This window comes from Marinobacter sediminum (genome assembly GCF_016820575.1).
GTDB lineage: Bacteria > Pseudomonadota > Gammaproteobacteria > Pseudomonadales > Oleiphilaceae > Marinobacter > Marinobacter sediminum.
The window spans coordinates 803,239-917,003 of sequence record NZ_JAEMQH010000001.1; the positions used below are offsets into that span (position 1 = coordinate 803,239).

The 113,765-nt window shown below is 58.5% G+C and carries 105 protein-coding genes (2 of these 105 only partly in view); 48 read left to right on the forward strand and 57 right to left on the reverse strand.

What is annotated here, in order from left to right; translation table 11 throughout:
• From FGO67_RS03530 to FGO67_RS03565, 8 genes are all read right to left on the reverse strand, one after another.
• Positions 1-15, reverse strand: the beginning of a protein-coding gene (locus FGO67_RS03530; RefSeq protein WP_203299331.1) for a hypothetical protein. Its footprint begins 804 nt before the window's first position; the window shows 15 of its 819 coding nt (coding positions 1-15); the start codon lies at positions 13-15; the stop codon falls past the left edge of the window.
• Positions 15-470 (reverse strand): YcfL family putative periplasmic lipoprotein, encoded by a 456-nt coding sequence (locus FGO67_RS03535; RefSeq protein ID WP_203299332.1) that lies wholly within the window; start codon positions 468-470, stop codon positions 15-17. Before FGO67_RS03535 ends, FGO67_RS03530 begins: the two co-directional genes overlap by 1 nt.
• Entirely contained in the window at positions 467-1,711 is a 1,245-nt protein-coding gene (locus FGO67_RS03540; protein ID WP_203299951.1) for a COG3014 family protein, read from the reverse strand. The genes FGO67_RS03535 and FGO67_RS03540 overlap by 4 nt, the downstream gene beginning before the upstream one ends.
• The gene (locus FGO67_RS03545; protein WP_203299333.1) at positions 1,695-2,336 is read right to left on the reverse strand and encodes a penicillin-binding protein activator LpoB; all 642 of its coding nucleotides are present in this window, start codon (positions 2,334-2,336) and stop codon (positions 1,695-1,697) included. The genes FGO67_RS03540 and FGO67_RS03545 overlap by 17 nt, the downstream gene beginning before the upstream one ends.
• Before the next feature lie 18 nt (positions 2,337-2,354).
• Positions 2,355-3,593 (reverse strand): carboxyl-terminal protease-like protein, encoded by a 1,239-nt coding sequence (locus FGO67_RS03550; protein WP_238942150.1) that lies wholly within the window; start codon positions 3,591-3,593, stop codon positions 2,355-2,357.
• 596 nt (positions 3,594-4,189) lie between these two features.
• The gene (locus FGO67_RS03555; RefSeq protein WP_203299335.1) at positions 4,190-4,393 is read right to left on the reverse strand and encodes a hypothetical protein; all 204 of its coding nucleotides are present in this window, start codon (positions 4,391-4,393) and stop codon (positions 4,190-4,192) included.
• Between the two features lie 60 nt (positions 4,394-4,453).
• The gene (locus FGO67_RS03560; protein ID WP_203299336.1) at positions 4,454-6,439 is read right to left on the reverse strand and encodes a ribonuclease R family protein; all 1,986 of its coding nucleotides are present in this window, start codon (positions 6,437-6,439) and stop codon (positions 4,454-4,456) included.
• Between the two features lie 81 nt (positions 6,440-6,520).
• Entirely contained in the window at positions 6,521-7,195 is a 675-nt protein-coding gene (locus FGO67_RS03565) for a Fe2+-dependent dioxygenase (RefSeq protein ID WP_203299337.1), read from the reverse strand.
• Positions 7,196-7,330: 135 nt separating this feature from the next.
• Between FGO67_RS03565 and FGO67_RS03570 the strand changes: the two genes are divergently transcribed.
• Positions 7,331-8,383, forward strand: a complete 1,053-nt coding sequence (locus FGO67_RS03570) for a hypothetical protein (protein ID WP_203299338.1) — start codon at positions 7,331-7,333, stop codon at positions 8,381-8,383.
• A gap of 90 nt (positions 8,384-8,473) precedes the next feature.
• Here FGO67_RS03570 and FGO67_RS03575 read toward each other — a convergent pair whose 3' ends face one another.
• From FGO67_RS03575 to folE, 8 genes are all read right to left on the reverse strand, one after another.
• Positions 8,474-8,926, reverse strand: coding sequence for a DUF411 domain-containing protein (locus FGO67_RS03575; RefSeq protein ID WP_203299339.1), 453 nt, complete (start codon positions 8,924-8,926; stop codon positions 8,474-8,476).
• 141 nt (positions 8,927-9,067) lie between these two features.
• Complete coding sequence (locus tag FGO67_RS03580; RefSeq protein WP_203299340.1) at positions 9,068-11,650, reverse strand: heavy metal translocating P-type ATPase; 2,583 nt, start codon at positions 11,648-11,650, stop codon at positions 9,068-9,070.
• A 6-nt stretch (positions 11,651-11,656) separates the two neighbouring features.
• Entirely contained in the window at positions 11,657-12,103 is a 447-nt protein-coding gene (locus tag FGO67_RS03585) for a MerR family transcriptional regulator (protein WP_203299341.1), read from the reverse strand.
• A 218-nt stretch (positions 12,104-12,321) separates the two neighbouring features.
• Positions 12,322-12,636 carry a hypothetical protein gene (locus tag FGO67_RS03590; RefSeq protein ID WP_203299342.1) on the reverse strand — a complete coding sequence of 105 codons (315 nt, stop codon included), beginning with the start codon at positions 12,634-12,636 and terminating at the stop codon, positions 12,322-12,324.
• A 51-nt stretch (positions 12,637-12,687) separates the two neighbouring features.
• Positions 12,688-14,967, reverse strand: a complete 2,280-nt coding sequence (locus FGO67_RS03595) for a bifunctional diguanylate cyclase/phosphodiesterase (protein WP_203299343.1) — start codon at positions 14,965-14,967, stop codon at positions 12,688-12,690.
• Positions 14,968-15,084: 117 nt separating this feature from the next.
• A complete protein-coding gene (locus tag FGO67_RS03600; protein WP_203299344.1) occupies positions 15,085-15,516 on the reverse strand; it encodes a CoA-binding protein in 432 nt (143 codons plus the stop codon).
• A 22-nt stretch (positions 15,517-15,538) separates the two neighbouring features.
• Positions 15,539-15,913, reverse strand: coding sequence for a dihydroneopterin triphosphate 2'-epimerase (gene folX / locus FGO67_RS03605; protein WP_203299345.1), 375 nt, complete (start codon positions 15,911-15,913; stop codon positions 15,539-15,541).
• Positions 15,914-15,937: 24 nt separating this feature from the next.
• Complete coding sequence (gene folE, locus FGO67_RS03610; protein WP_203299346.1) at positions 15,938-16,507, reverse strand: GTP cyclohydrolase I FolE; 570 nt, start codon at positions 16,505-16,507, stop codon at positions 15,938-15,940.
• A gap of 205 nt (positions 16,508-16,712) precedes the next feature.
• Between folE and FGO67_RS03615 the strand changes: the two genes are divergently transcribed.
• Entirely contained in the window at positions 16,713-17,615 is a 903-nt protein-coding gene (locus tag FGO67_RS03615; RefSeq protein ID WP_238942151.1) for an alpha/beta fold hydrolase, read from the forward strand.
• Between the two features lie 13 nt (positions 17,616-17,628).
• Here FGO67_RS03615 and FGO67_RS03620 read toward each other — a convergent pair whose 3' ends face one another.
• Entirely contained in the window at positions 17,629-18,687 is a 1,059-nt protein-coding gene (locus tag FGO67_RS03620) for a GGDEF domain-containing protein (RefSeq protein WP_238942152.1), read from the reverse strand.
• A gap of 180 nt (positions 18,688-18,867) precedes the next feature.
• Here FGO67_RS03620 and FGO67_RS03625 point away from each other — a divergent pair, with 180 nt between their 5' ends.
• A complete protein-coding gene (locus FGO67_RS03625; protein ID WP_203299349.1) occupies positions 18,868-19,950 on the forward strand; it encodes a patatin-like phospholipase family protein in 1,083 nt (360 codons plus the stop codon).
• Positions 19,951-19,953: 3 nt separating this feature from the next.
• Here FGO67_RS03625 and arsJ read toward each other — a convergent pair whose 3' ends face one another.
• Genes arsJ through arsB form a run of 3 tightly spaced genes read right to left on the reverse strand, consistent with a single transcriptional unit; the run spans position 19,954 to position 23,225 of the window.
• Positions 19,954-21,147: an organoarsenical effux MFS transporter ArsJ gene (gene arsJ, locus FGO67_RS03630; protein WP_203299350.1), complete on the reverse strand. Its 1,194-nt coding sequence runs from the start codon at positions 21,145-21,147 to the stop codon at positions 19,954-19,956.
• 1 nt (position 21,148) lies between these two features.
• Positions 21,149-22,153 (reverse strand): ArsJ-associated glyceraldehyde-3-phosphate dehydrogenase, encoded by a 1,005-nt coding sequence (locus FGO67_RS03635; RefSeq protein ID WP_203299351.1) that lies wholly within the window; start codon positions 22,151-22,153, stop codon positions 21,149-21,151.
• A gap of 43 nt (positions 22,154-22,196) precedes the next feature.
• Positions 22,197-23,225, reverse strand: a complete 1,029-nt coding sequence (arsB, locus tag FGO67_RS03640) for an ACR3 family arsenite efflux transporter (protein WP_203299352.1) — start codon at positions 23,223-23,225, stop codon at positions 22,197-22,199.
• A gap of 185 nt (positions 23,226-23,410) precedes the next feature.
• Between arsB and FGO67_RS03645 the strand changes: the two genes are divergently transcribed.
• Positions 23,411-23,659 carry a CDGSH iron-sulfur domain-containing protein gene (locus FGO67_RS03645; protein WP_203299353.1) on the forward strand — a complete coding sequence of 83 codons (249 nt, stop codon included), beginning with the start codon at positions 23,411-23,413 and terminating at the stop codon, positions 23,657-23,659.
• A 10-nt stretch (positions 23,660-23,669) separates the two neighbouring features.
• Here the strand turns inward: FGO67_RS03645 and FGO67_RS03650 are convergent, their stop codons facing one another.
• The 12 genes from FGO67_RS03650 to pilG form a co-directional block, all read right to left on the reverse strand.
• A complete protein-coding gene (locus FGO67_RS03650) occupies positions 23,670-24,674 on the reverse strand; it encodes a PAS domain-containing protein (protein ID WP_203299354.1) in 1,005 nt (334 codons plus the stop codon).
• A gap of 90 nt (positions 24,675-24,764) precedes the next feature.
• Positions 24,765-25,556: a metal ABC transporter permease gene (locus FGO67_RS03655; protein WP_420844497.1), complete on the reverse strand. Its 792-nt coding sequence runs from the start codon at positions 25,554-25,556 to the stop codon at positions 24,765-24,767.
• A 7-nt stretch (positions 25,557-25,563) separates the two neighbouring features.
• The gene (gene znuC, locus FGO67_RS03660; RefSeq protein WP_203299356.1) at positions 25,564-26,355 is read right to left on the reverse strand and encodes a zinc ABC transporter ATP-binding protein ZnuC; all 792 of its coding nucleotides are present in this window, start codon (positions 26,353-26,355) and stop codon (positions 25,564-25,566) included.
• Positions 26,348-26,857, reverse strand: coding sequence for a Fur family transcriptional regulator (locus FGO67_RS03665; RefSeq protein WP_203299357.1), 510 nt, complete (start codon positions 26,855-26,857; stop codon positions 26,348-26,350). Before FGO67_RS03665 ends, znuC begins: the two co-directional genes overlap by 8 nt.
• Before the next feature lie 67 nt (positions 26,858-26,924).
• Entirely contained in the window at positions 26,925-27,386 is a 462-nt protein-coding gene (locus FGO67_RS03670; RefSeq protein WP_203299358.1) for a chemotaxis protein CheW, read from the reverse strand.
• 11 nt (positions 27,387-27,397) lie between these two features.
• Entirely contained in the window at positions 27,398-28,450 is a 1,053-nt protein-coding gene (locus tag FGO67_RS03675; protein ID WP_203299359.1) for a chemotaxis protein CheB, read from the reverse strand.
• Complete coding sequence (locus FGO67_RS03680) at positions 28,450-36,060, reverse strand: Hpt domain-containing protein (RefSeq protein WP_203299360.1); 7,611 nt, start codon at positions 36,058-36,060, stop codon at positions 28,450-28,452. The genes FGO67_RS03675 and FGO67_RS03680 overlap by 1 nt, the downstream gene beginning before the upstream one ends.
• An 11-nt stretch (positions 36,061-36,071) precedes the next feature.
• The gene (locus tag FGO67_RS03685) at positions 36,072-36,971 is read right to left on the reverse strand and encodes a CheR family methyltransferase (protein ID WP_203299361.1); all 900 of its coding nucleotides are present in this window, start codon (positions 36,969-36,971) and stop codon (positions 36,072-36,074) included.
• Positions 36,972-36,998: 27 nt separating this feature from the next.
• The gene (locus FGO67_RS03690; RefSeq protein WP_203299362.1) at positions 36,999-39,074 is read right to left on the reverse strand and encodes a methyl-accepting chemotaxis protein; all 2,076 of its coding nucleotides are present in this window, start codon (positions 39,072-39,074) and stop codon (positions 36,999-37,001) included.
• Positions 39,075-39,165: 91 nt separating this feature from the next.
• Complete coding sequence (locus FGO67_RS03695) at positions 39,166-39,711, reverse strand: chemotaxis protein CheW (protein ID WP_203299363.1); 546 nt, start codon at positions 39,709-39,711, stop codon at positions 39,166-39,168.
• 20 nt (positions 39,712-39,731) lie between these two features.
• The gene (pilH, locus tag FGO67_RS03700) at positions 39,732-40,094 is read right to left on the reverse strand and encodes a twitching motility response regulator PilH (RefSeq protein ID WP_203299364.1); all 363 of its coding nucleotides are present in this window, start codon (positions 40,092-40,094) and stop codon (positions 39,732-39,734) included.
• Positions 40,095-40,126: 32 nt separating this feature from the next.
• Positions 40,127-40,519: a twitching motility response regulator PilG gene (gene pilG / locus FGO67_RS03705; RefSeq protein ID WP_041342172.1), complete on the reverse strand. Its 393-nt coding sequence runs from the start codon at positions 40,517-40,519 to the stop codon at positions 40,127-40,129.
• A 294-nt stretch (positions 40,520-40,813) separates the two neighbouring features.
• Here pilG and gshB point away from each other — a divergent pair, with 294 nt between their 5' ends.
• The 8 genes from gshB (at position 40,814) to FGO67_RS03745 (ending at position 47,829) form a co-directional block, all read left to right on the forward strand.
• A complete protein-coding gene (gshB, locus tag FGO67_RS03710; protein WP_203299365.1) occupies positions 40,814-41,776 on the forward strand; it encodes a glutathione synthase in 963 nt (320 codons plus the stop codon).
• A gap of 38 nt (positions 41,777-41,814) precedes the next feature.
• Positions 41,815-42,681, forward strand: coding sequence for an energy transducer TonB (locus FGO67_RS03715; RefSeq protein WP_203299366.1), 867 nt, complete (start codon positions 41,815-41,817; stop codon positions 42,679-42,681).
• Positions 42,678-43,244, forward strand: coding sequence for a YqgE/AlgH family protein (locus tag FGO67_RS03720; protein ID WP_203299367.1), 567 nt, complete (start codon positions 42,678-42,680; stop codon positions 43,242-43,244). Before FGO67_RS03715 ends, FGO67_RS03720 begins: the two co-directional genes overlap by 4 nt.
• Entirely contained in the window at positions 43,237-43,680 is a 444-nt protein-coding gene (gene ruvX, locus FGO67_RS03725; protein ID WP_203299368.1) for a Holliday junction resolvase RuvX, read from the forward strand. Before FGO67_RS03720 ends, ruvX begins: the two co-directional genes overlap by 8 nt.
• Positions 43,681-43,712: 32 nt before the next feature.
• Positions 43,713-44,222 (forward strand): bifunctional pyr operon transcriptional regulator/uracil phosphoribosyltransferase PyrR, encoded by a 510-nt coding sequence (pyrR, locus tag FGO67_RS03730; RefSeq protein WP_203299369.1) that lies wholly within the window; start codon positions 43,713-43,715, stop codon positions 44,220-44,222.
• Positions 44,223-44,281: 59 nt separating this feature from the next.
• Complete coding sequence (locus tag FGO67_RS03735) at positions 44,282-45,295, forward strand: aspartate carbamoyltransferase catalytic subunit (RefSeq protein ID WP_203299370.1); 1,014 nt, start codon at positions 44,282-44,284, stop codon at positions 45,293-45,295.
• Complete coding sequence (locus FGO67_RS03740; RefSeq protein WP_203299371.1) at positions 45,292-46,599, forward strand: dihydroorotase; 1,308 nt, start codon at positions 45,292-45,294, stop codon at positions 46,597-46,599. Before FGO67_RS03735 ends, FGO67_RS03740 begins: the two co-directional genes overlap by 4 nt.
• Positions 46,600-46,842: 243 nt before the next feature.
• Positions 46,843-47,829, forward strand: a complete 987-nt coding sequence (locus FGO67_RS03745) for a putative solute-binding protein (protein ID WP_203299952.1) — start codon at positions 46,843-46,845, stop codon at positions 47,827-47,829.
• 48 nt (positions 47,830-47,877) lie between these two features.
• On the opposite strand, the gene FGO67_RS03750 is transcribed toward FGO67_RS03745, so the two are convergent.
• Positions 47,878-48,150, reverse strand: coding sequence for an HU family DNA-binding protein (locus FGO67_RS03750; RefSeq protein WP_203299372.1), 273 nt, complete (start codon positions 48,148-48,150; stop codon positions 47,878-47,880).
• Between the two features lie 360 nt (positions 48,151-48,510).
• Between FGO67_RS03750 and FGO67_RS03755 the strand changes: the two genes are divergently transcribed.
• Positions 48,511-49,500: a hypothetical protein gene (locus FGO67_RS03755; protein WP_420844498.1), complete on the forward strand. Its 990-nt coding sequence runs from the start codon at positions 48,511-48,513 to the stop codon at positions 49,498-49,500.
• 7 nt (positions 49,501-49,507) lie between these two features.
• Positions 49,508-51,586 (forward strand): TRAP transporter large permease subunit, encoded by a 2,079-nt coding sequence (locus FGO67_RS03760; protein WP_203299373.1) that lies wholly within the window; start codon positions 49,508-49,510, stop codon positions 51,584-51,586.
• A gap of 66 nt (positions 51,587-51,652) precedes the next feature.
• Here FGO67_RS03760 and FGO67_RS03765 read toward each other — a convergent pair whose 3' ends face one another.
• The 6 genes from FGO67_RS03765 to mutM all read right to left on the reverse strand — a co-directional run bounded on the left by FGO67_RS03765 (position 51,653) and on the right by mutM (position 56,861).
• Positions 51,653-53,185, reverse strand: coding sequence for a phosphoenolpyruvate carboxykinase (locus FGO67_RS03765; protein ID WP_203299374.1), 1,533 nt, complete (start codon positions 53,183-53,185; stop codon positions 51,653-51,655).
• A gap of 172 nt (positions 53,186-53,357) precedes the next feature.
• Positions 53,358-54,212 carry an Hsp33 family molecular chaperone HslO gene (gene hslO, locus FGO67_RS03770; protein WP_203299375.1) on the reverse strand — a complete coding sequence of 285 codons (855 nt, stop codon included), beginning with the start codon at positions 54,210-54,212 and terminating at the stop codon, positions 53,358-53,360.
• 81 nt (positions 54,213-54,293) lie between these two features.
• The gene (gene hslR, locus FGO67_RS03775; RefSeq protein WP_041342202.1) at positions 54,294-54,701 is read right to left on the reverse strand and encodes a ribosome-associated heat shock protein Hsp15; all 408 of its coding nucleotides are present in this window, start codon (positions 54,699-54,701) and stop codon (positions 54,294-54,296) included.
• A gap of 41 nt (positions 54,702-54,742) precedes the next feature.
• Complete coding sequence (gene yrfG / locus FGO67_RS03780; protein ID WP_203299376.1) at positions 54,743-55,432, reverse strand: GMP/IMP nucleotidase; 690 nt, start codon at positions 55,430-55,432, stop codon at positions 54,743-54,745.
• A gap of 86 nt (positions 55,433-55,518) precedes the next feature.
• Positions 55,519-55,851, reverse strand: a complete 333-nt coding sequence (locus FGO67_RS03785; protein WP_203299377.1) for a hypothetical protein — start codon at positions 55,849-55,851, stop codon at positions 55,519-55,521.
• A 197-nt stretch (positions 55,852-56,048) separates the two neighbouring features.
• Positions 56,049-56,861 (reverse strand): bifunctional DNA-formamidopyrimidine glycosylase/DNA-(apurinic or apyrimidinic site) lyase, encoded by an 813-nt coding sequence (mutM, locus tag FGO67_RS03790; protein WP_203299378.1) that lies wholly within the window; start codon positions 56,859-56,861, stop codon positions 56,049-56,051.
• Positions 56,862-57,096: 235 nt separating this feature from the next.
• Between mutM and FGO67_RS03795 the strand changes: the two genes are divergently transcribed.
• Positions 57,097-58,275 (forward strand): DesA family fatty acid desaturase, encoded by a 1,179-nt coding sequence (locus FGO67_RS03795; protein ID WP_203299379.1) that lies wholly within the window; start codon positions 57,097-57,099, stop codon positions 58,273-58,275.
• Between the two features lie 58 nt (positions 58,276-58,333).
• Here the strand turns inward: FGO67_RS03795 and rsmD are convergent, their stop codons facing one another.
• Entirely contained in the window at positions 58,334-58,981 is a 648-nt protein-coding gene (gene rsmD, locus FGO67_RS03800) for a 16S rRNA (guanine(966)-N(2))-methyltransferase RsmD (RefSeq protein ID WP_203299380.1), read from the reverse strand.
• A 159-nt stretch (positions 58,982-59,140) separates the two neighbouring features.
• Between rsmD and ftsY the strand changes: the two genes are divergently transcribed.
• The 8 genes from ftsY to FGO67_RS03840 all read left to right on the forward strand — a co-directional run bounded on the left by ftsY (position 59,141) and on the right by FGO67_RS03840 (position 67,215).
• Positions 59,141-60,364: a signal recognition particle-docking protein FtsY gene (ftsY, locus tag FGO67_RS03805; RefSeq protein ID WP_203299381.1), complete on the forward strand. Its 1,224-nt coding sequence runs from the start codon at positions 59,141-59,143 to the stop codon at positions 60,362-60,364.
• 30 nt (positions 60,365-60,394) lie between these two features.
• Positions 60,395-61,084 (forward strand): cell division ATP-binding protein FtsE, encoded by a 690-nt coding sequence (gene ftsE, locus FGO67_RS03810; RefSeq protein WP_203299382.1) that lies wholly within the window; start codon positions 60,395-60,397, stop codon positions 61,082-61,084.
• Positions 61,074-62,078, forward strand: coding sequence for a permease-like cell division protein FtsX (ftsX, locus tag FGO67_RS03815; protein ID WP_203299383.1), 1,005 nt, complete (start codon positions 61,074-61,076; stop codon positions 62,076-62,078). The genes ftsE and ftsX overlap by 11 nt, the downstream gene beginning before the upstream one ends.
• A 192-nt stretch (positions 62,079-62,270) precedes the next feature.
• Positions 62,271-63,131: an RNA polymerase sigma factor RpoH gene (gene rpoH, locus FGO67_RS03820; RefSeq protein ID WP_203299384.1), complete on the forward strand. Its 861-nt coding sequence runs from the start codon at positions 62,271-62,273 to the stop codon at positions 63,129-63,131.
• 121 nt (positions 63,132-63,252) lie between these two features.
• On the forward strand, positions 63,253-64,164 hold the full coding sequence (locus FGO67_RS03825; RefSeq protein WP_203299385.1) for an NAD(P)-dependent oxidoreductase: 912 nt from the start codon (positions 63,253-63,255) through the stop codon (positions 64,162-64,164).
• A 4-nt stretch (positions 64,165-64,168) separates the two neighbouring features.
• Entirely contained in the window at positions 64,169-64,948 is a 780-nt protein-coding gene (hyi, locus tag FGO67_RS03830) for a hydroxypyruvate isomerase (protein WP_203299386.1), read from the forward strand.
• 118 nt (positions 64,949-65,066) lie between these two features.
• Entirely contained in the window at positions 65,067-65,747 is a 681-nt protein-coding gene (locus tag FGO67_RS03835; RefSeq protein WP_138438388.1) for a winged helix-turn-helix domain-containing protein, read from the forward strand.
• A complete protein-coding gene (locus tag FGO67_RS03840; protein ID WP_338039531.1) occupies positions 65,734-67,215 on the forward strand; it encodes a HAMP domain-containing sensor histidine kinase in 1,482 nt (493 codons plus the stop codon). The genes FGO67_RS03835 and FGO67_RS03840 overlap by 14 nt, the downstream gene beginning before the upstream one ends.
• A gap of 8 nt (positions 67,216-67,223) precedes the next feature.
• Here the strand turns inward: FGO67_RS03840 and FGO67_RS03845 are convergent, their stop codons facing one another.
• Both FGO67_RS03845 and greB read right to left on the reverse strand, forming a co-directional pair.
• The gene (locus tag FGO67_RS03845) at positions 67,224-67,505 is read right to left on the reverse strand and encodes a hypothetical protein (protein WP_203299387.1); all 282 of its coding nucleotides are present in this window, start codon (positions 67,503-67,505) and stop codon (positions 67,224-67,226) included.
• A 255-nt stretch (positions 67,506-67,760) separates the two neighbouring features.
• Entirely contained in the window at positions 67,761-68,243 is a 483-nt protein-coding gene (gene greB, locus FGO67_RS03850; RefSeq protein WP_203299388.1) for a transcription elongation factor GreB, read from the reverse strand.
• 371 nt (positions 68,244-68,614) lie between these two features.
• On the opposite strand from greB, the gene FGO67_RS03855 reads away from it, so the two are divergent.
• From FGO67_RS03855 to FGO67_RS03885, 7 genes are read left to right on the forward strand one after another with little or no spacing between them, the layout of a single operon-like run.
• Entirely contained in the window at positions 68,615-69,070 is a 456-nt protein-coding gene (locus FGO67_RS03855; RefSeq protein ID WP_203299389.1) for a YfiR family protein, read from the forward strand.
• Positions 69,067-70,557, forward strand: a complete 1,491-nt coding sequence (locus FGO67_RS03860) for an ATP-binding protein (protein WP_203299390.1) — start codon at positions 69,067-69,069, stop codon at positions 70,555-70,557. The genes FGO67_RS03855 and FGO67_RS03860 overlap by 4 nt, the downstream gene beginning before the upstream one ends.
• Before the next feature lie 13 nt (positions 70,558-70,570).
• Positions 70,571-71,032, forward strand: coding sequence for a response regulator (locus tag FGO67_RS03865; protein ID WP_203299391.1), 462 nt, complete (start codon positions 70,571-70,573; stop codon positions 71,030-71,032).
• A gap of 13 nt (positions 71,033-71,045) precedes the next feature.
• Entirely contained in the window at positions 71,046-72,740 is a 1,695-nt protein-coding gene (locus FGO67_RS03870; protein WP_338039532.1) for an EAL domain-containing protein, read from the forward strand.
• Between the two features lie 54 nt (positions 72,741-72,794).
• Positions 72,795-74,519, forward strand: coding sequence for a thiamine pyrophosphate-binding protein (locus tag FGO67_RS03875; RefSeq protein ID WP_203299392.1), 1,725 nt, complete (start codon positions 72,795-72,797; stop codon positions 74,517-74,519).
• Positions 74,520-74,530: 11 nt separating this feature from the next.
• Positions 74,531-75,361: a citryl-CoA lyase gene (locus FGO67_RS03880; RefSeq protein ID WP_203299393.1), complete on the forward strand. Its 831-nt coding sequence runs from the start codon at positions 74,531-74,533 to the stop codon at positions 75,359-75,361.
• On the forward strand, positions 75,358-76,155 hold the full coding sequence (locus FGO67_RS03885) for a citrate/2-methylcitrate synthase (protein WP_203299394.1): 798 nt from the start codon (positions 75,358-75,360) through the stop codon (positions 76,153-76,155). The genes FGO67_RS03880 and FGO67_RS03885 overlap by 4 nt, the downstream gene beginning before the upstream one ends.
• On the opposite strand, the gene FGO67_RS03890 is transcribed toward FGO67_RS03885, so the two are convergent.
• Entirely contained in the window at positions 76,152-78,260 is a 2,109-nt protein-coding gene (locus tag FGO67_RS03890) for a TonB-dependent receptor plug domain-containing protein (RefSeq protein ID WP_203299395.1), read from the reverse strand. The two genes, FGO67_RS03885 and FGO67_RS03890, sit on opposite strands and share 4 nt — an antisense overlap.
• Before the next feature lie 390 nt (positions 78,261-78,650).
• Here FGO67_RS03890 and FGO67_RS03895 point away from each other — a divergent pair, with 390 nt between their 5' ends.
• Positions 78,651-79,100, forward strand: a complete 450-nt coding sequence (locus FGO67_RS03895) for a hypothetical protein (protein WP_420844489.1) — start codon at positions 78,651-78,653, stop codon at positions 79,098-79,100.
• An 11-nt stretch (positions 79,101-79,111) separates the two neighbouring features.
• Here FGO67_RS03895 and FGO67_RS03900 read toward each other — a convergent pair whose 3' ends face one another.
• On the reverse strand, positions 79,112-79,423 hold the full coding sequence (locus FGO67_RS03900; RefSeq protein ID WP_203299396.1) for a site-specific integrase: 312 nt from the start codon (positions 79,421-79,423) through the stop codon (positions 79,112-79,114).
• 134 nt (positions 79,424-79,557) lie between these two features.
• Entirely contained in the window at positions 79,558-79,818 is a 261-nt protein-coding gene (locus FGO67_RS03905; protein ID WP_041342256.1) for an acyl-CoA-binding protein, read from the reverse strand.
• A gap of 150 nt (positions 79,819-79,968) precedes the next feature.
• Between FGO67_RS03905 and FGO67_RS03910 the strand changes: the two genes are divergently transcribed.
• Positions 79,969-80,460 carry a DUF4442 domain-containing protein gene (locus FGO67_RS03910; RefSeq protein WP_203299397.1) on the forward strand — a complete coding sequence of 164 codons (492 nt, stop codon included), beginning with the start codon at positions 79,969-79,971 and terminating at the stop codon, positions 80,458-80,460.
• 192 nt (positions 80,461-80,652) lie between these two features.
• Here FGO67_RS03910 and FGO67_RS03915 read toward each other — a convergent pair whose 3' ends face one another.
• A complete protein-coding gene (locus FGO67_RS03915; RefSeq protein WP_238942155.1) occupies positions 80,653-81,408 on the reverse strand; it encodes an HNH endonuclease family protein in 756 nt (251 codons plus the stop codon).
• 889 nt (positions 81,409-82,297) lie between these two features.
• Between FGO67_RS03915 and FGO67_RS03920 the strand changes: the two genes are divergently transcribed.
• The 3 genes from FGO67_RS03920 (at position 82,298) to FGO67_RS03930 (ending at position 84,786) form a co-directional block, all read left to right on the forward strand.
• A complete protein-coding gene (locus FGO67_RS03920) occupies positions 82,298-82,948 on the forward strand; it encodes a DUF4852 domain-containing protein (RefSeq protein ID WP_203299398.1) in 651 nt (216 codons plus the stop codon).
• A gap of 155 nt (positions 82,949-83,103) precedes the next feature.
• A complete protein-coding gene (locus FGO67_RS03925) occupies positions 83,104-84,039 on the forward strand; it encodes a hypothetical protein (RefSeq protein WP_203299399.1) in 936 nt (311 codons plus the stop codon).
• Positions 84,040-84,354: 315 nt separating this feature from the next.
• A complete protein-coding gene (locus tag FGO67_RS03930; protein WP_275297922.1) occupies positions 84,355-84,786 on the forward strand; it encodes a DUF4124 domain-containing protein in 432 nt (143 codons plus the stop codon).
• Positions 84,787-84,848: 62 nt separating this feature from the next.
• Here FGO67_RS03930 and FGO67_RS03935 read toward each other — a convergent pair whose 3' ends face one another.
• Both FGO67_RS03935 and FGO67_RS03940 read right to left on the reverse strand, forming a co-directional pair.
• Positions 84,849-86,039, reverse strand: coding sequence for an OmpA family protein (locus FGO67_RS03935; protein WP_203299401.1), 1,191 nt, complete (start codon positions 86,037-86,039; stop codon positions 84,849-84,851).
• Between the two features lie 417 nt (positions 86,040-86,456).
• Complete coding sequence (locus tag FGO67_RS03940) at positions 86,457-88,775, reverse strand: ATP-dependent helicase (protein WP_203299402.1); 2,319 nt, start codon at positions 88,773-88,775, stop codon at positions 86,457-86,459.
• A 187-nt stretch (positions 88,776-88,962) separates the two neighbouring features.
• On the opposite strand from FGO67_RS03940, the gene FGO67_RS03945 reads away from it, so the two are divergent.
• From FGO67_RS03945 to FGO67_RS03955, 3 genes are all read left to right on the forward strand, one after another.
• The gene (locus FGO67_RS03945; protein ID WP_203299403.1) at positions 88,963-89,340 is read left to right on the forward strand and encodes a DUF2237 family protein; all 378 of its coding nucleotides are present in this window, start codon (positions 88,963-88,965) and stop codon (positions 89,338-89,340) included.
• A complete protein-coding gene (locus FGO67_RS03950; protein WP_203299404.1) occupies positions 89,340-91,493 on the forward strand; it encodes a tRNA(Met) cytidine acetyltransferase TmcA in 2,154 nt (717 codons plus the stop codon). The genes FGO67_RS03945 and FGO67_RS03950 overlap by 1 nt, the downstream gene beginning before the upstream one ends.
• 71 nt (positions 91,494-91,564) lie before the next feature.
• Positions 91,565-92,260: an ankyrin repeat domain-containing protein gene (locus FGO67_RS03955; protein WP_203299405.1), complete on the forward strand. Its 696-nt coding sequence runs from the start codon at positions 91,565-91,567 to the stop codon at positions 92,258-92,260.
• 3 nt (positions 92,261-92,263) lie between these two features.
• Here FGO67_RS03955 and FGO67_RS03960 read toward each other — a convergent pair whose 3' ends face one another.
• Positions 92,264-93,367: an enoyl-CoA hydratase/isomerase family protein gene (locus FGO67_RS03960; RefSeq protein ID WP_203299406.1), complete on the reverse strand. Its 1,104-nt coding sequence runs from the start codon at positions 93,365-93,367 to the stop codon at positions 92,264-92,266.
• A gap of 162 nt (positions 93,368-93,529) precedes the next feature.
• On the opposite strand from FGO67_RS03960, the gene FGO67_RS03965 reads away from it, so the two are divergent.
• Positions 93,530-93,865: a c-type cytochrome gene (locus FGO67_RS03965; protein WP_203299407.1), complete on the forward strand. Its 336-nt coding sequence runs from the start codon at positions 93,530-93,532 to the stop codon at positions 93,863-93,865.
• Between the two features lie 41 nt (positions 93,866-93,906).
• Here the strand turns inward: FGO67_RS03965 and ppnN are convergent, their stop codons facing one another.
• Positions 93,907-95,289, reverse strand: coding sequence for a nucleotide 5'-monophosphate nucleosidase PpnN (gene ppnN / locus FGO67_RS03970; RefSeq protein WP_238942158.1), 1,383 nt, complete (start codon positions 95,287-95,289; stop codon positions 93,907-93,909).
• Between the two features lie 149 nt (positions 95,290-95,438).
• Between ppnN and thiI the strand changes: the two genes are divergently transcribed.
• Positions 95,439-96,893 (forward strand): tRNA uracil 4-sulfurtransferase ThiI, encoded by a 1,455-nt coding sequence (gene thiI / locus FGO67_RS03975; RefSeq protein WP_203299408.1) that lies wholly within the window; start codon positions 95,439-95,441, stop codon positions 96,891-96,893.
• Positions 96,894-96,943: 50 nt separating this feature from the next.
• Here the strand turns inward: thiI and FGO67_RS03980 are convergent, their stop codons facing one another.
• The gene (locus FGO67_RS03980) at positions 96,944-97,957 is read right to left on the reverse strand and encodes a histone deacetylase family protein (protein ID WP_203299409.1); all 1,014 of its coding nucleotides are present in this window, start codon (positions 97,955-97,957) and stop codon (positions 96,944-96,946) included.
• Between the two features lie 172 nt (positions 97,958-98,129).
• On the opposite strand from FGO67_RS03980, the gene FGO67_RS03985 reads away from it, so the two are divergent.
• The gene (locus tag FGO67_RS03985; protein WP_203299410.1) at positions 98,130-99,581 is read left to right on the forward strand and encodes an NAD-dependent succinate-semialdehyde dehydrogenase; all 1,452 of its coding nucleotides are present in this window, start codon (positions 98,130-98,132) and stop codon (positions 99,579-99,581) included.
• Positions 99,582-99,819: 238 nt separating this feature from the next.
• Positions 99,820-101,985: a DNA helicase II gene (gene uvrD / locus FGO67_RS03990; protein ID WP_203299411.1), complete on the forward strand. Its 2,166-nt coding sequence runs from the start codon at positions 99,820-99,822 to the stop codon at positions 101,983-101,985.
• A 143-nt stretch (positions 101,986-102,128) separates the two neighbouring features.
• On the opposite strand, the gene FGO67_RS03995 is transcribed toward uvrD, so the two are convergent.
• Positions 102,129-102,926 carry an undecaprenyl-diphosphate phosphatase gene (locus FGO67_RS03995; RefSeq protein ID WP_203299412.1) on the reverse strand — a complete coding sequence of 266 codons (798 nt, stop codon included), beginning with the start codon at positions 102,924-102,926 and terminating at the stop codon, positions 102,129-102,131.
• 196 nt (positions 102,927-103,122) lie between these two features.
• Between FGO67_RS03995 and FGO67_RS04000 the strand changes: the two genes are divergently transcribed.
• Positions 103,123-104,313, forward strand: a complete 1,191-nt coding sequence (locus FGO67_RS04000; protein WP_203299413.1) for an MFS transporter — start codon at positions 103,123-103,125, stop codon at positions 104,311-104,313.
• A 24-nt stretch (positions 104,314-104,337) separates the two neighbouring features.
• Here the strand turns inward: FGO67_RS04000 and FGO67_RS04005 are convergent, their stop codons facing one another.
• Complete coding sequence (locus FGO67_RS04005; RefSeq protein WP_203299414.1) at positions 104,338-104,742, reverse strand: acyl-CoA thioesterase; 405 nt, start codon at positions 104,740-104,742, stop codon at positions 104,338-104,340.
• Positions 104,743-104,939: 197 nt separating this feature from the next.
• Here FGO67_RS04005 and FGO67_RS04010 point away from each other — a divergent pair, with 197 nt between their 5' ends.
• The 5 genes from FGO67_RS04010 (at position 104,940) to phoU (ending at position 110,436) form a co-directional block, all read left to right on the forward strand.
• Positions 104,940-105,983 (forward strand): substrate-binding domain-containing protein, encoded by a 1,044-nt coding sequence (locus tag FGO67_RS04010; protein WP_203299415.1) that lies wholly within the window; start codon positions 104,940-104,942, stop codon positions 105,981-105,983.
• Between the two features lie 142 nt (positions 105,984-106,125).
• On the forward strand, positions 106,126-107,514 hold the full coding sequence (gene pstC, locus FGO67_RS04015) for a phosphate ABC transporter permease subunit PstC (RefSeq protein ID WP_203299416.1): 1,389 nt from the start codon (positions 106,126-106,128) through the stop codon (positions 107,512-107,514).
• Entirely contained in the window at positions 107,507-108,781 is a 1,275-nt protein-coding gene (gene pstA / locus FGO67_RS04020) for a phosphate ABC transporter permease PstA (protein WP_203299417.1), read from the forward strand. Before pstC ends, pstA begins: the two co-directional genes overlap by 8 nt.
• Positions 108,782-108,792: 11 nt before the next feature.
• Complete coding sequence (pstB, locus tag FGO67_RS04025; protein WP_203299418.1) at positions 108,793-109,680, forward strand: phosphate ABC transporter ATP-binding protein PstB; 888 nt, start codon at positions 108,793-108,795, stop codon at positions 109,678-109,680.
• 33 nt (positions 109,681-109,713) lie between these two features.
• Positions 109,714-110,436, forward strand: coding sequence for a phosphate signaling complex protein PhoU (phoU, locus tag FGO67_RS04030; RefSeq protein ID WP_203299419.1), 723 nt, complete (start codon positions 109,714-109,716; stop codon positions 110,434-110,436).
• A gap of 26 nt (positions 110,437-110,462) precedes the next feature.
• Here the strand turns inward: phoU and FGO67_RS04035 are convergent, their stop codons facing one another.
• From FGO67_RS04035 to FGO67_RS04050, 4 genes are all read right to left on the reverse strand, one after another.
• The gene (locus FGO67_RS04035; protein WP_203299420.1) at positions 110,463-110,828 is read right to left on the reverse strand and encodes a histidine triad nucleotide-binding protein; all 366 of its coding nucleotides are present in this window, start codon (positions 110,826-110,828) and stop codon (positions 110,463-110,465) included.
• A 60-nt stretch (positions 110,829-110,888) separates the two neighbouring features.
• Entirely contained in the window at positions 110,889-112,184 is a 1,296-nt protein-coding gene (locus FGO67_RS04040; protein ID WP_203299421.1) for an FAD-dependent monooxygenase, read from the reverse strand.
• Between the two features lie 81 nt (positions 112,185-112,265).
• The gene (locus FGO67_RS04045; RefSeq protein WP_203299422.1) at positions 112,266-112,820 is read right to left on the reverse strand and encodes an aminoacyl-tRNA deacylase; all 555 of its coding nucleotides are present in this window, start codon (positions 112,818-112,820) and stop codon (positions 112,266-112,268) included.
• Between the two features lie 168 nt (positions 112,821-112,988).
• Positions 112,989-113,765, reverse strand: partial view of a mechanosensitive ion channel family protein gene (locus FGO67_RS04050; protein WP_203299423.1) — the 3' portion only. The gene runs 57 nt beyond the window's last position; the window shows 777 of its 834 coding nt (coding positions 58-834); its start codon lies off the right edge, out of view; it ends in the stop codon at positions 112,989-112,991.

Below are 113,765 nucleotides of genomic sequence, written 5' to 3' on the forward strand. Positions count from 1 at the left end.
GGCCAGTCGTCTCATTAGTTCAGCTCCCGGACTTCCACGCGGTACTGCAGGGGCTGGGTGGTGGCAGATAACTCGCGGTAAGTGGAGAGGCTGTTGGCAGGCACCGTCGTGCGTTGCCAGGTCGGCCTGACGTCAGTTGGCACACCATCCTGATCGAAGAACTGGGTGCGGGCTTCAATTTGGTAATCGTAGTCGGTGTGGTTACGTAGCACCGCGTATACCTCGGTGGTGCCCGTTGCGCTTGGGCGCTGGCCGTGTTGAACGACCGACAGCCGGTAGCGTTCGCCCTCACTGAAGAAACCGCCGGTCCACGTGCGCTTCAAGTTGTAATCGGTAAAGACCACGGAATTCATGGTGACTGGTGCTGTCCGCTCGGTCAGTTCGGTGCTATCCGCCGATTTATAGGCACAGCCGGTTGTCACGCTGAGGCCGATGGCAGCAACGGCCAGGAATTTCATCAGATGGATCATTGGTTTGCTCCTGAATGTGGACGACGTGAGGTGGCAAAGGCCAAGCCAGCACCGCGGCCATCAAATTTAAACTCGGTACTATCGGTGAGTCCGGGGATTGGCTGACCGTACTCGTCGATGAACCGGACAGTTACCGGCTCCCCATCGGCGGCCGTCACCGGCATCAGGTGGATGGTGTCGGGCAGGCCTTCCCAGTAGCGGACGTCGGCGCGCGTATTAGCGGAGGCGGACATTCCGTCTGCGGCCACACTGATAAGGCTAATAGCCGCAAAGCCCGCACCGACAGCACCACCCGCTGCGGCACTGAAACCGGCCAGCGTGCTGTCCTGGCTGACTGTGCTCAGGGTTGAACCGATCGCTCTGGTGTTCTCTTTGAATTGGATTTGGCCTTCCACGATTCGATCGATGGCTCGGCCGCCCCGAGTCGAGGCTTGAAAGAAAATGTCTTCCACCGGATAGACCGGGGACCACTCTTCGCCATTTCGCATCTCTGCGGCGATATCCTTGAAATTTTTGCCGCGGCGGTATACCAGCTGGTGGTGACCGACACCATCACCGAGCTTGCGTGGAGATTTTCCGGTTTCGATGATCAGCAGGGCGTTGTCATCGAGGTCCGGAATCGGCGCGTCCGGTCGGTACAGCTTCAGCTCTGCGAAGTGATCTCTGGCAAGCTGATCACTGCCCATCTGCATGGCGGACCAGCCAGCCAGGTACAACAATAGCGCAAAATCGGTGCTGTTCTGTTGCTCCTCGGCAAAGGCGTCCTGAAGGAGGCCAGCCAGGAAGCTGGCTCGGGCGTTGCCGTAGTCACCTTCTTCCAGGTAGATGAGGCCAAGGTACATGTAGACCATGGCACGTTCGTAGGGTTCACCCTTGAAGTCTTTTTCTGCCTCTTCGTACCAGATACTGCGGGCTTTCCGCGCAGAGTCGGTGTCGGCGTAGACGTTTTCGATTTCCAGCCGCGCCTGGGACAGCGTGTTCTTGGCCTCGTCCCGATAGCCGGCGCGATAGGCTTTGACCCCGATTTCCATCAGGTTCAGCACCTTGTTGCGCTGGCCTTCTTCGAACAGATTCTGGAAATCCGCCTGCAGTACCGCAGGCTTGCTATCCACTAGCGATTGCTCGGACGGTGCCAGAGTTGACCGGTCATGGACTTTCGGTCCATTGGCACATCCGACCATTGTGCTGGCAAGTGCGGTTGCCAGCACAGGTTTCAGCCATGTCTTATCGATAGACCACATTGTCACGGGCCGCCTTCCTCATCTCGTAGAGTCCACTCCACACAATGGTGCCCAGTTCCAGATCGACCATTTCAAAAGTGACTTGGCTGTAACGGGATTGGGTGCCGGTATTGCGGTCGATCGCATCCAGAGAGGAAATGCGGCCACCAAGGCGGAAGTCGGCGCCGGCTTGTGCGGCGGTCTGACGAATTGTTCCGCCATCGACCGCACCATCGCGTTTCAGGTCACGCTCTTTCTGGACCATATCCGAGAAATGGCGACCGACGAAGACCATGCGCCCGTTGGCGGCACGATTAAGTTCGATACGCAGGCGGTCGGTGAGCATGTTGGTGTTGATGACCGATGTGCTTTCGTTCTTGAGGTATTCGTTATCGATGATAATGCGTGGCGGTGTTGAGCGTCCGGTAAGCATCGGATTGGCCAGCATGTCGCGCATCATCTTGTCGGTCATGGCCACCACGTCCTGGCTCTCAATGCCCACCCCGCCGACGCTTCCTGTGGTGGACACATCCTCGTAAACGCTGGGTTTACCCCGTACGTTTTCGATATTACTGGCGCAGCCGGATAAAATCAGGGTTGCCGTTGTCAGGACGCAGGCCGTTGTCAGTGCAGTTTTCCTAAGCATTCCAGTCTCCATTTGATGTTATCGGACTTGCGCGAGCGATTCGGCCAGTTCGGGGTAGATCTGTCGGGTGGCATTCATGGCGTCGGCAAAATTGCCGGTATGGCCGTATTTGGCCTTTAGGTAGCGAGCCATGGAGGGTAGATCGTCAAAGCTGCGATCGGAGGAAGCGCGAATCGCTTCCCAGCCGCCGGAAGCGCTAATAGCGGTTTCCCGGCCAACACTCTTGCCGATTTCTGCGCCAACGGCCCCGCCCAGAAAGCTTCCTACAAAAGGTACTTGTTCAAGTGCTTTCTCACCCAGATAGGCGCCTGCTGCGGCACCGACGCCGGTGCCTAGAGTCGAGCCGATGTTGGCGTTGATGGCGGAGTTGACCCACTCGGCCAGAACATCGTCGCTGGTGTAGGGGCTCAGGTATTGGCCCTGATTGTCCTTGCGCACCAATTGTTCGAGGAGCTCTTCCCGGGTTGGAATCCGAATGTTGCCATTGGCATCCCGGAGCTTGCCGGTTTTTGCGGCGGCCAACAGCTGTGCTGAGGGAGCCTCATTGGTCATGCGATCTACCAACCCTTCGGGCAGCCCCGATGCTTTTAAAACGTCTCGATGGGATTGACTCATACCCGTGTAATAGCCTGACACGACTTCCTTGGCCAGCTCACCTCCATGAGAGACATACGCTATCTGCCCGCTAGCTTCGTCAGGATAGGCGTTCAGCATGCGGAGCAGCAGTTGGTCTTCCTTGGTACCCTGTTCCAGCTCGGCCTGAAGGTCCAGGCCGCTGAGTCCTTTTGGGCCGATCAGCCAAGCCTGGTACTGATCCGGTAGCAGGTTGACGTATCCGGGTACGTCACGGTTGGTGGCATGATAGGCCAGAACGTCTGTTTCCGGGGCCAACTCGATCAGTCGAATTACTGAAGAGGGTCGGTAAACGGAGTTGCGGCCGGGGCCGGCAAGGTAGGCGGAAATCTCGTCGGCAGTTTGGGGGTTGATGCGTTCAAAGTCCGAGCGTTGCTGGTCGATCGCGGCTAAAACGTTGTCCCTGTGATGATCAGTGACGTAGGCTTTTGCCGCGGCTATTTCTTCCGATTCGTCGGTCAGCGATCCCATAAACATCATGGGTGTCGGGAAATAAACGGAGAAGTAGCCCTTGATGGAATAATCAACACGGCTCTCAAGCAGTGTGTAACCCTGCCAGGTCAGTGCGTAGACGTCTGCGTACTGTGACTCCTCCTGAAACGGGATCAGAGTCAGTGTGAGCATATAGCCGAGAAAGCTCGCACCACTGAAATCTGGTCCTCCAGTCTTTTCGGTCGTACGCGTTGCAACAACCGTGGGGGCATCGACGGATCCCGGAATCAACCAATCAGGACGTTCGTCTCCGACAATGGTAAAGGGCACGGTCCCGGAGTCATAGGAGGAGTGGGCGGGCGCTCTGACACTGGTTTGATCGAATTGATATACCTGGCATCCGGCCAGCAAAGTAGCCATGGTAAGGCTAGCTAGCGCTCTTCCCACTCGCGAAGCTGAAGCGTGCTTTTTTCCGGTGGCGCCTCGAAAACGACTGAACTTCATTTTGATACCCAAATTCCATTGGTTACTATCAGCCCGGGGCAGCGACACTCCGGAATTCGGGTATATGTATAAACGATTTTTAATGAGGTCGTCTTGCCTCAGACGTTTCGAGACGAGGCAGTTTAGTCAATTACTCAAGAATTGGGCGCGCAGCGCCTCGGTAGGTGTTTGAAAGTAAGCGCCTATTGTGAGTAAGACAAAGAACTTTCCGGAATTGCAAAACAATGCAAAATGATATTTTTAATGCATGAATCGCCGTGTCGTGTGCGGTGGCTGTTGCTATATCAGCGTTCGTCATCCTCCTCCACTTCGTCCGGGTGTTCGCGCTTGTAGCGCTCCCATTCTTCCCAGTCATGAGGCGTACCTGCATGGGGCCGGCGCAGGTGTTTGGCGTGTTCCATGGCGTTGTGCTGCAAGCTGTGGTCCCGCTCCTCTTCTTCCTTGTCGAAACCGTATTTTTTCAGAAACTCATCGGGCTTGATGGGCATAACGCACTCCCCTTTAACCGCAACTTTCCTTAGTTACGATGCGCCTGCCCCAGCGGTTTATCAACCTTTGTTGGTGTTGCTGTCGCTCTGGATTTCCTCGGCCTCCACCAGTGTGAAATTGATCTGACGACGCTCCTCGTCAACATTGGCGAAGGTGACCTTCACTGGCTGTTCCAGCTGGAAGATGCGGCCGTTCTTGTTGTGGATCAGGCGCAGGGTGACGGGATCAAAGCCGTATTTTCCGTCCAGATCCTTGCAGCTTACGAAGCCTTCCAGGCCGTTGGCGTCGAGCCGGACGAAGAATCCGGCCGGAACGGTACGGCTGATGACTCCGGTCATGGGCGCATCGCCCAGGGTCCGAGCAAAGTCGCTCTTGAGCCAGGCTTCCAGGCTGTTGGCGGCCTGACGCGCGTTGATTTGGGCCTGCTGCAGGGCATCCAGCTGCTCGGAGGTCAGGGCCTTGAGCGGATGATCCCACAGTGCAGACTTGATCAGCCGGTGCACGTAAAAGTCAGAGAACTTGCGCAGGGGCGAGGTGAAGGTGGTATAGGCGTTCAGTCCCATGCCCTGGTGTGGCGCGGGCTGAAAGCCCAGCTCGGCACGGGCCAGCTGGCGGGAAATTATCGCCTTGACCGGAACCTCGGCGGCCAGTTGTTCGGTCTGGGTCATCAGCTGGCGGAATCCGGCGGCGCTGGTGGCGTCTACCTCGGCCAGCTCCGGGGCGTGGCTTTGCAGCAGCGCGCGGATGTTGTCGATGCGATCGTCACGGAGCCCGGAATGCTGGATGAACAGGCCGGACGGCTGCTGGCTCAGGAAATCCGCCGCGCACCGGTTGGCGGCCACCATGCATTCTTCAACCAGACGGTGGGCTTCATTCTGTACCGACGGTTCAATCAGGCGAATGCGCCGGTTCTCGTCCAGACGCAAGCGGAATTCCGGCCGATCGCCGCTGAGCAGGGCGTGTTCGGTGCGCCATTTGCGCAGGGCAGTGGCGGCCTGGTGCAGTTGGTCCAGGCTGTTGGCGACGGCGTCGGGCAGTGCCTTGATGTCGTCGTCCTCGCGGCCCTCGATCAGGTTGGCCACCAGCTCGTAGCTGAGCTTGCGCTGAGAGCGGATCACCGCCTGGTGGAAGCTGTAGTCACCCAGGCTGCCGTCGTTGTTGACCTGCAGGTCACACACCAGCGCCAGACGATTCACCTCCGGCATCAGTGAACACAACCGGGTGCTCAGGCCGTCGGGCAGCATTGGCAGCGGCTCGCCCGGGAAGTAAATGGCGGTGGCGCGGTTGAACGCTTCCTGCTCGGCGGCACTGCCGGGCTCGATCACCGACGTCGGATCGGCGATGGCGATCGACAGGGTCCAACCGGTAGGGTTGGGTTCGGCCAGCAGGGCATCGTCCATGTCCTGGGTGCCCGGGCTGTCGATGGTGACGTAGGGTTGTCCGGTGCGATCTTCCCGGTCGCTTTCGCGGGCCTGGATATCCTGTTCTCCCAGGCCGTCGACCTGGGTCTGTACCGGTTCCGGCCAGGCGTCCGCTAGATCGAAAGTAGCCAGGGTCAGCGCCCGTTCAATGCCGGGATCGCCCGTTTTGCCGATCACCCGCAGGATCTTGGCCTGGCCCTTGCCATCCTTGATCGGGTGTTTGTGGATCTCGCAATAGATGTAGTCATCCGGTTTCGCATTCATGCGCTCTTTCGGCGGAATGAATATCCAGCGATTGATGCCCGGGGTTTCCGGCACCACAAAGTGACCTTTGCCTTTAATCAGGTAGCGGCCAACGAAAGTGCTCAGGCGGGTTTCCAGCAGTTCATCCACTGCGCCTTGAGTCTTGCCTTTCTCGACTTCCTGCTCGGTCACGTTGACGCGGTCGCCCGGCAGCACCTTCTGCATTTCTTCCGGGGGCAGAAAAACGTCCCGACCTTCATCCAGGGCGACGAACCCGAAGCGTCCATTGGTGGCTTTTACTGTGCCGGGGAAGACGATCTTGTTGTCGTGGATATCGGATTTCAGCTGGCGCAACTGGCTGATAGCGTCGGCATTGAGCATGAATGAACCTGGCTGTTAAAAAGAATGTTGGGCGGAGTATAACGGTTATGGGTCCATGCGTCAGATAGCGGACTTCCTAAACTAGATCTCGGCCCAAAATCGCTGGAGATTGGCCAGGGACTTGGTGAGTAGATCGAACTCCGCGGTTTTGCCTTCGCGTTCAAACAGCTGGCGCCGGGCGGTGTCGAGATCGAACAGCACTTCTCGCTGGGCCGGATCGCGGATGGTGCTCTGAATCCAGCCGATGGCGACACGGCGTTGGCCCTGGCTGACCGGTTCAACCCGGTGCAGGGTGGAGGAGGGATAGATCACCGCCGAGCCCGCCGGCAGTTTGTAGCGTTGTTCGCCGGCGGTGGTTTCAGTGACCAGTTCGCCACCCTCGTAGCTATCCGGGTCATCCAGGAACAGGGTGAAGGAAATGTCCGTGCGCAGCCGGCCCGGCCCCCGGCCCATTACCGGGTCATCCACGTGGTTGCCGTAGGTCATGCCGTCGCGGTAACGGCTGAACATTGGGGGCGTCATCTTGGCGGGTCTGACGGCCATCTGGAACACCGGATGTTCGGTCAGGGCCTTTTCCACCTCTGCCCGCAGGGCGCGGGCGTCGTCGTCGGCCATTTGCATCTGTTCGTTGTTCTTGACGAGGCGAGCATGCCAGCCGGCGGTCTTCCGACCGTCATCGAAGCTGCCATTGTCGAGCGCGGCGCGAACGCGTTTCAGCTGCTCGTCGCTCAAAATCTCGCCGATACACAGAATCATGGTGGGCTCCAATTCGTAATACGAATAATTTGCAAATAAGACAGTTATTGATTCATCATGCCCCACCGTTGACCAACCTTCAATATTACCGTCGTTGGCCAAGCGAAACGGCGGAGTTCAGACAGGAGCAACTGAATGAAAAACCAGACTGTAAAACTGTGGACCGGAATCGGTATGGCCACACTTATCGCGGGCTGCGGCACCCTGGGTGGTGAAGGCGGCGAAGGCGGAGAGCACTACGACGATCAGCTGCACGCCTCGGCCCATGGCGGCGAAGGTGGTGAAGGCGGCGAACACCACGGTGGCGAAGGCGGTGAAGGCGGCGAACACCACGGCGGCGAAGGTGGTGAAGGTGGCGAACACCATGGCGGCGAAGGTGGTGAAGGCGGCGAGCACCACGGCGGTGAAGGTGGTGAAGGCGGCGAACACCATGGCGCCGAAGCCGGCGCAGCTTTCAGCTATTTCGCGGCCGGCGGTGAAGGTGGCGAAGGCGGAGAAGGCGGAGAAGGCGGAGAAGGCGGAGAAGCCGGCAGCTCTGTTTCTTCGGTCACCTCTGACGGCGCCTATGTCGCCATGCTGCAGATGATGCAGGGGCACCTGCTGGCGGCCCGTGAGCTGATCAAATCCGGTGACGCGGCCGAAGGCCGCCCGCACCTGACACACCCCTGGGTTGAGGTTTACCCGATGGCCGAGCCGGGCCTGGAGCACCGTGGCCAGAATGCCCTGGGTGGACACCTGAAGGCACTGGCGGAAAAATCCGGTGGAATCGAGGACTGGAGTGATATCAATCAGCAGTTCCAGGCGGCGTGGGTTGCCATCGAAAAAGCGGCAAATAACGTTGGTGAAAAAGGCGTGAGCAGCGCAACCGTTTCCAAGGTCGTCCTGTCGCTGACCAAGCAGGCAGTGCTGGAATATGACGAGGCGCTGGAAGAGGGCAAGTTCGTGGCCGTGCACGAGTACCAGGACGGTCGCGGCTTTGTCCGTGCCGCCCGCGAATACCTGGACGGTCAGCAGGCGCTGCTGATACGGGACAATAAAGAGGCGTGGCGCGTAGCCAGCAAGGCTCTGGACGACCTGCAGAAAGCCTGGCCGACGGCCGTGCCGCCTGAGCAGCCGGTGATGCCGGTGTCGAATCTCTATGCCGCGCAAGCGCGCTTGGAGCTTGCTCTGGCCCCCTACCTGTTCTGATCCGCGTTACAAGACCGGGGCCATTGTGGCCCCGGCTCTTTTCTTGTTATTCCGCCCCTGAGCTGCACTTTCCAGGCTCTTGTTTCCGGGCTATTGATTGTGCTCGGAAAAGACCTTGGTCTGGCCCCTCTCATTGAACAACAAAACCTTGTAGTGATCCTTTCGGTCACCCATTTCCATGCCAGGTGAGCCCACCGGCATTCCCGGCACCGTCAGCCCCCGGACCTTCGGAGCTTCGGCAATCAGGCGTCGGACATCATCCGCGGGTACATGGCCCTCAATCACGTAATCGCCAATAAAGGCGGTATGGCAGCTCGATAATGACGGCGTCAGCCCCGCCTGCTGCTTGATTGGGTTCAGGTTGTTGGTTTCAGTCACTTCCACCTCAAAGCCATGTTCTTCCAGGTGCTTGACCCAGTCGGTGCAGCAACCACAGGAGGGTGACTTGTAGACATGAATGCTCTGGGCCGCTCCGGCAGCCAGCAGCGGCGTACTGAATCCCAGTGCTGCGGTCAGGGCAAGTCCAAGTGCTTGTGATTTCATGAGAATGTCCTTCTGCAATAGAGCGTTAGTGCTGGCTATGGTCTTGATCAGAGCTTTCGCCGGTTGACGACGATAGCCAGAACCACCAGACAGTTGCGGCCATGAGGGCGATGCCACCAGCGTTGACCATAAAGGTTTCCATCAGTTCCGCACCTCCTGTGAATTCTGATCCGATTGTGTCATTGCCTGCTCGGGGTTCTGGCCTGTCTTAAACAACCGTAACCGGTTGGCATTGGAAACCACGGTCACTGACGACAGCGACATGGCCGCCCCCGCCAGAATCGGACTCATCAGGATGCCCCACACCGGATACAACAGCCCGGCGGCGACCGGAATGCCCAGGCTGTTGTAGATAAAGGCGCCGAACAGGTTCTGGTGAATGTTTTTTACGGTCGCCCGGGATATTTCGATGGCATCCGGCACCCCATGCAGGGAGCCGCGCATCAGGGTAATCCCTGCGCTTTCGATGGCCACATCGGTGCCGGTACCAATGGCAAAGCCGACATCGGCGGCTGCCAGGGCAGGGGCATCGTTAATACCGTCACCCACCATGGCCACGGTATAGCCCTTGCCACGCATGGCGCTGACCACCTCGGCCTTGTCCTCCGGCAGTACTTCCGCCCGGTAGTCGTCAATGCCGGCTTTGGCGGAAATGGCCCTGGCGGTCGCGTCTATATCGCCAGTCACCATCATCACCTTGATACCGGCCGCGTGCAGGCGTTCGATGGCGGCCCTGGAGTCGGCTTTGATGGCGTCGGCAACACCGATAACTCCAATGACGTCGCCACCAAGAGCCAGGAACAGGGGCGTGCCGGCCTCTTCGGTAATGGCCCGGGCCTCCTCATTCAGATCCGGCAGTTCGAGCCCCTCGCTTTCCAGCCAGCGCCGGTTGCCCAGGCGCAGCGCCTGACCCTCGAAGCTGCCCCGGACGCCCTTGCCATTCAGGGCTTCGAAGTCAGTGACCTTCTCGATGACCACGCTCTGTTCACTGGCTCGGGTGACAATGGCCTCAGCCAGCGGGTGTTCGGAATGTTGTTCGAGCCCGGCGGCCAGGCCCAGTAGCCGGCCCTCATCGCCGTCTACCGCATGCACCCGGGTAACGGTCGGGCGACCTTCGGTAATGGTGCCGGTCTTGTCCAGAATCACCAGGTCGAGCTTGCCGGCCGTCTGCAGGGCATCGCCCTGGCGAATCAGGGCCCCATACTCGGCCGCCTTGCCGACACCGACCATCACCGACATGGGCGTGGCAAGCCCGAGGGCACAGGGGCAGGCAATGATCAGCACGGTGGTGGCCGCCACCATCATATGCACCACGGCCGGCTCCGGCCCGACGTTGTACCAAACCAGCGCGGCGGCGACGGCAATCAGCATGACCGTGGGTACAAACACCGAGGAAATCCGGTCAGCCAGCCGACCGATCGCCGGTTTGGAGCCCTGGGCCTTCTTCACCAGTTTGATGATCTGGGCCAGCGCGGTGTCGCTGCCAACACGGGTGGCCTCGTAGATGATGGCGCCGTGGGTGTTCAAGGTGCCGGCGGAAACGGCATCGCCCTCACCCTTGCTGACCGGCATGGGCTCACCGGTGAGCATGCTTTCATCGATCCGGGTGGCGCCCTCGGAGATCACCCCGTCCACCGGCAGCTTCTCGCCCGGACGAACCCGGATGAAGTCGCCTTTGATGACCTCCTCTACCGGGATATCCCGCTCCTCCCCCTCGCGCAGTACGCGGGCGGTTTTTGCCCGCAGGTCCAGCAGCCGCCGGACCGCTTCCGAGGTCTTGCCTTTGGCCCGCAATTCCAGGGCCTGGCCGAGGTTGATCAGGCCAATGATCATGGCCGAGGCCTCGAAATACACGTGCCGCGCCATTTCTGGTAATGCGTCCGGGATGCTGGCGACCACGATGGAATAGAGCCACGCGGTGCCGGTACCCAGGGCAATCAGCGTATCCATGTTGGCGTTATGGTGCCGGAACGCCTTCCAGGCACCGGTGTAGAAATGCCCACCGGTGGTGGCCATCACCAGCAGGGTAAGCACACCCAGCCCGAGCCAGAGGCTCTGGTTGGCCTCGGTTACCATCATAGTGCCGAACCCCATGCCCCAGACCATCAGGCCAACACCAAGGGTCAGACTCACGGCCATCTTGATCAAGAGGGTACGGTAAAGGGTGCGGTCCTCTTCCTGTCGACGCTCGTCGGCCTCATCTTCGTTCTCAATGACCCGGGCGCCGTAGCCGGCGCTCTCTATGGCCCGTACCAGTGCTTGTGGGTCGGCATGGCCGGTGGCGGTGGCGGTATTGTCGGCCAGATTCATGTGCGCCCCCGTCACCCCAGGTACTGACGTCAGCGCCTTTTCAATGGTGCTGACACAGGAAGCGCAGGTGGCCCCGCTCACCGACAGGGCAACCTGATCGCCGTTATCAGTCGAAGCGCCGGAGTCCTGGGCAGTGTCGGCCGGCTGAGCTGATGCCTCCTGGTTCTTGCAGCAACTGGCTGGTTCGGCCTGTGAGATCGGCTGGGCTGGGTACCCGGCTTCAGAAACCCGGCGCGCAGCATCGTCACGGTCAACATGGTCTGGTAGCGCTACGGTCTGCTGCTCCAGATCCACCTCAACCAGGTTCTGATCGCCAGTAATCGGCTCCAACGAGGTCCGAATCCGGTTGGCGCAGCCCTGACAGGTAGCGCCGGAAATGGACAGGGCGGTGTGCAGCGTCTTCGGCTCAGTCACGGTTGTTCACTCCTCGTTTCCGTTCACGGTCGATGGGTTCACCGTGGGCGTGTCGTCCCAATGCTCAATCAGCCGGCAGATGGTGTGGCCATCCGGCGTGCCATCGGGCATGTCCTGCCAGGCACTCAGCGCGGAGGTCATGCGTTGGCGCAGTGCCTTCAGCTCACTGATTTCCCGCTCAACGTCGGCCAGGCGCTGCTCAAAAACCTCGCGCACCATGGGGCAGGGCGAATGATGATCCTCGGCCTGATCCAGAATGGCCCGGATTTCCGGCAGCGAAAACCCAAGCTGCCGGGCCTTGCGCGCAAAACGCAGACGCCGAAGGTCGTCGGCGTCGAACTGCTGGTAGTTGTTGTCCGGATTCCGGCTCGGGTTTAACAGCCCTTCACGGGTGTAGAACCGCACGGTATCCGGATTGACGGCAGCAGCATTTGCGATGTCTTTAACTTTCATTCCTGAACCCTCTGCCTCGGCTGGCGGAGTGGCCGGTTGGGGGTGCGATAGGAAACTGTGCGGAGCCAAGGATGGCGGAGCTCAAGCGCCACAGGGATGTGCTTGAGCGGGTTTCCTATCGCACCCCCAATCGGGCACGGCATGCATAAAAATGCAGCGTATAGGAAACAATAAAACCTGTGAGCAACTCACAGGTCAACGGTTTTTTCGGAGAAGGCTTATTGGCCTTTGGAACGCAGGAAGGTACCGCAGGTCTTACACTGGTCCGGCGCCATTAGCTTGGCTTGCCAGCCGATCTTGTGGCCACAGGCCGGGCAGGCCAGTCTAAGTTGCAGCACAATGATAGGGGCAACGATCGCCGCAAGCAGCAGGCCGAGCGGCCCCCAGCTGGTGCCGCTGGACAGACCCAGCTGACTGCTGAACACCAGGATGATGATCAGGGCCAGAAAGGCGAGAATGAAATAATTGCGGTTCCAGCGCTCCCAGCGCCGGATATCGCGATCCTGTTCTGGAGTCAGGTATTTCGACGTCATAACAACTTACCCGGGGAATGTGACTCTTATGGTGGGGTTGAAGTGACGGGATTACAATTCCGAATTCACGGCAATACCCTTCAACAGCGAACCTTCAGCCATGGCGTTTTCAAGTTCTACGGCGGGAATGGGCCGACTGATCAGATAGCCCTGGGCCACATTGCAGTGATTGTTCTTCAGGAAAGCCAGTTGCTCCTCGGTTTCCACGCCCTCGGCCACCACATCCATCCCCAGATTATGGGCCAGATTGATCACCGCACGGGTAATCACCGCATCGTCGTGACGCTTGGTGACTTCATTGATGAATGACCGATCAATCTTAAGAACGTCGACCGGGAAGTCCCGCAAATACCCGAGAGAAGAATAGCCAACGCCAAAGTCATCAATGGCCAGATGCACACCCAGTTGCTGCAACCGGGACAGCTGATTCAGGTTGCGCTCGATGTTCTGGATAAACACCTCCTCGGTCAGCTCCACCTCCAGGCGTTCGGCAGGCACATTTTCGGACTCCAGCGCCTCGCGAATGTGGTCCACCAGTTCCTCATCATCCAGTTCCCGTCCCGACAGGTTTACTGCAATCCGAAGGTGCTCGTAAGGCGTGTCCTGCCACTGGGCAAGCTGGCGGCAGGCGGCCAAAACCACCCAGCGCCCAATATCGGTTATCCGGCCGCTTTCTTCTGCAAGGGGAATAAAGTCGACAGGAGAAAGCAGGCCACGACGGGGGTGCTGCCAACGAATCAGGGCTTCCACGCTGTTGATTTCACCGCGATCCAGATCCAGCTGGGGCTGGTAGAACAGCACGAATTCATCATTGCGGAGGGCCTGGCTCAGGTCCTTGTCCAGTTCAAGGCGCATGACTTCCCGATCCTGCATGCCCTCAGTGTAAAATTGATAGGCGTTACGGCCCTGATCCTTGGCCCGGTAAAGGGCGATGTCCGCGTTGCGCAACAGGGTATCGGCATCAAGACCACTTTGCGGGTACACGGCAATGCCCATAGTCGCGGTCACGTTGAGGGTTTGTCCCTGCACTTCATAGGGCGCTTCAAAGCACTGCTTGACCGCGCCCAACAGGTGGATGACGTCGTCCACGCTGTCCACCTGCTGCTGACATAACATGAACTCGTCCCCACCGGCATAGGCTACCAGAATTCGCTCGTCGCTCAGTCCATTGAGCCGCTCGGAGATCTTGATCAGCAGTTCGTCACCAAACTGGTGGCCGAGGGAATCGTTGAGCATCTGGAAGCGGTCGAGATCCAGCAATACAAGGGCAACCTGGCGCATCTGTCGGTCGGCAATGCTCAGGGTGTGCGCCAGATCATCCATGAAGAATCGTCGATTGGCGAGCCCTGTCAGGGTGTCGGTGGATTCCAGGCGGGCCACGTCTTGCTGGATAATCTTGCGTTGATCAATCTCCCGGTCCAGCTCAATGCGGGTTTTCAGCAGAGCACGATTACGCTTCAGGATCAGCTGTACCAATAGGGTGGTCAGGCTGGTCAGCAGTCCGAGCAGGGACAGCGAGGCGAAGGTCATGGCGGGCCAGTCACTGCGTTGGTTCTCAACCCACTCGTTGGTGGGGCGCAGGGTGAACGACCAGTTCAGGGTTGGCAGATTGACCGGTTCGGTGTGGGCGAAAATCTCGCTGATGCTGTCCGAGGGCGTCAGCTGATAGGTTCGGTTGTCGCCGGTGATCAGGTCGATCTGGAAGGAGTCGAGGATACGGCTGCTGAGCATTTGCTGCGCCAGCACTTCCATGCGGAAGACACCGGCAATAAAGCCATTGTTGTCTGTGCCGGTGCCGACTGGGGCATAGATTACAAAGCCTTGCCCACCCTGTTTCAAGCTGATGACGCCTGAAATGTCGGGATTGCCGGTTGCGCGGGCCGACTCCAGGTCCTGTCGGCGTTGCTCGGAAAAGGCGACGTTGAACCCAATGACATCCGGGTTGCCTGAAACGGGTTCAAGCCAACGAATAATAAAGTTTCGGTCAATCCATTCCAACGCTTGATAGACGCCGTAATCCTTGAGATAGCGCCTGGCATCGGCATTCCAGACGGACTCGGGGGTTTCCGGCATGACTTCCAGGCGCTCTGCCATGCGCTGGATGGTTTTTACGTGGATGGAGAATTCGCGTTCGAGGCCGGCGGCCATGGCTTCGGCCTGGTGTTCCAGATTGGCCGCGATTTGGCGGTTGTCCTGCTGCTCCAGGCCATGGCGGAGAACCGCAGCCAGCGTGAGAAACACCAGGAATATCAGAACCGGGAAGACGGTACTCAACAGACCTCGCGCGAGGGTTCTGGTGGCTGATGCCGGTTTGTTCACACGTTGCTCCATCGCTGAACCGTTCCGATCCCGGACGTTGGCTCGGGGCAACGATTATGGCAGAGCAATGAAGTGAGTCACAGCCTGGGAATGAAAGCGTGAACGGATTCTCATTTTTCGCTGGTTGGATCACACCGTTACTGGCGGTAGGCCCAGGCGGGGAATTTCCTGTTTGGGGCAGCGATCCATCACCGTGGTCAGGCCGGCGGCCTCGGCCCGAGCCACGCCGGCTTCGTTGATCACGCCAATCTGCAACCACAGTACGGGGATCTTGAGCGTAATGGCCTGATCAATAATGACATCGGTGCGTTCCGGTGCCAGGAACACATCCACCATGTCGACCGGCTCAGGCAGCGACGGCAAATCGGCCACCACGGTTTCACCCAGCAGCTGGCTCCCGGCAATCCGGGGGTTAACGGGCAGCACCCGGTAACCGTGTTGTTGCAGATAGACCATGACCTCGTGGGACGGGCGATTGGTCTTTTCACTGGCGCCGACCAGGGCAATAGTTCGGACATCCTCCAGGATAGCCCGGAGCTGGGCCGGTGAGTCGTGTGGCATGGCTGTTTGCTACCTGGATTGCTTAGCGATGGGCCTCGAGACAGACCGAGACTGATTCGGCATAGCGCAGCGCGTGAGGTTTATCAATTTCCACCTGCGCCCACTGCACTGCGGCGTGTTCCATGACAATGCTCAACACTTCATGAGTCAAGCGTTCGAGCAGGGCAAACCGGTTGCCGTCGACATGGTGAATGATTTGCTTGGTGATGGTGCGGTAATTCAGGGCCGCCGAGATCTCATTCTCGTTGATGGCATCGGTCGCATCGTAGGTCAGGCAGACATTGATCAGCACATCCTGCTGGTTGTTGATCTCCTCTTCCTTGATGCCAATGTAAGCTCGGAGCAGCAGGTCTTTAATACGGACCCGGGCCTGATGGTTGCCGGTTACGTCTGTCATAGCGCCTCCGTTATCCGCTTGGAATCAGCGGTTGTTACCAATGAGGTTCAGGAATTCGGTGCGGGTTGCCTGAGATTTGCGGAACTGGCCCAGCATCATCGAGGTCTTCATCCTGGAATTCTGCTTTTCGACCCCACGCATCATCATGCACATGTGCTGCGCCTCGATAACCACGGCCACGCCCTTGGCGTTGGTGACTTCCTCAATGGCCTCAGCGATTTGCCGGGTCAGGTTTTCCTGGATTTGCAGGCGACGGGCGTACATGTCGACGATACGGGCAAACTTGGACAGTCCCAGTACCCGGCCCTGGGGCAGGTAGGCGATGTGGCATTTGCCGATGAACGGCAACATATGGTGCTCGCACATGCTGTAGAGCTCAATGTCCTGAACCACAACCATTTCATCCATGGCGGATTCGAATACGGCATTGTTTACCAGGTCGGACAGGCTCTGCTGATAGCCCTGGGTGAGAAACTGCATGGCCTTGGCGGCGCGCATGGGTGTGTCTTGCAAACCTTCGCGGCCGGTGTCTTCACCAAGCCCATTAATAATGGCGCTGTAGTGGCCTGCGAGGTCGTCAAGGAGTTTGGTCATAATCGATTCCGGTCTGCTGTGTCGTACGTGGCCCAAAGCTTAAGGCAATTTGTCTGTCATCTCTACGGTTTACGAGGTGTGCCGGGGAAAAGACCACTTCCACATCTGGATTGGCTGAAACGAGGCCCCGGCTATGGCAGCCGGAGCCCGATTGTTTTACAGTTTGGGGCTGAAATATCGCCGGGGAAAAAGGATGGAGCAGGTGATGGCGGATGCCCGAAAGGCTGTGCCCAGGCACGATGAGGGCACCCTCGAGGGGTGGCAGCAGGGAGGCAAGTGGTTCAAGTACGAGGGCAATGCCATTTTCAGCCGTATGGCCGGTCAGGGCGAGCCCCTGGTTTTACTGCACGGCTTTCCCACTGCCAGTTGGGACTGGAGCCGGGTATGGCCCATGCTGACCCAGCAATACAGTGTCCTGACCCTGGACCTGCTGGGCTTTGGATTCTCCGACAAGCCCGTCAATTACCCCTACAGCATTGAGGATCAGGCCGACCTTGTTCAGGGCTGGATAGAGGGGCTTGGACTCAGCTCTGTGCATCTGTTCGCCCACGACTACGGTTGCAGTGTGACCCAGGAGTTGCTGGCGCGGGAACAGGAAGGCGCACTGCCGTTTGCCATTGCCAGTGTCTGTTTCCTGAATGGCGCCCTTTTCCCGGAAGTGCATCACCCGCTGCTTATTCAGAAACTCCTGCGCAGCCCTCTGGGTGGTTTGATCAGCCGCGGTCTGACTCGCCGGAGTTTTGAACGGAGTTTCCGACGCCTGTTTGGCAGCCAGAATCCGCCCGACCAGAGTGACATGGAGGACTTCTGGCATCTGCTGACCTACAACAATGGCCGTGGCATCCTGCACAACTTGATTCATTTCATGGAAGAGCGGCGTTGCCACCGCAACCGCTGGGTACGCGCCCTGCAAAACGCCAGCCAGCCAATGCGGCTAATTTCGGGCACTGCGGATCCGGTCTCCGGAGCGGCCATGGCGCGGCGCTATCGCGAGCTTATTGCCGATCCGGATGTCGTCAGTCTGAGGAATATCGGGCACTACCCTCATTTTGAATGCCCTTGGGATGTCTTCGGGGCCTACCGGGAATTTCGCAAGCGGGTGAGTTGAGCCCCTTACTCGGTCAGGTTGCCGCTGAATTCTGTGTGTGTCGGGCCACATGTGCGGATGGTCGTTGTGCGTTCACCACCTGGTTGCGGCCCCGGGATTTCGCCAGGTACAGGGCCTGGTCGGCCCGATTCAGCCAGACTGACCAGGTTTCACCCTGGCTTACTTCAGCCACGCTGGCACTGGCGGTTAGCTTGATGTCATTCATGAACGGACGCGCGCTGATGCTGGCCAAAAGCTCATGGGCCAGGGTGTCGGCGTCCCGCTGCCGGGTCTCGGGCAGCACGATCATGAATTCCTCGCCCCCGATCCGAAACAGCTGGTCGCTGTCCCTGAGCCGTTTACGCAGCCGCGTCGCCATTTCTTGAAGTATCTGATCGCCCGCCTGGTGTCCCCACCGATCGTTAATGGCCTTGAAGAAGTCCAGATCCAGTAGCACCAGGCTAGATACCCGCTCGTATCGCTCCCGCATCTGGATTCGCGTGTTCAGAATGTCGGCCAGTTGGGACCGGTTCAGACAGCCGGTCAGTGGGTCAGTGGTGGCGAGCCATGTCAGTTCTTGCTGAAGTTTGCCGACCAGCCAGGCAAAAACCATGGCGAAGGTGCAGGTCAGTCCCAGGGATACGGTGACGCGCCAGAATTCGGCCTCTGGTAGGTAGGAAAAAGTAATCAAGGCCATCACGGTAATGAACACGATATTGCTGGCGATGGCTTCGCGGAGCGGGAGCAGGAAAAACAGGGCAGTGGCCGCCGGATAGGCCCAATACAAACCCGAATGGCCGTTAATCACAGTGGAGTAGCCTGCGGCAACCACAGCAAGGAGCGGAAAAAGTCGGCCCTTCAGGAAGTAAGTATTGCGAAATCGGAGGAAGCCGATGACCAGCAGCGCGTTTAGACAGAACAGCACCAGAAGGGCGGACAGCAGGTGATGCTCCTTCTGCCATTGCACCCAGATCAGCGGTGCGATCGCAATAAACGCCCAAAAATGCAGGTGATACATCAGTTGCCGCTTGAAACCGAGGACGGCAAGCGCCGGGTTTCTGGCAAGCTGGTCAGGTGGGGAAAAAACGTTCAAAGCTTGCTCCTGCTGCCTAGAGAGTTCCCGAAGCTTCCGATGATGATCTTGGCAAAGGATACCATGAAGTTTGCGGCAAAAAAGCAAGCAGTGTACTTTTAGGCGACACATGGATAGAGCCAGTTGGCCGCTGCCCCGTTGCTTCGTTAAACTGCGCGCACTGACCACAGGGAATACATCATGACTGCTATCCACACCCGGCCGCCAGCATTAACCATTCGCGCCGGTCGCCGCGCCTTGCAGCGCCTGAAAGACAAACCGCTGAGCCCAGAAGACGTGCACGTGGTGCCCGGGGCCGCCGGCGGCCCCAAGGCGCTGGGGCTCAGCGGCCTGGACAAAGCGATCTTCGGCGACTGGCTGCCCCGGGTGCCCCAGGAACGCTCGTTGATTGGTTCGTCCATTGGCAGCTGGCGCTTTGCTGCCGTCGCTTCCTCCGACGATCCCAAGGCTCAGCTGGCGAAACTGGCGGAGCTGTACACTTCCCAGCGGTTTGCCAAGGGCGTCAGCGCGGCAGAAGTCAGTCGCAAGAGTGTGTTGTTCCTGGAAACGCTGCTGGCCGGTTGTGAGGATTACATCCTCAACCATCCCTGGTATCGGTTGAACGTCGTAGTGGTTCGCAGTCTGGGCATGCTCGAGCACGATACCCGGGGCCGGCTCAGTCTGGGGCTGATGAACGCCATCAGTGCCAACATGGTCAGCCGCCGTCACCTGGGCCGGTTCATGGAGCGGGGAATTCTGCACGACGCTCGGCTCAAGGCGCCGGTCTCCAAGCTGATTGATTTCCCGAGCCACGAAGTGACCCTGACCCGTGACAACCTGTTGCCGGCCCTGTTGGCGTCGGCGTCTATCCCCATGGTGATGTCCGGGGTTCGCAATATTCCGGGCGCACCGGAGGGCGTGTATCGGGACGGCGGACTGCTGGACTATCACCTGGATCTGCCCTATGAGCAGCCCGGAGTGATTCTGTACCCGCACTTCACCGATAAGGTGGTGCCGGGCTGGTTTGACAAGACGCTACCCTGGCGCCGTGGCGATGCCACCCGGCTGCAGGACGTGGTATTGGTGGCGCCGTCGAAGGAATACCTGGATACCCTCCCGGACCGCAAGCTGCCGGACCGGAAGGATTTCGAGACTTACGTGAATAATGACCAGGGCCGGGAGCGGGCCTGGCGCAAGGCGATTGCCGAAAGCGACCGCCTGGGTGATGAGTTCATGGAACTGACCGAAACCGGCAAGCTGACCGAGGTGCTGCGCCCGCTCTGAGCCTCAGGCCGAGACCGGGCGCCGTTCCGGTAGACCGGTCGTGATCAGCGCAGCCAGGGCGATCAGCGCGGCGGACAGCCACAGGCAGGCCTCAAGGCCATAAACCTGGTAGACCCAGCCCGACAGCACCGTGCCCAGCAGGCGGCCGGCGGCGTTGGACATGTAATAGAAGCCAACGTCCAGGGAGACACCATCGCCGCGAGCATAGCTGACGATCAAGTAGCTGTGCAGGGACGAGTTGATGGCGAACAGCACACCGAACAGCAGCAGCCCGCCAACGACCGCCACCTGCGGTGATACTCCGGTGATCAGCCCCAGGGCAATGGCCGCCGGAACCACCGCCAGTAGCGCGGCCCAGAGCACCGCCGGCAGGCGCCCCGCCTGATCGCCGGTGATGCGTGGTGCCAGGGTCTGCACGATACCGTAGCCAATGACCCAGCTGGCCATGAAACCACCCACCTGCCAGAAATCCCAGCCGAACACCGTGTGCAGGTAAACTGGTAGGGCCACCACGAACCAGACGTCCCGGGCGCCGAACAGGAATAGCCGGGCACCCGAGAGCAGGTTGATCGGACGGCTCTTGGACAAGATGTCGGTGAACTTGGGCTTGGCCTTGCTCTTGCCAAGCTCCTGCTGCAACAGCACCAGACTGGACAGCCAGATCAGCACCAGCACCGAGGCCATGGCAATAACGGCACCCTGGAACCCGATCGCCATCAACAGCACTCCGCCCAGAAAGAAGCCCACGCCTTTGAGGGTATTCTTGGAGCCGGTCAGGAGTGCCACCCAGCGATAGAGCTTGCCTTGCTCGGCATCTGAGACCAGCAGTTTGATGCCACTCTTGGCCGACATCTTGTTCAGGTCCTTGGCGATACCGGACAGCGCTTGGGCCGCCATGACCCAGGGTACTGTTAAGGCGGCGGCTGGCACGGCCAGCATCGCCAGCGCAACTATCTGCAGCAACAGGCCCAGATTCATGGTGCGATTGAGGCCCATGCGCGCGCCCAGGTAGCCGCCGAGCAGATTGGTGACCACCCCGAAAAACTCATAGAAGACAAAGAGCAGGGCAATTTCCAGCGGTGAGTAGCCGAGCTGGTGGAAATGTAGCACCACCAGCATTCTCAGGGCGCCGTCGGTCAGGGTAAAGGTCCAGTAATTTCCGGTAATGACCAGGTACTGTCGGATGGCGGTCGTCATCTCAGGCAGTGCCCACCTTGCGCACAAGTTCGGCGGTCCGGTTGGCGTAGCCCCATTCATTGTCGTACCAGGCATAGAGTTTTACCTGGGTTCCATTGACCACCATCGTCGACAGCGCATCAATGATCGAGGAGCGGGGGTCGGTACGGTAGTCGATGGACACCAGTGGCCGTTCCTCGTAGCCCAGAATCCCGTTCAGTTCGCCTTCGGCGGCTTCTTTCAGCAACCGGTTGACGGTGTCCCGGTCCGTTGGCGTGTCAACTTCGAACACGCAGTCGGTCAGAGAAGCGTTGGTGAGGGGGACACGGACCGCGTGCCCGTCCAGCCGGTCCTTCAGTTCCGGAAAGATCTCGATGATGGCGGTGGCGGAGCCGGTAGTGGTTGGAATCAGTGAGCTGCCGCAGGCCCGGGCCCGGCGCAGGTCTTTGTGAGGGGCGTCGATGATGGTCTGGGTGTTGGTCAGGCTGTGAATGGTGGTGATAGAGCCGTGCTTGATGCCCAGTTGTTCGTGAATCACCTTGACCACCGGCGCCAGGCAGTTGGTGGTGCAGGACGCGGCGGTGACGATGCGATCGGTGGACGGATCAAACAGGTCATCGTTCACCCCCATAACCAGATTCTTGGCGCCCGCTTCCTTCACCGGTGCCGTGACTACTACCCGTTTGACGCCCTGATTCAGGTAGTCCTGCAGAACATCGACTTTCTTCATCACACCACTGGCTTCGATGACCACGTCACAGCCGGACCAGTCGGTCTCGGCGATGGTGCGGTTGTGAGTCACCCGGATACGTCGGTCGTCGATCACTATATGAGTGCCGTCGACGCCGGCGTCCCGATCCCAGCGGCCATGGATACTGTCGAAGGTGAGCAGGTGAGCCAGGGTTCCGGCATCTGCCCCCGGATCGTTAATGGCCACAAACTCAACGTCTGGCCAGTCCCAGGCGGCACGCAACGCCAGCCTGCCAATTCGACCAAAGCCGTTAATGCCTACTTTGATGGTGCTCATGTTCAGTGCCTCCTAAATAGCGCTGGGCCAGGGTTTTCGTTGGTCAGGAAGAGGTTGGCTTTGGAAACCAGTGTCGGGTCCGGTTAGCGAAGGCCACCAGCGACAGCATAACCGGAACCTCCACCAGAACGCCGACCACGGTCGCCAGGGCCGCGCCCGAGGTCAGCCCAAACAGGCTAATGGCGACCGCAACCGCCAATTCAAAGAAATTTGACGTTCCGATCAGCCCGGCCGGCGCCGCTATGTCGTGCGGCAGCCGCATTTTACGGGCGGCCAGATAGGCAATGATGAAAATACCGTAGCTCTGGATCAGCAGCGGTATCGCGATCAGCCCAATGGCGACCGGGTTGTCGAGGATGCGTTCGGCCTGAAGCCCGAACAGCAGGGCGACGGTCGCCAGCAACCCGAGCACGGTGGTCGGTTTGCTGTGGTGCAGCCAGTCTTCCAGCCGCTGCTTGCCCTGCCTTAAAAGATAGCGTCGGGTCAGGACGCCGGCAATGAGGGGGGCGACTACGTACAGAAGAACCGACAGCAACAGCGTCTGCCAGGGTACGGTGATGGAAGACAGGCCCAAGAGCAACGCGGCAATCGGCGCAAAGGCAAAGATCATGATGATGTCGTTCACCGACACCTGCACCAGGGTATAGGCAGCGTTGCCCCGGGTCAGCTGGCTCCATACGAACACCATGGCGGTGCAGGGTGCGACCCCAAGCAGAATCATACCGGCGATGTATTCGGTGGCGGTGGCCGGATCAATCATCCCCGCGAACAACACCTTGAAGAACAGCCAGCCGAGGGCGGCCATGGTGAAGGGTTTGATCAGCCAGTTCACCACCAGTGTCAGCACCAGCCCGCGCGGCTCGCGGCCCACCTGCCGGATCGCCGAAAAGTCGATCTGGACCATCATCGGGTAGATCATCGCCCAGATGAACACGGCAACAACCAAGTTCACGTGTGCGTAGGTCAGGTTGGCTATGACCTCGTAGACGCCCGGAAACAGGCTGCCGGTGGTCATGCCCAGAACAATGGCCAGGCCAACCCAGACACTGAGGTAACGTTCGAACAGGCCCATTACGCGCCATCCGTGTTGCTTGGGCGGGTTCTCTGGTAGCTTGCTTCAGCGCTCATTTATATCCTTAAAATCGCATATGCTAAAAAGTGAATATACGATAACCGGCAATGACTGCCCAGGCAAGTGCCTTTCTGGAATTGTCTATACTGCCTCTACCTGAGGGCAAGATTGTTACCGGAGGTGGTATGAGTGATGACAAGGCGCTGGTTGCCAGTAAGACACCCTATTCCGTGCTGGTTGAGGCGGGCAAAAACTACCTGTGGTGCGCCTGTGGCCGCAGCCAAAGCCAGCCGTTTTGCGATGGCTCCCACAAGGGCACTGGGTTCAGCCCAGTAAAATTCACCGCGGAAAAAAAGGCGTGGGTCTGGTTCTGCGGTTGCAAGCAGACCGGTTCAGCGCCTTTGTGCGATGGCACCCACAAGACCCTGACTTAGGGAATTCATGCTAGGGGTGGGGCACGGCGCTGAGGCGGAAGCCGCTCAGGCCATGCACCGGATCGGTCAGTGCCAAAATCCGGAGGGTGACCTCGACGGTGCTCTCGCCGTCGCCGTGATGCAGCGGCACGTCAATGCGTTCGATGGATTGATCGGCGCGAGCGGCGTTCAATGCCCGTCTAAAATTCTCTCGGCAGTTTGCCACCATCAGTTTTTCAAAGGGTTGGCCGGCGAGATCGGCCGGTGCCCGTTCCAGAAAATCAGCGAGTTGCGGCGAAATAAAACCAATGTGGCCGGTTTCGTCGAGTTCACCAATGATCGCTCCGGACAGTGCCACCAGATCTCGGCTGCGTTGCTCACTGTCATCAAGAGCCCGGCGCAGGATGGTCTTCTCGACCTGTAGGTTGTTCACTTGCTGGTCAAAGCCCGCTTCCCGAAGCTCCATTTCCCAGATCTGTTTCGCCTTGGTATGCAGTCGGCCGCATTGCACCAACGCCAACACCGTTGCCACCAGGGTCAGGCAGCCGCCAGCCAGCCAGACGTTTCTGAGTGCGGTATTGGAGGCCTGCTCAAGGAGCGCCCGGGCTGGCACCGTGGTCAGCATCCAGCTGAAATTCTTCGAACTGATTTCGGTACGCAGAGCCAGGGTGGGGTCAATGGGGCCTTGGGTTCGAATCTCGAACAGTGGGCGCTTGGTGTGTCTTGCCAGGGTATCAACTCGGATACCGAGGTTGGGCGTTAGCGCATTGCTGAATACCGCTTGTAGCCAGTCCCGGGTTGCGCGCTGCGCTAAAGTATCGTCGCTGACCTGGCCCGGGGCTCTGGCGAGCAACAGATTAACCAGGGCCTGGTGTTCGGCCTGGTAGTGGGCCTCGGCCAGTTGGCGGGCCCGGTGTGATTCCTGATGGGCAGTAAACGCGGTGGAGGCTACGCCGACGATTAGAATAACCAATGGCACCCACAGGCCTGGCCAAAGGCGGGGCCGACTGGTTGGGTGAGTCGATGTGCTGTCCATGCGCGTCTTCCCGAGTCATGGCGGTGGAGTGCCATACTCACTTAGTAGTGTCCCTTCACTTTAGACCAGTCATTGGTAGCTGGGAAATTCTCAAATCCGGGCTTTGCCGGCGGTGCCGTAAACCAGCAGGAAGGTCAGAAACGCGGTCACTACCGCGGAAGGGCCGGCCGGCGTGTCCAGGTACCAGGACAGGCTCAAGCCTCCGGTAACCGCGACGAAACCGAACATCATCGCCAGACCGACCATGTGCTCCGGACCGTGGGCCAGTCGTCGGGCGGTGGCAGCAGGAATGATCAGCAGAGCCGTAATCAGCAGGACACCCACGATTTTCATCGCCACCGCGATGACCACGGAAAACATCAGGACCAGGACCAGGCGCAGACGCTCCACCGGCAGGCCTTCCACCCGGGCCAGTTCCGGGTGAATGGTGCTCATCAGCAGACCATGCCAGAGCGTGGCCAGCAGGGTCAGGATCACTGCGGCACCGCCATAGATCCAGAACAGGTCGGCACGGCTCATGGCGAGCAGATCGCCAAACAACAGGCCGGTGAGATCCACCCGGACGTCAGGCATGAAACTGAGTGTGACCAGACCTATGGCAAGGGCGCTGTGGGCGAGGATGCCGAGCAAGGTGTCGGTGGCGAGGGCGCGGGTTCGGGAAAACAGCACCAGGGCGATGGCCAGCACCATGCAGGTCAGTACCACGCCAACGTGCAGCGGCACGCTGATCAGGAAGCTCAGGGCAATACCGAGCAAGGCCGAGTGTGCCAGGGTATCGCCGAAGTAGGCCATCCGGCGCCAGACCACGAAGCAGCCCAGGGGCCCGGCTACCAGGGCCACGCCCAGGCCGCCGATCAGCGCCCGCCAGAAAAAGTCGTTCAGCACGGCGTCAATGATGGGCATGGCCGGAGCACTCCTGATGGTCGATAACGGACGAACTCGGTTCGCTTTCCACCACGTCGCCGTGGAGATCATGGCGGTGGTTGTGGTGGTGATGGTAAACCGCGAGGGATTCCGCCACCCGAGGGCCGAAGGTTTCGATGAAAGCCGGATCGTGGGAAATATCGGCCGGGTGGCCGCTGCAGCAGATGTGCTGGTTCAGGCAGATGACCTTATCGGTGGCGGCCATGACCAAGTGCAGGTCGTGGGAGATCATAATGATGCCGCAGTTGAGTTCGTCACGAAGCTGGCGGATCAGTTCGTACAGCGCGGCCTGGCCATTGATGTCGACGCCCTGGGCCGGTTCGTCCAGTACCAACAGGTCAGGTTCCCGGACCAGGGCCCGAGCCAGCAACAGCCGTTGCTTCTCACCACCGGACAGGTGATGCACAGAGGCATCCAACAGGTGGCCAACGCCGGTTTTCTCCAAGGCTGCCTGGCATTCTGGCAGCGTCCGCCCGGTCAGCATCATGAAGCGTTTGACGCTCAGGGGTAGGGTCGATTCCAGGGCAAGATGCTGGGGGACGTAGCCGATCACCAGTTTGCGGGACAGGGTGACTTCACCACTGGAGGCTTTCTGAAGGCCCAGTATGGCCCTTATCAGGGTGGTTTTCCCGGCGCCGTTAGGACCAATAATGGTAATGATATCGCCCCGGTGCACGGTCAGGTTGACGCGATCGACCACCAGTCGGTCGTCAAATTCCACCGTGACCTGGTTCAGGGTTGCCAGTAATTCACTCATTGCCCGGCGCTCCTGTTTCGTCTTGTTCGCTTTGGCAGCGCGGGCATAGACCGGCGATCTCCAGGGTGACGTCATCCAGTGCGAAGGATTCGGCTTCAGCGGCGACCTTGATGGCCCCGGATACCGACGGCGCGGTCAATTCCAGAACGTTGCCGCAGCCCTGGCAGATCAGAAACATACCGGTGTGGTGTTCACCCGTGTGGGTGCAGCCAATAAAGGCGTTGAGTGAGGCAATGCGATGGACCAGGCCATTCTGCTGCAGAAAATCCAGCGCCCGGTAAACCGTTGGCGGTGCGGCGTTGTGACCGTCGTCGGACAGCTGGGCCAGGACATCGTAGGCCCCCAGCGGCTTGTGGGATTGCCAGATCAGCTCCAGCACCCGCTCCCGTGTGGGCGTCAGGCGAACGTTACGATCCTGGCAGATGGTGCGGGCGTCAGTGAGCGCCTGGGTGACACAGGTATCGTGGTTGTGCGGGCGATAGGGCAGTGCGCGGGCAGACATAGCGGGAATCCGGAAAAGTTTGCAACATTATAACATTTCCGAAAATCCCCGCCATGGTACAGCAGGCTCAGGGGCGAGATTCGTTGGCCAGACCTTCGAGGTATTCCAGGTTGGGGATCCAGGCGTTGTCGCCGTCGACCTCGACCTGCATCAGATCGGCCGGTCCGGCTTCGCCGTCCAGTTGTTTGATCTGGCTGTCAGTGAGGCGGGCCTGGCTGGGAATACCCTGGGTGACCAGGGCAATGAACGGAAGCCGCTGGTGGTGCTCGCCGATGGTGTTAAGCACCACAATGCGTCCCCGATTGGCGCCGGGAACACTGAGGCTGCCGCCATTGGCGGCGTCGTAGGAAATCACCGGTAGTTGCAAACCGCGCCAGTCCAGAAAGCCTACCAGCCATTCCGGCGTGTCGGTCCCTGCGGAGGAACTGGCGTAATCCACCACCTCGGCAATGGAGACGTTCGGAAGTAACAGTTGCCGCTCGCCCATGGGGATCATAACGCAGGAGAGTGTCTGGCTGTTGTCGTTCATTGCTTGTGTCCTCAGGCGGAGTCCCGTTTGTGCCGGCCTTTGAGCAGGCACGATTCTTCAATGGTTTTGACCAGCTCCCGGGCCAGTTCTTCCGGTGTGCCACTGAGCGTGGAGCAGCCGGTGGCGGCAACCGAATCCGGCATTGAGCTGTTACCGCAGCTGGTGTGCTCCTGCACCCATATTCGGCTGCCGTAGGCTCTCAGCATGGGCGCAGCGATGGCGCCATCGTTGCCCATGCCAGAAAACAGGATAGCATGGCAGCGTGCACCGTAATGGTCGGCGACGTTCAGCAGAACCTGGTCGATGGAGGGCCCATAAGGGCCGGGCCAGGGACTGCTTAATTCGGTCAGCGCCCCGGCGGCGTCCACTCGCCACTCGTGGTCCACCGGCATCAGCACCACATCGCCATTCTGAACGCGGTAGCCCTCTTCGGCTCGCTTCAGGGCGTAATGAGAGTGGCGACCCAGAACTCGGGTCAGTACCTCGGTGAAGTTGTTGTCGATGTGCTGGGCATAAATAAAGCCAATGGGCAGGCCCGGTGGCAGGTGATCGAGAAACGACTTGACCGCCGAGGGCCCACCCAGCGAGGCGCCGAGAACCCAGATTTCCTCGGCAACAGAGCCTGGGGCGGCGGGTGTTATCCAGTGCGGCAGGGTGGGCGGCGTGGCGGTTGCCGGTACCTGGACTTCCAGCTGCTCGATGCTGGCTTCGGAATCCAGCTCTTCAAGGTCGCCGAGCTGATCTTCCAGCTTGCTCAGCAACCGGCGTTCCCAACGGAAGTAATCGGTGCCGCCGGGCTTGGGCGCCGGATCCAGGCCAAACAGCACGGGTGCGTCGGTGTTTTCCAGCAAGTGATCGAACAGTGCCGGGTGATCGGCTTCGTCTTCCAGCGTCACCAGCCAGAGGCCGGCCGCCGGAAAATCGGGGTAACCCAGCAGGCGCTCCGGATCTCCCGAGAAGCAGATATCGAGACCGACCTTGGCCGTTGCTGCCTGCAGCCGATGCCGCTGCAGCACAATATCCGAGATTATCCCGACTCTGGGCCGGCCACACTGGCCGGCCATCACTGGTTACCGGTCAGCCGTTTGATGGTCTCAAGCAGCTCGGTTTCCTGGAACGGCTTGCCCAGGTATTCGTTTACGCCGATGGCCATGGCCCGCTCCCGGTGCTTCTCGCCGGTTCGGGAGGTGATCATGCAGATCGGTGTCTCCCGCAGGTTGTCGTCGTGGCGAACAAAGCTGGCCACTTCGAAACCATCCATCCGCGGCATTTCGATATCGAGCAGGATGACGTCCGGCTTGTGGTCTTGCAGTTGCGCCACCGCATCCAGGCCGTCTTTCGCCAGCACCACTTCCATGCCGTTTCGTTCCAGCAGGCGCGAGGTGACCTTACGCACCGTGACCGAGTCATCCACCACCATGACGGTGGTGACCCGCTCTTCGTAGCGTTCCGCTTCACGGGCTTTCTCGAGGCTGGCCAGACGTTGACGCTCGGACAGGATGTCGGAACGGATCATCGCCGGCAGGTCGAGAATCACCACCACGTTACCGTCACCAAGAATGGTCGCACCGGATACGCCGCGGACGGAGCTGAACTGGGGTCCGAGGGATTTAACCACGATTTCGCGGCTACCCATCAGGTGGTCCACCTGCAACGCCATGGGCTGTTCCGCGCCCCGTACCAGGATCACCGGCAACGGCAGGGCCTGACCCTGGAGTTTCGGCTGGTGATCACTGTTCAGCAGGTTGCCCAAATACTGCAGCCGGTATTCCTGACCGGCGTACTCGTACATCGGCGCGTCCGGCTTGTAGTATTCCTCCAGCTCGTAGGTGCTGACCCGAACAATGCCCTCGATGGTGTTGAGAGGGATAGCGTAGAAGTCTTCACCGGTTGATACCATCAACGCGCGGTTGACCGATACCGTAAACGGCAGGCGCACGGTAAAGGTGGTGCCGCGGCCAGCGGCGGAATCTATATCCAGACTGCCGCCGAGCTGTTTGATTTCACTGGCGACCACGTCCATGCCGACACCGCGGCCGGAGATCTGGGTCACCTGCTGGGCGGTGGAGAAGCCGGGTTGCAGGATGAACTGCAGGATTTCCCGCTCGGTGAGGTCTTCGTCCGCACGCATCATATTCTGGCGGATCGCCTTGTCGCGAATGACATCGGACGGAATGCCCTTGCCGTCGTCCATCATCCGCAGCACCACGTCACCGCCTTCGCGGGTCAGTGACAACACCACTTCACCGGTTTCCGGCTTGCCGTGGGCCTTTCGATCCGCCGGCGTCTCAATTCCGTGGTCGAGGGCATTCCGGAGCATGTGCTCCAGTGGTGCAATCATCCGTTCGAGGATGTTGCGGTCCATTTCGCCTTCGGCGTTGCGGACATCAAAGTCCACTTTCTTGCCCAACTCACCGCTGATCTGGCGAACGATACGACGCAGACGCGGCACCATCGAGGCGAACGGAATCATGCGGGTCTTCATCAGACCTTCCTGCAGTTCCGTATTGATCCGCGACTGCTGCACCAGCAGGGTTTCGGTATCACGAACCCGGTCGGACAGTGTCTCGCGCAGGTCGGCAAGGTCCGACGAGGATTCGGTCAGGGCCCGGGACAACTGCTGGATAGAGGAGTAGCGGTCCATCTCCAGCGGGTCGAAGTCGTCGCCGTAGTCAGGGCCGTGTTCTTTCTCGGCACTGAACAGGATCTGGGCTTCGGTTTCGATTTCCATGCGGCGCAGCTGCTCGCGCAGACGCTCGATGGTGGCGGCCATTTCGTCCAGGGTATGGCCGAAGTCACTGGTCTGGGTTTCCAGGCGGCCACGGGTGATACTGGTTTCACCCGCCAAGTTAACCAGTTCGTCCAGAAGAGGGGCCGAAACCCGGATGGTTTCCTGGGCCGCGCGCTGACTATCGGCCGCCTTTTTGCGGGCTTTCGCCCCCAGCTTCGCCGGCGGTTTGGCGGGCTTGGGCAGGTTTGAATCCGGAGCCTTGGCTTCAGTTGCCGTCGCCTCAGGATGCGCGGTCGATGCTGGTGGCTGGGCCGATTCCGGGGCTGGCTCGGGTGCCGGGGTCGGCTCCGGTGCGGTGTCACCGGATTCGAAGCGTTTCCGGATGTCCGCCACCATGGCGATGATGGTGTCGTGATCCTGGGTAATACTCTGCCACTGGCTTGCGTTGGGGGCATTGCCGCCAAGGTCAATCAGCCGGGTTTCCAGGCTGTGGGCCTTATCTCCCAGCTGAGCCAGTTGTGATAGGCGGGCGCCCCCTTTCAACGTATGCAGCGCCCGCTGGGCTTCCTGATTGAAGGTATGGTTGGACGGCTCTTTGTGCCAGTCGTCCAAAAGCTGCTCGAGCTGGTCCATGATTTCGCCAGCTTCTTCCAGGAAGATTTCCAGAACTTCCGGGTCCACTTGCTGCTCGGCCTCAGCTGGCTCAGGCTGTGCCGCTCCGGTGTCGGCTGCCGCCACATCGTGGGCAGTTTGCAAGGCCTCAATCAGTGCGCTGTCGGCTTCCGGCTGTTTGCCATCCTCCAGGGTGATGAGCATGGCTTTCAGCGAATCCAGAGCGCGCCCACTCAATGCCAGCAGAGCCTGCTGGTTGTTGGAACCGGCAATCAGTGGATCCAATGCATCAGCCCAGGCCTCAGCCAGGTCCGCGATCGGATCGACATCTGAAAGGCGGGCGCCACCTTTCAGGGTATGCAGTTCCTGTTGCAGCTGGGTCACACCGGACAGCTCATCCGGCTCCTCGCGCCACTGTGCAAGACACTCGCCGATGGCACTGTGGATTTCCAGGCCTTCGTCCAGGAAGATACCAATCAGATCGTCGTCATTGGCGTTGGCGAGCGGCTCAGTGATGGCGGACAGCTCGTCCGCATCGGCTTCGGTTTCGACGTCATGCTCTGGTTCGGCCGAGGCCTGGACGGCCCCGAACCCATCGGACTCGGGCTCAGACTCTGGCTCCGCCCGTGTTGGCTCTTCGGTCAGCGTCTCGCCGCGCAGGATGGCCTGCACCTTGGCCACCAGTTCTTCTGCTGGCGGGCAAGGCTTCTGGGTGGCAACCTGCTCAACCATCTGTGCCAGCCGGTCGTGACAGGCAAACAGCAGGTTGTTCATGTCGTCGCTGGCATCCAGCTGACCTTCGGCCACTTTTTCGAACAGGTCTTCAAGGACGTGGGTCAGGTCGCCAATCGCCTCGACGCCCGCCATGCGTGCACCGCCTTTCAGGGTATGCACGTCGCGCTGCAATTCTGCGGCTACGGTTCGGTTGGATGGGTCTTCGCTCCAGGTGTGCAGCGCACTGCCGGTGGAATTGATCAGGTCGTAGGCTTCTTCCAGGAAGATGCCCACCAGTTCCGGGTCCAGGTGAGATAGATCGGCAATGTTGTCGTCGGGCGAGAGGTCCTGGCTTGGTGCTGGTTCCTCTTCCTCTTCAAGGTCCGGGACCGGCAGCGCCTCTTCTTCCGCTGGCGTATCAGATGCCGGGCTGACGTCGGTAACCGGGCGGGAACCGCTGGCGGTGTCCATGTAGGCCTGGATTTCACCGATCAGATCCGGGGCCGGGCGAGGTGTTTCTGAGGCCTGCAATGCCTCGACCATACCGGCAAGACGATCGTGTGCCCGGAACAACAGATCAGACAGGTCGTCATTGACCGACAGCCGCTGCTCAGTCAGGCCTTCAAACAGGTTTTCCAGCTCGTGGGACAGGTCGCCGATGGAGGGGATGTCCGCCAGGCGTGCCCCGCCTTTCAGGGTATGCAGGTCTCGCTGCAGTAATCGCAGTAAATCCAGGTTGTGAGTGCTTTCGCTCCAGTTCTGCAGTGCGTCCGCCGTGCTGTCGATGAGCTCGATGGCTTCTTCAAGGAAAATTTCCGCGAGCTCCTGGTCCAGCTCGTCGTCGGATTCATCGGCGTCGGATGGTGCGGTCTCCTCGGCTACCTCCTGCGGTACTTCAGCCTCCGAGACGGCCGGCTCGATCTCTTCGAGGTCCAGGCCAAGATCGATGGCTTCCAGGTCTTCGGTGAACTCCTGGTTGATGGCTTCGGCCAGTTCACTGGCCTGCTCGGGCTCCTGAATCAGAGTTTCCAGGCGAGCCAGGATGTCGTCGCTGGACTCGGTCGCGAGTCCGGCGGCAACCTGATCCATGGTGTTGATCAGCTGTTCCTGGGCATCGCGTACGGTCTCGATAAACGCTTCATCCGGCGTTGCCTGCTCCGAGGCAGCGGCCTTGTCGTAGGCCTCTTTAAGCGCGCCAGAAAGCGAGGAGACGTCGTGCAAGCCGGCGTCGGCGGCGCCCTCAGTCAGTTGTCCCAGTTCCGTCCGCAAGGTGTTGAGCGACTCGGTTTCCTGAGGGTTGCTGGCCCACTGATCGAGAATGTGGTCGGCGTCCAGAACGATGTCCAGGCCTTCGTTCAGGAACAGCTGCACCAGCTGCGGCGGCGCCTCCGGTGTCGGTTCGTCGCTGCTGGCGTCACGGGGGCGGTGCAAGGTCTCGTGGGAGAGCCGATCCAGTTTCGCCAGGAACGCGTCGGTACCCGGAAGGGGCGCCTGAGGATTGATCCGGATTTGGGCCAGGCCTTCGGTCAGGAAGCCGCAGGCATCAGCGATGCAGGACACCACTTCGCGATCAGCACGTTTGTTCTGGGCCCGGGATTCCTTGACGAAGCGCTCAAGTGGCGTGATCACCGCGGCAATCGGCGCGATGCCCGCTGTATGGGCACTGCCCTTGAGGGTGTGTAGGGCCCGGGAGAGATCGTCGGTGTAGGAAACCGAAGTCTTGTCACCGGCTGCCGCAAGGTAATCCTTGAGCGTTTGCAGGTGGGTCTCGGTTTCGCTCTCGAAGATATCGAGCAGCACCGGGTCGACGTCGGCGTCATTGCGGCCGGCTTCAGTCGTATCAGTAATATCGGTAGGCTCAACCTCGGTCTCGGAGGTGGGCATGCTGCTGGCATCGGGAATTTCACCGTTGGCCAAGGCATTGGCGCGAGCCTGAAGAGCACTGGTGTCGCTGCTTGGCGCCCGGCGTTTCTCGAAATCCTCGACCAGGGCCGGTAGAGCCGCGGTGACTTCTTCCAGCAGGCCGGCAACGTCATCGTTCATGAAGATGCTGCCGTCGATTACACGGTTCAGCATGTTTTCCACTGACCAGGCCAGCTCACCCACAGCCAGGGCACCGACCATTCGGCCGCTGCCCTTAAGGGTGTGATACGCCCGGCGAACTTCCGACAGCGCGGTGCGGTCATCGTGCTGGCGCAGCAGCATCGGCAGGTATTCGCGAACGGTGTCCAGAACCTCGCCGGCTTCTTCGATGAAGATCTCAAGGATTTCATCGTCGATCAGATCATCGTCGTCGGCGAAACCTGCGGCTATAGGTGCTTCGGCGGCTGGCTCAGGTGCTGGTGTCTCGGTGCTTTCCGTTTCAGCTGACTGCTTCGGCTCAACCGGGGCTGCGGCGCTTGCTTCTGTGCCCTGCTCGGTGCGGCGGGTGGTAGCCATCGCCTCTGCACGCTGAATCAGTTCACCAACGTCGCCGGTGGCCTGGCCTTCCCGGAATTCATTGATTAGCGACGGGATCCGAGTGTTGACCTCATCGATGAGGGAAAACATCTCGTCCGTGGGTTTGATGGTCCGATCGATCACCCGGTTCAGCAGGTTTTCCACCGACCAGGCCAGTTCACCGAGGCTGGTGGCACCAACCAGGCGGCCACTGCCCTTGAGGGTATGGTAGGCTCGGCGCACTTCAGTCAGTGCAGCGTGGTCGTCGTGGTGCTGGCGCAGCTGTGGATAGTGTTCGTGAATGGTTTCGAGGACTTCCTCGGCTTCTTCGATAAAGATGCCCAGGATCTCGTCGTCCAGCAGCTCTTGATCGGAGGATTTCGCGGTCTCGGGTGCAGGGGCGACGGAGTCTTCTTCTGCGGGTTCGATGACCGGCGCTAGGTCTTCGGTGCTGGCTTCGGACCAGGTCGGCTCGGCACCGACCGGGAAGCCAAGCGATGCCAGGCTGTCTTCGGCGACTTTCAGGATGGTTTCATTCTCACCAATGCCCTCGGCCAAACGCTCCAGATAGTATTCGATGCTGGTAACGGCGTCGGCCAGGGTGTCGAGTTCCTTCCAGTCCGGTACCTGTTTTCCGCTGAGTAGCACGTCGGTGAGGTAGCGTTCGGCTGAGGCCAGCATGTCGGCAACGCGGTTCAGGGGAATCAGGCCAAGGCCGCCCCGAATGCTGTGTAGCAGCCCGGGCACGTGCTCGATTTCCCGGGTATCCCACTGTGATGCAATGAAATTGACAATGGCGGTCTTGACTTGCTCCAGGGTGTTCCGGGATTCGCGCAGCAGTGCGCCGTTGGCGTCGCCAAGTTCCCGGGAACCCAGATTAACCGTCTGGTCTTGGTCACTGTCGGTGTCGTCGTCAGACTGGCCGTCGCTGTCGAGGCCAGCCAGACTGGCTTCGATGTAGAGCAGAGCGCCGGCAATGTCCATCATGGTGCCGTCGTCGACGGGCTCCATTTGGTTGCTCAGTTTGTTGACCAGTTCGATCTGTTCGGTAACGACCTTGCGGGGAATACCCAGACCCAGTACCGCCAGGGTGTTCGCTACCTGACGTAAGCCGGGGAGTAGATCTTCCAGCTCGCTGTTCTGGCGCTGTTCGGCGCGAACAAACAAATCGAGCTGGTCCTTGAGCTTGGACAGCTCCTCATTGAGGGCGCTGACTACCGAGTGGATTGCTTCACGGCCGGGGCCGGAAACCCGGTTACGGGCAGCGTCTACGTCGTCCTCGGAAGGCAGGGCTTGGTCCAGCTGGTATTCAGACCGCAGACTCTGGACCTGGGGTGCTTCCAGATCCCGGGCCCGGGCGACGTAATAAAGAAGGTGCTTCAGCAGCGCCTCAGGTGCCGGCTGTTGCAGGATATCGGCGTGTTCGTCGGTGAGTCGACGAATTTCGCTGTCCAGTTCCCGCAGGAGGGATTTAACCGCAGCGTTGACCGGGTTTACGTGGGCCTGCAGGGTCTCAACGAAGGCGCTGGCTGCTTTCCAAAGTTCGCCCCGGGGCGTTTTCTGGCACAGCCGAATAAGGCGCTGGATGACCTTCTGCATGTAATCGAAATGGGCTGCTAGATCTTCTTCGCGGATGACGGCGGCCAGGGCAAACTGGTACATCTGGCGCAGCTTGCGAATATGACCGAGGACCTTCGGGTCCTGCAGGCGCTGGGACACCTTGCCAGTGACTCGCATGAGCGAGCGACTCAGATCGGGTTTGAACAGAGATGTATCTGACAGCAGGGCTTCGCCGCGCGCAGCCCGAAGGTCGTTCAGCAGGGGCAGCAGCACCATTGGGAAATCGTCCCGGCTGCTGGCCAGGTGATCCAGATACTGGGGCAGCTGAAGGATCGCCTGCATCAACACTTCGACGGCCTCGTCGACATTGGCGACGGTGTCGTTCAGCACGGCCTGGGTCAGCTTCTCCATCTCTTCGGTCAGCAGGGCTGCGCCGAAAAGCTCAACCATCTGCAGGGTGCCATGCACCTGATGAAGATAATTCAGGCAGAAGCGCAGGCGCGCGGTGTCGTCTCGATTCTCGACATACGCTTCCAGTGCATACTGACCCTGGGTCAGCGTGTCCTGTATCTCGCCCCGAACCCAGTCGAGGGCGATGCTGTCATGGTGATTGCCCATAACCACTCCGGTTATTCTTCGTCAGTCTGGCGCTTGATCCACGCCAGTACATGTTCCGAGGGTAGTCTCTGCAGACCCGGTGGCTGCCAATCGGTCAGCTCTCCCTGGCCCAGCACCAGCAACCCCCCGGGCGCCAGCCGCTCTGCAAGTCGCCTGACTATTTCCCGCCGGCGCCAGCGGCGGAAATAGATCAGCAGATTCTGGCAGAAGATAATGTTCATTCCGTGCATGGGAGCCTGATCGAGGTCCAGCACGTTGAGTCTGGTAAAACACACCCGCTCACGGATGCATTCTACAATCTCTACGGTGTTCCGCTCGGCCGGGCGGAAATACCGGTTTTTCAGCTCTTCGTCCATCCCCATCAACTTGCGGGGGTTGAACAGGCCGTCTCGGGCCTTGTCAATTGCGGGTTTGCTGATGTCGGAACCGGTAATCCCAAATAAGGGCTGCAACTCCAGCTGGCTCATGCATTCGTTCAGCACCATGGCCAGGGTGTAGGGTTCTTCACCGCTTGAACACCCGACACTCCAGGCTTCCAATGGCCGCTTGCGCAACTGTTCCCTCGGTCGGGTCAGCACGTAATCCGCCACCAGGCGAAAGGCATCCGGATCCCGGAAGAAGCGGGTTTCCTGGACCGTTAGACGATCCACCAGTGTTGACCATTCCTGGATGGCATCGGGCCCGGATACGATTTTCTCGTAGTAGGCCTGATAGCTGTCGCAGCCGATTTCACGCATCCGGATGCCAAGATTGGTTTCCAGAAATGAGCGCCGCTCTGCCGACAGGGTTATCCCGGTACGATGCTCCAGCAAGGTCTGCCACTGGCTGAACTGCGCCTCGTCCATGTCAGGGAGTCGGCGCAGTGACCAGATGCCTTCGGCGGGTGACAGGTTGTTATGCATTTGCGCCATAAACCGTCAACAGCCCCAGACCGAAAATCAGCCCACCACCGGAACGTCGCTGTCTTCCTCTTCTTCGTGGTCGGCCACGTCTTCCTCTGGCAGGGTGAAGCCGGCCACGGAGGACCGCAGCTCGGACGCCATTTCTGCCAGGTTACCGATAGACTTCGCGGTCGCGTTGGTACCGGACGAAGTCTGGGACGTGATTTCCTGGATAACGTTCATGGTGTTGGAGATGTGGGCAGCGGACGACGACTGCTGTCGTGCGGCGTTGGAGATGTTCTGGATCAGCTCCGCCAGAGACATGGATACGTTCTCGATTTCCTCGAGCGCGATACCGGCATCCTGGGCCAGGCGTGCACCACGGACCACCTCGGCGGTGGTGTGTTCCATGGAAATAACCGCCTCGTTGGTGTCAGACTGGATCGTCTTAACCAGGGCTTCAATCTGCTTGGTTGCCGCAGAAGAACGTTCCGCCAGGCGCTGAACTTCGTCGGCAACGACCGCGAAGCCCCGGCCTGCGTCACCGGCCATGGAGGCCTGGATCGCGGCGTTCAGGGACAGGATGTTGGTTTGGTCGGCGATGTCGTTGATCAACGATACGATGTCACCGATTTCCTGGGAGGACTCACCCAGGCGCTTGATCCGCTTGGATGTTTCCTGGATCTGCTCACGGATGTTGTCCATGCCACGGATGGTGTTCTGTACCACCTCGGCACCTTTCTTCGCGATCGCAACCGACCGCTCAGCAACTGCGGAGGATTCGGCAGCGTTCGAAGATACCTGGTCGATGGAGACCGCCATCTCGTTTACCGCGGCAGAGGCGCCGGCAATTTCCTGAGCCTGGTGCTCGGAGGCGTCGGCCAGATGCATGGCCGTGGCCTGGGTTTCCTGGGACGCTGATGCGACCCGAACCGCAGTGCCTCGAATCGCCTGTACCAGTCCGCGCATCTGGTCGATCGCGTAGTTGATGGAGTCGGCGATGGCACCGGTGAAGTCCTCGGTTACTGTGGCCTCGGTAGTCAGGTCACCATCGGCCAGGTCGGCCAGTTCGTCCAGCAGTCGCAGGATCGCGTTCTGGTTCTGTTCGTTCTGCTCCTGAGTCGTAGACAGGCGTTCCTGGGCTTCCCGGTACAGGGCCAGGCCGATCATAACCACGATGGCAACCATGGCAGCCAGGATGATGAAGGCGAGAGTCGGGCTGACCAGTCGAGAGCCAGACTGGTTCCGGAAGCCTTCCGCCAGCACGGACAGCTCGGAGAGCAGGATTTCGGAATTCTGGAAGATATCGCTGGCCGCAGTACGCACCTTGAAGAGGTCGGGAGAGGCTTCAAGAATGGCGTCTACGTTTTGGGAGACGAACTCAAACAGTTCATCGACGGCTTCGAGACCGTAGATGGCGTCTTCATCGTCTACCTTCGAGATGCCCATGGCCGGGTTGCCGTTGAGCTGTCCTTCCAGTACCCGTCCGAACAGGCTGGCGTCACGTCCGAAACGGTCTGCGGCGATAACCGCGTCTTCGTCACCGGACAGTACGTTGTTGACCGAGCGCACGATCCGTTCCGCCAGCAGTGACTGACGCTGTGCCAGCGCGATCTGCTCGGCCGGGGCGTCGTTGTCGAGCAGGATCTGAACAATGTCGTCGTACTCAACCTGCAGCTGCGGAATGGTTTCGTTCAGTGTACGCGCAACTTCGTGCAGGCCCAGAACCGCGTCCTGGGTCGACAGGATGCTGTCGGCGTTTTCACGAACCGTATTCCAGTTGTCTTTTACACCACTCTGGTTGGCCAATTCGCTGGGTGGGAGGCCGGTTTCCGGGTTGCCCTCAGAGACGTTGTTCCAGAGCGTCTGGAACTCATCCCGTGAACGCCGGAGCTGGTTAAAGGCTTCGGCGGTACCGCCCGCGGCTTCTGTCGCGTTCTTCGCAATGGCCTGGGAAAGCACCCTCAGCTCAGCGGTGTTGGCGATGTACTCCTGGTCGTTCTGGCTGTCACTGTTAATGATAAACAGGACCACAACGAGCAGGACGGTGAGTGCAATCAGTGCGGCAATCAGACCGGCAACCAGCTTGTTGCCTCCCTGTCCCATACTGAGTCTTCCGGCTCTGTTTTTCATTTTCTGGCTCCCGGCCTCTTCTTAAAGATTGGCAAGTTTGTTGTTGCGGGTATCAGGCGGTCAGGGTGATGTTCCTGCCAGTATCAACACCCTACCACTGTGCGACGTCGAGAAAGCGTTCGTCGTCGAGCAGATCAACGGCCGAAAAGACTTTCCAGACTTCTTCGTTACGCTCGTAGCCGCCTGTTACAAACGGACGAACGTTTTCAGGCACACCTTTCGGTGCGTCCTTGAAACTGTCAGATGCGAAGTACTGCATGCCCAACACGCTGTCGACCACCAGCCCGCTGAAGATGTCTCCTTCCTCGACAACCAGAACCCGACGTTCGCGCAGGCTGCGCGAGGAGCGGGGGATGTCGAAGAAACTGGCAAGATCTACCAGGGGAAGAAGGCGGCCACGGACGTTGGCGGCACCCAGAAGAAATGGGCGAACGCCAGGGATATGGGTGAACCTCGGAACATGGAGGATTTCAGTGACTTCGCCCATGGGAGCCACATAGCGCTCACCGGCAAGAATAAAGCCGATGCCGTTCCACAGCTCAACGGCTTCCTGTTGCTCCGGCAAGCCGGCCGCCATGGACCGGCTGCGCTGGGCGATATCCGTCAGAACGGCAAAGGGGGCGGTCTGGGCGGACATGCTTACTCCACGGTTGGGGATCAGGCAATCAGACTGTTGATTGTTTTGATCAGATCGTCTTCGTTAACCGGCTTGACCAGATAACCTTTGGCGCCCTGACGGGTACCCCAGACACGGTCCGTCTCCTGATCCTTGGTGGTCACGATAATCACTGGGATGGAGGCGGTTTCTGGAGCGCGGGTCAGCTGGCGGGTAGCCTGAAAGCCATTCAGGCCGGGCATGACAACGTCCATCAGCACCAGATCAGGCATTTCTGCGCGAGCTTTGGCAACACCGTCTGCGCCGTTGTCGGCGGTCAGAACGTCGTGCTGGTGCTTTTCCAGGATGGAAGAAATCTTCTTCACCTCGGTGGGGGAGTCGTCAACAATGAGAATGCGAGCCATGGGTTCCTCGATGGTTCTGGGTTTCAGCAGGTTTACTGTGCCGCCTGGGGGATATATTGGCGGATAGTATTAAGCAGCTCGTCCTTGCTGAACGGTTTGGTCAGGTATTGGTCAGAGCCGACGATGCGGCCCTTCGCCTTGTCGAACAGGCCGTCCTTGCTGGAGAGCATAATAACCGGCGTCTTTTTAAAGGAGGAATTGTTCTTGATGAGTGCGCAGGTCTGGTAGCCATCCAGTCGCGGCATCATGATATCGACAAAAATGATGTCCGGCTGGGAATCGGCAATCTTGGCCAGAGCGTCAAAGCCGTCAGTTGCGGTGATGACCTCACAGCCGACTTTTTTCAGAAGGGTTTCCGCGGTGCGACGAATGGTTTTGCTGTCGTCGATCACCATGATCTTCAAATTCTCGAAGTTGTCATCCATTGTCCAACTGCCTTGCGCTCAGCGACTGTCATTATTTTACAACGGGTTTTAGCACAAACCTTACGGCTGTTCTATAAACCCCGCATATTTATAGAGTATCAATGGCTGGATAAAAAGTATTACTTTGTGACCAAATGTACTTCCGCCTGCAACGTCACGTAATCGGCTGAGGATTTCTGCGGATGCATTCGTGGCTCGGGTACAATACCATTCGATGTCTCAGCATAGCACTTATTGCCCGGTCCACTCTGCTGACCGGTTCGTGTTTTCAACCCTTGGATTTCAAGAGGCACTATGACAGTCCGACTCGGGATCGTGATGGATCCAATAGAGGATATCCATTTCAAGAAAGACAGTTCACTGGCGATGTTGCTGGCGGCGCAAAAGCGCGGCTGGGAAATCGAATACATGGAACTGCCTGACATGTACCTGGATGGTGGCAGGGCCATGGCCCACACCCGGGATCTGACTGTGCACAACGATCCCGAAAACTGGTACAGCTTTGGCCCCAGCCAGGATCGTGCCCTGGGGGACCTGGACGTCATCCTGATGCGCAAGGACCCGCCGGTGGATCGTGAGTTCCTGATGGCGACCTACATTCTTGAGTCGGCGGAACAGCAAGGTGCCCTGGTGGTAAACCCGGCGGCAACCCTGCGGGATTGCAATGAGAAGTTGTTTGCCACCCAGTTCGAGGATCTGACCCCACCGCTGCTGGTGAGCCGGTCAGCGACCCGGTTCAAGGAATTCTACGCCCGCCACGGCGATGTCATCATGAAGCCGGTCGACGGCATGGGTGGTCACTCGATTTTCCGGATTCGGGAAAACGATTTTAACCTGGGCGTTATCATTGAAACGCTGACCAATTACGGTGAGCACCAGGCCATGGCCCAGAAGTACATTCCGGAGATCACCGACGGCGACAAGCGCATTCTGATGATTGAGGGCGAGCCAGTACCTTACGCCCTTGCACGTATTCCGTCGCAAGGCGAGAATCGTGGCAATCTGGCCGCAGGTGGCCGAGGGGAAGGTCGCGAATTGACGGCGCGGGACCGCGAGATCTGCGACCGTGTTGCCCCGATCATCAAGGAAAAAGGCCTGATGTTTGTCGGACTTGATGTCATCGGCGATTACCTCACCGAAATCAATGTAACCAGTCCCACCTGTATCCGTGAGCTCGACACGGCGTTCGGCATCGATATCGCCGGCCTGTTGATGGAAGCGGTTGCCAAGCGTCTGGAGGCGCGTAAGCGGGCGTAATACCTGGCCCGGGGCTAACGATTTAACCAGGATCTGGAATGGCAGTTCAGGTAAGCGACTTCGACCGGTTTTCCTTTACCCTTTTTATGGCGCTCGCGGTGCACGCCATGATTGTGCTGGGGATTACCTTTGCCCCGGAGCCGCCCCGGTCTTCGGCACAGACCATGGAAATCACCCTGTCCCAGTTCGAGGACGAACAGGCACCGGAAGAAGCCGATTTCCTGGCTCAGACCAATCAGCAGGGTAGTGGCAGTGAGGAACAGGCCGAAGAAATGACCACGCCGAATCCGGCCCAGGTCAGCCAGCCGGAAGAGGCCCAGGTGCAACCGGAGCCGCCTTCGAAGACTGAGCCGCAGCCCGTTCAGGAAAAGCAGGTGTTGCAAACTGAAGCCCAGTCCAGTCGCAAGGTTGAGCAACCGAAGGAACGCACCAAACCGGTTGAGGAGCCGGTTCCGGTTCGCGAGAAGAAGAGCCTGATGGAGCGAAGCCTGGAAATCGCCAGCCTGGAAGCACGGCTCGATGCCCAGCAACAGGCCTACGCACGCAAGCCGCGAGTGATGCGGGTGACGGCCGCCTCGACCCTGAAATCGACCAACGCCTGGTACGTGCAGAATTGGATCAGCAAGGTCACCCGGGTTGGCAACATCAATTACCCCACCGAAGCACGACGCGCTGGAATTTACGGCACACTTCGAATGCTGGTTTCCCTCCGTAAAGATGGCACAATCAAGGAAGTGGCGGTGCTTCAGTCCTCCGGCAGTACGGTGCTGGATGACGCCGCCATCCGAATCGTCAGAATGGCAGCGCCGTTTGCGCCATTCCCGGACTCCATGGGCGAGAAGGTGGACGAATTGGAAATCATACGAACCTGGTCTTTCCAGCGGCGGGGGCTGACTTCAGGATGACAGCATCAAAGCATTCTCCCAATAGCCTGAGGCACCACTTCCTGGTGGCGTCGCCTTATCTTGCGGACCCACGTTTCCACGGCGCGGTGATCTACCTGTGCGAGCATTCCGACGACGGCGCGCTTGGCCTGATGATCAACCAGCCCCTGGACATCCACTTGGGTGAAATCCTGGAGCAACTGGATATGCACGGCGGCGAGCTTGACCTTCCGGTCTACAGTGGCGGTCCGGTAGAGCCTGAGCGGGGCTTTGTCCTGCACCCGCCGGGAACCAGCTGGCAGAATACCGCCGAGGTGACCGACGACGTTCTGTTGACCACGTCCCGGGATATTCTGGCCGGCATCGGTCAGAACCAGGGGCCGGAGGAATTCCTGGTTGCTCTGGGCTATGCCGGCTGGAGTGAAGGTCAGCTTGAACAGGAGCTGGGCAGCAACTCCTGGCTGACCTGTCCCGCCTCTACCGACATTATTTTCCGCACCCCCTGGGAAGATCGCTACAAGGCGGTGTTGAAACTAATCGGTATCGATCTGAACCAGCTCAGTGAGTCCATTGGCCATGCCTGAACCGGGCAACCGCCGAGTGCTGGCCTTCGATTACGGCACCCGCCGCATCGGGGTGGCCTCGGGCCAGGAAATGCTGGGCACCGGTCAGCCGGTGGCAATGATTCCGGCCCGGGATGGCATTCCCGATTGGTCCAGAGTAGAAGCATTACTGCAGGAATGGCAGCCGGACCTGGTGGTGGTCGGGTTGCCGCTGAACATGGACGATACCGAGAACGAGATGTGTGCCCGGGCCCGGAAGTTCGGCAACCGACTCCACGGCCGCTACCATGTGGCGGTCGAGATGGTGGATGAGCGCCTGACCAGTTTCGAAGCCAAGGGTGAGGTGATGGCCGCCGGGGGGAGTCGCGATTTCGGCCGCCACGGCGTTGATGACCGGGCCGCCGTACTGATTCTGGAAACCTGGTTTGGCCTTCAGCGTGACCGGGTTGACCACTGACCGATCAAGGCCTCTACAACAGCGAGGAAGTAATGACCGCACTGCTTGATATCGACCAGTTGCTGAATGAGCTGGAAACCGGCCTGCGCCAGGTTTTGGCAGACCGGGGCGTAGACCAGCCGGCATTGATAGGCATCCGGACCGGTGGTGTCTGGCTCGCCGATGTACTCAGCAAGCGCCTGGGCCTCGATGAGCCCTTCGGTGAGCTGGATATTTCCTTCTACCGAGATGATTTCAGCCGTATTGGCCTGAACCCGAGGGTAAAGCCTTCGAGCCTGCCGTTCGATACCGAAGGTCGTGACGTGATTCTGATCGACGACGTGATCATGAGTGGCCGGACCATCCGAGCTGCCATGAATGAGATCTTCGACTATGGTCGTCCAGCCAGTATCATTCTGGCCACTCTGATTGATCTGGGCGCCCGGGAACTGCCGGTGCAGCCTGACGTTGTTGGCCGGACCCTGGCCCTGGAAGCGCACCAGCGGGTGAAGCTGCGAGGTCCCGATCCCTTACACATTGAGCTGCAGGAAGCCGGACATTGATTCGGCTTTTTTTGGCCATACGCTAACGACAAGAAACCCGAACCGCATACAGGCGACTCATGACCGCAAACGATCCTTCCCCGCACCACTTGCAGCTGACCCGGGATGGTCAGTTGCGCCATTTCCTGACCCTCGATGGTCTAAGCCGTGATCTGTTGACCGACATTCTGGATACCGCTGATTCCTTCATCGAAGTGGGGGAGCGCACCATCAAGAAAGTTCCGCTGCTGCGGGGACGCACGGTGGTAAACCTGTTCTTTGAATCCAGCACCCGCACCCGGAGTACCTTCGAATTGGCGGCGAAGCGACTGTCCGCCGACGTGCTCAATCTGGATATCAGCACCTCTGCCACCTCCAAGGGCGAATCCCTGTCCGATACCTTGCTGAATCTCGAGGCAATGGCCAGCGACATGTTTGTCGTGCGTCATTCCCAGAGTGGTGCGCCACACTTTATCGCCGAGAGCGTCACGCCCGGGGTGGCCATTATCAATGCCGGCGATGGCCGTCATGCCCACCCGACCCAGGCAATGCTGGACATGCTCACCATTCGCCAGCACAAGGGCGGATTTGAGGGATTGAAAGTCGCCATTGTCGGAGACGTCCTGCACTCACGGGTGGCGCGCTCGCAGATCCGGGCCCTCAATGTGCTCGGTGTCGCCGAGGTGCGGGTAATTGCGCCGGGCACGTTGTTGCCCAAAGATGTCGAAAGTCTGGGCTGTACCGTGCACTACGACATGGCCGAGGGCATGAAAGATCTGGATGTGGTGATCATGCTTCGGCTCCAGAACGAGCGAATGGAAGGTGCCCTGTTGCCCAGTGAGCGGGAGTTCTATCGGCTGTACGGACTGAACCGGGATAAGCTGGCGCTGGCGCATCCGGACTGCATTGTGATGCATCCGGGCCCGATCAACCGTGGGGTGGAAATTGAATCGGCGGTGGCCGATGGGCCGCAGTCGGTAATCCTGAATCAGGTGACCAACGGCATCGCGATCCGCATGGCGGTGATGTCCATGGCCATGGGCGGGCAGCTTGCCGAACGCCAGCGCACGCAGACTCAGGGAGGACAGGTATGAGTCGTTCAGTTCGAGATGGCGGCGCAAGCCTGAAGATTGTTGGCGGGCGCCTGCTGGATAGCCAGGGTACGGACGCCGAGAACACCGCTCTGCTCATTAAGGACGGCCACATTGTGGCCATGGGCGAGGCGGCAGCACGGGCCGGTGCCGACGAAACCGTGAATGCCGAAGGCTGTGTCATCAGTCCAGGCTTTGTTGACCTGCACTGCAACCTGAGGGAGCCGGGCAACGGCCAGAAAGGTAATATCGAGTCGGAAACCCGGGCGGCCGCCCACGGTGGCTTCACCACGGTGTGCGCCTCGCCGGAAACATCGCCGGTCAATGACTCGGGTGCGGTGACCAACCTGATCCGGGATCTGGCCAGTAACCGGGCCTCCGTTCACGTTCTGCCGGTGGGTGCCATCACCCGGGGTCTGGAAGGCGAACTGCTCAGTGATATGGCGGGCCTGGCCGCTGCCGGCTGTGTCGCGGTGGGTAATGGCGGCCGGGGTGTGCGTAATGCCCGGGTTCTGCGCCGGTGTATGGCCTACGCCCAGACCTTTGGCCTGACCGTTATGTTCAGGCCGGAAAATCAGGCCCTGGCGGCGGATGGCTATGCCCACGATGGCCTAGTGACGTCCCGTTTAGGGCTACTCGGCATCCCCGAAGTGGCGGAAACCACGGCGGTGATGGAGATGATCCTGCTGGCCGAAGAAACCGGGGCGCGGCTGCACCTGAGCCAACTGTCCTGTGCCCGCAGCGTCGAAATGCTTGCCGAGGCGCGCCGCCGCGGTATTGCGGTGACCGCCGACGTGGCTATTCATCAATTGCTGTTCACTGAAGACGCCTTGGCCGGCTTCGACAGCCGTTTCCATGTCAGGCCGCCGCTGCGCAGTGAACGCGATCGGAAGGCGCTGCTTGCCGGTGTCCGGGACGGCGTCATCGATGCCATCGTCAGTCAGCATCAACCCCACGATACAGCGGCCAAACAGGCGCCCCTGGCGGCCACCGAACCGGGTCTGTCCAACATTGAGAGTGTTCTCTCCCTGGGTCTTGAGCTGGTGGAACTGAATGAGCTGGGTCTGCCGGAGCTGATGCGGGCGCTGACCTCGGGGCCGGCTTCGGTTCTTGGACGCAACGCCCGATTGGCTGAAGGTGAAGTGGCCGACCTGTGCGTGTTCGACCCAGAGCACTACTGGACACCGGCCGACGATACCCTGGTCTCGGTGGGCCGCCATGCGCCGGTCACCGGTCGCGAAGTGCCGGGTGTGGTTCGCCTGACTCTGGCCGCAGGTAAGGTCGCCTGGCAACATCCGGCGACCTGAACACGGAATCGGATCAAAATGCGGCAGAGGTAGTGATACCTCTGTCGACACCATCACAGAATCTCCTGTTGTTCCTGAAAAGCCCTTGATGACAGCCACCGGTGCCAACGTATCCTTACCGGGGCCGGCTACTGTCAGCCAAGGAAAGCGGGCCAGTTGGTACACCTGGACGTACCGACGCCCGACAATAAAAACATCAGGAGTGCTCCCGTGACATCAGCAACCTTCCCGCATCGGGTGGCCATGGCTGCCGCCCTGTGTGTCAGTCTTTTTTTTCCTTCCCTGAGCCATGGCCAGGGTGAAATGCTGGAGCGCAGCTTTTGCGTATTCGATCCGGTAGGTGCCAATGGCCCCCTGTTCGCCATCACCAAGACCTTCCAGCCGGTGGCCCTGAAGCAGGGCATCAAACTGAATCTTCGGGCCTATACCGATGAAAAGGTGGCCGCCGAGGACTTCAAGGCGGGCCAGTGCGATGCTGTGTTGCTCACTGGCACCCGGGCCCGGGAGTTCAACAAGTTCACCGGCAGCCTGGAAGCGATGGGAGCCGTTCCCGGCGAGCAGGAGATGCGCCTTCTGTATAACACCCTCAGTCAGGCCAAGGCTCGACCCTTCCTGATTGACGGCCTCTATGAAGTCGCCGGTGTGTTCCCGGGTGGGGCGATTTACCTGCATACCCGTGACCGCGGTATCGATTCCGTGGAGAAGCTCCAGGGCAAGCGCATAGCGACCCTGGATTATGACCAGGCGTCCGTGCGCATGGTCCGGCACGTTGGTGCCTCGGTGGTGGGCTCTAACTCGGCCAATTTTGCCGGCAAGTTCAACAATGGCAGTGTCGACCTCGCCTACGCCCCGGCGGTTGCCTACACCCCACTTGAGCTCTACAAGGGCGTTGAGCCCAACGGTGCCGTAGTAAAGTACGCGATTGGCTACATGAACTTTCAGGTGATTATCCACCGTGACCGATTTACGGATGAGGCGGTCCAGATGGTGCGTAATCAATCGATTAAACGCATTGATGAGGCGTACGACATCATCGCCCAGGCCGAAGCGGAGATTCCCGAGACGGTGTGGATGAACCTGCCGCAGGAAGACACCGCCGAGTACGACAAGATGCTGCGCAAAGTGCGGCTGTCGCTGCTGGATGATGGGGTTTTTGACGAACGGGCCATCAAGTTGATGAAGGCGATTCGGTGTCGGGTGGACGCAACCCGCGCAGAATGTGCTTCCTGAGGGTGATTTGAGAGGTAAAGGGGCCTGCCTGCGCAGGCCCCGTCTTAGTCAGCTGATTTTTTCCTTAAGTCCCTTGCCGGCCTTGAAGCCAACAGTTTTGCTGGCCGGGATGCGAATGCTGGCTCCGGTTTGCGGGTTCCTGCCATCCCGCGCTTCCCGGGAGCGAATATTGAAGGTACCAAAACCGATCAGGGTGACGTCTTCACCCCTCGCAGCGGCCGCAGAGACCTGATCGGTGAACGCGGTAATCACCTCGCTGGCCTTGTCGCGGGTTAGGCCGGTTTGATCAGCGATAGCAGCAGCTAGTTCGGGTTTGCGCATCGGATACTCCTTTTTTTATTTCTGTTTTGGTCTGGGTGCTGGCTACAGGCGCGATGGCCCGCAGTTGGTCTCATCTATAGTGGGTTGGCGTTCAATGTGCAAATTCCGGCACCGGGATTTACCGCGGTGTTTGGCGTCATTTGCGGCGTCGGTCTCATAAAAACAGGATCTTGTGAGCCATAATGCGGCCTTGGTTACAGTCTGTAACACGGTGGGTTGGGTCGGATCGGCGGCATCATGCCCACGCAAAACGCTGAGAATAAAAACGCCTAAGGTAGACCTACGATGACAGATCCCCTGACTCACTCACTGGAACGATCACTCGTCTGGCCCCGGCTGAAGGGATGGTGTGCCACGCTGATGGCAGGGGCGTTGCTCAGTGGCTGTGGAGCGGTCAACAACATGCTCTACAAGACCACGGGCGACGTCATGCAAGGCTTCTCCCGGGATCACACAGTGCCTTATCTGCTGGAAAGCAGCGATCTGGCCATGGGCTGTGCCATGAGTGAGGCTACTGCGCCGCTGCTGATGTCCTTCGGTCGGGTCACCTCTGAGCCGGATCAACTGGCCGTCATGCTGTATCTTTCGGCTGGTGGTTGCGCCGAGGAGAAGGCCCGGGAGTTCGAGTTGGATGGTCTGGCGGCCATGCACGCCATGAATGCCAACGAAGCCGAAGATGCCCTGATTCGTCAGAAACGCGCCTATGTGCTGGCTTCCGAGCGCTACTTCAAGGGCTGGAAGCATCACAATGCCTATTACGGTGCGCCCGGAACTGGCGAGTGTCCGGATTTTGCCGATGACAAAGATGAGTTCATTTACATGGCGGGCCTGTTGTCGGGTTTGCAGGCACTGAATGCCCAAATCCAGTCCACATCTTCCATCGGGGTACCCGCCAACGTCGGCTCGATCGTCGCCCGGGCAACCGAATGTCTTGAGAACGACAAGTGGTGGGGAGCCCCCATGGCGCTTAGGGCGACCGTCTGGGCCATGATCCCGGGCGCAGAGCCGGAAGGTGAAAATGCCTTCGAGCGCCTCGATATTGCCGGAGGGCAGGGCGAGGCGGCAGGGGTTCGCCTGCCGCACGTATTCCACGCCATCGCAGCCATCAACAAGGGTGACCAGGATCTGGTCAAGCACATTATTCGGGAGCACGCGCGCTCGCTGGAGCAGACGCCCGCCAACGCCGACTGGCGATTTGTAGATGCCATGGCCACCAACATGATCGTCGCCATCTCCGATCGGCTCTGGGTGGAGAATACCGGCCATCGAACCCCTCTGGGCCAGCTGGGCAGTTTTTGGGATGACCAGTCGGAAGAGGTAGAAACCATGAACCTGGACGACCTGTTGTAACTTCGCCATGTCCCAAAATGTAGCGCTTTCCAAGGTTGGAGTCCGTCGCAGCGGGTTGGAGTGGTTCTCGTCTCTGCCCGCCTGTCTGTTGCTGTTGGCGGTGGTGGTGTTCTCGACCAGCAGCGATATTCACAACCAGATGCTGCGCGGGGGCGAGCAACTCTGGAGTGGCTACTATAAGCTGCGGATGGATCCGATTGAGCCCACCTGTAACGCTAACCGAGATGTTGATGCGGCCGTTGCGGCGGAATTGGCGGAAGCGCCGGCCAGCGACGATCCCATGGCGGCTCTGCTCGGCGCGGTGGAGAAGAATCCGGCCGAAGTGCGGCTTGCCATCGAGCGGTCGCTGGCGGATTGTCGGGAAGCCTACCAGAGCTACCAAAGCCTTCAGGGGCAGCTGACGCTGGGTGTCAAAGCTTACCGGGCCGTTGAGCTGTTCATTGCCGATCTGATTGCCTTCGGGCTGTCGTCCCAACGCTATATCCTCGTTCTCCTGGTCATGCTGTGCGCGGTAACCGCCACGCTGACCCGCCACCACATTGCCATGCGAGCCATGGAAACCCGGCTCGACTACCTTGTGTCCCATACCCTGCAAACCATCGCCAACGCCATGTTGCTGGGGTCCAGTGTCATATTCCGCCAGTCCACCCTGGGGGCGGAAACCTCGGTCTCATCGGAAGAGTTGCTGCTGCATAATTTCTGGATTGCGGGCTTTGGCTGCCTGACACTGGCCAGCCTGTACCGCTTGTTCCGGGTACCGGAAGAGCTGGAAGAGGGCGGCAATCTGAACAAGGCGTTCCTGGCCGTGCCGCTCTACACCGGGATGTGTCTGATCTCTGGCAGTTACTTTGCGCTGATCGGCCATGCCTCGGGAATTGGCATCTATCTCGGCAAGATGATGGAACTGTCCGACATGTTCCTGAATGTAGGCTTGTACGTTTGGGTTGGCATGATGCTGAAGCAGACCCGCCTGGCCACCCTGGTGTTCAATGTTTTCCGGCCCTGGCGAATGCCGCCGGAAATGCTGGCCGTGGTCGCGGTATTGGTTGCTGCCATCCCGACCGCCTATACCGGTGCTTCGGGTATCTTTGTGATTGCGGCCGGTGCGGTCATCTACAGTGAGTTACGGGCCGCGGGCGCCCGACGTCAGCTGGCGCTGGCGGCTACGGCCATGTCCGGCTCGCTCGGTGTCGTGTTGCGTCCCTGCCTTCTGGTGGTGGTGATAGCGTATCTGAACCGGGAAGTCACCACGGACGAATTGTTTGGTTGGGGCATTTGGGTGTTTGTCCTGACCGCCACGATGTTTCTGCTGGTGGCACTGATGGTGAATCGCCAGAGCAAGTTCGAGTTGGCGCCGTCTTCAGTGGCGCTCCCGGCCATGCTGCAAGCAATGAAGCCGCTGATTCCCTATGTGCTGGTAATCGTTGCCGTAGTGCTGCTGTACCGAACGGCGTTGGATGTCAGCATGGATGAATTCTCTGCGCCACGCCTGTTGCCGGTGATTATGCTGGCGATCCTCGCGTACGAGCACTTTGGCCTGAAATCTCGCCCGGGCAGGGCCTCGGGCGAGCCTGACCATCCGGGCCTGGAAAGCTGCGTGAGGAGAGCTACCAACGACACGACAGCGGAAATCGGTGCCCTGCTTCTGCTGTTAGGACTGTCCGTTAGTATTGGTGGTGTCATCGAGCGTTCCCACATCATGCAAAGTTTTCCACAGGCGTTCGACAGCGCCTGGTCTGCCATGCTTCTGATGGTGGTCATCCTGGTCATACTGGGCATGATCATGGACGCCTTCGGCGCGGTCATTTTGGTCACGGCAACCGTAGCGACCATAGCCTATGCCAGTGGCATTCACCCGATTCACTTCTGGATGGTCACCCTGGTGGCCTTCGAGCTGGGATACCTGAGCCCGCCGGTGGCGCTCAACCATTTGCTGACACGGCAGGTGGTGGGTGAGGCAGAAGTGCTGGCGGCCCAGCAGGAATCCGGTACCTTCTACCAGCGCCATGAACGCATCATAATGCCGCTCATCGCCATGGGGATTTCTCTGGTGCTGGTGGCGTTCGTGCCACTGTTGTTTTATTAGCTCCAGGCTTCAGCCACAAAAAAAGCGCCGTGCTTTCGCAGGGCGCTTTTTTTCGTTCGGGCTGGCTTAGAGCTTCGGGCCGGCCTCAACAATCGCGTCAGAGACGTCGAACTTCTTGAAGTTCTCAACGAACTGGGAGATCAGCTCGGCGGCTTTGCCGTCGTAGTACTCTGGGCTGGTCCAGGTGTTACGTGGATTCAACAGCGAGGAGTCTACCCCGGGGATGTACTTGGGTACGTCCAGGTTCAGGGTCGGCAGGTGCTCTGTTTCCACGTCGTCCAGATCGCCGTTCTGAATGGCGGCAATGATGGCGCGGGTGGTCGGAATGCTGAAGCGCTGGCCTTCACCGTAAGGACCGCCGGTCCAGCCGGTGTTGACCAGGAACACCTTGCTGCCAAACTCGTCCATCCGCTTCATCAGCAGCTCGGCGTATACGCCAGCCGGACGGGGGAAGAACGGCGCGCCAAAGCAGGTGGAGAAGGTGGACTTGAGCTTGGACGATGAGCCCATCTCGGTGGAGCCGACCAGCGCGGTGTAACCACTCAGGAAGTGGTAGGCCGCCGCTTCTTTGGTCAGGATCGATACCGGGGGCAAGACGCCGGTCATGTCGCACGTCAGGAAGACGATGTGCGAAGGCTCTCCGGCACGGTTTTCAAGCACACGCTTTTCCACATGCTCAAGCGGGTAGGCGCAACGGGAGTTTTCGGTGAGCGAGACGTCGGTGTAGTCCGGTTCGCGGGTTTCCGGATCGATGGTGACGTTTTCAACGATGGCACCAAAGCGGATCGCATCCCAGATGATGGGCTCGTTCTTCTGTGACAGGTCGATGCACTTGGCGTAGCAGCCACCTTCGATGTTGAATACCGTGCCGGGGCCCCAACCGTGCTCGTCGTCACCGATCAGGAAGCGATTCGGATCAGCGGACAGCGTGGTTTTACCGGTACCGGACAGGCCAAAGAACAGGCAGGTCTGGCCGTCTTCACCGACGTTGGCTGAGCAGTGCATCGGCAGAACGTCTTTTTCCGGCAGCAGGAAGTTCTGCACGGAGAACATGGCCTTCTTCATTTCGCCGGCGTAGTGCATGCCCGCCAGCAGGACCTTGCGCTTGGCGAAGTTGATCATGACCGTGCCGTTGCTGTTGGTGCCATCGCGCTCGGGATCGCACTCAAAGTTGGCGGCGTTCAGGATCTGCCATTCCTGTTTGTCGGCCGGATTGTAGCTGTCCGGACGAATGAACAGGTTGCGACCAAACAGGTTCTGCCACGCGGTTTCGGTGGTCATCTTGACCGGAAGGTAGTGCTCGGGATCGGAGCCGACGTGAACGTGAGAGACAAACTGGTCTTTTTCGGCAATATAGGCCTCAACACGATCCCAGAGGGCGTCGAACTTTTCGGCGTCAAACGGGCGGTTGATCGGACCCCAGTGGATATCATCAGCGGTGCTCGGCTCTTCGATGATAAAGCGGTCCATGGGAGACCGGCCTGTGCGCTCACCGGTTTTCACAACCAGTGAACCGTTAGCAGCTAGCTGGCCTTCGTTACGTGCCAGTGCCTGCTCGACCAGTTGTGCTGTACTCAGATCATTATAAGTGTTGCTCACTTCGACCTCGCCCTTGGGATGTCTTCGTGATTGCTCAGGCCGCCCCCAAAATTTGGCGGAAATCTGAACAATCGGGTCAATTCAGGCGCGCTATTATGCCAGAGGCGCCGGTAAAAAACGACTGCCCCGGAAGCCGCGCCATGAGCGGGTTCCGGGCATGTGCATGAAGGTGTCAGTGTAACGTGTGACCGGTGAAAAGATGATCAATATCGTTCCTATCGAAGCGATAGTGTGCGTGACAGAATTGGCAGTCCATGTCGATCTGGCCCTGTTCATCCAGGATGCTGTAGCACTCATCTTTGCCAATCGCTTCCAGGGCACCCAGGGTCCGTTCCCGGGAACAGCTGCACCGGAAGGCAACGGTCTCGGGTTCGAACAGGCGCACGGTTTCCTCGTGGAACAGCCGGTGCAGGACGGTTTCACTGTCCAGCTCCAGCAGCTCTGACGCCTCCACGGTGCGGGCCAGGTGATTGACTCGCGCCCAAAGGTCGTCGTCCTGTTCTGTGGTGCCCGGCATGCGCTGCAGCAGGAGGCCAGCTGCGCTGTGCTCATCGGCGAATAGAATCAGGCTGGTGGCAATTTGCTCGGACCGCTCGAAGTATTCCTCCAGGCAGCCGGCCAGGCTGTTTTCTTCCCGAGGTACGACGCCCTGATAGCAGTTGCCTTTGTTCGGGGTGATGGTGATCGCCATTCGGCCCTCGCCGAGCATGTTGTGCAGGTTTTCTTCGCTCACGGCGTGCTCATCGAAGCGGGCCAGGCCGCGAATGTAGCGGTCATGGCTGCATTCAGCCATCAGGGTGCGGAGCGGGCCTTCGCCCTGGGCCTGCAGAGACAGAGTGCCTTCGAACTTGAGGGTGCTACTCATCAGCACGCTGGCCACCAGCGCCTCGCCCAGCAGGCCGCGAACGGAATCGGGATAGGGGGCCTGGCTGCCGATTTCTTTGAAGCTTTCCCCCAGTTGGACCCAGGCGCCCCGGACTTGGCTGTCCTCAAAGATAAAGCGCTGGAATTGGTCACGGGATGCCATGGTGTATCTCCTGAAAAAAACTGAGTTGGGCTCAGAGCCGAGCCCGGTTTTGGTCGTTCGGCGCGTTGCGCTGGAAAAGAGTCAGATGTTGTTCTGCTCGCGGAAGCGCTGGATGTCACGGCGGTCTTTCTTGGACGGTCGCCGCGCCGGTGGTAATTGGGCGGCCTGCATGGTCTTGCGTTGCCACGCGAGGTCTTCCCGTTTTTTAATGCTGTCGTCAGTCTCGTGATAAAGCTTCTGGGCTTCGGGGGCGCCCCGACGACGGTCGCTGATGTCGTCAACGATGATGACTTTTTCCTGCCAGCCCAGTCGCAGGGTCAGCTTTGCGCCGGCTTCCACCATCCTGCCGGGCTTGCAGCGCTGACTGTTGTAGTGGACCTTGCCGCCTTCAATGGCTTCTTTGGCCAGGGAGCGGGTTTTGTAGAAACGCGCGGCCCAGAGCCATTTGTCGAGTCTTACGCGGTTGTCGTCAGTGGTGGGTGCCGCCATGTCTCCTCGCCTGATGAACGCCTGAACTGATTATAACCTGCTCACCGACCGGATGGCAGAGACTGACGCTGACGCAACGCGGGCAGCACTTCGTCGAAGTGGTGAATTCCGGGAATGTCCGGGTGCTTCTCATGCGCTGCTTGCTGACTGTCGGGTGCCAGGATCGCCAGGCACTGGGCAATGCCGGCATCGCGGGCACTTTCAAGAACCGGGAAGCTGTCGTCCACCATCAGTGTTGAGCTGGCCTGGTAAGGCGCCAGTTGATGCAGATCCTGCCAGAATTGCCGGTCTTCCTTTGCGCGTCCGAGCTGGTGACTGGATACGATGTCATCGACCCGCTGGTCCAGCCCGGTTCGTTCCAGTTTCAGTCTCAGGGGATCCGGATGGCAGTTGGTGACAATCACTGTGCGTAGGCTCGACTCGCGCAGGGCGTCGAGGAAATCGATGACGTGGGGGCGGTAACCAATCTTGTCGCCCACTTCCGATTTCAGTTCGGTGATGTCCAGGGCCAGCCTGTTGCTCCAATAGTCGGTGCAGTACCAGTTCAGGGTGCCGCGTTCGGCCATGATCATCGGAATGACATAGTCTTTGGCGTCCTGATGGGCGAGGTTGTGCCGCTCTGCGTAGCGCAGGGGCAAGTGTTCCAGCCAGAAATGGGAGTCAAAATGCAGATCGAGAAGGGTTCCATCCATGTCGAGGAACACCGTCTCCAGCGAGGACCAATTCACCATAAGCACAAACAGCCTAAAGATTTTTCTTCAGGCTGCCGCAGAAATCCGGCCTTGGCAAGCCGGGATAGTACGGATTCGTTGCGGTGTTACTCGGCGCTTTGCTGAACCGGTTCTGGCTTGCGGCCAACCCGCGTGCAGCCCAGGCAGCGAACAAACGTCGCCTTGGCAGGACCCACGACCAGGACCTCGCCAGCTTCTCCGGCATTCCCGCCCAGCAATGAGAACGGCAGTGACACCAGGTAGACGGCGCTACCAATAACAGTGGTGGCCAGCAGTAACGGGCGGGCGAAAATGGCATCACCGGTCATCGCCAGCGCAGAGGGACTTTCGTCCACCGCCTTGGCATGTCCGACAGAAGAAAACGCCAACAGGCAGGCGGCCAGCGTGGCCATCAGTGTGCGGGAAATCTTTCGAGTCATCGTACTGTCTCCTGAACTTGTCGCCCCTGTGGTTTCTGTCGCGCCCGATTGTGCCGACCGCACCCTTCTGGACGCCGAGTGGACGCTGAATATGCCTCCCAGTTTAAATGAAGGGCATGAAATCTCTGTTAACTATGAATCATATTTGCGTATTTTCAAACGATTTTTCGTTGCAAATTGTGCATTTGTGTCGTTGGCTATCGCTGACAGCGGGGGCAGTAGACAGTGGAACGATTGTTCATCCGGATTTCCTTTAAAGCGGTCTCGCACTCAGGGCACGGAGCGCCGGTTCGTCCATACACCAGCAGTGACTGGGCGAAATAGCCCGGTTTGCCATCGCTGTTAACAAAGTCCCGCAGGGTGGTTCCGCCCATCAGTATGGCCGCGCTGAGGGTTTCACGGATCGCCTCGGCGAGCAGGTGGTAGCGGTCCAGGCTGATGCGCCCAGCCTGCCGTCTGGGGTGAATGCCGGCCTTGAACAGGGCCTCGTTGGCGTAGATGTTGCCCACGCCCACCACCACGTGGTTATCCATGATGAACGACTTGACCGGGGTTTTTTTGGACCGGGATAGCCGGTACAGCATGGCTCCGTTGAACTCCGCTGACAGGGGTTCGGGTCCCAGGTTGGCAATCAGCGGATGGCTGTCGGCGGCGTCTGACCACAGCCAGCAACCAAACCGTCGCGGGTCATTAAAGCGAAGGACGACACCGCTCTGTAACTTAAGCTCGACATGATCGTGGGTCATAGGCGGCGCCTGGTCGGAAATGACGCGCAGGCTGCCGGACATGCCCAGGTGAACAATCACCGTGCCGCCGTCCAGGTTCAGAAACAGATACTTGGCACGCCGATCCACGGAGCGGATGGTCTGGCCTTCGAGGCGTTCGGCCAGGTCATCCGGTACCGGCCAGCGCAGGCTGGCATTACGGACCGTGACCTGGATGATGCGCTGCCCTTCACAATGGGGGGCGATGCCGCGCCGGGTAGTTTCAACTTCGGGTAATTCGGGCACGCGGTGACACTCCGGGCAGTTAGGGTTGTCGGCTGGTTGGTAGACCAAGGCTAATTTGGAAACACACTCAGTGTAATCAGTAACAAAATTGCAGCCAAATACGGTTGTGACAGCGAACACCTGTACGCTAAAGTGGCATCATTGGCTTGTTGCCCCCCTACGAAGGTCTGATACTCTCCGGTTCTCTCTCCTTCGGGAATGGCGCAAGTCGCTGAATTGATTTGAGGATTTTTTTATGTGGTTTAACGGTCTTCTTGACCTGTCGGTGATGCAACTGATTCTGGTTGCGCTGGGTATGACCCACATCACCATTGTGAGTGTAACGCTCTACCTGCACCGCCATTCGGCCCACAATTCGCTGGACCTGCACCCCGTTCTGAAGCACTTCTTCCGCTTCTGGCTGTGGCTCACCACGGCTCAGAACACCAAGGAGTGGACGGCGATTCACCGGAAGCATCACGCCAAGTGTGAAACCGAGGACGATCCTCACAGTCCGGTTGTACTGGGCATCAAGAAGGTGCTGTTCGAGGGTGCTGAGCTTTACGCCACTGCAGCCACGCCGGAAACCCTGGAGCGTTATGGCCAGCGCACCCCGGAAGACTGGATTGAACGCAATGTATACAGCCGCTACAAGATGCTGGGTGTGTCGTTGCTGGCAGTGATTAACCTGGCACTGTTCGGCGTGCATGGCATCTGGATCTGGGCCCTGCAGATGATGTGGATTCCAGTCTGGGCCGCAGGCGTCGTGAACGGCCTTGGTCACTGGTTTGGCTACCGCAACTTCGAGTGCACCGACAATGCCCACAACATCTCTCCCTGGGGAATTTTGATTGGCGGTGAAGAGCTGCACAACAACCACCACACCTACCCGAACTCGTCCAAGCTTTCGCGGCGGTGGTACGAAGTGGATATTGGCTGGGGTTACATCCGTCTGTTCCAGCTGTTTGGCATGGCTAAGCCCAAGGGATACCGGCCGATTGCCCATCATGTGCCGGGCAAGCAGGAAGTGGATGTTGAAACCGTACAGGCCATCGCCAACAACCGGTTCGACATCATGCGCCAGTACCGCAAGCGCGTCATGGAGCCAGCACTGCGTCAGCAGCGAGCGCTGATGGATGACGAAATCTGGCCGCGTTATCGCAAGCTCAAGCAGCTGTTGTCACGTGAAATCACGCTGATTCAGCCGAAAGAAAAGGAAACCCTGGAATCTGTCCTTGAACGAAACGCCATGCTGCGTCAGATCTACGACAAGAGCCACGAACTGCAGGCGCTGTGGCGTCAGCGTGGTCTCAAACCCCAGGAAAAGCTGAACGCGCTGATGGAATGGTGCAAAGAGGCGGAGGCCAGTGGCATTCGCTATCTGGAAGAGTTCGCCGAGCACCTGCGAGCCTATTCACTCAAGCCCGCAGCCTGAACTGAGAACCCCGCTTCGGCGGGGTTTTTTGTGGTCGAATGCCCGCCCAGTGATTCCGTCAGGCGGTGTGTTCCTGCTCAGGGCTGACGCGAAACAGGCAATAGGTAACCTGGCCTGCGGTCTTCTGGCGATGCAAATGCCAGTGGGCCGGTACGGTTGGACTCGCTCTCTCGCTTTCATGCTCCAGATAGACCCATCCCCCCGGTTTTACCCAGCCCTGATCGTCCAGTACGGGCAGGATGGTCTCGAGCCAGCCCTGGCGAAAGGGTGGGTCCATGAAGATGATGTCGAACGGATCCCGGGTGCGGTGGGCCAGGTAGCTGTCGACGCTGGCGCACTCCACCGTGCCCCGGTCTGATTTCAGCAGCCGGAGGTTATCCCGAAGTGCCCGTGCCAGGCTCGGCGTGTGATCGACCAGTGTGACGGCGCCGGCCCCCCGGGACAGCGCTTCCAGGCCCAGAGCGCCCGAGCCGGCAAACAGGTCGAGGCAGTCGTTGCCAGCGGTGTGAAACGACAGCCAGTTAAACAGGGTTTCACGGGTTCGGGCCGGCGTGGGTCGCACGCCGCCGGCGTCGGGAAAGCGCAGTTTTCGGCTGCGCCAGTCACCGCCGATGATGCGGAGTTCACCCATGCCGCCTCCGGAGCCCTGGGAGCCGCGGCCGGGCGAATTGAGCGAGCCCCGGCCGGCGGGTTTTTTGCGTGCCATTTAGTTAACTCCAGCAACCTGTCTGTGTCAGTGCGTAGCCCGTATGGTAGCGGAAACCGGGGCGGGCGGGATAATTCCGGCAACCCTCACTTCGGCAGGACAGTCTGCTAGAATGTCGGCCTAATTTCTCCCGCCCATTCGGATTGATGGTATGACTTTATGACGGCAGAGTGGATTTCAATTGGCCTGTTGGCCCTTCTCGTACTCGTTTTCGTGTTGGATATTGCCGGCAATCGCAGCCGGGTACCGCGTCCCAAGCCGGTGCCTCAGCGCAAGCCGGAGGTGGCCAAAGGGCCCGCACCGGCCGAGCCTGCGGGAAAAACCAGTACAGAAAAGGCGAGTGTAGAAGGCCCTGCGGCAGAATCGGCTCCGGCCGACGCCAGGCCTGAAGCAGTCGAGGCCCCTGAGCCTGTCGCTACCCCTGAGCCGGCAGCAGAACCCGAACCAGCTCCAGAGCCGGAACCCCAGCTCAGTGTCTTCGAGCGCATCAAGCAGGGCCTGGGAAAAACGCGGGCCAGCCTGACAGGTGGTATGGCCGATCTGTTCTCCGTGGGCAAGAAGATCGACGAGGACCTGCTCGAGGAAATTGAGACCACCCTGCTGATGGCGGATGTGGGTGTTACCGCCACCTCGGAAATCATTGAATCGCTGACCGACAAGCTTGAGCGTAACCAGCTCAAGGATGGCGAAGCGCTGCGTAAGGCCCTGCGGGACGAACTTCACGGCCTGTTGAAAGACGTGTCCAAACCTCTGGAGGTGGATTCTGGCAAGCAGCCGTATGTCATCCTGATGGTTGGTGTGAATGGGGTCGGCAAGACCACCACCATTGGCAAGCTGACCAAGAAGTTCCAGAACGACGGCAAGTCGGTCATGCTGGCCGCCGGTGACACCTTCCGTGCCGCGGCCGTTGAACAGCTGCAGGTGTGGGGCGAGCGTAATAACGTTCCAGTGGTAGCCCAGCACAATGGTGCTGACAGTGCGTCGGTGATTTTCGATGCGATCCAGTCGGCCCAATCCCGTGAGGTGGATGTGGTGATCGCCGACACCGCTGGCCGTCTCCAGAACAAAGATAACCTGATGAACGAGCTGGAGAAGGTCGTCCGGGTAATGAAGAAGCTGGACGACACCGCGCCCCATGAAGTAATGCTGGTGTTGGATGCCGGTACCGGCCAGAACGCCCTCAGCCAGGCCCAGGTGTTCCAGCAGGCGGTCGGTGTCAGTGGTATTACCTTGACCAAGCTCGACGGCACCGCCAAGGGCGGTATCGTGTTTGCCATTGCTCGCCAGTTGCAGTTGCCCATCCGCTTTATTGGCGTGGGTGAGCAGGTGGATGACCTGCGCAGTTTCGACGCCGAAACCTTTGTCGATGCCCTGTTTGATTAAACCTCGGCACGACCGGAGCTGCAGCCTGCCATGATTGAATTCCGCCAGGTGACCAAGCGCTACGACAGTGACCACACCGCCCTGCGCCAGGTGAATTTTGGCCTGGATCGGGGCGAGCTGGCGTTTCTCACCGGCCACTCCGGTGCCGGGAAAAGCACGCTGTTGAAACTGATTATGGTGATGGAGCGACCGAGCGCGGGGGAGCTGATCGTAGGCGGTCAGGTTTTGAATCGGTTGCCTCGCCGTCAGATTCCCTACATCCGGCGTCACATTGGCGTGGTCTTCCAGAATCACCAGCTGTTGTTCGATCGCACCGTTTTCGACAACGTCGCCATGCCGTTGGAAGTGATGGGAGCGTCACCGCGGGATACCGGAAGGCGAGTGCGGGCGGCCCTCGACAAGGTTGGGCTGCTCAGCAAGGAAAAGATGAATCCGATGCAGCTCTCAGGCGGGGAGCAGCAGCGTGTGGGCATTGCACGGGCGGTGGTGAACAAGCCACCGGTGCTGCTGGCAGATGAGCCTACCGGTAACCTGGATCCGGCGTTGTCGGCCGACATCATGAACCTGTTTGGCCAGTTCAGTCAGGTGGGTGTCACCGTGCTGATCGCTACTCACGACATTGCCCTGATTAACGAGATGGGGCGTCGCACTTTGACCCTCGATCACGGTCGCCTGATTGCCGGTGGCCAGCCGTCCTCAGGGGGTGTAAGTGGCCACTGACCCACGCCGAAAGCCTGAGGCGGCCCGTGGCGCGGCGGCTTCCCGCTCGCCCTGGCGCCAGCAGGCAGAAAGCTACCTCAATCACCACCGGAAAGTGGCTCGGGACAGTGCCGAGCGACTTTGGCGCAACCCCGTGGCCAGCTTCATGACCTGGGCCGTGATGGGGGTGGCATTGGCGCTGCCCGTGGCGCTGTTGTTGCTGCTGACCAGCCTGGAAGGGATGAGTGCGGGTTGGGAAAGCAGTGCCCGTCTGACCGCCTACCTGCAGCTGGAATTGCCAGAGGAGCGCGCCCGCGAGCTGCGAGAGGAAATCGCGTCCGACGGTAGGGTTGCCGGGGTGGAACTGGTCAATCGCGATCAGGCGCTGGCGGAATTTCGGACATCTTCTGGTCTTGAAGAAGCGCTGGACTATCTGGACGACAATCCACTGCCGCATACGTTGCTGATTACCCCAGAACAAGGCGCCCGCTCCGAGGCGGGCGTTGAAGGTCTGGTGAACTTTATCCAGGCCATGAATGGCGTGCAGCGGGTGCAGGTTGATTTGGGCTGGTTGCAGCGCCTGAATGCAATGACGGACCTTCTGGCACGTGCGGTCTGGGCGCTGTCCCTGTTGCTGGCGGCGGCAGTTGTTCTGGTCATCGGCAACACTGTGCGGTTGTCGATCGAAAGCCGTCGGGACGAAATCCTGGTGGCCAAGCTAGTGGGCGGAACTGACGCCTTTGTGCGGCGGCCGTTCCTGTATACCGGCGCATGGTTTGGCCTTGGGGGTGGGGTGGTCGCATTCATCCTTCTGCAGCTGTCCCTTTGGTGGCTCAGTGGGCCGATTGAACGTTTGGCAGAGCTGTATCGAAGTGAATTCACCTTGAATGGTCTTAATGTCGATGGCGCGCTGGCGTTGATAATCGTTGCGATGCTGTTAGGCTGGCTAGGCGCTTGGGTTGCCGTAAAACGGCATCTGGATGACATTGAGCCGGGCGAAATTGCTGGCGGATGATCTGGATAGCGGAAAAACCGTATTGAAAAGGCAGAGAGGTCTGGCGTAGTTTGAAGCTAGAGAAAACCTTAGTGAATTTTCCAGGCATTTGATTTTTAACGAGTTACTGGAATTTTCGGGAACTTATTTGGGTCTTGGCGGTCAAAGCACCAGTTGTTATATTTACTGGCCGTCAGGTTCGGAGGTTAAGGCATGGGTACGAGTTTACAGCTCATTGACAGACTGGTTCCGGGTGGAAATCTCGAGTCGTACATCCAGGCGGCGGGACGCATTCCGGTGCTCACCGCGGAAGAAGAGCGGGATCTTGCTGAAAAACTTCATTACGACGGCGATGTTGAGGCTGCTCGTCAGCTGGTGCTGTCACATTTGCGTTTTGTCATCCATATTGCGCGGAGCTATTCCGGGTATGGGCTGGCCCAGGCCGACCTGATTCAGGAAGGTAACGTCGGCTTGATGAAAGCCGTTAAGCGTTTCAACCCCGAATACGGTGTGCGTCTGGTGTCGTTTGCCGTGCACTGGATCAAGGCCGAGATCCACGAGTTCATCCTGCGCAACTGGCGCATCGTGAAAGTGGCCACCACCAAAGCCCAGCGTAAGCTTTTCTTCAACCTGCGCAGCCAGAAGAAAAAGCTGGCGTGGTTGAACCATGAAGAGCTGAAAGCGGTCGCCGCTGATCTGGGCGTAGAGCCCCGGGTCGTGCGCGAAATGGAAGGCCGGCTATCATCCCATGACACCGCCTTTGATGGCCCGATGGACGATGACGAGGACAACGCCTATCAGGCCCCGGCCTACTATCTTGAGGATCGTCGCAGTGATCCAGCCACCCAGCTGGAAAACGCGAACTGGACTGAAGATTCAAATGGCCGCCTGATGGAGGCGCTGCAGAACCTGGATGAGCGTAGCCAAGATATCCTCAGGGAACGCTGGCTCTCGGATAGCAAGTCTACGCTGCACGAGTTGGCCGATAAGTACGGCGTTTCTGCTGAGCGTATTCGCCAGCTTGAGAAAAACGCCATGAAAAAGATTCGAAATCAGATGGCCGAAACCGCCTGACCCTGGCCCTTCCGAACTCGGATCCCTGCAAACGCCACCACCGTTCCGGTTGGTGGCGTTTTTGTTTGTATAATCGATGTCCGCAAACAACACTTGAGACGACTGCAGGGGACTTTGGGTTATGACCGCTGAACGACCGCACATTGCTTTTCTGGGTATTGGCCTTATGGGCGGGCCTATGACCCGCAACCTCTTGGACAGCGGTTTCCCCATGACTTTGTGGAATCGCACCGCCAGCAAATGTGAGCCGTTTGCCGGTGAGGCTGCTATCGCTGACACGCCCGAACAGGCCGTGGCCAACGCTGATGTGGTCATCACCATGCTGGAGAACAGCGAGGTTGTAGATCGGGTTCTGGTTGCCCAAGGTGTTCTTGGCGCGCTTAAGCCTGGTGCCCTGCTGATTGATATGAGTTCCGTGCAGCCGTCTGTCGCTCGCCAACACGCCAAGCTCGCTGCTGAACGGAGCGCAGGCTATGTAGACGCTCCGGTGTCAGGCGGTACGGTCGGTGCGCAAGAGGCGCGCCTGAGTATCATGGCCGGCGGCTCCGAGGAAGACGTTGCGCGGGCACAGTTGGTGTTCGAGGCTTTGGGGCGGTGTACGAGGATCGGCCCCGTTGGGTCTGGTCAGTTAGCCAAGCTGGCGAATCAGGCGATCGTGGGCATTACTATCGGTGCGGTTTCGGAAGCACTGCTGCTGGCCGCCAAAGGCGGCGCCGACCCGGCTGCCGTACGTGAGGCCCTGATGGGTGGCTTCGCAGGCTCCCGAATTCTGGAGTTGCACGGACAGCGCATGTTGGATCGGGATTTTGCGCCCGGAGCGCCGGCCAGGATCCAGCTCAAGGACATGCGCATGATCCTGGATGAAGCCCGCGACGAGGGGCTGACCCTGCCGCTGTCGCAGCAGGTGCATAATGAATACCTGTCACTGGTTGCCAATGGCCACAGTGATGTCGACCACAGCGGTTTGCTGCTGGAACTGGAACATCTGAACGGAGCGTTGCTGGGATCCCTCGGCCGCGGGCCGAAGGAGTAACACCATGCCACGCTTCGCTGCCAATCTGTCCATGCTGTTTACCGAGGTGGATTTCACAGAACGCTTCGCCTGCGCCCGTGCCGCGGGGTTTGAGGGGGTCGAATACCTGTTTCCCTATGCCTATCCAAAAGACTTGTTGAGTCGGGCGCTCAGTGACAATGAGTTGACTCAGGTACTGTTCAACCTGCCACCGGGTGACTGGGATGCGGGTGAGCGGGGTATTGCCTGTCTGCCCGAGCGGATCGAGGAATTCCGGGCCGGAGTCGATCAAGCGATCGACTACGCCAAGGCGCTGGGCTGCCGGCAACTGAACTGCCTGGCCGGGCTGCGGCCGGAGTCTGTGTCCGAGGAGTTGGCCTGGCAAACGCTGGTTGAAAACGTGGCCTACGCCGCGGAGAAACTGGCCGCCGAGGACATTACCCTGTGTCTGGAAGCCATCAATTCCCGAGTGGATATGCCGGGCTTTATGCTGGATACCAGCGGCAAGGTGCTGGCGCTGATTGAGCAAGTGGATGGCGACAACGTAAGGTTGCAATACGACCTGTACCACATGCAGATTATGGAAGGCGACCTGATAAGGTCCATGGAGTGCCTTTTACCGTGGATAGGCCACATTCAGTTCGCCGATAATCCCGGGCGACACGAGCCCGGCACCGGCGAGATTAACTTTTCGAATGTTTTTGCAGCGATTGACAGCGTGAGGTACGAAGGCTGGGTCAGCGCGGAATACCGGCCCTCCGGAGCAACCGGGGATAGTCTGGCGTGGTTTAGGGGGCAGGGGTGACCGTCGCCATAGGCGACACCCTCTTACAAGATCGTAACTGGCTCGGCCACTTACTTCTTCGTACCCTGTCATTACTTTGAGCTTTAAAAATCGTAATCCGTTTACGGGAGGTAGGCCGGTGAAAGCACTGGTAATCGAAGACGATCAGGACGTAGCAAATTACCTGGTGAAGGGGCTAAGAGAGTCTGACTTCGTTGTGGACCATGCCGCCGACGGGAAAGACGGTATGTTGATGGCGGCCAGTGAAGAATACGACATCATGATCGTGGACCGGATGCTCCCGGGCATGGACGGACTGTCCATCATCAAAACAGTGCGGGCTACGGGAAACCAGGTGCCGGTGCTGATCCTGAGTGCACTGGGCGACGTGGACGATCGCGTTGAAGGTCTGCGCGGCGGTGGTGATGACTATCTCACCAAGCCGTTCTCCTTTACCGAACTGCTGGCCCGGATTGAATCGTTGGTGCGTCGTAACCGCCAGACACCGGAAACCGAAACGGTATTGCGGGTGGCCGATCTGGAGATGGATCTGCTGGCGAGGACTGTAAAGCGTGCGGGCCAGAACATTGATGTCCAGCCCAGGGAATTCCGGCTGCTGGAATACCTGATGCGTAACGCCGGCCAGGTGGTCACCCGGACCATGCTGCTGGAGAAGGTGTGGGACTATCATTTCGATCCCCAGACCAACGTGATTGACGTGCACATCAGCCGCCTGCGGGCGAAAATCGACAAGGAATTCGAAACACCCCTGCTGCAAACCATCCGGGGTGCAGGGTACATGTTGCGTGAAACTGCTTAGTCAGCTCAGGACCTCGTCCTTCCAATTAGCCTTGCTGTACATGGTGGTGTTTGCCACCTCAGTCTTTATTTTGCTGGCCTTTATCTATTGGCGTACAGCGGGTTTCATGACCGCTCAGACCGATGAAACCATCGAAGCGGAAATTGCCGGTCTGGCAGAGCAGTATCGCGGCCGTGGCGTGAACGGCCTGATCACCATCATTCGCGAACGGGTCGCCCGCGACCCGAACGCCAAGTCGATTTACCTTCTCACCACCGATGACTTCCTGAAATTGGCCGGTAATATCGAGTCCTGGCCCCAGGGGGCCCGATCAGAAAGTGGCTGGATTAACTTCACCCTGAATGAAGATATAGGCTGGAATGGCCCGAAACGCCTGGCCCGTGCCCGCATCTTTGAGGTGCAGGGTGGTCTTCGATTGCTGGTAGGGCGTGATGTCGATGAGCTCACCAACCTGAAGCGGGTCATTGAGACCGCCATCAACTGGGGGATGGGCATAACCCTGGCCCTGGCCCTTCTTGGTGGCTTCCTGATGAGCCGCAGCACCACCCGGCGCATTGAGGTGATCAACAACACGTCGCGTCGAATCATGAACGGGCATCTTTCCCTGCGCATCCCCACCCGGGGCACCGAAGACGATTTCGATCAGCTGGCAGAAAACCTGAACCAGATGCTCGATCGGATTGTGTACCTGATGGAAGGTATCCGCCATGTTTCCGACAGCATTGCCCACGACCTGAGGACGCCACTGACTCGGCTGAGAAACCAGCTGGAAAGTACCCTGATGTCCGTCGATAACGACGAGGCGCGAGAGCAGGCCGGCCGTGCCGTGGCCGAAGCCGATCAGCTATTGGCCACCTTCAACGCGCTGCTGCGAATTGCCCGCCTGGAAACCCGTGGCAATGCCGCCGATATGAAGCCGGTTGCCCTGGATGAGCTGGTTGCAGACGCCTGTGAGTTGTACGAAGCGCTGGCTGAAGACAAGGAGCAGCGGTTCGAGCAGCACGTGGAAAAGGGTGTGATGATTGAGGGTGACCGGGATTTGCTGTTCCAGATGGTCAGCAACCTGATTGATAACGCGATCAAATATACGCCAGAACAGGGTGTTATCGGGGTGGCGGTCCGCAGAGAGGGCGAGGAATCGATCTTCGAAGTGCGCGATAGCGGTATCGGCATACCTGACGACGAGAAAGAGCAGGTGTTCCAGCGCTTTTACCGGGTGGGTAAGAGCCGCTCATTGCCTGGCAACGGTCTGGGTCTGAGTCTGGTCAGTGCCGTTGCCGAGATCCATCAGGGCCGGATTGTGCTCAGTGATACTCAGCCGGATGCGGACGCGCCCGGGTTGACGGTATCGGTTCACATGCCGGCATTCACCGGTGTCCGCAAGCGCATCAAAGCGACGACGATGGAGCAAACCGCTGGAGTAGGCGGGGATAACTCACCCACTCCCACCGAGGCCAGTGACGCCTGAGGTCAGGGTTACTGGCTGGCGCGGAAACGGTTAACCCGCTCGAAAACCGGTCCAAAAATGGCCTCGGCTCGGGATTCAATCGCCTGGGTGAAGTGCTCAACCTGAGACCGGCGACGATCCACTTTGGCCTGAATGCTGTCCCACTCGCCCTCAAGGTGCTTCTGCTCAGCCGCCAGGAAGGCCGCAATATTGTGGCGGTTAACCTTGCCGGTGATGCCGTATTGGTCCAGGCGATAGCCGAGGGTGTCGATACCATCGAGGGCAATATTCAGCAATTTCTGGGTGTTCATGGACAGGCTCCGTGTTTGCGAATCTTCAGGGAAATCTATTCCCGCAAAATAGCGCCAGAGCCTAGAGTGTACAACCTAATTCCCGTTTTTCAGTACGCGGGCACACCTGAACAAAAGGTAATTCACCGGCCACGCTGTTGTAACCCCGGGCGTGCATAATAGAAGCTGTAATATTTGAGGCGGGCGACCAACACGGCCCGCTTCACTCTCCAGCACAGCGCTAGCCTTAACCCCGTTATTACGGGGTTTTTTTCGTTAAACCGAGCCGTTTTCTTCGTACCACACCTGGTCAATCCACCAGAGCTTTTCAGCAGTGGGTGTTCGCACCGATACCTCGTCGCCAGGCTCCTTCTTGAGGCATGCGCGGGCAACGGGGGCGTCGATAGACACGAAATCCTTACGCTCGTAGATCTCATCGGGGCCGACAATTCGGAAAGTCAGGGAGGTTTCGTCATCCACCAGCCGGACCCAGGCGCCGAAAAAGACCCGGCCTTCCTGCACCTCGGAATAGTCCACAATCCTGACACTCTCCAGGCGGGTACGGATGTAGCGCACTCGTCGGTCGATTTCGCGCAGGCGGCGCTTGTTGTACTGGTAGTCTGCGTTCTCTGACCGGTCACCGAGGCTGGCAGCCCAGGTCACCTTCCGGGTGACCTCCGGCCGTTCGGTGCGCCAGAGAAAATCCAGTTCCTGTTGCAGCTTGTCGAATCCGGCGCGGGTAATCAGGTTTGTTTTCATAGTTAATAAAGGTAGCTATCGAGACAAGAGGCTGGGGAAACGTATAGAGTCTCAGATTGATCACGGCAGTGCTATCTCAGACACATCCGAAAACACTTCTTAACCAACCGTTTATTGACGCGAAGACCACCGATGCTAACCTTCGTGGAACAATTCCGGCATTGTGGGTTATAAGCGAAAAGCCTTTCAACAAGCCGACTACTGATTGCGATGGATCGACACACTCCGGGCTGGCTTGCCGAACGTACAGAGCGTACGTCGTTCAAGGTAAGGGTTCGATAATGCATGTGGCCGGGGGCTGCCCTCAGTTGTTTTTAAAATTTCTCATAGCGATGCTGCTGTGGTCGACCCTGGGGACGGCCTACGGATCAGTGCGTTCCGAATATGAGGTAAAGGCAGCATTTCTCTACAACTTCACCCGACTCATCACCTGGTCTGAGCCTTCTGAAGAAGGGGCTCGACTAACCATTTGTGTATTTGGTCGAGACCCGTTTGGCGGGGTGCTCCAAAATTTGAATGGCCGGGTGTCCCAGGGCCGTGCATTGGAGTTGAACTATCCCGCCTCGCTGGAAGAGATCGATCGCTGCCAGGTGCTGTTCGTGGGTGCTGGCAAAGACCGTGATCTTGCCGAGATCACCGACTATGCGCATGCACGGCAAATTCTGACCATCAGTGAGATCCCCGACTTCGTGGATGAAGGGGGGATCATTGGCTACGTCAAGGAAGGCAACGTCATCCGCTTCGAGATTAACCTGCTGTCAGCCCAGCAGGCCGGCCTCCAGATCAACTCCCGGTTGCTGGAACTCGCCTTAAGGGTAATCCGATGAGCAACCACTGGCGCTGGCAGTACTGGCCCCTGAGAACCAAGCTCCTGTTGCTGACGGTCTCCATCAGCACCCTGGGTATTTTGCTCGTCTGTACCAGCCTGGTTGTGGTGGAAAATCGCACCTACGAGGCGCAGCTTGAGTCCGAGCTGGGTGTGATTGCGGATATCCTGACGGAGCAATCGGCGGCCGCCTTGTTGTTTGAGGACAGTCAGCAGGTTAAAACCATACTCTCCAGTTTGAATCAGATCGAGACCATCGAGCAGGTCTGTGTTTACAACGTTTCCGGCGATGTCATGAGCGCCTTGAATGGAACAGGCTACGAGCCCTGTCCGAGCCTCGATGTGGATCCGGCGGTGGGGTTCGTGGGCGACTACTATCGCCTGCTTGAGCCGGTAACGCTGGATGGAGATATTGTTGGGCAGTTCTATCTGATGTCCCGGCTCGAGGTGCTTCGGGAGCACATCTGGACCTTCATCGTCATATCGTTCAGCGTCGGCGTCGGGATACTAGTGCTATTGATCTGGGTGGCCTCGCGTCTTCAGCGGCTGATATCGGAGCCCATCGTTGAGCTCTCGAATGCCGCCGATCGGATTTCCAATGAACATGACTATTCCATTCGGGTGCCGGTCTATGGGAAAGACGAGCTGGGCATCCTGGGCAGCGCGTTTAACGAGATGATTGGCACCATCCAGCAGCAGAACCAAAAAATCCTGCAGAGCAAGAATGACCTGGAGCGCACGGTTGCTGAACGAACCTCGGAGCTGAGTCTGGCTAACCGTGAGTTGGAAGCGTTCAGTTTTTCGGTGTCCCACGATTTGCGTCAGCCGCTGAGAGCCGTCGAAGGTTTCGGTCAGGCCCTTGAAGAGGACTGCCGGGATCAGCTGGACGATACGGGGCTCGACTACCTGGCCCGAATTCGGGCGGCCACGGTGAGAATGGGAGGCCTGATTGATGGCATGCTGGTACTTTCCCGCGTCAGTCGGCAGGCCATGGAGGTCGAGCGCGTTGACCTGAGTGCGATGCTGGCGGAAATCCTTGAGGAATTGCAGGACACTACCGATACAGTGCCGTCGGAAGTGACCATTCAGCCGGACATGCAGGTGGTTGGCGATGAGCGCATGTTACGCATTGCTTTCCAGAATCTGTTGGAGAACGCGTGGAAATACACCTCAAAAAACGAGAAAAGAGCGATTGATGTGTCTGCGTGTGAAGAGCACAACAGTATTACCATCGCATTGAAGGACAATGGGGTGGGCTTCGATATGAAGTATGTCGACAAGCTGTTCGTGGCTTTCAACCGTTTGCACACTCCGGCCCAATTCTCCGGAACGGGTTTGGGGCTTGCCACGGTAGATCGTGTGGTACGGCGCCATTTCGGCCGGGTATTCGCGGAATCGCCAATCGACAGCGGTGCTTGCTTCTATGTAGAGTTGCCCCGGCCAGAGCGTGGTGCGGAGTCAGGGTTGCAACAACAGGCAACCCGCTAGAATCGGAGAGAGTATGGCTAAGGGAGAGTGTTCAATTCTGGTTGTCGAAGACAACCCAGATGACCAGATCCTGACGATGCGGGCGCTCCGGAAGGCGAGCAGTCATAGCCCCATTATTCTTCAGGAGGACGGCCAGGCCGCCCTGGGATTTCTCTTTGGCACCGAAAGCAGTAAACGTTCACCCCAAGTCGACACCCTTGGTGTGATTCTCTTAGATCTCAAGTTACCGAAGGTCAGTGGCCTCGAGGTGCTGCGGCGTATCCGGTCGTCACCACAGACGGATTGGCTTCCAGTGGTCATGATGACTTCGTCGGATGAGCCGAACGAACTGCGCGAAGCCTATCGTCTGGGCGCTAATAGCTTCGTTACCAAGCAGATTGACTATAGTAAGTTCAGTGAGCAGATGTGCCTGCTCGCCCGTTATTGGTTAACTGTAAATCAAGTTCCTATGGTCGGCTCATCCCGATCATTCTGAAAAGGTAGTGCTGGTGAGTGACATAAAAGGCCGCCTTCGGGTGTTGCTGATTGAAGACTCTGAGGATGACACCTTCCTCCTGTTGCGCGCTCTGAAAAAGGGAGGTATCGAGCCGTACTACAAAGTGGTGGACAGCGAGAGCGCGATGGAAACCGCGCTCATGGAAGAAACCTGGGACATGGTCATTACCGATCATAGCTTGCCCGGTTTTACCTCGTTTCGTGTGTTGGAGCTGAGCCACCAATATGCGCCTGATTTGCCAGTGATTATCGTGTCCGGTTTGATTGGTGAGGACGTCGCGGTAAGTGCGATGAAGGCCGGCGCCCAGGATTACATCATGAAGGACAACCTGAGCCGGTTGATTCCTGCGATTCAGCGAGAGATGCGGGAAGTGTCCGTCCGCCTTGCCAAAAAACGTGCTGAATCGACACTGGAACACATGGCCTACCACGACAGCCTGACCGATCTGGTCAATCGCCGTGAGTTTGAACGCCAGCTGATCCAGTCCCTCCATGATTCCCGCAAGTCCGCCCGCGAATGCGTGTTGCTGTACCTGGATCTGGACCAATTTAAAATCATCAACGACACCTGCGGCCACATGGCCGGCGATGAACTGCTCAAGCAGCTTTCGAAAGTGCTCGGCCAGCGGCTCCGAACTTCCGATACCCTGGCGCGTTTAGGTGGGGACGAGTTTGGGGTGCTGCTGCGCAACTGTGACGCGGTGGATGCCCGCAAGGTGGCTGAAAACCTGTGCAAAGAGGTCCGCGAGTACCGCTTTGTCTGGGAGGATAAACCGTTCGCCGTCTCCCTCAGTGTGGGCATGGTCATCATGGGGAGTCATTACAAAACGGCGAGCGAACTGCTCAGCCACGCCGACCTGGCCTGCTACGCCGCCAAGGACCGGGGTCGTGACAACGTTCAGGTGTATGAAACCAGTGACCTGAACATGCAGCAGCGCCAGCGCGATATGCACTGGACCAGTCGCCTGCAGAGCGCCCTGCAATCCGACGATTTCTTCTTGTACCACCAGGAAATGATCCCCTTGCAGGAAGCCAGTGCTGATGGTTTCCGCACCGAGTTTCTGGTGCGCTTGCGTGACGGTGACGATACTGTGCCCCCGGGCGCCTTTATTCCGGCCGCCGAGCGCTTCGGCCTGATGCCGCGCATTGACCGCCGGGTCATTGACCTGGCATTCGCCTACCTGGACCGCACTGGGCTGGGCCGGGAATCCACCGGTACCTTTTTCATCAATCTCTCTGGCGGCTCCCTAAGCGATGGTGAGCTGTTCCAATTCATCCACAGCAAGGTTCAGGAGTATTCGATCTTGCCTGCCCGGATCTGCTTTGAAATCACCGAAACGTCTGCTATTGCGCATTTAAACGATACGATCGAGTTTATCGAGCGAGCCCGTAAAGAGGGCTTCGAGTTTGCCCTAGATGACTTTGGCACCGGAATGAGTTCCTTCACTTATCTCAAAGCCCTGCCGATTGATTACCTGAAGGTGGATGGGGGCTTTATTCAGAACTTGCTCGCCGATCCGATTGATATGGGGATCGTCGACGCCTGCAACCGCATTGGCCACGCCGCCGGACTGAAAACCATTGCCGAATTTGTCGAAAACGATGACGTGAAAGACTGCCTCACCAAGCTCGGCTTCGACTACGCACAAGGTTATGGCATCGCGATGCCGGTTCCCCTGAACGAATAACATGCAGGAAGGCAAACAGCCTTCGTGCGCCCTCTACTGATTGATGAATAGCTTATGCTTGATTGCGGTGATTTGATTCTGAGGTACCTCGAGCGCCTGGGAGTGGCTTACGTGTTCGGTGTGCCCGGGGGCAGCATTGAGCCGTTGTATAACGCACTCGCGCGGAGTGAGCGTCAGGGTGGTATCCGGGCAGTCACCGCGCGCCACGAGACCGGCGCTGCCTTCATGGCCGATGGCTATGCCCGGGAGACGGGCCGGATTGGGGTTTGCTGTGCCACGGCCGGACCCGGCACCACCAATTTGCTCACTGGGGTGGCAAATGCCTACGCCGACAACATCCCGATGCTGGTGATTACAGCGCAGACTTCTCTGAACCGATTTGGCCAAGGTGCTTTTCAAGAATCCTCCTGTACCGGCATCAATACCCTGGACATGTTTTCCGGCTGTACCCGCTACAACACACTGGTTTCCCACCCTGAACAGCTGGAATCCAAGCTGCTGCACGCCTTAAGCCATGCCTTGGGCCAACAGCCCGGGCCAGTGCACCTGGCCATTCCGCTGGATGTTATGCGCCATGCTGTTGAAGACGCCTCAATGGCGTTAGGCCTGAGCGCCTTCATCCCTAACGAAGTGGTGCCGGATTCAGGCTCGGTCCAGCGGGTGGTCAGTGATCTCACCGATGTGATGCAGGCGACCATTGTGCTGGGTGAGGATGCCATCCACTCGGCAGACCAATGGATACAATTAGCGGAGCTGCGGAACTGGAATCTGGTAACCACACCCCGGGGTAAGGGCCTGGTGAACAGTTTTCACCCACAATACCGGGGCGTTTTCGGTTTTGCCGGCCATCAATGCGCAACCGATGTGCTGAAGCCTGAAAATGCGGACAGGGTGATCATGATTGGCGCTGCCCTCGACGAGGTCTCCACGGCGGGCTGGAGTCCCGATGGCCTGCTGTCCTCGCGCCTGATTCACCTGTCCGGAAACCCGGGGCACCTAACCCGGGCAACCATGGCGGGGCATGTTGTGTTGGGCGAGCCCCGATATGTTGTCGACGCGCTGTTAAAGGAGTTGGTCGGGGGGCAAGGCAAGGCCCGCCCAACTGTGTGGGGTACTTCCGACGGCGTTCCGGAATTCGTCGAAGGCCGCTTTCGGGAAAGCTGCTTTGCGACTTCGGGTCCGGTAAAGGCGCCGGCACTCATGACCTATTTGAGCAAGGCCTGCCCTGAAACAACGCGGACCCTGTTCGACACTGGCAACAGCTTTTTGTGGGGCATCCACCACTGGAATGTTGGGCAGCCTGGGCGGCCTTTGGCGTCCCGGAACCTGTTCCACATTGGGGTTGGCTTCGCGTCGATGGGCTGGGCCATAGGGGCTTCGGTGGGTATTGCTATGGCAGCTCGCGATGAACCGGTTTTGTGTGTGACGGGCGATGGCAGCTATCTGATGTCGGGCCAGGAGCTCACCACCGCAGCCCAGGAGAATTGCAACGTGCTGATGGTGGTGCTGAACGATTCATCATTGGGCATGATTCGCCATGGCCAGGCGCTGGGCGGTGCAGAGCAGATCGCCAATGAGCTGCCTTGCGTCGATTACGCGAAGATGGCGGAAGCCATTGGTGTGGAATCTTACCGGATTGCGACGCTGGAAGAGCTTCATGAGCTTGATCTGGCGTCGATTTTTGCGCGGCCCGGCCCGTGCTTGCTTGATATCCTGGTTGAACGTGAAGAAGTACCGCCCATGGGCGTCCGGATGAAAGTACTCAAAGAGACGGAATAAGCGGGATCAGCATGGCAACAGAGTATCAGTACCACTCCAATATCTGGCTGGAAGAGCCAGAGCCTTCTAATCCATTCGCCGCCAAGGCCAGTTTTTGCAGCGGCTACGATGTGCACAACGAGGTCATTCCCAACGCCAGCTGGTTTGAATACCTGCTGTTGTTGTTCAAGGGAGAGCGGCCGAAAAACTCGGATACTGCGTTGCTGGAAAAGCTGGCGATGGTGCTCGCCAATCCCGGCCCGCGGGAAGCCAGTGTTCGGGCCGCCATGAACGCCGGTGTTGCCCAAACCAACCATAGCTCTGCACTAATGGCAGCTTTGGCGGTGGGTGCCGGTCAGTACGGAGGCGCCCAGGAGCTCTCGATCTGTATGGCGCTCTGGCAGGAATGCCAGTTCGACATCACCCGATGGCAGAAGCGATTACTGAACCCCTCCGATGACGAGCGCGCCGACATCTGGTTGCCCATGGAGCATGCGCCCGGTTTCGATCCCAATGGTGACGCAACTCCGACACCGATCCTGCAATCTCTGGAGTTGCTGGCTGGCCTGGCCCCGGCCAATGGTGCACTGGCCTGGCTGAAAGCAAACCGGCAGGCCCTGGAGCTGCATGTTGGCTATCCCCTGGCCATGAGTGGACTGGCTGCCGCGGCATTGGTGGATTTGGGCATGGATGAGGACCAGGGCAGCATGCTCTACCTGATGCTCAGGCTTCCCGGCGCTGCGGTGCATGCCCTGGAGCAAAAACACGTGGGATGGAAAAACTTCCCCTTCTACGGCCCGGCCATCGAACTCGAAGAGGATGCATTTCCTGAAAGCCAGGACCAGAAGGGGGCAGGCGAATGAGCCACAAGAATCTGCTGGAAACCGAGAAGCACTGGTTAACCCGCAAAGGTAAGGCCTTCCTGTCGGACCGAGTGATCCTGCACGGCAAGGATCTTCATCAGGATCTTGGCGACCACGAGTGGATGCGGGTGTATCTCTACTCCATTCTGGAGCGTGAGGTTGAAGAGAACGTGGCCAAGCTGCTCAACACCTTTTGGGTGTGCACCGGCTATTCGGATGCCTCAATCTGGCCCAACCACGTGACGGCCCTGGCGGCTACCGTGCGCTCGACGCCCTCACTGTCATTGATGGCGGGGATGAGTGTCTCCGAAGCGTCGATTTACGGCCGGCGCCCTGAGGTTCGAGCCCTGGATTTCTTTTACCGGGCAGGGCGGCACTGCGACGCAGGGGGCGACCTCATTGAGTTTGTCGAGGGTGAGAAAGCCGCAGGTCGAACCTTATTTGGTTATGGGCGCCCACTGGCCAATACCGATGAGCGGGTTCCGTACATGCTGGAGAAGGCCAAGGAGTTTGGGCTGGATGGCGGTCGCCATCTCAAAATAGCCTTGGATGTATACGCTTACCTGAACGAGACCTACGGCTTTTCAATGAATGTGGCTGCTATTCATGCCGGGCTCGCAGCCGATGTGGGATTAAACTGTCAGGAATATCAGCTGTTTATGACTCCCTGCTTTATATCGGGCATGATTCCCTGTTACCAGGATGCCCGTGATCGGCCGGAGGGCAGCTTTTTTCCGGTCCGCTGCACCAACATCGTTTACAACGGGCCGGCTAAACGGAAGTGGGGCGATTAGAACTGGTACTGGGCTTCAATGTAGGCAAATCGTCCAGGCATCGGAAAGTCGCCTGGGATCTCCGGCCTTGGATCTGAGTAGGGGCTGGGTTCGCGGACATCCGCATTAAACGCATTTCTGACCGCTACCGCGATATCAAAACCGCGCCATAGGCCACGGGTTCGGGCGGTGAAGTCCACGGTGGTGTAGTCATCCACCGGCTCCCTCGAATCGGCTGCAGACCGTTTCTGCTCCCCGACGTAGTTGACCTGAGTCGTGAGGGTCCAGGTGGGCACCACTCGCCATTCTGTGCGGGCGTACGCCTGGTGATTGGGCGCCTGGCCAACGGATTTATTGGTATCCTGGTCTTCAGCTGTCTGGTAGGCGTAGTTCGCCGCCAGGTTCAGGTTATCTAGCAGCTGATACGTCATTTCCAGCTCGCCACCGTGGCCTTTGCGCTTCCCGGAATTCTGATATTGGGTGGCAACCGGGCCGGCAATGGGTTCGGCATTGATCAGGTCGTCTATTTCGTAATAGAAGACGTTAATGCCGTAATACAGGCGAGAAGTGGCCTGGTAAGCGAGGGCAAGTTCCAGGGTGTCGATGGTTTCCGGGTCCAGATCGTCATTGCCCACCAGAACCGGGTTGTTGGCGGCATACTGTTCGTTCAGTGAGGGGGCCCGGAAGGCCCGGCCGTACAGCAGTTTTGTGGTCAGATTGTCAGTAGTGGCCCAGATCAGCGCAGCCCGCGGGTTTACCGTTTCTCCAAAGTCGGCGTAATAATCGTAGCGAAGCCCACTCACCAGCTGCCAGTTCTGGGCAAATTGCCACTCGTCCTGCACAAAGGCGTAATAGTTCTTTCGGTCTTCCTCCGGCATCCAAACCTGATCCGGATCGTCTGAGACGTCGACCACCTCGCCCTTCGGGCTGAAATCGGTGTTGAAGTTCTTGGTCTCGGAGACATCGTAGAGATCCGCCCAGAAGGCGCCAATGCCAGACAGAATGCGATGGTCTTCCACGTTGCTGTAGATGGAGTTCAGATCAACCCGTACTTGCCGTTCCTTGTATCCGGGACTGCCCAGGAATCCCTCCGGAAAAGCGCCGTTAAAGGCCCCGGGAGGGAACAGCACGATGTCGTTTTCCGGTTCCTGGGTAAAGTTGAAATAGCTGATACGGGATTCGATATCCAGGCCGTCAACAATCTCCAACCAGCGGTAGCTGTAATCCATATTGATGCGCTGGGATTGGTACTGGCCCTCGGGATCGAGCGCTTGCGCGAGGCCTGGGCCGGTGCCCAGGTTTCTGCGGTCTTGCAGGCCAGCCCTGAAGTCCCAGCGATCGCCGTTAATCTCCAGCCGGGCGTCGAATTGATCCACAGCGGTGTTTACCGGGCCAGGGGCGAGCGAGGCCGAGGTGCCGAAGTCTTCATCGAAATTGGTTTGGGCATCCCGGTTAACAGACCGGCGCCAGCCATCGGTGCTCTGCTGTTCCATAACCAGGCTGATGTCGGTGTTGTTCCAGTCGGTGGCGGCCTCAACCCAGGCGCCTTGGGTATCAAAGCTTCCCGCACGCGCACCGGTGATCACGCCATCAATGTCCTGCGCACTCTTGGTGGTGATGTTGATTACCCCGGCATAGGCGTCGGCGCCATAAAGAGCCGAGCCGGGCCCACGAATAACTTCGATACGCTGGATGGCCTTCACCGGCATACCGCCCCAGGTGTTACCTCGGTTGCCGAACATCATGGTTGTGACTGGAACGCCATTGATCAGTAATAGGGCCTGGGGATTAAAGTTTGAGGTTATCCCGCGAAAAACATATCTGGGGGTGAATAGCTGATCCGAGTGATTCACGTGCAGGCCGGGGACAGTTTCAAGCACCTGGTCCAGATTGGTCGCCCCCATCGCCGCGATGTCCTCGGCGCTGATAACAGACGTAATGGCCGCAGCTTTGTCCAAAGGTGTTGCCGAACCGGAGGCAATCGATACCACCCGGATCTGGCCCAGCTCTTCCAGGGAAATGTCCCAGAAAGGATCGTCGTTCTGATTTGCGGAAACGGACGCAGAGGCAACCAGGCAAGCTAGCGCCGAAGCCCCGAGATGCCGTCGGGCTCTGAATTTGAACATAGATGGACCGCTTGGGTGGATCATGACCGGGCCTCAGTGCGACGACGAATCGGGTTGGAACTGTTGGTGCAATTCTTATGTTGTAAACAACAGCCAGGTGCACGAAACAGCCGGAGGTTTGGTAGATCCCTAGGCCGGGCATAGAGAATTGCTGGCTAAACCGCAGTTTAGTCCCATTTAGGGCCCAAGCAAACTGACACCAAGGAATTGATCTGATTCATTTTGTTACGCAGCTTGCCTCAGCTGCATGGAACGTATCCGGACGGTGAAAAGCGTCACAAATTCGTCAAATCGAGGCGCGTGCAACCCGGTCAGACTATAAACTGATCAAAAGTTGTCACGCCCTTCAGGGTGGCTGAAACAGTCAGGGTTGAGAGCATGGATAGGCGCATGGAAATTGGGGGAGTCAGAGGCTTGGTCGTGCGGTCAGGAATTGTTGCGTGGGGGCTGGCGCTATTCGCCATGCCAGTGAGCGTTGGTGCCGAGAGTCCGCTCGTTGATACCGCCTTTGAATACGAAGAGCGCTCCACTATCGAAAACATCCCGCTGCGGTCTATCGAAGAAGACGCGCTTGCGAACACCGCAATTGAGGGTGGGCTGGCGGCACCCGCTGCCGGTGTTCCAGTAACGCCGGCAATTGATGACGATTTTTATCTGGATCCACTCGCCTTGCAGCCTCGCGACAGCCGAACCGATCTGGGGCGCTCTGAAATTCCCGTTGAAATCCGCTTCAGCAACCCGAAATCCATACCCGGGCAAATTCACCGCAATAACTACAGCATTCGCCCACCGGCAAACCGTAGCTACGATGCTCTGAATATCAACATGACTGAGCGCTGAGACGCGCGGTCTCAGGCTGCGGCGGTGTCGCCGATTTCGGTTTTACCCAGTACGTCCTGATAGAAGAAGGTCAGTGCCTGGCTGGCCTGGTTCAGGCGTGCTCGCGATACCTGAATACGGTCACTGAGATAGGTGAGAAACTGCTGGCGGTCTTCCCCGGCCAGAGATTCCGGATCTTTCAGCTCGTGGAAAAGCACAAAGCGGGTAATCCAGTGCAGATAGGTTTGCTCTGCACGCTGGTGCAGATCCTGCTCTCGGATAGCGCTTTTGACGCGGCCGATCAGGCCGGGTTGGGATTGTTCAAGTGCCTCGGTGACATCCATGAGTAACTGCGTCCAGTGGGTTCTTGTTGTTAGAGTGCGCGCATCTTATGACAATCGTTTGAACGTCGCAAAATTTCTGGCAAAAAAAATAATCCCGGTCGATTCGACCGGGATTGGGGGGCAGGCGGCGGGAGTTATTTCAGGGAGTTCAGCTTATCAATGTACTGCTGCATTGCTTCTTCGCTGGAGGTGCCTTTCAGCTTATCCCAGGCGTCGAACTTGGCGCGCGCAACAAAGTCCATCATGCCCGGGCGCTTGCCGGAAACGTCGCCTTCGGTGGCCTGCTTGTAGAGGGCGTAGAACTCAAGCTTCATCTCGTTTGAAGGCTGAAAATCGCCTTCGGCGTTCTGGATGTAGTTTACCGCTTCGTCAAACTGGGTTTTCAGGTCGCTCATCTCAATCTCCTTGTGGGAAAGCCTTGGCTGCAAAAAGAGTTTGGCCGAGTATAGCCACCGCAGGGGCCAACGTCATTGGCCAAACGTTCCTTTCCTCCGACGAATGGGGTATTGTCCCCAGCCAAAAAATTGGATAGGGGAGTGCCGTTTATGGCCAATGCCAACAAGTTGTCTGGAATAGTTAGTAAAATCAATCGCCTGCCTGATTTCGCCCGATCCAGGGCCCTAACCCTGTTTTTTGGCAAAGTGGTGCCTTTCACCGGCACAACCGGTATCCGTATTGAGTCCCTTGACCAAGAGCGCTGCGTGATCAGCCTTGCCAACAAGCGCCGGGTTCAGAACCACATCGGCGGCGTACACGCGGTGGCATCGCTGGTGCTGGCCGAGTCAGCAACCGGTTTTCTGGTAGGCCTGAATGTGCCAGACGACAAGGTACCCGTGATCAAGACCGCCAGCGCCGAATACACCCGTCGCGCCAAAGGCGACATGACCGTGCAGGCGCACCTCACCGACGAGCAGCGCGAACGCATGCGCACCGAGGACAAGGGCGACGTGTCCGTGCCGGTCACGATCCACGACAGCGAAGGCAAAGAGCCGATCGAAATTGAGATGATCTGGGCTTGGACGCCGAAAAGGCGGTAAGCCTGCCCTTTTCGACAGAGCAGGTATCAGCTTCTGCGCTAAATCACGTTTTTCTTTTTCGAAGGGTGATACCTTGCTCTCGGTCTTGGTGATAACTGAGGTCAGAACCGGCATGGATGCCAGGTGATCGCGACACCTGCCAAGTGGTGTGACTAGTCAGGGAGAGAACTGACGCCTTTTCTGAGAGTTCTTTCAGGAGCATTTACTGAGCAACAGCCTGAAAGTCTTGTATTCACTCTCCGAGACACTCAGGTTAAAGATTTTTGTAATCCTGAAGAATCTCGCGACATACTGACATTGGTTTTCGGGAGGTAACCACTCGTCAGGTCCGGAGCCGCCTTTACTCCGATTCAGGCTTGCCTCGACTGGCCAAAGGTTCACTGGATCGTTGGCAAAAATTTCCCTCTTTTCTTGAGGCCACTCGTCAGCGCCGTGTCTCCATGCCCAGGCGAGAGGTACGACATGGTCAATGTCTATTTCTGATGAATTTTGAATAACGGCGCCAGTGAATGGACTTATCCACCTGCCAGTAATTACACGACATTTATCAGAGTTTGCGAACCGAACGGGAAGAGAAGAAGCGTTTATTAAAGCCTCAGCTCGTTGGTTCTGGCAGTCGCCATCTGTGTCTGCCCAGCCATGACCGAACATCGAACGCTGATATTCTTGGAAATTAGTTTGTAGAGCCTTGCCACTTGTTTTGAGTACCCGGCCTCCCGAGTCCAAGCATTCGGTGATCGAACTGAACGCTTCGAAATTCTTGATTCGATCGAAGTAAGGGCTCTCCTTGGTATGGCAAATGCCTGATGATGTTAGTTTTATAGAATTGCCATCAGAGGCAAGGGCTTGGGCTGTGATGAAAAGTAAGCTGAAAAAAAATGTTGTCAGCAGAAAGGAGTTCATACTTTTTTGAATCGACCGTGCTGTTGAGCGTTGATTGATGATCAAGCAAACAGACTATCAAGGGCTTATAGTCATTAGAAACATTGGGACGCACTCTGAAACAGATTTTGTATAGTCGAGCAGCAGATAGCCTAGTTTTTGATCATACAACCACGGTTTCGCCGGAACGGATAATGTACGCTCGCGTTAGTCAGGAGTTTTGGGCGATCCTGTTTGCCGACATAGAAAAATGGTAGTGAAACGGCACGCTGGCCCGACCAGCTTAAGTTGACCGTACTCATCCAGAATATGGATTTCCATCTGCAAGTTTTGATATCAAGCTTTTAAACAAAAGCGAACATTAACGGCCCCGCATATTTCTGGCGTTTATCCCACCTCTGAAGAGAACAAAATATAATTCTTTAGGAACCTGGCAAACGGTCGAAAGGGCTGACCGACCTGCCCCCGGCCTTTAATCCAACTGCTTCCCAGTAAGGTCTGTTACTGACCCTGAATTAGGTCCAGCTTGCTTTCCCGTATAACACTGCAAAACCTGAGAGCTTCGTGTTCTGGTTCCTTGTGCCATGGGCTAGGGTCAGAGCAAGCTGTATTGCCGACAGTATTCTGGTTTGGGTGCTAAGGATAAACCGCCGGGCAACTGGTCATTGACAAGACACATCGATACGCGGCCTAAGGCCGCCATTGTCGTGGGGGAAATTCACCTTAAAAGCGCTCAAATCAGGCTCATGCGGTGTTCTAATTCTTAGCGACAAGAGTCGTACCGGATAAAAGTATCGCCTGGCCTAACAAGGGCGTGCGCCTCACGAGGCCGTTTAGGCGTTGGTTTTATCTGGTAAGGCATCCGTTGACATATATTACAAATTTTTACCCACGAGACGTGACTGAAAAATGTTAGGTAGAGTAACATGAGCGAAAATTAATAGAGGTTAACTATATGAAAAATTTAGGTATTGCCGTTTTTGCTAGCCTTGTCGTCTTTTCACAAGGGGTCTTCGGGCATGAGTTTAACTGGACTAACCTAATGTTGGCGTCCGCTAAGTTGCAGCCAGCGTTCGATTATGAAGCAAATGTTGACTCATACATGTATATCTACAGAAACGACGTGTGGGACCGTTACAGGAACGATGAGTTCGAATTACAAGATAAGAGAGACGAAACTCAAGAAATAATGAAGTCAAGGATAGACTCATTCGATATTGGAGAAGCTTTTGTCATTAATACATCTTTCGATTTTGGCGAATATGACTTCAGCAATGGAATTTTTCCTGTGGAGTCAATTGGAGAGAGCGCATATTTTAGCGAAAGTCGATATAACAGCAAATCTTTTCCCTCGACATATAGAGTGTTCTTCGATAATCCAGAAATGATCGGTGATTTGAAGATGAATAAAGAGCTGGCGAAGAGCTTCCTGAATTCCCGAAAGAGCAGTTATGGTAGTGTCGATAGATCAATCAACGCGAAAATGGAATTTGTCATCATTGAAACAAAGACAAATCCGAGAGACCTAGTTGCTCAGCTTACGAAGGTTACTTTTTATAAGGATAGGAATAGAACCGGAGTTTTAGAGACATTTGAAAGCAATTAAGCTGACAGAACGCCTGTTTCAGAATCTCTGATGTCTAGACTAGAAAGATTGAAGAGTCAGACTGACTGTCTGGCTCTTTGTCGTATTAAGGGGGGTAGAACCCCATGAAGATATACCAAATGACGCCCTCTAGAACATCTAATAAGGATCGCTGTATGAACCTCGCCTTTTTGAAAACTCTCTCCACCTATTCAGTTTTAAGCCTCCTATGGAGCGGCTACGCCACCGCAAATCCGATGGAGGACTTCAAGAAGCAGATTAGAGGGGAGATTGAGCAGCAGGTAGAAACCAGCCTGGAAGAGGTTTACCACAACCCAATCGAGGACGCAGATCCGGCCTTTAAAAGGAGTCTCGACAAGGAGTTACAGCCGCTTGGTTTGCCAAGCAACATGGGATGGACGCCGCCATCACCATATCTTCGGTACGCCCATGCGGCAGGGGAACTCAAAAATATTGAAACGTTTATAAAAAACCACAACATCGCGTATTTCCGGACCGAAAACGCATTTGACAAGCAGGACATATTGGCTTCTTTTAAGCCAAACCTCGAAGAATCTAAGGCAGCAATGGTGGACAGCTCAACCATCTTATTTGCCGCACGCATTGATGAACACAACACGGATTACAATTTCGAAACCGGTTCTTTCAATGTTCTCGATCAAGAACTTTTCTTCAGTGCTTGCGGGACGTATCGAATCAACGTTGAGGGGAAATGTGGAGCTTCCGGTGGTTTTTTCTCAGGGGCGAGTGGAGCTTCAAAGATCAACATGCTGACTATTCGTCTTGATCAGGCAGCAAATGTTCAGGTGCCGAAAGCGAAGGCGCGGCAGGTTGATGCCGTAATGAGAGACTTCCACAACGTGTCGGTTTTCGTACTCGCAGACATTGACAGTGCAGGCATGAAAAAGACGCTCACGACAGATGGAGAGCAAAGCGCTCGGATGTCGGGTAACTACGAGAAAATGGCATCGGCCATGAAACAGATGAACATGCCGGGGATGGTTACGCAGGAACCCGTCCTGTCCCTGAATTTAAAGAAGGTCGTTCTAGTGGATTGGAAGAACAAAAATTATTTCGTCGAAAATTTTTAATTGACTGACCCTAAACTAGCGGTGACATATTGCTTCTTGGGCGGACTGACTTAAAGGTCGACATTAATGGTCGACCTCATCTTTACCCTCGACGGGTTCTCCTCCGTTACTGAGGACCATGCTAAAAAGGTCTAAATTTCGCGGCAGAAATGTATTGTTCTATCCGCCCGAGTGTTCGCTTTGCGACCTTCCCGACCACTTTATGGTGACCATCTACAGTCAAGATATCGTGGTATAACTAGTTTTTGCAGCAGAGGCTGGTTAGATTCTTGTTGGGTTAGAAGGGGGTATACGGAAGTTATGGTTTTGAAATGGATGTCGTTGATCTTGCTAGCGCTATTGCCAGTTGTAGCTCACGCAAGTGTGTACATGTGGGTGGATGCCGACGGAAACACTCACTTCGGCGATCAGCCGCCGGCTGAAGTCGCGCCTAAGAAGGTTAAAGTTGCTCCGCCTCCGGTCAGCAACGACGCCTCGGCTAAAGAGCGTCAGCAACGCATGCAGGATTTCCTGTCAGAACAGCAAAAGGATCGGGAAGCGCGTCAGGTGGATCAGGCGAAAGCAGCAGAGCAGGCAGCCAAGAAGGCGGATTTATGCACCAGGATGCGGGCTCAGCTAAAGAACATGGCGCGGATCTCCACGTTCTATGGTTTAGACGAGAACGGTGACCGGGTTTACGCCACCGAAGAAGAAAACGAACGGCTTCGGAAAGATTTCCGGGACAAGGTGAAGCAAGCGTGCGGCTGAGCCGCTCATAAAAAGGCGCCCATGAGGGCGCCTTTTTCGTTACTGCAGCAGTATTCGGTGAATCACTGCTTAATTTTGATACGAGCCTCGACGCGGCGATTGGTAGCACGGCCTTCGGCAGTGTCGTTAGAGGCGACGGGCTGTGCTTCGCCATAACCCGTGGCGCTGACGCGTGCGGGGTTAACTCCGAGGGCATCGGTCAGGCGTGCGGCGACGGCTTCGGCGCGAAGCTGCGACAGCTTTTGGTTGTAGGCTGCGGCACCGGTGCTGTCGGAATGGCCGGCAATTTCAACGATGGTTTCAGGGTTGGCTTTCAGGAAGTCCGCAACCCGGCGAATTTCGTCATCGTAGGAGTTACCGATTTCGGCGCTGTTGAGCGGGAACTGTACTTCGATTTCGAAGGTCTCGATGGTCTTGGTGATGCCTTCACAGCCTTTGGCATCCACCTTGGCGCCAGCAGTGGTGTTCGGGCACTCGTCGATGCTGTTCACAACGCCGTCGTTGTCGCTGTCGAGTTCACAGCCGCGACCATCCACTTTTGCACCGCGGGGGGTGTTGGGGCAGGCGTCACGGGCGTCAACAACACCATCCTGATCGCCATCCAGCTGGCAGCCGGTCCGGTCTACTTTGGCACCGGCCGGGGTGCCTGGGCACTGGTCTGAGCTGTCGGCAACGCCGTCGTTGTCTGCATCAGCGGGAGCCGGTGAGGCGTGCACAAAGGCCAAGCTCAGGCCCAGGGAAATCTGGGCGTCGAAAGTGCTGTCGTCGATGCCGTGGAATTTCCGCACGTCACCACGCAGAGACAGGGCGTCGGTGATGTTGTAGCGGACACCGGCACCTACGTTGACGCGGCTCTCGTCGTGGTTGCTGCCAGATGTTCTTGGCGCGGCTGAGTCGTTGCCGAAATCGGCGTGTCCGGCACCGGCTGACAGGTACGGGTTCCAGGCCTCTTCTGGGCCAGCGAAGTAGTAAGTGCCGTCCAGTCGGATTTCTTCGAAATCGGACGAGCCGAGCGCGCCCTCGCGGTCTGCATTGGCTCGGGAGAACAGAACTTCCACAGCCCAGTTCGGGGTGAAGCGGTATTCAGCGCCAACACCAAACGTACCGGTTTCGCTCAGTTCACGCTTGTTATCAAAAAACTGAAAGGCCGCGAATGGGTTGATGTAGGTGGTGGCTTGGCGATCTTCAGCCATTGCCGGTGATACCAAAGTGGCCGCGACGGCAGCCAAAGCACATGATCGCATGATACTCATGCAGAGCCTCCTATGAGGGTAAGTATTTAAGAGCCGCAAGTGCGGAAAAGCCGGGTGATCCGGAAAACGGGTCAGTACAGCAGAAAAAGGTAACTGGCACTGAGGGTTATGTCGGTACTAGGACGTAACAGGGGGCCAATTGGTTCCAGTTGTTTCAGGCCTTTGGCGCAAAGCTAGAAACAATCTGAAAGGGAAACTGAGAAATCAAAGAACGGTCGCGGTGAGCAACCGCAGCCATGGCACATGATCGCATGATGCTCATGCAGAACCTCCTGTCCGATTTTGTGAAATGAGTTTGTCGTTGCGAAGCGCGCGCAGTCTGGCACAAACCTGCCGCAAATTTGAGGGCCTGACTGCCGGATTGAGCTCGTAACTCACTATTTTTACGTAATAAAAAGCAGTATGGATTAAGTCGTTTTAGGCCAGAGGCGTAAAATAGAGATGGGCACTCTTCTTGCTGAAGTTCAGGGTGTCACCATTGTCGAAACGGACTTCGAAAGCGCTTTCGTCTTCGCTGACCACGCTGCCGGCGCCGAAGATGGCATGGCTCAGGCGTTTTCGATGCCAGAGCACACTGACGGAGTCGGCCTGAGTGATCTCGGTGCCGTTCAGGGACACACCCTCCCGTTCGGCGTAACGCAGACTCACGGGCGTGATCGGGGCTGCCAGCTCAATGGAGGTGTCCGTTTTGTGGTTGCCTTCATCAAGCAGGCGCCCAAGTTCGTGGGCCAGATCAAAGCAGAATTCTTCGACAAACCGGCTGGGGCCCTGATCGCCCTCCAGGTGGGGTTGGGCGCTCACCGGTCGGCTAAGCAGGTGTAACTGCTGGCGGGAGCGGGTCATGGCGACGTACAGCAGGCGCCGTTCGCTTTCGAGGATCGCCCGGGCGTCGTCTTCGGCCCTGGGGCTGTAGGGCAGGTATTTTTCTTGCAGGCCGGGGATGATCACCCGTGGCCACTCGAGGCCCTTGGTGCGGTGGATGGTGGAGAGCAGAATACCGCCCTGCTGGTTCTCGCCCGCTTGCTGTTTCAGTGTTTTCAGGTGATCCAGGGCGCCATTGGCATCCACATCCAGGCTTTTCAAGTACTCGCGGAAACCATGCACGGTGTCGATGCGTTCTTCGGCGCTCTCGTGAGTCAACGCCAGGCTGCGAATGCCTTCATACAGGTCGGTGTGCTCGGCATACACGCTGATCAGGCCTGCTACCGGGCCTTTGTATTCGCGTAGCTGGGCCAGCACCTCACCCAGTTTTCGCAGCTTGCGCCCGGCCATGGGTGACAGGGCATCGTAATCCATGGCCAGCAGGCGTTCGTGCCAGTCGTTGGCGAAGCCGGACAGGAAGCGGGCCAGCTGTTCCAGTTCCGGTTCTTTCAGGCCCACGTGCGGGAATCGAAGTAACTGTCGTGCTACCTCCAGCCGATCGGTGTCGGGCAGGTTGCTTAGTCGGCCGGTCACCACCATCAGCACGGAGGTGATGGCCTGAACCTCCCGGCTGAACAGGGCGCCCTTGCCGGCATCAATGCGGTAGGGAATCTGCCGGGCCAGCAGTTTCAGCTCAATCGGCACGCTCTGGCTCCAAACCCGGAACAGAATGGCGGTGTCGCTGAGATTTGCTTCGGGTGACTGCTGCAGAATCCGGACCACGGCGTCGCTGTCACTGTCGACCCGGTGCAGCTCCACTTCAGTGGCGGGTGTTGACGGGTGAGAGTGGCACAGCACATCTTTGCGACCGGTGTTGTGGCAGATCAGATGGTTGGCCAGCAGGGCTACCCGGTGACCGTAACGGAAGGTGTAGCTGAGCGTCTGCTCCAGCGGGCTCTCGAATTCGTCACTGAACCGTTTCAGGATGAACTCCGGCTTGGCGCCGCGGAATTCGTAGATGGTCTGGTCCGGATCCCCAACTACGGTGACCCGGGCCCGGTCACCGGCCACATAGCGCAGCAGCAGATGCTGGATTTCGTTGGTGTCCTGGTACTCGTCAACCAGGATCAGGTCCATCTTGTTACCCACCAAGCGCTGCAGTGGCGGATTCTGGTGAATCGCCATCACCGGCTCATAAAGCATGTCGGCGTAGCTGATGCGGCTCTGGCTTTTGCGCCACTGCTCAAAGCTGTGGAACAGGTCGATCAGGTAGCGGTGCTTGTCGGCGTAACCCAGCTCTTCGAACACAATTTCCGCTGGTGATAGTGTGGTCTTCACCAAATCGATGAAGCCGGTGGCGGTTTCCACAAAGTCTTTCTTGTTGCGGCGGATCTCGTCGGCCAGGTCCTCGGGAGCCAGGCGCCGGGTCAGTTGCCAGGCCTGAAAGCTGATCTCCTGTTCGGTCAGGATCTTGTCTGAAAAGCCCGGGAGGTAGCCTTCGCGGACGAACCGTTTGTACAGTCGCAACCCCATGGCGTGATAGGTCCGAATCTCGGGCAGCGCCAGCCCGCTTTGGTGGCAGATCTCCTGGAGCTTGCGCTCGAAATCCACCCGCGCGCTGCGGTTGAACATCAGCACCAGCATGCGATCCGGATCGTGGCCTTGTTGCAGCAGGTAGCGAATGCGCCAGGCCAGAGTGGAGGTCTTGCCGCTTCCGGCTACGGCGGTGATAACGGAGTGCTCGTAACCGGCGGTAATGATCGCCCGTTGCTCGTCGGTGAGAAAATCCGGCAGATCGAGGGCGGCGTGTTGGGGTTTGGTTGGCATAGGGCGTATTGTACTGGCCAACTGGTAGAGCGGGTACCCGTCCCGCATAATTGAAAAAACCTATTCAAAGTCATTTAACTACAACTCCGGGACCTGTCGCAGCCTTTTGGTTCGGCTTTCCAAAACCCGCTCAAGCACGTCCATGTGACGCTTGAGCTCCGCCATCCATGGCTCCGCACAGTTTTGGAAAGCCAAACCAAAAGTCTGCTCACTTCTGGAGATAGAGGACAAACCCATGCAAATAGCCGAATCCGTCAACGTACTGGGCGAAGCCCTGGAAACCTGTGGCACCGATCCGAAAACCGGGTTCTATCGGGACGGCTGCTGCAACACCGGGCCAGACGACCTGGGCTTTCATACCGTGTGCGCGGTGGTGACCGATGCGTTTCTGGAATTCTCGAAAGCCAAGGGCAACGACCTGAGCACACCCCGGCCGGAATTTGGTTTCCCCGGCCTGCGGGAAGGTGACAGCTGGTGTCTGTGCGCGGCGCGTTGGCAGGAAGCCTTTGAAGCCGGAGCCGCACCCCGTGTACGTTTGCGGGCGACTCATCAGGCAACGCTGGAAATGTGTGAATTGAACGACCTGAAACGTCATTCGGTGGATCTCAGTTAATGACTCCGGGTGCGCTCACGGCTAAGGAACTCGACGCCTGGCAGTCATTCCAAAGTGGGCTGATGCGGCGTGGCGAGCGCCGTCTTGTGCTGATTGAGGGTGAGCGCGCTCATGCCCTGAGCTGGCTGGAGACGCTGTTGCCAGCGCTGGCCCAAGAGACGGGTGTCTGGGTGGGTCCGGAAGCGGATCAGCCCGATGCGGCGCTGACGCCCATGGCTCCCAAACAAATCCGGCAGTGGCTGGGCCGTGAGTCCTCGGTAGTGGTTTGGGATGGTTGGCACGGAAATCCGCCGGATGCCTTTGCCGCCTTGTCGGGCACGCTGAAAGCGGGCGGTCTGCTGTTCTGGCTGATGCCGCCGCTGGATGAGTGGTTGAAGTTCCCAGACCCGGATTACGCCCGAACCGGTCTGGATGACCTTCCCGAGCACCCCTTTGCCGCGCGAATGGCCAACTTGCTGTCGGCTGACTCTGAGGTGATCCGGGTGAACCCGGGCCAGACGGTGTCAGTTGATCTTCCCGTGCTGGCGGAACCGGATCCGCCATTTTCCGTGCAGACGACCGATGATCAGCGTGACCTGATTGATCGGCTGGTGCGGTTCGGTCTGGGGCGGCGACGACGGCCGCTGGTGGTCACCGCCGACCGGGGCCGCGGTAAATCCGCAGCCCTGGGATTGGCCGCGGCCGAATTGTTGCGCCAGGGCCGGCGCCAGATTCTGGTGACTGCGCCGTCCCGGGAAAATGTGGCGACGCTGTTTCGTCACGCCCAGCACGGCCTTGGTGACGATATCCTCACGGCGTCAGAGTCCGCGCTGGAGACCTGTGCTGGTGGCAGCCTGCGGTTCCTGGCGGTTAGGGATCTTTTGGCTGAGAAGCCGGAAGCCGAGGTGGTATTGGTAGATGAGGCGGCAGCCCTGCCGGCGGCGCTGTTGAAGCAGGTTCTGTTGGGTTGGCCTCGGGTGGCTTTTTCCTCCACCGTGCACGGCTATGAAGGCGCCGGTCGTGGTTTTGCTATTCGTTTTCGGCAGGTTCTGGATCGGGAAACACCGCACTGGCAAGCGCTGACGCTCAGTGCACCCATTCGCTGGTCCGCCACCGATGCCTTGGAACCGTTAATCTCCCGCCTGTTCCTGCTGGCGGCTGAAAGTCCTGAGCTGTCGCCCGAGACCGTGGACGCAGCCGACGTCATTATCGAACCCTTTGTGCCCCGGCAGTTGGACGATCAACAGTTGTCGGAGGCGTTCGGGTTGTTGGTGGACGCGCACTACCGCACCACGCCCGCGGATCTCCGGCAATGGCTGGATGCTGCAGCTGTGCGCAGTTGGCGCGCCCGGGTGGCCAACACAACCGTGGGTATTCTCTGGGGTGTTATTGAGGGTGGCCTCAGCCCTGAACTGGCGGAACAGGTAACTCTGGGCCAGCGACGTCTTCGTGGTCACCTGTTGCCGCAATCGCTGGCCAGTCACAGCGGGTTCCCGGAAGCAGCCAGTCAGCATTGTCTGCGAATCACCCGGATTGCCGTGGCCGACCAGGCTCGCCGGCTGGGTGTTGGCCGCCGGTTGGTGAAGGCGGCAAGGCAGGCAGCCGTGCAGGAAGATCTGGATACGGTTGGCTCCAGCTTTGGTGGCAGTGAGGAATTGCTGCAGTTCTGGGGGGCCTGCGATTTGGTCCCGGTGCGCCTGGGCCTGAACCAGGAAGCTAGCAGTGGCGAGTACCCATTACAGATGCTGGACGGCCTCAGTGCTGCAGGGCAGGAGCTGGTTGCACGTCTGCAGCAACGCCTGGCTGAGCACTGGCCAACCCTGTTGCCGTTGGCCTGGCCGGCGCTGAATGCCCGGCTGGCGGCAGCCCTGAGCGCCCAATTGCCGGCCACCGGTCGCCTCAGTGACGATGATCGGCGGGACTTGCACAGTTTTGCCCATGGCCATCGTGGCTTTCTGCTCTCGTTGCCGGTGTTGCGTAAGGTCTTTGCTGTGCCGGGTGTGGCCTCCTGGCTGCAATCCCATGACGAGTTGCAGTTGTGGGTTGCCGCAGTTCTGCAACAGCAGAGCTGGCAAATGTTGCAGGGGCAGGGCCTGTGTCTGGGTCAGCGCGATGGAGAAGGTCGACTGCGGGCAGTGGTTCGTCAACTTCTGAAAAACGGCCCGGAGTTGTGACCCGCTCGATTTAATTCTGCTGCGCCGCTGGCCAGAATAGGCTCACTCCAAACCGATTGAGACCGTTTGTTATGGCCAAGGGAACCGGCTACTCCCGCTGTCTGTTGTTGTCCTGTGTTGTGATCTTGGCTTGGCTGTCCGGCTGCGCCACCTCCGTTGAACCGACCAACCTGAACCATGAAACCGCCACCATTGCCGCCACGCCGTTAATGGCGGCAGCCGCCTCCGGAAACCTGGATCGGGTGGTGGCACTGACTGAAGCAGGTGAATCTCTCAATACGCTGACCGAAAGCGGCTCGCCACTGATTGCTGCGGTTGAAGCCCGGCAGGATCGGATTGTCTGGTATCTGCTGTCTGAGGGAGCAGCGCCGGATCTGGCCGCGGCAGGGGCCGAGACGCCGTTGATGGTGGCCTCGGTGCAGGGGAGTCGGCGTCTGGTTCAATTGCTGTTATCGGCCGGGGCCCAGGTAAACGCCAGCGACGCCGATGGCTATACCCCGGTCATGCGTGCTGCTGAGCAGGGCCATTTGTCCGTGGTGAAGGTGCTGCTGGCGGCGGGGGCGAACGTTAATGTCAGTCAGGGCGGTGAATCGTTGCTAATGAAGATTGTTGCCAGTGGTGACCTGCTGACCTCAGAAATGCTGTTGGCCGCAGGCGCTGATGTGAATTACCGGTCGCCGGAAGGCCGAACTGCGCTGGATGTTGCCCGGGCCAACAACAGCCAGGATCTCGATATGCTGCTGGTCCAGGCGGGCGCCAGGCACTAAGTCTCAGCCGAGCTGCATGGGGTCGGTCTGGTCGTCCCATTCCGGCTGGAAGTGTGCCTCCACTACCTCGGCGGGCACGTCGCTAACCGAGTTGTACGACCAGGTTGGTCGTTGATCCTTGTCCACCAGTCGCGCCCGGATGCCTTCCGGCAGATCCGGACGCCGAGTGCATTCCATCGCCATCGCCAGTTCCATGCGCAACACATCCTTGAATGACATCTGCTGGGCTTTCTGGAGTTGGCTCCACACCAGCCAAGCCGTAACCGGGCACCCGCCGCGGAGATTGCTCATGCAGGCATTCCACCATTCGCTATCAATTTCCGCTGACAGCAGTTGGTCGACAATCTCCGGCAGTTCGTTGCCGGCGCTCAGGCGGGCAATGTGCTGTTCGTGCTGCTCCAGATTGCTGCGCTGAAGACTGCGGTAGTCCGGAGCATGCATCTGGCTCAACAGCCGGAACAGACGGTTGTCATCTGCAGCTGCCTGGCCGGTCCAGCGTTGGTCCTGCAAGGTGCCAATCATGAGATCCCGGTCTTCCGGCAACAACACCATGTCGGCGAGGCCAATTCGAATACTGTCGGTGATGTTCAATCGGGCCCCGGTCAGGCCCATGAACAGACCAATTCGCCCCGGCAGTCGGTTCAGAAACCAGCTGGCGCCAACGTCGGGAAACAGTCCAATCGAGATTTCGGGCATGGCCATGGTGACATCCGGTGTCGCCAGCCGGTATCGGCAGGCGGACAACAGCCCGAGACCACCACCCATGACCGCGCCGTGGGCCACGCCTACCACTGGTTTCGGGAACCGGTGCAGGCTGTCGATCAGTCGGTACTCACGGGTAAAAAACCGTGCCGGCGCGTCTGGTTCTCCGGCGCCACGAATGGCGCTGTACAGATTTCGGATGTTGCCACCCGCGCAAAACGCCCGCTCCCCGGCACCCTGAAGCACAACCAGGCAGATCTGATCGTCCTCAGCCCATTGGTCCAGCGCGCTTTGGAGGTCATTGACCATGGCCTCTGAGAGCGCATTGAGTGAGTCGGGGGCATTCAGTGTCAGCAGGCCAATTCGACCTTCCAGGCATTCAATTTCCTGAACCGCTATGGACATTGAGGGGGTCTCCGGTGTTCGAGAATCATCTGGGCGCTAAAGCTATCCACCTAATGCATTTGGCTGGGCCGTGCTCTGTGTTATAAGAACACAACGGGTTTTCAAGCCAGTATCCACTTCGGGTGGGAAAATACCAAAAACGATGAAGAGAGGGTAAAGACAATGGGACTGAAACACTACGCCGTTGCGGGAATTTTTGCATTCAGCGCCGCCATTCCGGGCATCGCCACTGCGGCCGATGCTGCCGCCGGTAAGGCCAAGGCGGCCGTATGTGCAGCCTGCCATGGCCAGAATGGCATTGCCCAGATTCCGACTTACCCGAACCTGGCGGGCCAGAATGAGCAGTACCTGGTTGCTGCCCTCAAGGCCTATAAAAACAAACAGCGCACCGGTGGTCAGGCTGCCATCATGCAGGGCCAGGCCGCGGCACTGAGCGATACTGACATTGCCAACCTGGCGGCCTATTACGCCAGCCTGCCGGCGGACGGCGGTAAATAAAACCGCTCCACCGTAGGCTGCTTAACGGTCAGTGAGGCGGTTCAGGCCGCCCCACTGACAATGCGATAGCTGGGGCCGTAGGCCGAGGCGCCGGGTAGTTTCATCCGGTTCTGGGCTACAAACTGGTCCAACATCGCTTCGAGCGGTTTGATCAGGGTCGGGTCGCCGGAAATTTCAAACGGCCCCTTGGCCTGCACCTGACGAATTCCGTCTTCTTTCACGTTGCCAGCGACGATGCCGCTGAACGCCTTGCGCAGGTTTGCGGCAATCAGGTGCACGGGCTGGTCACGATGCAATTCCAATGCCCGCATATTTTCGTGGTTGGGGTGGAAGGGCATCTGGAACACTGGATCAATTTTCAGCATCCAATTGAAGTAGTACGCATCCTGCATGGCCCGCCGGAAGGTTTCCACATCCTTCATGCCCTTCTTCATGGTCTGGGCTACCCGCACCGGATCGTCAATGATGATCTCGTACTTCTTGGCCGCTTCGTCGCCCAGAGCGTTACGAATGAACTTGTCGATCATTTCAAAGTATTCCGCATTTTCCTGCTTACCGGTAAAGACGACCGGGAACGGCAGATCAGCATTATCCGGATGCAGCAGGATACCGAGCAGGTATAGGATTTCCTCGGCCGTACCTACGCCGCCGGGGAATACGATGACACCGTGGCCACAGCGAACAAAGGCTTCCAGGCGTTTCTCGATGTCGGGCATGATCACCAGTTCGTTGACGATCGGGTTCGGCGCTTCGGCACCAATGATGCCGGGTTCGGTGATGCCAATATAGCGTCCGTTTTTCACGCGCTGCTTGGCGTGGGCAATGGTGGCGCCTTTCATCGGACCTTTCATCGCGCCGGGGCCGCAACCGGTGATGATGCTCAGCGCTCTCAGTCCCAGTTGGTGTCCCACTTCCTTGCTGTACTGGTACTCGTCGTGGCTGATGGAGTGGCCGCCCCAGCACACCACCAGATCGGGCTGGCGTCCGGCTTCCAGTACCCGGGCATTGCGCAGCACATGGAAAACCAGGTTGGTCAGGTCCTCAGGGTCGTCCCGGCGGAAACCGCTGGCCGCCTGTGGGATAGAGTGAGAGTAGATGATGTCCCGAAGCACTGAGAACAGGTGTTCCCGGATAGCGCGAAGCATCTCGCCGTCTACGAAGGCGTGGGCCGGGGCGTTGACCAGTTCCAGCTTCAGTCCGCGTGGCTGCGGGACCAGGTGCACGTCGAAATCGGCGTGGGCTTCCATCAGGGCCTTGCAGTCGTCGGTTTCTACACCGGTGTTGAGGACCGCCAGGGCACATTGGCGGAACAATCGGTACAGGCCGCCCTCGCTTCGGTCCTTGAGGCGATTAACCTCATAGTTGGAGAGGATTTCGAGGCTGCCTTCTGGTGATACCAAAGCATTGATGGTGGGTTCTTGCATGAACGAAAAAGCTCCTGAATGTTTCCGGCCGGGCGGGGGATAGTTGCCAAACAGGCCGGTGTCTCGGCTATGCCTGATTTTGAGGCATGGTTATTAAAAGGTAGACTAAGTGCTTTCCGCCTTATACGCCACTCGACGATATTCAGATTATGAAATTACTTATTCGCCCCGCTCCCGAAGTCGCCATCAAGAGTAAGCCGGTTCGCCGACAGCAGATGCGGCACCTGCGGCAGAATATCCGAAAGCTGCTCGTTCAGTTGGATAGCGCTATCGTTGTCGAGGGCACCTGGGATCGGGTAATGGTCGAGTTTCCCGATGATCGCGGATTGTCCGGGGTGGTGTTGGACGCATTGCTGCGCATCCCCGGTATTTCCACCATCCAGGAAATCGGCGTATTTCCGTTCGTGGATCTCGATGACGTTGCCGACAAGGCCGTGGAGGCATTTGCAGAGCGCCTGAAAGGGCAGACTTTTGGGGTTCGGGTTCGTCGGCACGGTGACCACAAATTCCGCTCCAGTGAATTGGAACGGATTGTCGGCTCGGCCCTGATGCAGGCTTCCGAGGCTGCAGGTGTGAACCTTAAATCGCCCGACGTGGAAGTGCGGATCGAGGTGCAGGATGACCACTTCCACATTGCCCATCGCAAACATCGCGGGCTTGGCGGCTATCCCCTGGGCAGCGTTGAAACCGTGATGACGTTGATTTCCGGCGGTTACGACTCCTCGGTCGCCGCCTACCTGATGATGCGTCGAGGCCTGCGCAGTCACTTTCTGTTCTTCAACCTCGGTGGAACCGCTCACGAGGTTGGGGTGCGCCAAGTGGTTCATTACCTGTGGAAGCAGTATGGCGCCTCCCACAGTGCCAAGTTTATTTCGGTGCCGTTTGAAGGCGTGATTGCGGAAATCATGCGCTCCGTCAATCACCGCCACTGGGGTGTGGTGCTGAAGCGCCAGATGCTGAAGGCGGCCGCTGAGATTGCAAAAAAGAACAACGCCATCGGCCTGGTGACCGGCGATGCGGTGGCCCAGGTGTCGAGTCAGACCCTGAGCAACCTCAATGTGGTGGATCGTGCCAGTGACGAGGTGGTGCTGCGCCCGCTGGTGTCCATGGACAAGGAAACCATCATCAACATTGCCCGCGAGATCGGCACTGAGTCCTTCGCCCGCAACATGCCGGAGTACTGTGGGGTGATTTCCCAGAAGCCGGCGACTCGCGCCAAGTTGCACAAAGTCGAAGCGGATGAGGAAGAGATGGACGCGGCGGTTCTGGCCAGTGCGGTCGAGGCCCGTGAAGAAACGGCCATCAGCCGCCTGCTGGATACCACCACCACTCCAGAAGATGTCGAGCTGGTGGAAACGCCGGGAGTGGAAGATGTGATCATCGACGTCCGTCACCCATTCGAGGGCGAGCAGTCACCGTTGAAGCTCACCAATAACGAGGTCATGCAGATTCCGTTTTATGAACTGAATCAGAAAGTTGCGGAATTGCCCCACGACCGCCAGTACCTGTTGTACTGCGATCGCGGGGCCATGAGCCGGATGCACGCCGGCCATCTGAAGGCTGAAGGGCACGCCAACATCAAGGTATACGCGCCCGCCTCCTGACGCCTTAACTCAGCCCTTGGAGCTGAACTCCCTCTCTCCGCCTGGTCCGGTTAGCCGGCCAGACCCTTGAAGAATTGCTGGACGTTCTCGCTGAGCGCTTCCAGATCATAACCGCCCTCCTGCACCACCAGCGTTGGCAAACCCAACTGGCGGACGTGGGAGCTGAGTCGGCAGAAGCCTTCTGACGTGACCGAAACCTTCGCTTGCGGGTCGTTCTGGTAGATATCGAAGCCCAGCGCGAGCACCAGCACGTCGGGCTGGTACAGTTTGATTGCCGCCAGTGACTCGTCCAGCTTGTCGAAGAAATCCTCTTCTGACGCTCCGTGTGGCATGGGCATGTTGATGTTGTAACCGAACCCGTCGCCTTCGCCCCGTTCGTTTTCAAAGCCGGTTACCACCGGGTAGAAATTGGTCGGGTCGCCGTGGATCGAGATGTACAGCACGTCACTGCGATCGTAGAAAATCTCCTGGATACCCTGGCCGTGGTGCATGTCGGTATCGAGGATGGCAATGCGCGGGAACCGGGTCTTCAGGTGTTCAGCGGCAATGGCGGCATTGTTCAGGTAGCAGAAGCCGCCGGCGGCGTCTCTACGGGCATGGTGACCCGGCGGGCGACACACCGCGTAGGCGGTGCGATCGCCGGCAATCAGGGCGTCGGCGGCGCCGAGAGCGGTTTGTGCAGACCAGTAGGCGGCGTGCCAGGTGTTGGCGCCAATCGGACAACTGCCGTCGGCCTGGTAGCGGGCGGCTTCGGCCAGGATGCCGGTCAGGTGGTTCGGTGATCGCACAAAGATGTTGGAGATCACTTCTTCGCCCCAGTCGTCCATCTTCATCCAGCGCCGGTGTGCGGACTCCAGAAAGCGCAGATAGCCGAGGTCGTGCACTTTGGAGATCGGGGCGGCACCCTGATCGGCCGGCTGCAGAACCGGAATCCCCATTTCTTTCAGGCCTTCCAGCATCTGGCCGGTGCGATCCGGTACTTCTTGAGGCTGGCGCATTTGCCCGCGGGTAAAGTAGGTCTGCGGAATATGCTGATCCTGAGCGGGATGGAAAAACGCTTTCATTATCCGATCTCCTTGGTTCTACAAGCCCCTGAGCATAGGCGCATCAGAGAGCGATCAAAAGCCCGGCCATCGACTTTACAGCCAGTGATTCAGCATCCACTATGGAAGACATATTCAACCTACGCAACTGTGTCCCGCAGGGGATATGGCTACTGACAGAAGAGGAGCCAAAATGATCGAGTCACCACTGCTGGAAAAGCTCAATGGCTACATCGGCGGTCGCTGGACAGACAATGTACAGGGCAACACCTTTGATGTGTACAACCCGGCGACGGGCGATGTGATTGCAAAAGTAGCTTCCATGTCCGAGTCCGAGGTGGAAGATGCCGTTGCTGCTGGCAAGTCGGCTTTGCGCCTGACCAGCCCGTACTCCATTGAAACCCGCCGCAAGTGGCTGGAGGACATTCGGGATGCGCTGAAGGCGAACCGGGAAGAGGTCGGCCGGATTTTGTGCATGGAACACGGCAAGCCGTTGCAGGAAGCCCAGGGTGAAGTGGATTACGCAGCGGGATTCTTCGATTACTGCTCCAAGCACATCCAGGCGCTGGACGCCCACACCATTCCGGAAAAGCCGAAAGACTGCACCTGGACGGTTCACTACCGCCCGGTGGGTGTGACCGGATTGATCACGCCCTGGAACTTCCCGATCGGCATGATCGCCAAGAAGCTGTCAGCCGCGCTGGCGGCAGGCTGCCCGTCGGTGATCAAGCCGGCCAGTGAGACCCCGCTGACCATGATTGCCCTGTTCACCCTGATGGATCAGCACACCGACATGCCCGATGGCATGGTCAACCTGGTGATGGGCAAGGCCAGTGTGATTGGAAAGGTTCTGTGCGAAAGCCCGGATGTGCCGATGCTGAGCTTTACCGGTTCCACCGAGGTGGGCCGCAAGCTGATTCAGGACACCGCTGATCAGGTGAAGAAACTGGCGCTGGAACTGGGCGGAAACGCACCGTTCATTGTCTTCGACGACGCCGATCTGGATGCCGCCGCTGATAACCTGATTGCCAACAAATTCCGTGGTGGTGGCCAAACCTGCGTCTGCGCCAACCGCATCTTCGTGCATGAAAAGGTGGCCGACGCCTTCGGCGAAAAACTCGCCGAGCGCGTTAACAAAATGACCGTGGGTGATGGCATCAACGGTGATGTCGATCTCGGCCCGCTGATCAACAAGGCCGGTTTCGACAAAGTGAAGCGTCATCTGGAAGACGCGCTTGAGCAGGGCGCCAGCCTGGTGGCCGGTAAGCAGCCGGGCGATCTGGGTGATGGTCTGTTCTTCCCGCCGACGGTTATTACCGACGTCACCCGGGATATGTGCTGCTACCGCGAGGAAACTTTCGGGCCGCTGGTTCCGATGGCGCTGTTCCGCACGGAAGAGGAAGTTATCGAGGCCGGTAACGACACCGAGTTTGGTCTGGCCTCTTACGTGTTCACCGGTGACGCCGAGCGCGCCCAGCGCGTGGCTGCCGGCCTGCGTTTTGGCCACTGCGGTTGGAATACCGGCACCGGGCCCACGCCGGAAGCGCCGTTCGGCGGGATGAAGGCGTCCGGCATTGGCCGCGAAGGTGGTCTGGAAGGGCTGTTTGAGTTTGTCGAAGCGCAGACGGTGCCGCGCGGCTTTTAATTGAAAAGCCAACTCCACAGCCGAACAGCACGAGGGCGGGGCGCTTTTCAGGACTGTGTGGGGCCAGGGATGGCCCCACTCAAGCGCACATGGATGTGCTTGTAGCGTGTCCTGAAAAGCGCCCCGCTCTTGTGCGACTTGTCAGAATTAAGAGGGTCAACCCGGGCCCGCAGAAATCCCCTTTTTCCCCTGTTATACTTTCACTCCTGTTTATTTAACCAGTAGCGAACGTTTTCCTATGGATGTCTCTCACATAATCGACCCTCTCAATGATGCCCAGCGCGAGGCCGTCACCGCCCAGAACGATCACCTGCTGGTGCTGGCCGGGGCCGGTAGTGGCAAGACCCGGGTGCTGGTGCATCGGATAGCGTGGTTGATGACGGTGGACCGGGTGCCGCCGACTGGCATCCTTGCGGTGACCTTTACCAACAAGGCCTCCAAGGAAATGCGTTACCGCATCGAACAGATGATGGACATTCCGGCTCGCGGCCTCTGGTTTGGCACCTTCCACGGCATTGCTCACCGATTGCTGCGCTCACATTGGCAGGACGCAGGGTTACCGGAGAACTTCCAGGTGCTGGACAGCGACGACCAGCTGCGGATGATCAAGCGGGTAATGCGGGAAAACCAGATTGATGAGAGCAAGTGGCCGCCCAAGCAGGCGCAATGGTTTATCAACAGCCAGAAAGATGAAGGTTTGCGGGCGGATCACATCCAGGAAAATCCGGGCGATCACTTCACCTCAACGATGCTGAAAATCTATCGCCAGTACGAAACTCTGTGCCAGCAGGGCGGCCTGGTGGATTTTGGGGAACTGCTGCTGCGCTCCCACGAGCTCTGGCTGCACCGGCCGGAATTGCTCGCCCATTACCAGAAGCGGTTCCAGCATATTCTGGTGGACGAGTTCCAGGACACCAACACGATTCAGTACGCCTGGCTGCAGGTGCTGGCTAGCCAGCAGGTGCCGCTGACGGTCGTTGGCGATGACGACCAGTCCATCTATGGCTGGCGCGGTGCCAAGGTTGAGAACATCCAGCAGTACCAGCGCGATTTCCCCAATGCCCGTTTGGTCCGGCTGGAGCAGAATTACCGATCCACACAGATGATCCTGAAGGCGGCCAACGCGGTGATCGCCAATAACCAGGGCCGGCTGGGCAAGGAATTGTGGACCGACGGCCCGGAGGGCGAGCCCATCAGCTTGTATTCCGCGTTTAACGAGCAGGACGAAGCTAACTACATTGCCGATAGCATCTCGGCCTGGGTCCAGGACGGCAACCTGCGCAGCGAGTCGGCCATTCTCTACCGCTCCAACGCCCAGTCACGAGTGTTGGAAGAAGCGTTGATGCGCCAGGGTATTCCGTACCGGGTATACGGTGGCCTTCGGTTCTACGATCGCCAGGAAATCCGTAACGCGCTGGCCTACCTGCGCCTGGTGCAGTATCGCCGTGACGATGCCGCATTCGAACGGGTGGTGAACCTGCCACCCCGGGGCATTGGTGCCAAGAGCCTGGCCGAGCTGCGGGAATATGCTACTGAACAGAGCATTTCGCTCTGGGAGTCGGCGGAACGCCTGCTCGAAGCCGGGCAGGTTAAAGGCCGGGCCAAGACCGGATTGCAGTCCTTCATCGCGATCATTGAAGGTCTGTCGGGCATGGTGGGCGATGCCAGCCTGCAGGGCCTGATGAAGCAGACCATCGAAGACAGCGGCCTGAAGAATTACCACGCCAGCGAAAAGGGCGAAAAGGGCCAGGCCCGGGTGGAAAACCTGGAAGAACTGGTCAACGCGCTGTCAGATTACGAGGTGGAAGACGGTGTCGACCCGATGGCCGAGTTTATTGCTCAAGCGGCCCTGGATGCGGGTGAGGCCCAGGCTGAGGCCCATGAGGACAGTGTTCAGCTGATGACGCTGCACTCCGCCAAGGGCCTGGAATTTCCGATGGTATTTCTGGCCGGCGTCGAGGAGGGGTTATTCCCCCATGGTATGTCGCTGGAAGAGCCAGGACGCATGGAAGAAGAACGCCGCTTGGCGTACGTCGGCATTACCCGGGCCATGAAAAAGCTGGTGCTCACTTACGCGGAATCCCGCCGCTTGTACGGCCAGGAAAAGTTCAACGCTCTGTCCCGGTTTGTGCGTGAAATTCCTGCCGACTGCCTGCAGGAAGTCCGGTTGCGCAATACCGTCACGCGCCCGGCGATGCTGGAGCGCCCAAACGAAAGCATGTTCAGCCAGGATTCCGCGCAGCAGTCCGGGTTTAGTCTGGGCCAGCGGGTGCGCCATCCGAAGTTTGGCGAAGGCATTGTGATGAACTCAGAAGGAACCGGGCATCATACGCGGGTGCAGGTGAACTTTGAGGATGGCGCCAAGTGGTTGGTGCTGGCGTATGCACCTTTGGAAGCCTGCTAGTTTGTGGGTTGCAGAGAGCTGATAAAGCTTTCCAAAACCCGCTCGAGCACGTCCATGTGACGCTTGAGCTCCGCCATCCATGGCTCCGCACAGTTTTGGAAAGCTTTACCAGCCCTCCGCTTCCATCACTGTGCTGGCCTCAATTACATCAAAACCGCGTAAATCACACCCGCCAGAACAATGCGATAGATCACATACGGCCACATGCCCACGGTGTTCAGCCACTTCAAGAAGAAGTGGATGGCGGTGATGGCCATGATAAAGGACGTCACGCCACCAAGCAGGAAGCCGCTCCAGTCGACAATGACATCCGAGGTGGCCACCTCCAGCAGCTTAACTGCCGACGCCAGCACGATAATGGGAATGGCCAGCAAGAAGGAGAACCGTGAGGCGGTGTGACGAGTCATGCCCAGGAACAGGCCGGCGGTGATGGTGACGCCAGAGCGCGACGTGCCGGGCACCAGTGCCATGGCCTGGGCGATGCCGACCACAACGGCGTCTTTCCAGTTCAGTTGATCCAGAGTGCGCTGTCGCTTGGGCAGCCAATCAGCGATGCCCAACAGCAGGCCGAATACCAGGGTGGTGGTAAAGATTACTTCCACGGCCCGCAATTCATTGTCGATCATGTCCAGCAACGCCAGTCCCGCCAAACCGGCTGGGATGGTGCCGATCACCAGATAGAACGCCAGCGCGCCTTGGCCAACAAGCTTGCGCCGGGTGACGGACAGCAAGCCATCCCGGGCGATGCCGAAAACATCATGTCGGAAGTAGAGCACCACCGCTAAAAGGGTCCCAAGGTGCACCGAAAGATCAAACCCCACGCCCTGATCGGTCCAGCCAAAAAATGCCGGGGTCAGGATCAGGTGAGCGGAACTGGAGATTGGCAGGAATTCGGTCAGTCCCTGTAAAAGGCCTAGAAAGAGGGCCTGAAAAGCATCCATAAGGCGAATCCGTTGTCTGACTGGGGCGGTGTTGCAAGCAGGCACGGATAGTAGCAGGGCACCCGGAAGCTGAACAGTCCAGCCCAGCGAGCCCGGAACAGTCGAGCGAGAGCACTCAGCACGCAAAGTAGGGTATGGTTGGGTTTTTCAGGACCATAGGCTGGCGCTCGCCGGCCAACGTTTAAGATCGGACGCTATGATTGCACTGCTTCGTCGTTACCCCTTGGCTGTAATTGTGCTGGCGCAGTTGTTCGGAACTTCGCTCTGGTTCAGCGTGAACGGGGTTTGGCTGTCGCTGTCACAGGAGTTGGGGCTCAGTGAGACCGATCTCGGGTTGCTGACCCTGGCGGTGCAGGCGGGTTTCATTGCCGGCACTTTAACGCTCGCGGTCACTGGCCTGGCCGACCGATTTGGGGCCAGTCATATCTTTGCGGTGTCCAGCTTGCTCGGGGCGTTGGTCAATGGCGGCTTCATACTGGTTGCGTCGCACCCTCCACTAGATCTTCTATTGCGATTTGCGACCGGGCTTTGCCTGGCCGGTATTTACCCTTTGGGTATGAAAATGGTCATTGCCTGGACGCCAAAACATGCGGGCGTGGCACTGGCATGGTTGGTAGGCATGCTAACTCTGGGCACGGCGCTACCGCATCTGATGCGCGGAGCTACTTTGGGTATGCCCTGGCAGTGGCCTTTATTCGGGGGTTCCGCGCTGGCGCTGGCCGGCGGTGCCCTGGTATTCCTGCTGGGAGAGGGTCCCCATTTGCCCAAGAATGCTGGCCGAGTGCCCCTCAGGCAGGGCCTGTCTGCTCTGCAAGCACCCACGTTTCGGGCAGCTGTCGGCGGGTATGTCGGTCACATGTGGGAACTCTACGCCTTCTGGATGCTGGTCCCCTTGTTGGCCGGGCGCGAGTTGGCGCGCCTGGGCATGGGCGATGGTTTCGTGCCCTGGTTCGCCTTTGCCATCATCGCCTCGGGCGCGGCCGGTTGTATTGGCGGTGGCTGGTTGAGTCGGCGACGGGGTAGTGAATGGGTGGCACGGGTGGCACTGGCTACATCGGGGCTGGTTTGCCTGATTTACCCGTTTTTATCGGGGTTTTCCCCGATCCTGCTGGCGCTGTTATTGCTGGTGTGGGGGGTGGCGGTGGTGGCCGATTCGCCCCAGTTCTCGGCGCTGGCAGCGGCTCGGGCGCCACAAGCTTTCGTAGGATCATCGCTGGCGGTCATGAACGCCATTGGCTTTGGCGTGACTCTGCCCGCAATCTGGCTAACCAGTTGGCTGTGGGAATATCAGGGCGTTTGGGTGGTGTGCCTCCTGCTGCCCGGGCCAGTTTTCGGGTTGCTCGCACTGACCGCGCCAGAGCGCCGCGCCCGGAAACTGGCCGGCTGAGCCTGAGTACCGATTAAGCGAGGATCAGAGGTTTTGTTCAGGCACTTCCCGGATGCGGCCGTGCTCGTCAATGGCCACGTAAACGAACATGCCCTCAGTGACTTTGCGCGGGTGCTTGGCAGTACGGTCGCGGGTCCATACTTCCACCCGGAGCTTCATGGAGCTGCGGCCAATCTCCACCACTTCACAGTAGCAGCCCACCTGAGAGCCCACGCGCAGCGGTGACAAAAATTCCATGCGATCCATCGCTACGGTCGCGTTCCGGCCCTGGGAAATACGGCCGGCCATGGTGGCGGCAGCGATATCCATCTGTTTGACCAGCCAGCCCGCGAACACGTCGCCGTTGGGGTTGGTGTCAGAGGGAAGGGGTACAATCTGGAGGGTCAACTCACCGCGAGGGGTGGGTTTGTCGTCGTCGAAAGCCGTCATGGAAGTTTGCCCTGGTGTTAATTCTGGAATTGTTATACCACGCATGTTAACGGCCTGTGGCCCGGCTGCAAGCAGATTTCACGTTTTCAGGCTATATTTCAGAACCTGTAACAAAGTTGTCATAGAGAGTCTTTAATCTTCACTCATCGGTAAATCAGATCCATACAAAACGTCCAACCGATTTATGGAGACTCAACGTGAACAGATTGAATAAAACACTCGCAACTGTAGCGCTGGCCGGTTCCGTAGCCGCCATGTCTGCGCCTGCCATGGCTCGCGACACCATCAGCATCGTTGGTTCCTCAACGGTCTACCCGTTCGCGACTGTTGTTGCCGAACGCTTCGGTACCAAAACCGATTTTAAAACTCCGAAGCTGGAATCAACCGGCTCCGGTGGCGGAATGAAGTTGTTCTGTCAGGGCATCGGTACTCAGCACCCGGACATCACCAATGCGTCACGTCGCATGAAGGCGTCCGAATACGAGATGTGCCAGAAGAATGGCGTGACCGACATCACTGAGTTCCGTATCGGCTCTGACGGCATCGTTATCGCCAGCTCCAAGGATGCACAAAACCTGGAGCTCAGCCTTGAGCAACTGTTCCTGGCCCTGGGTTCCAAGGTGCCGGTCAACGGTGAGTGGGTTGCCAACCCGAATAAGAACTGGAGCGACGTCGATTCCAGCCTGCCGAACAAGCCGATTCGTGTGATGGGTCCGCCGCCGACTTCCGGTACCCGTGACTCGTTCAACGAGCTGGCTCTGGCCGCTGGTTGCGATGCTTTGCCTGAAGCTGAAAGCCTGAGCAAGGACGATCACAAAGCCATCTGTGAAAGCGTTCGTGAAGACGGTGCCTTCATCGAAGCTGGTGAGAATGACAACCTGATCGTACAAAAACTGATCGGCGATACGGACATGTACGGTGTGTTCGGCTTCAGCTTTCTTGAAGAGAATGCCGACCGTCTGCAAGCCGCGACTCTGGACGGCAAGGTGCCGACCGCGGACGCCATTGCAGCCGAAGAGTATCCGGTCGCTCGCTCACTGTTCTTCTACGTCAAGCAAGCTCACGTTGGCGTTATTCCGGGTATCCAGGAGTTCGTAGAGGAATTCACCAGCAACGCTGCCATGGGCCAGAACGGGTACCTGAAGAGCGTTGGTCTGATCGTGCCACCGCGCGACCAGCTGATGACGTTGATGGACAAGGCTGAAAACATGCCTAAGCTGGCTCTGGAGGAGCTGAAGTAAACCGAACAGCTCGATGAAACCAGGGGTGCGGGTCCGGAACAGGACCCGCACCCTTTCGTACATCTAGGAAGACCATTCAGTGCCATGGATAGTTTGAAACTGTAAACTGGGCGCCTAATCGAAGTCGTAGACAGGATTATTCATGCAACCGGCTAATTTGTTACTGCTCACCCTGGTACTTGCCGTTGTGGCTTATGGTCTGGGGTATGCCCGGTCACGGTCACTGGCTATGCCACTGGGCGGCATTCGTCATCTCAAATCCCTGCCTTTCTATTACGGCGCGCGTGCCGCGCTGTGGAGCGGCATCCCGGCGCTGATCGTGCTGGGCTGCTGGGCCGCTTTCCAGGGCAAGGTGATCCAGCTCATTATCATTGGCGGGCTGCCGCCGGAGCTGATCCCCGAGACCGAAGGCCAGGCCAGCCTGCTGCTGAGTAAAATCAGCAACGTTGCCAGCGGCGCCCTGCCGGCCGGCTTTGTCGAGGCGCCGATCGCTGAAGCGGCGGAACGCTTGAAGGCATTGCGGGAGCAGAGCCGGTTGCTGATGTCGGCGCTGGTGGTTTCGGTCTCGGTGCTTGCCGGGTTCCTGGGCTGGCTGCGGATTCGGCCACGGTTAAATGCCCGGTCCCAGGTTGAATCCATCCTGAAGTGGCTGTTCTTCGCCTGTGCCGCCCTGGCTATCCTGACCACGGTTGGCATTATCTTCTCCGTGGCCTTTGAAACCTTCCGCTTCTTCGGCAAGGTCCCGTTTACCGAGTTTATCTTTGGTTCCCAGTGGAGCCCTCAGACTGCCCTGCGAGCGGATCAGGTGGCTGCCGAGGGTGCCTTCGGCATGATTCCGTTGTTCACCGGTACGCTGCTGATCTCCGCCATTGCCATGGTGGTGGCGGTGCCGGTGGGTTTGCTCTCGGCAATCTACCTGTCGGAATACGCCAACAAGAGAGTTCGTGGCGTGGTGAAACCGTTGCTGGAGATGCTGGCCGGTATTCCTACCGTGGTGTATGGCTTCTTTGCCGCGCTGACCGTCGCTCCGTTCATCAGCGATCTTGCTGCCGCCATCGGCATCGAAGCATCGTCCCAGAGTGCACTCGCCGCCGGCGGTGTCATGGGCATCATGATCATTCCGTTTGTATCCTCGCTGTCGGACGACGTTATTAACGCGGTGCCGCAAACACTTCGTGACGGCTCGCTGGCGCTGGGCGCGACCCAGTCCGAGACCATGAAAAAGGTCATCTTCCCGGCCGCCTTGCCGGGCATCATGGGCGGTGTTTTGCTGGCGGTCTCCCGGGCGATTGGCGAAACCATGATTGTGGTGATGGCCGCAGGCCTGGCAGCAAACCTGACTGCCAATCCGCTTGAAACGGTCACCACCGTGACCGTGCAGATCGTGACCCTGTTGACCGGGGATCAGGAATTCGACAGCGCCAAGACCCTGGCCGCCTTTGCATTGGGCGCCATGCTCTTCCTGTCGACCCTGCTGCTCAACGTAATAGCCTTGAAAATCGTGCGTAAATATCGGGAACAGTATGACTGACCAACGTTCACAGGCGGAGATTGTCCGCCAGTCGCTCAAACGCCGGTATCGCAAGGAGCGTCGATTCCGCGCCTACGGCATCCTCGCCATTGGTATCGCCCTGTCGGCGCTGGTGATCCTGTTTACCGATATCATCGGTAAGGGCTACACCGGCTTCATGAAAACCACCATCACCATGGAGGTGAATCTGGATGGGGACATGATGTACCTGGACGATCCAACCGACAGTCGCCAACTCAAGATGGCAGACTTTGTCGAGCCGCTGATCCAGGCGTTGATCAAGGAGATTCCGGGCGCCACCGAGGAGGATCGTGAGGAGGTTCGGGGGCTGATAAATCCCTACGCCTCGGTGACCCTGCGGGACGCCTTGAAGGCAAATCCGGACTGGCTGAACACCACCCGGACCATGTCCTTCCTGTCCCACACCGACGTAGACGTGTATGTAAAGCACGCCGGTGATGCCGCCTATTCGATTAAGCTCGACGACCAGCAGAAGGCCTGGGTTGAGACCTTGCTTGAGCGCGGCGCAATTGAAACTTCGTTCAACGACACCTTCTTCAGCGGTGGTGATTCTCGGGATCCGTCCAAGGCCGGCATCCTGGGCGCCATTGTCGGCTCCCTGCTGACGATGTTCGTCACCCTGATCCTGTCGTTCCCGATTGGCATTGCCGCCGCGATCTACCTGGAGGAGTTTGCGCCCCAGAATAAGTTCACCGATTTCATTGAGGTGAACATCAACAACCTGGCGGCGGTACCCTCCATTATCTTCGGTCTGCTCGGTCTGGCGGTGTTTATTAACCTGTTCGGTATGCCGCGTTCCGTGCCGGTTGTCGGCGGGCTGGTTCTGACACTCATGACCCTGCCCACCATCATTATTTCCAGCCGGGCAGCGATCAAGAGTGTGCCACCCTCCATCCGCGAAGCTGCGGAAGGGGTTGGTGCCTCGAAAATGCAGGTGGTGCTGCACCACGTGCTGCCGCTGGCCATGCCGGGCATGCTTACGGGTTCCATCATCGGTATGGCCCAGGCCCTGGGTGAAACAGCGCCGCTGCTCCTGATCGGCATGGTGGCCTTCATCGTGGACGTGCCCGGTGGCTTTTTCGACTCAGCGACGGTACTGCCAGTGCAGGTTTTCCTGTGGGCCGGCAGCCCGGAACTTGCGTTTATTGAACGTGCGTCAGCCGCCATCATGGTGCTGTTGACCTTTCTGATCAGTATGAATGCATTGGCCATCTGGATGCGCAAACGCCTCGAGCGCCGGTGGTAAGGAGAATCGAGATGAATAGCATGAATCAAAGTATTACCAACGAAGTGCCCTCCGAAGAGGAGGCAGCTGCCGGGGTTGCGGAGAGTCAGCCTACCGATACTGTCATCGAGGAAGGTAAGACGGTCGGTAAGCCCTTCGCAGATAACGCCAAGTTCTCTTTGCGCGATGTTGAAGTGTTCTATGGCGAAAGCCGGGCCATTAAAAAGATTAGCCTGGATATTGCTCGTAATCAGGTCATCGCGTTTATCGGGCCATCGGGCTGTGGTAAGTCCACGTTCCTGCGTTGCCTGAACCGGATGAACGACAGCATCGATATCTGCAAGGTCAAGGGTTCGCTTAAGCTGGACGGTCAGGATATCTACGACCCCAAGCGAGATGTGGTGGAGCTGCGCGCCCGGGTGGGCATGGTGTTCCAGAAGCCTAACCCATTCCCGAAGTCAATCTATGACAACGTCGCTTACGGTCCTCGTATCCACGGGCTTGCCAACCGCAAGGCCGATCTCGACGAAATCGTGGAAAACAGCCTGCGTAAGGCGGGTCTGTGGGAAGAGGTGAAAGATCGGCTCGAAGCTACCGCAACCGGCATGTCGGGTGGTCAGCAGCAGCGCCTGTGCATCGCCCGCGCCATTGCTGTTAACCCGGAAGTGGTGTTGATGGATGAGCCCTGCTCAGCGCTGGATCCGATCGCCACTGCAAAAGTTGAAGAACTGATTGCCGAGCTGTCCGAGAGCTACACCATCGTGATCGTGACCCACTCCATGCAGCAGGCCGCTCGGGTATCCCACCGCACGGCTTACTTCCACCTCGGGCACCTGGTGGAAGTGAATGAGACCAAAAAAGTATTTACCGCGCCGGAACACGAACTGACCGAATCCTACATTACCGGTCGCTTCGGCTGATCCCGGCGCTGAGGAACATTGGAGAACAAGCGTATGCCTACAAAGAAGGACGATGTTTACGGGGATCATATTTCCAACAAGTTCAATGACGAACTGATGGAACTCAAAACCGAGTTCCTGGAAATGGGTGGAATGGTCGAATCTCAGGTTGAGAATGCTATTCAGGCCCTGATGGATGGCGATGGCCACTTGGCCGAGGAGATTCGAGCCAAGGATAAGCGCGTCGACCAGATGGAAATGGCCATCGACGAAGAAGCTACCCTGATCATTGCACGTCGGCAGCCGACCGCCCGGGATCTGCGTCTGGTGATTTCCGTGATCAAGATGGTGGCGGATCTGGAGCGGGTTGGTGACGAGGCCAAGAAGATTGCCAAACTGGCGATCAAATTGTCCGAAGAAGGCCAGGCCCCTCGCGGATACGTGGAGGTGCGCCACATCAGTACCCACGTTCTGAGCATGCTGCACGACGCGCTGGACGCGTTCGCCCGTCTCGATTCCGAGCAGGCGCTGCGGATCATGAAGGAAGATAAAAGGGTCGATGAAGAGTATCAGGCCGCGGCCCGAACCCTGCTGACGTTCATGATGGAAGACACCCGCAACATCTCACGCTGCATGTCGGTGATGTGGGTGCTGCGCGCTTTGGAACGGGTTGGCGACCACGCCTGCAACATCGCAGAGAACGTGATCTTCATGGTGAAGGGCGAGGACGTCCGTCACACCTCGGTCGAAGAAGCCGAGCGGGTGGTGGGGCGCTAAGCCCCACTCAGTCCCTGTTTTTCTGACTACGCCTGCTTCATCCGGTCGGTGTAGGGCGGCCAGCCCATGGGTTTGCCAGCCAGCAGGTGCAGATGGATGTGAAACACCGTCTGCCCTGAATTCTCTCCGCAGTTCATCACCGTACGATAGCCGTCGTCGGCGAATCCCATCTCTTTAGCCAGTTTGCCAGCAACCCAATAGAGGTGTCCGACCAGTTCGCGGTCGTCTTCACCGATGTCGTTGATGGTGGCGATAGCTTTCTTCGGGATGACCAGCAGGTGCACGGGTGCCTGGGGGTTGATGTCCCGGAACGCCAGGCTGATGTCATCTTCGTAGACGATATCCGCCGGGATTTCCCGATTGATGATTTTGGTAAACAGCGTTTCTGACATGGTGGCTCCTGAATGATGCTGGGTTTGCTCGTGAGCGTGAATAATGCTGTGGCTCCGGCCTCAGAGCTGACGCAGGCCGGGAATCCGGTCGATCAGCTGGCTGAGCCCGGCCGGTAACCTTTCATCAATGCCCATAGCATAGCGTGCCACTTGATTGCGGGCGAAGGGCAGGGCGCGGGCGGCGCCGAGACCCAGGTTGCGCAGTAGGTGCAGCGGTGGCACGCGATTGCTGAACAGATGGTAGAACAGATCCATGGTCATCATCATCCGCCGGTTGGCCGGACGTCGCAGAGTTTCATACTGCTGCAACCAGGCCGGATTGGCCAGGTCCGCGCCGGCGCGGCGGGCCTCCTTGAGCAGGCCCTGTAGGCACTGGGCATCCTGAAAACCGAGATTCACGCCCTGGCCTGCCAGGGGATTGATGGTGTGGGCGGCATCGCCGGCCAGTGCCACCCGGCCCGAGAAGTAGCGTTTGGCGTGCTGGCGCGCAATGGGAAAGCTTGCTCTGGCCTCGAGGTGCGTCAGCTGGGGCAGCTCCGGTGGAAACGCTGCCTGGATGTCCTGCAGCAATTGTTCTTCGGGCAGCGCCTTGAGTCGCGCCAGCTCCTCTGGGGAGTCGTACCAGACCAGTGATGCCCAGCTTTCGCCCGGGTGGTCTGCTTCGGCGCTGTGCAATGGTAGGAAGGCTCTGGGGCCGCTGGGACAGAAACCCTGCCAGGTGATGTCATCCACCGGACCCTGGTAGCGCACCGACATAACCATGGCCTGTTGCGCATACTGATTGCGGTTGATGCCAATACCGGCCAATTCCCGGATTTTCGATTGTGCGCCGTCGGCCCCCACGACCAGTTGTGCCTCCAACCGCTGGTCGTCATCCAGAATCAGGGTGGCGGTGGTGTCGCCCTGCTCCAACGCGACTACGCTCAATCCGGTCAGTGGGGTGACGTTGCCCTGCGCTTGCGCTGTTTGCCACAGCGCCCGTTGGGTCACCGAATTTTCGACAATGTGGCCCAAGTGGCTGCCGCCCAGACTGGCAGCGTCAAATTCGACGCGGGTCAGTTGGCGGGGCATCAGCTTGCTGAGCGGGTGGCGGGTTTCGTCCCAGACGGCGAGTCGGCGGTAGGGGGTGCTGCGCATGCCGGTGATCCGGTCCCACGCGCCCAAACTGTCGAGATAGCGTTGGCTGCCGGCACTGAGCGCCGACACTCGAATATCGGGCGCTGAGTCTGGGTTGAAGGCCGGGGCTTCGAGGCGGTCGATCAAGCCGACCCGGAAACCTTGTTGGCCCAGGCCGGTGGCGAGGGCGGCGCCGACCATGCCGGCGCCAACCACCACTATGTCAAATGCGTGCGTCATATTGGGTTCCTGTCTGAAGCCACCAGTTTACGCGATGGCACAGCTCAGACAAGCGACCCGAGGGGTGTCAGTCGTGTGGCTTTAGTAGCCGGCGACAGTGGGTTCACTGGGTCGCAGATCTTCAGGGTGGCGCCGACCTTTCGCCAGCCACGCGGGTTTCTTGGTTCCAGGTTTGTTGAAGCCCTGGTTCAAGACCATCGGCTGGACCAGAGTAAGGAAGTCGGAGGTTTTCATGTGCACCGATTCGGTGTGACTGCCGGCGGCAAAGGCCAGCTCCGGTTGTTCGGTCATCGCCTCACTGCAGTAGACCGACATGCCGAACAGGTTGCCGAAAGGTGGCATGGCCCCCACTTCGCAGTTCGGGAAGCGATCCTTGAACTCCTGTTCGTCAGCCAGGTCAATGAAGTCGGTGTCGAGGATTCGGGATAAGCGATCCCAGCGAATGCGCCAGGTCGCGGGCATGACCAGCATGGCCATCTTGCCGTCGAGCTCGATGATGACCGTTTTCACAACACGGTCGCCGGCAATTTTTACGTGGTGCGCCAGTTCCTGGGCGGTAAACGCAGGGGGGTGGGAGAGGCACATGTACTCCACGGCGGCCTCATCGAGAAAATCCTTCAACTGCTGTGCGGGCATAGTGACAGCCTCCTACCAGCAATGACAGCGTTTCGGGCCGTTGTTATCTCTGTAACGGGCCCGGACGGCCTGGTGGAGCCCGTAAACTCCACCATTAACCGTCATCTTAGCCTAGGATTCGCGGTTTGCGAGTAACCGGATGTATCAAAGAGCAACGGTATATGCCGATCACTCTTCCTTAAATAGATGCACGTCTCGTTGCGGGAATGGAATGGTGATGCCTTCGGCGTCAAAGGCCTTCTTAACCTTCTCCTGCATGTCCCAGTAATACGGCCACAGGTCGTCGGTAGGTACCCAGACCCGGAACATCAGGTCGACGGAGCTATCTCCGAGACCACCAACACAGATGCGCGGGGCGGGATCGGTGAGACTGCGTTTGTCTTCTTCCATCAGGCGCTTGAGGATCGCCTTGGCCTTGTCGATGTCGTCGTCGTAGCCGATGCCGAAGGTCATGTCGCAGCGGCGGTTCTCATAGATGCTGACGTTCACCAGGGTGGCGTTCGACAGACTGCCGTTGGGAATAACAATGCGACGGTTATCGAAAGTATTAACGATGGTGTACAGAATGCTGATCTCGGCAACGGCACCCAGAAAACCTTGGGCTTCGATGGTGTCTCCCACCTTGAACGGCTTGAAGATCAGAATCAGCACGCCGCCTGCGAAATTGGAGAGGCTGCCCTGAAGGGCGAAACCGATCGCCAGGCCGGCGGCACCAATAATGGCCACGAAGGAGGTGGTGGCAATGCCCACCATGGAAGCCACGGAAATGAGCAGAAGAATCTTGAGGACGGCACCGATCAGGCCGCACAGGAACTTGTTCAGGGTCGGGTCTTTTTTGCCGAGTTTGGCATCAAGCACGCCGACGAAGCGGTTGATCAGCCAAAGACCTATGAACAGGGTGACAATGGCCAGAACGACTTTCGGTGCATAGGCCATGGTTAGGGA

Coding starts and splice junctions, on each gene's coding strand:
- FGO67_RS03535 (WP_203299332.1), bottom strand. CDS start 470: ATGATCCATCTGATGAAATTCCTGGCCGTTGCTGCCATCGGCCTCAGC.
- FGO67_RS03540 (WP_203299951.1), bottom strand. CDS start 1,711: ATGTGGTCTATCGATAAGACATGGCTGAAACCTGTGCTGGCAACCGCA.
- FGO67_RS03545 (WP_203299333.1), bottom strand. CDS start 2,336: ATGCTTAGGAAAACTGCACTGACAACGGCCTGCGTCCTGACAACGGCA.
- FGO67_RS03550 (WP_238942150.1), bottom strand. CDS start 3,593: ATGCTCACACTGACTCTGATCCCGTTTCAGGAGGAGTCACAGTACGCA.
- FGO67_RS03555 (WP_203299335.1), bottom strand. CDS start 4,393: ATGCCCATCAAGCCCGATGAGTTTCTGAAAAAATACGGTTTCGACAAG.
- FGO67_RS03560 (WP_203299336.1), bottom strand. CDS start 6,439: ATGCTCAATGCCGACGCTATCAGCCAGTTGCGCCAGCTGAAATCCGAT.
- FGO67_RS03565 (WP_203299337.1), bottom strand. CDS start 7,195: ATGATTCTGTGTATCGGCGAGATTTTGAGCGACGAGCAGCTGAAACGC.
- FGO67_RS03570 (WP_203299338.1), top strand. CDS start 7,331: ATGAAAAACCAGACTGTAAAACTGTGGACCGGAATCGGTATGGCCACA.
- FGO67_RS03575 (WP_203299339.1), bottom strand. CDS start 8,926: ATGAAATCACAAGCACTTGGACTTGCCCTGACCGCAGCACTGGGATTC.
- FGO67_RS03585 (WP_203299341.1), bottom strand. CDS start 12,103: ATGAAAGTTAAAGACATCGCAAATGCTGCTGCCGTCAATCCGGATACC.
- FGO67_RS03590 (WP_203299342.1), bottom strand. CDS start 12,636: ATGACGTCGAAATACCTGACTCCAGAACAGGATCGCGATATCCGGCGC.
- FGO67_RS03595 (WP_203299343.1), bottom strand. CDS start 14,967: ATGGAGCAACGTGTGAACAAACCGGCATCAGCCACCAGAACCCTCGCG.
- FGO67_RS03600 (WP_203299344.1), bottom strand. CDS start 15,516: ATGCCACACGACTCACCGGCCCAGCTCCGGGCTATCCTGGAGGATGTC.
- folX (WP_203299345.1), bottom strand. CDS start 15,913: ATGACAGACGTAACCGGCAACCATCAGGCCCGGGTCCGTATTAAAGAC.
- folE (WP_203299346.1), bottom strand. CDS start 16,507: ATGACCAAACTCCTTGACGACCTCGCAGGCCACTACAGCGCCATTATT.
- FGO67_RS03615 (WP_238942151.1), top strand. CDS start 16,713: ATGGCGGATGCCCGAAAGGCTGTGCCCAGGCACGATGAGGGCACCCTC.
- FGO67_RS03625 (WP_203299349.1), top strand. CDS start 18,868: ATGACTGCTATCCACACCCGGCCGCCAGCATTAACCATTCGCGCCGGT.
- arsJ (WP_203299350.1), bottom strand. CDS start 21,147: ATGACGACCGCCATCCGACAGTACCTGGTCATTACCGGAAATTACTGG.
- FGO67_RS03635 (WP_203299351.1), bottom strand. CDS start 22,153: ATGAGCACCATCAAAGTAGGCATTAACGGCTTTGGTCGAATTGGCAGG.
- arsB (WP_203299352.1), bottom strand. CDS start 23,225: ATGGGCCTGTTCGAACGTTACCTCAGTGTCTGGGTTGGCCTGGCCATT.
- FGO67_RS03645 (WP_203299353.1), top strand. CDS start 23,411: ATGAGTGATGACAAGGCGCTGGTTGCCAGTAAGACACCCTATTCCGTG.
- FGO67_RS03650 (WP_203299354.1), bottom strand. CDS start 24,674: ATGGACAGCACATCGACTCACCCAACCAGTCGGCCCCGCCTTTGGCCA.
- znuC (WP_203299356.1), bottom strand. CDS start 26,355: ATGAGTGAATTACTGGCAACCCTGAACCAGGTCACGGTGGAATTTGAC.
- FGO67_RS03665 (WP_203299357.1), bottom strand. CDS start 26,857: ATGTCTGCCCGCGCACTGCCCTATCGCCCGCACAACCACGATACCTGT.
- FGO67_RS03670 (WP_203299358.1), bottom strand. CDS start 27,386: ATGAACGACAACAGCCAGACACTCTCCTGCGTTATGATCCCCATGGGC.
- FGO67_RS03675 (WP_203299359.1), bottom strand. CDS start 28,450: ATGGCCGGCCAGTGTGGCCGGCCCAGAGTCGGGATAATCTCGGATATT.
- FGO67_RS03680 (WP_203299360.1), bottom strand. CDS start 36,060: ATGGGCAATCACCATGACAGCATCGCCCTCGACTGGGTTCGGGGCGAG.
- FGO67_RS03685 (WP_203299361.1), bottom strand. CDS start 36,971: ATGGCGCAAATGCATAACAACCTGTCACCCGCCGAAGGCATCTGGTCA.
- FGO67_RS03690 (WP_203299362.1), bottom strand. CDS start 39,074: ATGAAAAACAGAGCCGGAAGACTCAGTATGGGACAGGGAGGCAACAAG.
- FGO67_RS03695 (WP_203299363.1), bottom strand. CDS start 39,711: ATGTCCGCCCAGACCGCCCCCTTTGCCGTTCTGACGGATATCGCCCAG.
- pilH (WP_203299364.1), bottom strand. CDS start 40,094: ATGGCTCGCATTCTCATTGTTGACGACTCCCCCACCGAGGTGAAGAAG.
- pilG (WP_041342172.1), bottom strand. CDS start 40,519: ATGGATGACAACTTCGAGAATTTGAAGATCATGGTGATCGACGACAGC.
- gshB (WP_203299365.1), top strand. CDS start 40,814: ATGACAGTCCGACTCGGGATCGTGATGGATCCAATAGAGGATATCCAT.
- FGO67_RS03715 (WP_203299366.1), top strand. CDS start 41,815: ATGGCAGTTCAGGTAAGCGACTTCGACCGGTTTTCCTTTACCCTTTTT.
- FGO67_RS03720 (WP_203299367.1), top strand. CDS start 42,678: ATGACAGCATCAAAGCATTCTCCCAATAGCCTGAGGCACCACTTCCTG.
- ruvX (WP_203299368.1), top strand. CDS start 43,237: ATGCCTGAACCGGGCAACCGCCGAGTGCTGGCCTTCGATTACGGCACC.
- pyrR (WP_203299369.1), top strand. CDS start 43,713: ATGACCGCACTGCTTGATATCGACCAGTTGCTGAATGAGCTGGAAACC.
- FGO67_RS03735 (WP_203299370.1), top strand. CDS start 44,282: ATGACCGCAAACGATCCTTCCCCGCACCACTTGCAGCTGACCCGGGAT.
- FGO67_RS03740 (WP_203299371.1), top strand. CDS start 45,292: ATGAGTCGTTCAGTTCGAGATGGCGGCGCAAGCCTGAAGATTGTTGGC.
- FGO67_RS03745 (WP_203299952.1), top strand. CDS start 46,843: ATGGCTGCCGCCCTGTGTGTCAGTCTTTTTTTTCCTTCCCTGAGCCAT.
- FGO67_RS03750 (WP_203299372.1), bottom strand. CDS start 48,150: ATGCGCAAACCCGAACTAGCTGCTGCTATCGCTGATCAAACCGGCCTA.
- FGO67_RS03755 (WP_420844498.1), top strand. CDS start 48,511: ATGGCAGGGGCGTTGCTCAGTGGCTGTGGAGCGGTCAACAACATGCTC.
- FGO67_RS03760 (WP_203299373.1), top strand. CDS start 49,508: ATGTCCCAAAATGTAGCGCTTTCCAAGGTTGGAGTCCGTCGCAGCGGG.
- hslO (WP_203299375.1), bottom strand. CDS start 54,212: ATGGCATCCCGTGACCAATTCCAGCGCTTTATCTTTGAGGACAGCCAA.
- hslR (WP_041342202.1), bottom strand. CDS start 54,701: ATGGCGGCACCCACCACTGACGACAACCGCGTAAGACTCGACAAATGG.
- yrfG (WP_203299376.1), bottom strand. CDS start 55,432: ATGGTGAATTGGTCCTCGCTGGAGACGGTGTTCCTCGACATGGATGGA.
- FGO67_RS03785 (WP_203299377.1), bottom strand. CDS start 55,851: ATGACTCGAAAGATTTCCCGCACACTGATGGCCACGCTGGCCGCCTGC.
- FGO67_RS03795 (WP_203299379.1), top strand. CDS start 57,097: ATGTGGTTTAACGGTCTTCTTGACCTGTCGGTGATGCAACTGATTCTG.
- rsmD (WP_203299380.1), bottom strand. CDS start 58,981: ATGGCACGCAAAAAACCCGCCGGCCGGGGCTCGCTCAATTCGCCCGGC.
- ftsY (WP_203299381.1), top strand. CDS start 59,141: ATGACGGCAGAGTGGATTTCAATTGGCCTGTTGGCCCTTCTCGTACTC.
- ftsE (WP_203299382.1), top strand. CDS start 60,395: ATGATTGAATTCCGCCAGGTGACCAAGCGCTACGACAGTGACCACACC.
- rpoH (WP_203299384.1), top strand. CDS start 62,271: ATGGGTACGAGTTTACAGCTCATTGACAGACTGGTTCCGGGTGGAAAT.
- FGO67_RS03825 (WP_203299385.1), top strand. CDS start 63,253: ATGACCGCTGAACGACCGCACATTGCTTTTCTGGGTATTGGCCTTATG.
- hyi (WP_203299386.1), top strand. CDS start 64,169: ATGCCACGCTTCGCTGCCAATCTGTCCATGCTGTTTACCGAGGTGGAT.
- FGO67_RS03845 (WP_203299387.1), bottom strand. CDS start 67,505: ATGAACACCCAGAAATTGCTGAATATTGCCCTCGATGGTATCGACACC.
- greB (WP_203299388.1), bottom strand. CDS start 68,243: ATGAAAACAAACCTGATTACCCGCGCCGGATTCGACAAGCTGCAACAG.
- FGO67_RS03860 (WP_203299390.1), top strand. CDS start 69,067: ATGAGCAACCACTGGCGCTGGCAGTACTGGCCCCTGAGAACCAAGCTC.
- FGO67_RS03865 (WP_203299391.1), top strand. CDS start 70,571: ATGGCTAAGGGAGAGTGTTCAATTCTGGTTGTCGAAGACAACCCAGAT.
- FGO67_RS03875 (WP_203299392.1), top strand. CDS start 72,795: ATGCTTGATTGCGGTGATTTGATTCTGAGGTACCTCGAGCGCCTGGGA.
- FGO67_RS03880 (WP_203299393.1), top strand. CDS start 74,531: ATGGCAACAGAGTATCAGTACCACTCCAATATCTGGCTGGAAGAGCCA.
- FGO67_RS03885 (WP_203299394.1), top strand. CDS start 75,358: ATGAGCCACAAGAATCTGCTGGAAACCGAGAAGCACTGGTTAACCCGC.
- FGO67_RS03890 (WP_203299395.1), bottom strand. CDS start 78,260: ATGTTCAAATTCAGAGCCCGACGGCATCTCGGGGCTTCGGCGCTAGCT.
- FGO67_RS03895 (WP_420844489.1), top strand. CDS start 78,651: ATGGAAATTGGGGGAGTCAGAGGCTTGGTCGTGCGGTCAGGAATTGTT.
- FGO67_RS03900 (WP_203299396.1), bottom strand. CDS start 79,423: ATGGATGTCACCGAGGCACTTGAACAATCCCAACCCGGCCTGATCGGC.
- FGO67_RS03905 (WP_041342256.1), bottom strand. CDS start 79,818: ATGAGCGACCTGAAAACCCAGTTTGACGAAGCGGTAAACTACATCCAG.
- FGO67_RS03910 (WP_203299397.1), top strand. CDS start 79,969: ATGGCCAATGCCAACAAGTTGTCTGGAATAGTTAGTAAAATCAATCGC.
- FGO67_RS03920 (WP_203299398.1), top strand. CDS start 82,298: ATGAAAAATTTAGGTATTGCCGTTTTTGCTAGCCTTGTCGTCTTTTCA.
- FGO67_RS03925 (WP_203299399.1), top strand. CDS start 83,104: ATGAACCTCGCCTTTTTGAAAACTCTCTCCACCTATTCAGTTTTAAGC.
- FGO67_RS03930 (WP_275297922.1), top strand. CDS start 84,355: ATGTCGTTGATCTTGCTAGCGCTATTGCCAGTTGTAGCTCACGCAAGT.
- FGO67_RS03935 (WP_203299401.1), bottom strand. CDS start 86,039: ATGAGTATCATGCGATCATGTGCTTTGGCTGCCGTCGCGGCCACTTTG.
- FGO67_RS03940 (WP_203299402.1), bottom strand. CDS start 88,775: ATGCGGGACGGGTACCCGCTCTACCAGTTGGCCAGTACAATACGCCCT.
- FGO67_RS03945 (WP_203299403.1), top strand. CDS start 88,963: ATGCAAATAGCCGAATCCGTCAACGTACTGGGCGAAGCCCTGGAAACC.
- FGO67_RS03950 (WP_203299404.1), top strand. CDS start 89,340: ATGACTCCGGGTGCGCTCACGGCTAAGGAACTCGACGCCTGGCAGTCA.
- FGO67_RS03955 (WP_203299405.1), top strand. CDS start 91,565: ATGGCCAAGGGAACCGGCTACTCCCGCTGTCTGTTGTTGTCCTGTGTT.
- FGO67_RS03960 (WP_203299406.1), bottom strand. CDS start 93,367: ATGTCCATAGCGGTTCAGGAAATTGAATGCCTGGAAGGTCGAATTGGC.
- FGO67_RS03965 (WP_203299407.1), top strand. CDS start 93,530: ATGGGACTGAAACACTACGCCGTTGCGGGAATTTTTGCATTCAGCGCC.
- ppnN (WP_238942158.1), bottom strand. CDS start 95,289: ATGCAAGAACCCACCATCAATGCTTTGGTATCACCAGAAGGCAGCCTC.
- thiI (WP_203299408.1), top strand. CDS start 95,439: ATGAAATTACTTATTCGCCCCGCTCCCGAAGTCGCCATCAAGAGTAAG.
- FGO67_RS03980 (WP_203299409.1), bottom strand. CDS start 97,957: ATGAAAGCGTTTTTCCATCCCGCTCAGGATCAGCATATTCCGCAGACC.
- FGO67_RS03985 (WP_203299410.1), top strand. CDS start 98,130: ATGATCGAGTCACCACTGCTGGAAAAGCTCAATGGCTACATCGGCGGT.
- uvrD (WP_203299411.1), top strand. CDS start 99,820: ATGGATGTCTCTCACATAATCGACCCTCTCAATGATGCCCAGCGCGAG.
- FGO67_RS03995 (WP_203299412.1), bottom strand. CDS start 102,926: ATGGATGCTTTTCAGGCCCTCTTTCTAGGCCTTTTACAGGGACTGACC.
- FGO67_RS04000 (WP_203299413.1), top strand. CDS start 103,123: ATGATTGCACTGCTTCGTCGTTACCCCTTGGCTGTAATTGTGCTGGCG.
- FGO67_RS04005 (WP_203299414.1), bottom strand. CDS start 104,742: ATGACGGCTTTCGACGACGACAAACCCACCCCTCGCGGTGAGTTGACC.
- pstC (WP_203299416.1), top strand. CDS start 106,126: ATGCAACCGGCTAATTTGTTACTGCTCACCCTGGTACTTGCCGTTGTG.
- pstA (WP_203299417.1), top strand. CDS start 107,507: ATGACTGACCAACGTTCACAGGCGGAGATTGTCCGCCAGTCGCTCAAA.
- pstB (WP_203299418.1), top strand. CDS start 108,793: ATGAATAGCATGAATCAAAGTATTACCAACGAAGTGCCCTCCGAAGAG.
- phoU (WP_203299419.1), top strand. CDS start 109,714: ATGCCTACAAAGAAGGACGATGTTTACGGGGATCATATTTCCAACAAG.
- FGO67_RS04035 (WP_203299420.1), bottom strand. CDS start 110,828: ATGTCAGAAACGCTGTTTACCAAAATCATCAATCGGGAAATCCCGGCG.
- FGO67_RS04040 (WP_203299421.1), bottom strand. CDS start 112,184: ATGACGCACGCATTTGACATAGTGGTGGTTGGCGCCGGCATGGTCGGC.
- FGO67_RS04045 (WP_203299422.1), bottom strand. CDS start 112,820: ATGCCCGCACAGCAGTTGAAGGATTTTCTCGATGAGGCCGCCGTGGAG.